Below are 113,098 nucleotides of genomic sequence, written 5' to 3'. Positions count from 1 at the left end.
GCGAAGTATTGGCGATCCAAGGGTATCCGGTGACCGTACCGTCTGGCGCTGTGACATAGACGTGCGTCTGGTTGGAAGAGTCAGTATTGGCAAGGTCGACAGACCATCCCCGGGCGCGGAGGAAGAACTGTGTGCCACTCCCACCGACGGACAGATCATCGAAGCTTCCGGTTGGGTATGCGGCACCGGCAAAACGCTTGAGGGACGTGTAGTCCCCGTTCCAAACATTTGAGTCTCCGGAAAAAGGTCCGGTGCTGCTGTACTGCCAGACGCTGTACGTGCCCCAACTGGCGGTGGGGACGGCTCCAGCATTGTCTGTTGGTGCGCTGGGGTATGCAGCGATCCACAACGGGTAGTCGCCGAATCCTCCAGGATTGCCCAGGCACTGGTTCCACCAACTTGTGTTTGTGTAAATCATCGGCAGCCGGCCGGTCAGCGACCTCATGGTATTGCCAAAGTCCTGGACCCAGGATGCCAGCTGGGCTGGAGACATGTTGTAGCAGGTGTTGCCGAAGTAGAAGCCATTGATTGTCCGGCCCTCATAGGGGTTGAATTCAAAATCCAGAACAGGCGGCATCGTGTAGCCGTCGGCTGACCAGCCGCCTCCATTCTGGACAAAATAGCGTGCCTGGTCGGCGCCGGAGGACCAGTTGGGAATTGCGAAGTGGTAGGCACCCCGGATCATGCCAACGTTTCGTGCGCCCTGGTACTGAGAGCCGAACAGGTCATTGGTGAAGTAGTTTCCCTCCGAAGCCTTTACGTAGGCAAACCTTGCACCCATGTTCCACTGCTGCTGCCAGTCGACGCTGGTCTGGTGTCCGCTGACGTCCAATCCCTGTACACCGAAGGAAGGCATCCATGTGCCCTCTGTTGCAAGGGATTCCGCATTAAGCTTCTGAAGAGTCCCCGAGGGGGACGAAGAGGTCACCCGCTTGGAGCGCTGCCCCATCTCCGCTCCACCGGGGCCGATCGCCTGAGCCATCGATTCCGCAGCTGCAGGTGTCGGCGAAGAGGCTGCAGTTGTCGATGAAGAGGCGACAGGGGAAGGCTGCGGCGAGGATGTGGTTGTTGGTGCCGGCCCGGGAAGCGTAGGCGTGGGGGAGGCCGTTGGTGTCACCGGCGAAGAGGTGGCAGTCTGCGAGGGAGCCGGACTGGGCTCGACGGCGAAAGCGGCTCCGGTTAGGCCAGGGCCAGTCAACAACGAGACGGCCAGCAGGCCAGCCCCGAAGGACGTCATGATCGGGCGACGGGACTGAGACAGGTTCCGTTTCATATGTGCTCCGGAGACAATGCGGCGCTCCCCCAAGCGCCTCTATGGATACTGCTCAGGTGCTTTCCCCCAGGAAGGCACCTGATAGTGCTATTTCGATAAATAACGCGCTCACCATAGCACCAGTGTTACTGGGGTAACTAGTGATTCTCCTGTTACTGATGTGAATCTTGCGCAGGTCCAAGCAAAATCTTGAGGTGCTGACCGGATCCTGCGTGTTCATGTTTATCCACATTGGCGATGGGATGACTTGTTGCGGGGGGCACCTCTATTTAGGCTTGGACCCAGTCGCACTGCCTCCGCCGGGGGCGGCAGTCGTTTGGGGGAACAAATGGACGCGCTGGGAATAGTCGAGGACGAAGTCCGTGAGCTGATCCGCCGCCGCGGACTGGATCCCTTGAGGCAGGCAGGCGAGGTCCGCCGGCTGGTTGAAGCCGCGGTCACGGACTATGACGAGCGCGCATTGCTGGGACCCCTTCCGCCGTTGGGTCCGCTTGATGCAGCCCGTCGCTTCCTCTTCGATGCGGTGGCAGGGTTTGGAGTACTTCAGCCACTCCTGGACGACCCCACGGTGGAGGAAATCTGGCTTAACGCACCCAACGAAATCTATGTGGCGCGCAACGGCGAGTCCGAGCTCACTTCTTTGAGCCTCTCAGAACAGCAAGTGCGGGACCTCGTGGAGCGGATGCTTAAGAGCTCCGGGAGACGACTGGACGTGTCGTCCCCGTTTGTCGACGCCGCATTGCCGGACGGTTCAAGGCTGCATGTTGTGATTCCGGATGTCACCCGCCGTCATTGGGCCATGAACATCCGCAAGTTTGTTGTTAAGGCCAGCCGTCTCGAACATCTTGTTGATTTGGGAACACTGACGCCGCAGTCCGCGCGCTTTCTTGGTGCGGCAGTAGCAAGCGGACTCAACATCCTGGTATCAGGCGCGACCCAGGCAGGCAAAACCACCATGCTGAACTGCCTGGCTGCCAGCATTGGAAGCCGGGAACGCGTCATTACAGTGGAGGAGATCTTTGAACTGCAGTTTCCTCTCAGGGACGTGGTGGGTCTTCAATGCCGCCAAGCCAACCTGGAAGGTGAGGGTGAAATTCCGCTCCGCCGCTTGGTGAAGGAAGCGTTGCGGATGCGTCCGGACCGCCTGGTAGTTGGAGAGGTACGGGAAGCCGAGAGCCTGGATATGCTGATCGCACTTAACAGCGGTCTTCCGGGCATGTGTACCGTCCACGCCAACTCGGCCCATGACGCCGTCACCAAGATCTGCACCCTTCCGTTACTCGCAGGGGACAACATCTCAAGTGCTTTCGTGGTGCCCACGGTGGCCTCTTGTATAGACCTCGTGGTGCACTGCAGCAGACACCCCGATGGAAGGCGGCAGGTCACCCAGATCCTTTCGCTGGGCCGGCGCGTGGAAAATGGCATCATCGAGTCTTCACTGGTCTTCGCCCTGGACAACGGCGTCCTGCAGGCCCGGGCAAACGCCATGCCAGCAGCAGAGAAGTTCTCACGGGCGGGCTATGACGTGGCTGCACTGCTGGATCCGCGATGATGTCCGCACTGATGGGAACCACCGCGGGTATAGGTCTTTTCCTTATTTGGTGGTCCTGCTGGGAAATACCCGGCCGCGGGAACCAGGACCGCAAGCCTGGCCGCCTCTCTGAGCTGCTTGCCGGAGCGGGTGTAGATAAGGTGTCAGTCCGTGGCCTGGTTGGCACCTGCCTGGGGCTCGGGGCCTTCGTTGCGCTGGTGTTCTTCGGGGTTAGCCGCTCGTGGCCCCTTGCCGTCTGTTTCGGGCTTTTCGGTACGTGGTTACCCGTCACTGTCCTCCGATGGCGCGCGAAGAAGAGAAGGGCAATGCTGCGCCAACTCTGGCCCGACGTCGTCGACCACCTCCGATCCGCCATCCGGGCGGGCCTGCCCCTGCCTGAGGCCCTTATTCAGCTTGGAGATAAGGGTCCTGAGGAATTGCGCCCCATCTTTCGTGAGTTCGGTGCCGATTACCGGGCCGGAGGCCAATTTGACGGGTCCCTGAATAGACTTAAACAACGGTTGGCGGACCCCGTGGCTGACCGCATCATCGAAGCGCTAAGGCTGACACGGGAAGTGGGCGGCTCCGACCTCGGGAAGCTCCTGGGAACGCTTGCCGAATTCCTCCGGGAGAATTCCCGAACACGAAGCGAACTTGAGGCGCGGCAGTCCTGGACGATCAATGCGGCCCGACTGGCCGTTGCGGCGCCATGGATCGTGATGATCCTGCTCTCCACCAGGCCCGAAGCCATCAGGGCCTACAACACTCCCATGGGCGCCGGGGTTCTGCTTGGCGGCCTCGTAGTGTCACTTATCTGCTACACCGCAATGCTCAAGATCGGTGCCTTGCCGCAGGATGAAAGAGTGCTCCGATGATAGTGCTGTCCCCTGGCGCAGTGCTCTGCGGAATCGGCCTTGGTCTCGGGTTATGGCTCGTAATCTTCCGCGCGCCTCCGATGCGCGCCACAACGCTCTCTGAGCGCATAGAGCCCCAACTGAAGTCTCACAACCTGGAATCGAGGCTTCTGGCCGCTGGTGAGCAGAATTTGACTCCTTTCGGTCCGCTTGGACGGATTCTTCGTCCTGTCGTGAAGGACTGGCTCTCCTCTTTGGGGAAGCTCAATCCCTCGCCGGGGGCTACCGGGCGGCGACTCACGCAGGCAGGAATCAATAAATCGCCCCTCGATTTCCGGGCAGAGCAATTGTTGTGGGCTGCGGCCGGTTTTGTCGCCGCACTGATCGTCGTCCTTTTGGGAGCAGCAGCAGGCAGGTTCAGCCCTGTCCTTGCGGCTGCGGTAATTATTGGCAGTTCTGCAGGGGGCTTTGCACTTCGGGACTATTGGCTCGGTGTCCAGGTTCGCCGGCGGGAAGGGCGGATGATGGCGGAATTTCCCGGCCTTGCAGAGCTCATGGCGCTCGCCGTGGGTGCGGGGGAGAGCGCAACGGGAGCATTGGACCGCGTTTGTCGGAGCGCCACTGGTGAGCTTTCAAAGGAGTTTTCGAGAATTCTCGCTGAGACAAGGGCGGGGAAGCCTTTGATCCTCGCCCTCCAGGAATTCTCTGCCCGCACCGACCTCGCGCCTCTAGTCAGGTTCGTTGACGGCATCATCGTGGCGGTGGAAAGGGGAACACCCCTTGCGGACGTGCTTCGTGCGCAGGCACAGGACGTACGTGATTCAGCCAAACGGGACCTCATGGAGGCTGCAGGCAAGAAAGAGATCGCCATGATGGTGCCCCTGGTCTTCGGAGTCCTTCCCCTGACCGTCGTATTTGCTGTCTTCCCCGGCATCGCCGCAATCAACCTGGGCTTCTGAACGGCAACGGCGATTGGAAACCGCAGCTTTGACTAACTATCCAAACTCCCATTCAGCAACCAGACAGGACGCAAGATGAATTCCATGGGAACCCTCTGCCTGACGCTGCTGCTTGGCCTCGCGGCCCTAATGCAGCTCAATTGGACCAGCACCGCAAGGTGGCGCCGCCTTCGGCGCGGCCAGTTCGATGTGCCCGTAAGGGGTCGGCTGTCACTAAGCCGCGCCGGTGACAACCCTGAGCGCGGTGACGTCCCGGGTTGGGTGATGATCACCCTGATGTCCGCGGTCCTGGTTGCGGCTCTGCTTGCGCTCGCCGGACCAGCCCTTGAAGCGATGTTCAACCAGGCAATGGACAAGGTGGGGAACTGATCCAGGGGAGGGTCCTCTCCAGGCCCGGGCCGCCGCCGGAGCCGGCCCGGCCCAGCGAGCGGGGTTCAGCGGTAGTGGATTTCGTCCTGGTCGGTGGGCTGCTGACGATGTTTTTTCTCGCGATCATCCAGCTGACGCTGGTGTTGCACGTACGGAACACCCTCATCGATGCTGCTGCGTCGGGTGCCCGGTATGGCACACTCGCTGACCGCAGCGCCTCCGATGCCGAGGAACGGACCCGGAGCCTCATCGGTACGGCGCTGAACCAGAGCTTTGCTGAACAGGTAAGCACCCGGGAAGTAACGGTGCGGGGGATGCGGACGCTTGAGGTCACAGTCAGGTCTCCCATGCCGGTCATCGGGTTGATCGGCCCGAGGGACATGCTGGAGGTGACGGGCCATGCCGCTGTCCAGCCCTGACCCCTGCAGCATGAATCCAACTCCTGCTTCCACCAAACATCGCTCAAAGCTGGCACGGCTTGACGGCCGGGTTGGGCAGGTGATTTGCCGCACGACCGCTGGGGGCTTTGGAAGGAAAGAGCTGTCGCGGTGGCGGGCAAGAGGGGAGGAACCAGGCTCCAGGCAGCCTCCCATGAACGAGCAAGGCAGCGCGGTGGTCGAGTTCGTATTCCTTGCTCTCCTGCTGATGGTCCCATTGGTCTATTTCGTCATCACCGTCGGCCAGATCCAGGGCGGTTCCTTCGCCGTGGTGGGCGCTGCAGACCAAGCCGCCAAAGTGTATGTTGCCCAGCCTGATGCTTCCAGGGCCCAGTCGGCCGCCGAACAGGCCGTGGCCCTGGCGCTTTCCGACTTCGGCCTTGAGGCAGAACGGGCCAGCCTGGTCACCACCTGCAATCCCTCCGACTGCCAGGCTGCCGGGACGACCGTGACGGTCACCGTCAGTCTCACCATCCCCCTGCCGTTCGTACCCTTCGCTGACGGGCTGACAGCCACCCAGGTGGAGGCCTCCTCCACCCAGATCGTGGGCAGGTACAGGTGAGGCGCAGGGAACCGGATGAAGACGGCCAGGTTCTGGTGATGATTCTTGGCTACGTCGTCCTTGCACTCTTGGTCGCGACAGTGGTCATCGGCATCAGCGCCGTCTACCTGGAGCACAAACGACTGCTCTCACTTGCGGATGGGGCCTCGCTTGCCGCTGCTGACAGCTACACACTGGGCGAAGTCGCCACCCAAGGTGGAAGTCCGTCGGCTGTGCTCAATCCTGCCCGGGTCCGTAACGTCGCTGCCGACTTCGTGGCCAGAAGTCCCGCGGCCCAGCGCTTTTCCGAACTTGCCGTGACAGGGGAAACGGGAACACCGGACGGTTCCACCGCCGTAGTGGTCCTGTCCGCCGCCGTGCACCCGCCCGTGGTTAATTTCCTTATTCCCGACGGCATCCGCATTGAAGCAACATCGACGGCACGCTCGCGGTTGACCCGGTGAATCGGTGACCTGCTGGATGGATCAGCCTTCAGGAAGGGCTGACCCTGGTATCAGACGGCCCGGCGGAACCGTGCGTTATGGGGCCACCGCCCGTGTACCTGCGCGCCGGGCGGCATCCATCGATAGCGTAGGCTTAAACCACCATGGCCAATATTGATTTTTCCGCTGAAATCCGCGCGCTCCGCGCCACCTACGAGTCCATCGAACGCGTCAGCGACGTTGAGACACTCAAGGAAGACATCGCCGAACTCAGCGAGCGGGCAGGGGAACCGGACCTGTGGGATGATCCAGCGGCCGCGCAAAAGATCACGTCAAGGCTTTCCCACCGCCAGTCGGAACTGGAGCGGCTCACCAACCTTGCCGCCCGAATTGATGACCTCGAAGTCCTGGTGGAGTTGGGACAGGACGAGGACGATGCCGACTCGATGGGGGAGGCCGCCACTGAACTCGAGTCCATCAAGAAGGCACTCAAGGAGCTGGAAGTCGTTACACTGCTCTCCGGCGAGTACGACGAGCGCGAAGCCGTGGTGTCGATTCGCGCGGGCGCAGGCGGCGTGGACGCGGCGGACTTTGCAGAGATGCTGCTCCGCATGTACCTTCGCTGGGCTGAACGGCATGGCTACCCCACGACCGTCATGGATACCTCGTACGCGGAGGAGGCCGGCCTGAAATCCGCCACGTTCGAGGTCAAGGCGCCATACGCCTACGGCACCTTGAGCGTGGAAGCGGGCACCCACCGCCTCGTCAGGATCAGCCCGTTCGACAACCAGGGCCGCCGCCAGACGTCGTTCGCCGCAGTGGAAGTCATCCCGCTGATCGAACAGACGGATTCCATCGAGATCCCGGACAACGAGATCCGGGTGGACGTGTTCCGTTCGTCCGGCCCGGGAGGACAGTCGGTCAACACCACCGACTCCGCAGTCCGGCTGACCCACATCCCTACCGGCACCGTCGTCTCCATGCAGAACGAAAAGTCCCAGCTGCAAAACCGTGCCGCTGCCATGCGCGTGCTGCAGTCGCGGCTCCTGCTGCTGAAGAAGGAGCAGGAGGACGCAGAGAAGAAGGCCCTGGCAGGCGACGTCAAGGCGTCCTGGGGCGACCAGATGCGCTCCTATGTCCTGAACCCCTACCAGATGGTCAAGGATCTGCGCACCGAACACGAAGTGGGCAACACGTCAGCAGTGTTCGACGGCGAGATTGACGATTTTATCGACGCCGGCATCCGCTGGCGCACTGACAACCGCAACGCCGGCAACAACTGATAGCGGCCGCGCTCGCAACAAAAGGAACTGCCCCGGCAATTGGATGCCGGGGCAGTTCTTTTTCGAACGCGTGAGGAAGGCGGACTTCAGGCCCTACTTCCTCCCAGCGGATCCGCGGTGCCGAAGCGTGTTCCAGCGGGCGGTGAGTCCCCATTTGGTGACGTTGACCATGGCTTCGATGACGATGTTGCCGCTCATTTTCGAGGCGCCGAGTTCGCGTTCGACGAAGGTGATGGGGCGTTCTTCGATGCGCAGGCCCAGTTTGGCCACGCGCCAGGCCAGGTCCACCTGGAAGCCGTAGCCGACGGAGTCGACCTGGTCCAGGTTGAGTTTTTCGAGCGTGGTCCTGCGGAACGCGCGGTAGCCGCCGGTGACGTCCTTGATGGGCAGGCCGAGCATCAGCCGGGCGTAGGTGCTGCCGACGCGTGAGATGGCCTGGCGGTAGAGGGGCCAGTTGACCACGCTGCCGCCGGGGACCCAGCGCGAGCCCATGGCCAGGTCGGCACCCTGCTCGACGGCCTCGAGCAGTTGAGGCAGCTGTTCGGGCTGGTGTGAACCGTCGGCGTCCATTTCCACCAGGACGTCGTAGCCGGCGTCCAGGCCCCACGTGAACCCGGCGATGTAGGCGGCGCCCAGGCCTTCCTTGCCCTTGCGGTGCAGGACGTGGACCTGGGAGTCCTCGGCGGCGAAGCCGTCGGCGAGCTGCCCGGTGCCGTCGGGGCTGTTGTCATCGACCACCAGCACGTCCGACGCCGGAACGGCCTTGCGAAGGCGCTGGAGCGTCTTGGGCAGCGATTCCAGTTCGTTGTAGGTGGGAATGATCGTAAGGACGCGCACAAAGGGCCTTCCTGGAGGAAATGGTGGATGCACCCCGCCGCAGCGTGGCTGCTCCAGGGCACAGCCACCCATTATAGGGAAACAGGGGATGCCGGTCTGGCAGACGACAGCCTGATCCGGCGACACGCCCCCGAAAGCCTGCCCAAGCGCCGCGCATCCTGCGTATAGTCGAGGGGCCGGGGCCCTACCTTCCCCAAACGAAAACCCGTGCACCGGCTGCAGAACTGGGCTGCATCTGAAGGATCAGCCGTGCCTGCAGGGTACTTAGGGCCATGATCCGATTCGAAAATGTCACCAAGGTATACGACCAGAAAGCCCGTCCGGCACTGGACTCGGTCAACCTTGAGATTGACCGCGGCGAATTCGCCTTCCTTGTCGGCGCGTCAGGTTCCGGGAAGTCTACCTTCCTCCGGCTGGTACTGAAGGAGGACCGTGCCACGTCCGGCGCGGTCTATGTCGCCGGCCAGAACGTTGCCAAGATTTCCAGCTGGCGGGTCCCGCGCCTTCGCCGGGGCATCGGCGTCGTCTTCCAGGACTTCCGGCTCCTGCCCCAAAAGAACGTTTTCGCGAACGTCGCATTTGCCATGCAGGTGATCGGCAAGAGCCGCAGCGTCATCCGCGACACCGTCCCCGAGGTCCTCAAGACGGTAGGCCTTGAAGGCAAGGAACACCGCATGCCGCACGAGCTTTCCGGCGGCGAGCAGCAGCGCGTTGCCATCGCACGCGCCGTGGTCAACCGACCCGGAATCCTCCTCGCAGACGAACCCACCGGAAACCTTGACCCCACCACCTCCATGGGCATCATGGGCGTGCTGGACAAGATCAACCAGAACGGCACCACCGTGGTCATGGCCACGCACGATGACGACATCGTCAACGAGATGCGCAAGCGGGTGGTGGAGCTGAAGAACGGCGTGGTGATCCGCGACGAAGCGAGGGCACTGTACACCTCGATGATTCCCGTCGTCGGACAGTCCAGGCGCCTTAAGGACGCCAGCGGCAGGGAAACGCCCGACGACGGCGTGCCCGGCAACGGTGCCGAAGGCGAGGCCCAGCGGTGAGGCTCGCATTCATTCTTTCCGAGATCGGCAGCGGCCTGCGCCGCAACCTTTCCATGGTGGTGTCGGTCATCCTGGTGACCTTCGTGTCCCTGACGTTCGTGGGCGCGGCCGGCATGCTGCAGATGCAGATCAACCAGATGAAGGGCTACTGGTACGACAAGGTCCAGGTGGCCATCTTCCTCTGCAGTGAAGGTTCGACGGCGCCGGGGTGCGCGTCGGGGCCCGTCACCCCGGAGCAGCAGCAGGGCCTGAACGCCCTGCTTGAATCCCCGGCGGTGGCGCAATACATCAACGACTTCCAGTTCGAGTCAAAGGACGAGGCCTACAAGCACTTCAAGGACCAGTTCTCCAACTCTCCGATTGTCGATTCGGTGACTCCGGACCAGCTGCCGGCGTCCTTCCGGATCAACATGAAGGACCCTGAAAAGTACCAGATCATTAGCGAGACGTTCTCCTCCCAGCCGGGAGTGGAAACGGTCATCGACCAGCGCCAGCTGCTCGAACGCCTCTTCTCGGTGATGAACGGGGCCTCCCTGGTGGCCGTAGGCATCGCAGGCGTGATGATCGTCTGCGCCATCCTGCTGATCGCCACCACCATCCGGCTCTCGGCCTTCAGCAGGCGCAGGGAAACGGGCATCATGCGGCTCGTTGGAGCGTCCAAAACGGTGATCCAGCTGCCGTTCATTCTGGAAGGCGTCATCGCTGCAGTTATCGGGGCCGCCCTGGCTTCGGGCACGCTCTGGGCAGTGGCGCAGTTCTTCCTGGGCGACTACATGTCCCGGCAGTACCCGGATACTGCCTTCATCTCCTCCGGCCAGACCCTGATCCTGGCCCCGGCGCTGCTGATCCTCGGCGGATCCTTGGCAGGAATTTCGTCTCTCTTGACCTTACGTAGATATTTGCGCGTTTAGGCTGTGCACACCGACCAAGGAATGCCCATGAACCTAACTGATCAAGCCTTGTCCCGCCCCCGGCACCGCCGCGGGCGGACCGCTGCACGCCGTTTGGGGATCGTCAGCGGTGTGCTCACCGTCATCCTTTCCGCCGGCCTGTCCTTCGCCACACCCGTCGCCTTCGCGGACGACCTCGAAGACCGCAAAGCAGCGCTCGAGGCCGAAGCAGCCCGCGTCCAGGCGTCCCTGGAGTTTGTCGATTCCCGGATCGCAAAGGCCGCGAGCGACCTGGTAATTTACCAGGGCCAGCTGCCGGGTGCCCAGCAGGCACTGCTCGAGGCGCAGGGACGGGTGGCCGGTGCCGTCAAGGAAGTCGAAGCACTGTCCGCACGCGTGGACATGGCCCAGCAGAACAAGGCCAAAATCACCCAGCAACTGGAAACCGACAAGCAGAAGATTGCCGACACCAAGAAACTGATCGGGCAGATCGCCACCCAGGCCTACAAGTCCGGCGGCGTCCCCTCCAACCTGTCGCTCTTTTTTGGTTCCAACAGCGGCAGCAGCCTGACCGAAACCATGGACCTGGCCGACCAGGCGATGCGCAGCCAGAACGCGGCCATGGACAAGCTGAGCCAGCAGAACGCCACGAACGTCAACTCCGAAGCCCGCCTCCAGGCTGTGGAAGCAGAGATCAAGGATCTCAAAGCCAAAGCGGACGCGGCCCTGGAACGGGAAAAGGCTGCCCGTGATGAAGCCGCAGCCAAGAAGGCCCAGGTGGACCAGCTGATCGCGGACACCACCCGGCTCGATGCCGAACTCCAGGCGGCCAAACCAGGGATCCAGGCCCAGCTCGCCGGAGTCCAGGCCAACCAGAACCAGGTGGCGAACGAGATCGCCGAACGTGACCGCAGGGCCCGCGAGGCCTGGGAAGCGGAACAGCGCCGGAAGGCCGAAGCGGCCGCCGCTGCTGCCGCCGCCGCTGCCGCGGCAGCGAACCGCCCCGCCCCTCCGGTCCAGCCGTACGTGCCGCCCGCCGCAGGGTCGCCGTCGGCCTTTGGCCTCCGCCACCCCTTCGACGGCAGCATCCCCATCACCTCCGGCTTCGGCTACCGCACCACCCCGCCGGGTACCATCGACTTCTACGGCACGGGCGGCTACATGCACACCGGCATCGACTTCGGCGCCGCCTGCGGCACCCCCGTCTATGCGGCGGCAGCCGGCGAGGTCTTCAGTTCCGGCTGGAATTCCGCCGACGGCGGCGGCTGGCGCGTCAAGATTGATCACGGCGTGGTGCAGGGCAATACGCTGACCACCATCTACTACCACAACTCCAGCATCGTGGTCTCGAACGGCCAACATGTCTCGCAGGGACAGCTGATCGCCTACTCGGGCAGCACCGGCAACTCCACCGGCTGCCATGCCCACTTCGAAACCTGGCTCAACGGTGCCGCCGTCGATCCCATGGGGCTGCTGTAGGGGACAACCGCTGCTGCCGTAGACTGGTATAGCTCCGCGGCGCCGGCCCGGCAGCATCCGACCTGAACCTGAGGAGTTTTCCCGTGCCTAAAGAAAGTGGCCGTAAGGTGGTGGCCACCAACCGCAAGGCCCGGCACGACTATCACGTGCTGGACACTTACGAGGCCGGCATCGCGCTGATGGGAACCGAAGTGAAATCCCTGCGCGAGGGGCACGCCTCCATGGTGGACGGATTCTGCACGTTCTATAACGACGAGCTGTGGATGGAAGCCATCCACATCCCGGAGTACAACCAGGGCAGCTGGACCAACCACGCTGCACGCCGCCGGCGCAAGCTGCTGCTGCACCGCGAGGAGCTCATCAAGATCTCCCGCAAGGTACAGGAAGCCGGCTACACCATCGTGCCGCTCCAGCTGTACTTCGTGGACGGCCGTGCCAAGGTGGAAATCGCGGTTGCCCGCGGTAAGCGCGAGTACGACAAGCGCCAGACGCTTCGGGAGCAGCAGGACAACCGCGAAGCCCAGCGCGAGATGCGCGAACGCAACAGGCGCCGGTAGGAATTATTAAGCCGGGGCATGCGTTACTATGGATAGTCCGGCGGGCTTGCCAGCCGGTTTGGTAACAAAATACGGGGATGATCGGTTTCGACGGTGTTAGTCGCGACAGGTGAAGCGGGCCGAGGATGCAGAATTATCTCGTAAACGCTTTCTGCAAACCAATAAGTGCCGAATCTAAGCGCACTGACTTCGCTCTTGCTGCCTAAGCAGTAAGACAGTCCGTCAGCCCGGGGTTGCTATCGCCCCGGATCCTGGCGTCATTTAGATAGCCACTGCTGTTTGCTCCCGTCACCGGAGTAAACGGGACTTTTAGGTGACTGGGCCCGGATCAGCCAGCTGTTTGCAGCATGGCTGGGGCCGAGAAAATCCGACGCAAACTGCGCCCGGAGAAGCCCTGACAACACGACATCGGACGGGGGTTCAATTCCCCCCATCTCCACAGTGAGCACCCCGGTCATCGGACCGGGGTGCTTTTGTTTGCCCGGAAGCCCGGGCTGCGTGAATGCCGGGACCACCGGCGGTGAGTCGAAAGGCCACCGGATCATCATCGCAAGGACACCCAGAATCAACCTTGGACCACCATGCTTGGTGCTGGGGGAGCTGTCCGAACCGAAAAGGAACACGATGACCACCAAACACCACCCCGCACTGGACCCCCTTCAGCCCCTTGCCCCCGGAGACGCCATCGAGGTCTTCTACCGGAGCCGCCTGGTGCACCGCGGACCCGTCACGGAAACAGCCCCGGAGCGTGGACTTGTCTGGATCCTGGACACCCTGAGCGGCTGCCGATGCCGTGTCGATACCGCTGAAGCCGACATCGTCAGGCTGCCGGTCCGCTACCGCGACGTCCGCACCCCGGACTCCTGGCGCCGGCGGACCAGGCCCGAGCAACCCCCGTTCTAGAGTGCCGCCGGGCCTAAATGCTCTAGTGGCCCCCACGGCAAACCACTACTTTCATCGATATGCACAACGATCCGCCGCAAACGCCTACCGAAGTCCTGGATGCCGCAGCATGCTGGGACCTCCTGCGGGGGGTTTCCGTGGGGCACCTGGCGGTGCTCGTCGACGGGTACCCCGAGGTCTTCCCGGTGAACTACAAGGTGGACCACGAATCGGTCATCTTCCGGACCGGGGAAGGGACCAAGCTGCGGGCCGCCGGGGGACCACTCGCCGTCGCGCTTGAAGCCGACGGCCATGACGACGCCAAAGCGTGGAGTGTCCTGGTCAAAGGCAAGGCCGTGGTCCTGGAGCCATCGGAGGAACTCCTGCGCGGTGCAGGGCTTACCCTTTTCCCCTGGCAGGCCGGCGAAAAGGACCACTTTGTCCGCATCGTCCCGACCTCCGTGTCCGGGAGGCGCTTCACCATCACCTCCCCGCTGACCTGGTGGAGCCATGTGGCCCGCACGGCCCCTGCGGACACCGGGCAGTAGGCCGGCAGGCCCAACGGCCCTGTGCGGAACGGGCCGGGACTGGTAGCACTGACCTATGACCGGGTCGCCGACAGCCGCCGCAGCAAAGCCACCGTTCGACGCCGTGATTTTCGACCTGGACGGCGTGGTCACCAATACCGCCATGGTCCACCAGGCCGCGTGGAAAGACGCGTTCGACCGGATCCTGCACGACCCAAGAATTCCCGGCGGTACCAACCAGGAACCCTTGTCCAGGTCCGACTACCTCACCTACATCGACGGGCGGCCGCGGGAGGAAGGCGTCGTGCGGTTCCTTGCCTCGCGCGGAGTCCACGTGGACAAGGGAAAAGAGGCCGACGAGGCCGGCGCCTGGACGGGATTCGGCCTCGGGGCATGGAAGAACGAACTCTTCCTGCAGCGCCTGCGCGAAGACGGCGTCCAAAGCTATCCGGGCACCCTGGAGCTGCTGCAGAGGCTTGCTGACGCCGGAGTCCCCACCGCCGTCGTTACCTCAAGCCGGAACGCGCCGGCCGTCCTGGACGCCGCGGGCATCCACGGACTGTTCCAAGTTGTGATGGACGGAACGACGGCGGCCGGGCTTGGCCTGCGGGGAAAGCCGGCGCCGGACGTGTTCCTCGCGGCGGCATCCAAGCTAGGAGTGCCGCCCTCACACGCCGTGGTGATAGAGGATTCCGCGGCGGGTGTCGAGGCCGGGAACCGTGGAGGCTTCGGCCTCGTCGTCGGAATTGCCCGGACGGGCAACCGCCGCCAGTTGGAAGCCGCCGGCGCCGGCACCGTGCTCAATGACGTGGGCGAACTGGATTTGGGGCTGATCATCGGCAATGCCTGGCACCTGGCGTACGAGGGTTTCGACGCCGGACACGAGGGCCACCGGGAGGCCCTCACCACCCTGGGCAACGGCTACATGGGCGTCAGGGGAGCGGCGCCCGAAGGCGGCCCCTTCAGCTATGCGGGCATGTATCTTGCCGGCATCTACAACCGCGTCCACGCCGAGTCAGCCGGAGAGATGCTGCTGGAAGAACACATGGTCAATGCCCCGGACTGCCTTCCACTCGATATCCGTCTGGCTGGCCGGACTTGGTGGTCGGACGGGGGAATGACCGTCATCCGCGAGCGCCGGGTGCTGGACCTCCGCCGGGCGGTACTGGAGCGCCGGCTGCTGCTGGAAGGCGCGGGCCGGCGGCGCCTTGAAGTGGTGCAGACACGCTTCGCATCCATGGCGGAACCCCACCTGCTGGTCCTCGAAACGGTCATCACGGCCTTGGGCTGGAACGGGCAGGTTGAGGTCCGGAGCGGGATCAATGCCGGCGTCCGCAACGCGAACCTCCCTGAACGCGCCCAGGGAGCCGATATCCACCTGGTCGACCGGACCGCCCCTCACCGCGCCGGACCGGAGGCCCCCACCGACCCGACATCCGTCGTCGAGGTGGAAACCAGCCAAAGCCTCATCCGCATCGCCGCGGCGCACCGGACCTACGTGTGCGGAGAGCCAGCAGGAGGTGAGCCGGGCAGGAAAGGCTCCTTCCACTTCCATGACCTCCTGCTATCCCTGGATGCGGGAACCCCGGTGCGGATCACCAAGACCGTGGCTGTGGTGACATCCAGGGACCGTGCCATCTCCTCGCCCGAAACGGGAGCCCGTGCGGTGCTGGAGCGTACCGGCGGGGACTTCGACTCGGTGCTGGCTGCCCACGAGGAGGCCTGGCGGCGTGAGCTCCGCCCCTTCATGGTGGAGATCGAGGCGCCCGTGCAGGTGCGCCTGGTCCTCAACCTGCACATCTTCCACTTGCTGCAGACGCTGACGCACCACACAGCCGAGCTGGATGCCGGCGTCACTGCGCGCGGCCTGCACGGCGAAGGCTACCGCGGCCACGTCTTCTGGGATGAGCTGTTCGTCCTGCCGGTCCTGACCTCACGGACCCCCGACGTTGCCCGGTCCCTGATTGACTACAGGTGGCGGCGGCTTCCTGCGGCCCGGCACGCCGCAGCCGTGGAGGGCCTGGCCGGCGCCAAGTTCCCGTGGCAAAGCGGCAGCGACGGGACCGAGGAAACGCCCAAATGGCTGTACAACGAACGGTCCGGCCGTTGGGTCAAAGACTTCTCGCACCTGCAGGTCCACTCCGGCCTTGCCGTCGCCTTCAACGCCTGGCAGTACTTCCAGGCCACCGGAAACAAGATCTGGCTGCTTCAACGCGGAGCCGAACTGGTCATCGAAGTTGCCCGGTTCTTCCGTTCCCTCGCCGACTATGACCAGCGGGGCGGCCGGTACCACCTGCGCGGCGTGGTGGGCCCGGATGAGTACCATACGGGCTACCCCGGCCGGGACACCCCCGGGCTCGACGATAACGCCTACACCAATGTCATGGCGGCCTGGGTTTGCTCGCAGGCCGCGGGCATCATGTCCTTCCTGCACGGAAGCGAACGTGCCGGCCTCATGGAACGCCTCGGGATCACCGACGAGGAAACCACCGGGTGGGCGCATATGGGGACGGCGATGTACGTCCCCTTCCACAGCGACGGCGTCATCAGCCAGTTTGAGGGCTACGGGGATCTGAAGGAGCTGGACTGGGAACATTACCGCGACAGGTACGGCGACATTGAACGGCTGGACCTCATCCTCGAAGCAGAAGGCGACGCCACCAACTGCTACAGGCTGGCAAAGCAGGCCGACGTCCTGATGCTCCCGTACCTGCTGGGGCATCAGGGCCTGGTCACCATCCTTCAACGGCTCCACTACGGTTTCACCCAGAAGCACCTCAACCGGACCATCGAGTACTACCTGGCCCGGACAGCCCACGGGTCAACCCTGAGCCGGGTGGCGCACGCATCCGTCCTCGCCGGACTGGACGCGGACCGGGCATGGGACAGTTTCCGGGAAGCGCTCGACGCCGATCTGGACGATACGCAGCATGGCACCACGCGTGCGGGGATACACTTGGGCGCCATGGGAGGAACCATCGACGTGGTGCAACGCAGCTTCGCCGGCCTGCGGTTCAGTGGCGACACCATTCTGTTCGCGCCGAACCTGCCAACGGGGCTCAGCGCCGTGGCCTTCGAGGTCCTGTACCGCGGACACCGCCTGCGGGTCCATCTCAAGGACGGCCACATGAGCATCGCATCCGCCCCGGGTGACGCCGGGCCCATCAAGGTGCACGTCAGCGGCAGCGACGTACTCCTTCCCCCCGGCCGGACCAGGACATTTCCCCTGCCTGTGCGGGCTCCCGGGACGGTGGCGTCGTGAAACGCCTGGGGATCCTGACCAGCGGCGGTGACTGCCCCGGGGTCAACGCGGTCATCCGTGGAGCTGTGCTGGGCGGCGACGTTGCACACGGCTACGAATTTTTGGGTTTCCGGGACGGATGGCGGGGCGTCCTGGAACAGGACATGGTTCCCCTTCCCCGGACGGGTGTCCGGGGAATCTCACGCCTGGGCGGCACCATCCTGGGCACCTCCAGGACCAACCCGCTGACAGGGAAGGGAATAGAGGGGGTCCGTGCCTGCTTCGAGCGCAACGGACTGGACGGCCTTATCGCCATCGGGGGAGAAGGGACACTGGCGGCCGCGCGGGAACTGGGCGGACAGGGCCTGAACGTGGTCGGAGTGCCCAAGACGATTGACAACGACCTCGGGGCCACTGATTACACGTTCGGCTTTGACTCAGCCGTACAGACCGCCACTGAAGCCATCGACCGACTGCGCACGACGGGTGAATCGCACCACCGGTGCATGATTGCTGAGGTCATGGGCCGCAATGCCGGCTGGATCGCGCTGCATTCGGGAATGGCCGCCGGTGCGCATGCCATCCTGATCCCCGAGCATCCCGTGTCGATTGACCACATTTGCTCCTGGGTGCTGTCAGCGCGGGACCGCGGCAGGGCGCCCCTTGTCGTGGTGGCCGAGGCCTTCGCGCCGGAGGGTCAGGCCACACCCTACGCCCCCCGTGGCTTGGACACGTTCGGGCGCCCGCGCCTGGGTGGCATCGGCCTGCTGCTCGAAGGTGAGCTGCAGCTCCGGACCGGCATCGAAACCCGGGCCACCGTCCTGGGCCACATCCAGCGCGGGGGTGAGCCGACGGCGTTCGACCGCGTCCTGGCGACCAGGCTTGGCATGGCAGCTGTCCAGTCGGCGGCAACCGGCAAGTGGGGCACCATGGTGGCGCTGCGCGGCACGGATATCGTAAACGTCAGGCTTGAGGAAGCGCTGGGGGAGCTGAAGGTAGTACCGGAGGCACGGTACCAGGAGGCAGCGGTCCTGTTCGGGTGAAGCAGGGCAACCACGCCGGATACCGGCGATCACTGGCCGGGGCGGACCCAAAGGACTGCCGACCCTGTGATCCTGTCGGCCGCCAGGTCCTCCAGGGCCCTGTCCGCAGATTCGAAGGGATAGGCCGTTGTGGTGAGTGCCAGGGACAGCCGTGCCGCGAGCGCAAGGAACTCGTTTCCGTCAACCCGCGTGTTGGCGGTGACGCTCCGTACCTGGCGTTCGAAAAAGAGCTCCCTTCCGTAGTCCAGGGCCGGGATGCGGCTGAGGTGGATTCCGGCGATGGCCAGGGTTCCGCCGCGGTCAAGGGCCCGCAGCGCCACCGGGACCAGATCACCCGCTGGTGCAAAAAGGATGGCGGAATCGAGCGGCACCGGCGGGTGGTCGTCAGCGTCCCCCGAGTACACCGCCCCAAGCTCCAGCGCGAGCTTCCGAGCCTCCGCTGAACGGGTCATGACGAACACGGAAGCACCCTGCTTGATCGCCAGCTGGGCGGTGATGTGGGCGGAACTGCCAAAGCCGTAGATTCCAAGCCGCCCACCCGCCGGCAGCTCCGCGCGCTTCAGCGCCCGGTACCCGATGATTCCAGAACACAGGAGCGGCGCAGCCTGTTCGTCAGAGAAAGCATCAGGCAACGGGTAGGCGAAGTCCTCCGCCACCGTCAGCTGTTCGGCGTAGCCGCCATCCCTGTCCCAGCCGGTAAAGACCGGTGACACGCACAGGTTCTCGTCACCGCGGCGGCAGTACCGGCAGGTGCCGCAGACGCCGCCCAGCCAGGCCACGCCAACCCGGTCGCCGATCCTGAACCTGGAGCAACGGGCACCTGTTGCAACCACCAGGCCCACCGCTTCGTGCCCGGGAACGGCTTGCGGACGGTGCGGTGCCAGGTCTCCTTCGGCCAGGTGCAGGTCGGTGCGGCAGATGCCGCAGACCGTGACATCCACCAGGAGTTCGTTGGCTGCGGGCACGGGTGTGGCACGGACGCCCTGAACCAGCGGATGCCTGGAGACCGGCCCCGGATCGTTCACCCACCAAGCGCGCACGGTGCGTCAGCGGCGCTGTTGGGTTATTCGAATCCGGCCCGGGTTGCGTCGTCCAGCGGCGTCTGCCACAGCATCGGCGCGCCCATGGTGAAGCGCCTGCCCGTAACCGACTCGGGCGTTATGCGGATGAAGTGTTCCTGGGACACCCCCTGCCAGGGAAACAGCGCCCGCCGGATGTCATCCAGGGCCGGGCCGGTGGGGACGGTCTCGGCGGCCTTGCCCTTTACCACCACACTCCACGCAAGGCCGAACTGCTGGCTGACCGCGTCGGCTTCCAGGGCCACGGTGGCGTCGGCCTGGATGGCCTGCTGCTTGGTGCCCCCGCCGGTGCGGAAAACCAGGGTCTGCCCGTCCACCTTGTAGTTAACGGGAAAGACATCGGGATGGCCATCGGCGATGACGGCCAGCCGGCCCACTCCGGTCTGGGAGAGCAGCGCCCAGCATTCTTCTTCGTCGAGGATCTCCGGCACGGGGATGTTCGTGTTCTCAGTCATACGGCACAGCGTAGGCAACTCTTCACTTCCCGGAAAGGGCATAAAGGCCCGGCCTGAAAGGGAGGACCTATGGCCCTTGGGGCCTGCCAAACCCCGATGGGACGCTGTGGGAGACGCCCGGGAACCCAGACCATCCCGCGAAAGGCAGCCATGCTGACGCATCTGTTCCTCCACCGCCTGTTGTGGGCCACAGCCGGGCTGCTGGCAGTTGCCGCGGCAGGGACCAGCCTGTGGCGGCCAGCCATCTACAACGGCGTTGTTGCCGCTGACCTCATCCCCGGCGCCTACTCACAGGATCTTCTCTCAGCAGCAGCCGGTCTCGGCCTGCTGTACCTGTCCCTCGCTGCAGGCCGGAAGGGGACAAAGCACCAGATTGTGGCCCTGGGTCTGCTGGGCTACCTGTTCTACGGCTACGGAATCTATGTGATCGAGCGGACCTACAACGGCCTGTACCTGCTCTACATGGCCATCTTTGCCGTTTCCTTCTGGGCCATGGCCGTGGCCGGAGCAACCATGGACCGTGCCACCCCGACGGCAGCCCTGCCACGGGCCCTGAGAATCACGTCGGCCTCCGGCGCACTCCTCCAGCCTCTGATCTTCTACCCCCTCTGGATCGGCATGCTCCTGCCCCTGATGCAAACCGGTCAGCGCATCGATTCGCTCTACTCGATCTTCATCCTGGACCTTTGCTTCATCATGCCCGCGTTCCTGATCCTGTCCGTCCTGACCTACCGGAACCGCCGCACCGGGCTGCTGCTCCTGCCCGCACTGTATGTCCTTGGCTTCACGCTCATCTTCTCGCTGGCCGTGGGGGAGCTGGTCAAGCCGCTGTTCGGCTCAGCGCCCGGCCTGCCGGCGCTCCTGCCGGCCCTTGCGCTCTCGGGCCTGTTCCTTGTCCTCGCACTCCTGCACCTGGCCAAACTCCGGATCCCCGCAGCGGTGCCGTCCATTCCTCCCGGTCCACCCGTCCCGCAACCAGGCCGCCAGACCACACCCGGCCTGTCCTCACAGTAAGGAATACCAATGAAAGCCCTCGTCTACGGCGGGCCCGGAAACAAGTCGTGGACCGATGTTCCCGACCCCCGGATCCAGCAGCCCGGCGATGCCATCGTCAAAGTCGACACCACCACGATCTGCGGTACCGATCTGCATATCCTCAAAGGCGACGTGCCCGCCGTCGCAAAGGGCCGGATCCTGGGCCACGAAGGGGTGGGCACCATCGTGGAGACCGGCCCGTCGGTCACCGGCCTGAAAGTGAACGACCGCGTCATCATCTCCTGCATCAAATCCTGCGGCCACTGTGCCAACTGCAGGACGGGCCTTTACTCGCATTGCCTGGGGGACGAGGGCCAGGAGGGCACCGGCTGGATCTTCGGGCACCTGATCGACGGTACCCAGGCTGAGTATGTCCGGGTGCCCTACGCAGACAACTCGCTGCACCTGTTGCCGTCCGGGGTCAGCGATGAACAGGCCGTCATGCTCTCCGACATTCTTCCCACCGGGTTTGAGATCGGGGTGCAGTACGGACGGGTGAAGCCGGGCGACAGTGTGGCGGTGGTGGGGGCCGGGCCGGTGGGCCTTGCGGCGATCACCACCGCAGGCCTGTACGGTGCGGCCACTGTGGTGGCGATTGACCTGGACGCCAACCGCCTGCAGAAAGCCCGGGAGTTCGGGGCCACGGACATGGTGCTGTCCGGGAGCAGTGACTGGAAGGACCAGGTAATGGCGCTGACCGGCGGTCAGGGCGTCGACGTTGCCATCGAGGCCGTGGGCGTCCCTGAGACCTTCGCGATGTGCACCGGGATCGTGCGGCCGGGCGGGTCGGTGGCGAATGTTGGCGTCCACGGAAAACCCGTGGAACTCCACCTCGAAAACCTCTGGATCCAGAACATCAACATCAGCATGGGGCTGGTGAACACCAACACCACGCCCATGCTGCTCAGGCTTGTGGCCCAGGGAAAGATCAGGGCGGAAAAATTCGCCACCCACCATTTTGGCTTCGACCAGTTCCTCGAGGCCTACGACACCTTTTCCCGCGCTGCCGAGACCAAAGCGTTGAAGGTGATCATCACGTCCTGACGCCAACCGGCCGGGAACGCTGGAAGGCGGCTACAGCCAGTCCGCGGAGAAATCCACCGGCGGCCACCACCGGTGGCGGGGGCTCACCGCGAAGCGCCGGCCCGAAAGGTCGGTGGGAGTGATGGCTACCAGATGGTCCTTGAGCCCCGGCTCCCAGGGTTCTCTGTCCGCGTCGGCTTCCGGAAGGGTCATGCTGCCTTCATCGAAAGGACCAGGCCTTCCCTTGGCCACTACGCTCCATACCTGGGTGGCGTAGGGGTTGAGGCCGTCCACCTCGAGCGCCGCCACGGCGCCGGTGAGCAGGGCGCGGAGCTTGGTGCCCGGCGCCGTCCTGAACAGCAGGGTTTCCCCGGCGACCGAGAAATTGACGGGGAAGATCTCCGGGACGCCATCATTGATGACGGCCAGCCGCCCGATGTAGGACGACCGGAGATACTGCCAGCATTCATCAGGACGCAGGATCTCGGTGTGGGACCCCTCGGGTGAACCAGTCATGGTACCGATCCTAGGTCCTGGACAGCGGCCGCGCACCGCACCCCTGCGTTCACCCATGGCGTAGCTGCGCCGGGACTGGATGGGCCGCCGCCGGCGTTGATTCCCGTAAAGCCCCTGAAAGAGGGGACACAGCCGCACGCGGCACCGCATTGGAGGTGCGCCATGGACCAGGCGCGGGAACCCATACCGGACCGGGACGAGGACCTGCTGGACTCGTACTCGCAGACAGTGATGAGGGTGGCAGCAGCAGTCACCCCGCACGTGGCAGCCATCGAAATGACGGCCCCGCGCCGCAACGGCCGGGTCAGGGTGGGGGCAGGCTCGGCTGTCCTCTTCACGGAGGACGGCTACCTGTTGACCAACTCCCACGTGGTGGCAGGCACCCAACAGGGCTTTGCCGTCTTTGCCGACGGCAGCAGGATGGAGCTGGAACTGGTGGGCGCCGATCCGTTGTCCGACCTGGCAGTGGTGCACGGTTCCCGTCCCAAGGTCAGGCCGGCCGAATTTGGCGACGCCGAGTCCCTTCGCGTGGGCCAGCTGGTGGTCGCGGTGGGGAATCCGCTGGGGCTGGCAGGTTCGGTCACGGCAGGCGTGGTCAGCGGCCTGGGCCGGGCGATTCCCGTCTGGTCGGGCGGCAACAGGCGGGTCATCGAGGATGTCATCCAGACCGATGCCGCGCTCAACCCCGGAAACTCCGGCGGAGCGCTGGCAGACACCCATTCAAGGATTGTGGGCATCAACACGGCGGTGGCGGGCGCCGGCCTGGGCCTGGCCATCCCGATCAATGCCACCACCCGCAGGATCATCTCGGCCCTGCTGACGGACGGCAGGGTGCGGCGGGCCTATCTGGGCCTGGTGAGCACTCCCATCCAGCTTGGGCCCAGCGCGGTGATCCGCACGGGCCAAAAGCAAGGGCTGCGGGTCGTGGAGGTGCTGCCGGGATCACCTGCCGGCAAGGCGGGGCTGTCCGCGGGGGACATCATCGTCACTGCCGGCGGCCGCCCCGTCAGCAACGCCGAAAGCCTGCAGCGGCTCCTCTTCGCCGACGCCATCGGCCGGCCCCTCGATGTGGCCGTGCTGCGCGACGGCGCGGAACTGCACCTGGCCGCCGTTCCGGAGGAAATGACGCCCACCGGTCCGGCTTAACGCGCGACGACGGCCGCAAGGCCGGGCGGTCACGCCCGGCGTGCAGGGCCTGGCGTGCCATCACCCGGGTACGCGCCTAGCGGGGCGCTTCCACGTCCGCGATGCCTGTGAAACGCGTCCCCACGCCGTCGTACTCGCTCCGGACCCAACCGGGACGGACGGCGGGAACCTCGGACGGTGCGTGATGGTCACAGACCACATAGGTGAAGTCCGGCCACCACTTCTTGGGACGTGCCGCCTCCTCATAGCCGCAGACGGCGCACTCCAGGTGCACCCAGACCGGGCGTTTGCCCGTGCGGTTGGCGCGTGACTGCACCAGCCAGGGCGGGGGATTGTCCAGGATGGCGCGCAGGTCCTCCTCCGCCATCCATTTGGGCAGGCCGTGGCGCTGTGCCATCTCAAGCGGAACATCAAGGGCTATTGCTGCGTCACGTCGGCTGATCATCACAGTCCACCATACGGGAGTGGACAGCTTCTGCCGCCGCAGCCGGCGGGGACCAATCAGCTGGAGAGTCAGCCAACCAGGGCGATGCCGGCTGCGGCGGCGGCAAAACCGAGGGCGAGGTTGGCCCCCACGTTCAACGCCGCGGAACCGAAGCGCGCCTCGCTGAGCAGCCGGACCGTGGCAGTAGTCCAGGAGCTGAACGTGGTGAGTCCGCCTGCCAGGCCACTGGCCAGTCCCAGCTGCCACTCAGTTCCCAGCCCCAGCCGGCCGGTCACCCCATGGGCCAGGCCGATGATGAAGCAGCCCACGACATTGACCACCAGGGTGGCCCAGGGCCAGTGCAGGCGCCCGTGGCTGCCGGTGCGGACGCTGCGGATGCTGCTGTGATGGGCGAACCAGCTGTCGATCCCAAACCGCAGGAGCGCACCCGCCACGCCAAAGACTCCTACCAGGGCAGCAGCGGTCATGGCTGGCCGTCCCGGTTCCGGGAGATGAGCCTGCCGAGCCGCCACCCCGCGCCGGCGGCGGCAAGACCCAGGACGAGGGACAGACCGAGGTAGGCCGTCCACACCGGGTGGGCGCCGGCGCGCACCAGCTGGTCGGAGGCGAGGATGACGGCGGAAAAGGTGGTGAACGAGCCCAGCAGGCCCGGACCGATCCCGGCGCGCAGCCAGAATGCGGTGTGCGGGCGGGCCATCCACATGGTGGTCAACGCGGCCAGGGCAAAGCTGCCGCTGACGTTGATGCCGAGCGTTGCCCAGGGAACCGACCCGGGCAGGTCCGGAAAGGCCAGGCCCAGCCCGTACCTCAGTTCGGTGCCAATCAGCCCGCCGGCAGCCACAGCGAGCCAGGCGCGGCCTTCGGGCATCGCCACGTCAGCTGCCGTCCAGGAGGCAGCCGGGATGGGGGGTATCGGTGGAGACCCACAGCGCGGCGGCTATCTCATCCGCCAGGTCGTACTCCCGCGGGCCGTCCGGACCGCTGATCCGCACCACCAGCGCGCCGCCGAACGGCTTCCTGCCCAGCACCTCTACCTCGGCATCCAGGTCGATTTCCTGGGCGGCGAGGTACCGCAGGAGTTCGGGGTTGTCGTCGCTGATCCGGGTGATCCTGCCCGTGTGCCCCTGGTCCAGCCCGGCGAGGAGGTGCGCGTCGGGCATCAGCACTTGGCCGTCTGCTGTGGGAATGGGGTCGCCGTGCGGGTCCCGGCGGGGGTTCCCGAGTTTGGCCGCGACGCGTTCGATGAACGTGTCCGACACGGCGTGCTCCAGCTGTTCGGCTTCATCGTGGACTTCATCCCAGCTGTAACCGAGACGCTGGACCAGGTAGGTCTCGATCAGCCGGTGGCGCCGGACCATGGCCAGGGCCAGCCGCAGGCCGGCCTCGGTCAGGGTGACGGCGCTGTAGGGCTTGTGGTCCACCAGGCCCTGGTCCTTGAGCTTGCGGACCATCTCGGACACCGAGGAATTGGCCACCCCCAGCCGCTGTGCAAGCTGGGAGGAAGTGATGGGCTTGTCCTGCCATTCCGTGAAGGAATAGATGACCTTGACGTAGTCCTCGATCGAGGAGGAGGGCGCGCTGGTCTTCACGCGTTCAAGCCTACCGGCTCGACGCACCGGGCATGGGAGGCCGCCGTCATGCCTTGACAGCCCGCCAGGCGAGGGTGAGGTACGGAAGATCGAGTTGCTGGCCGTCGCGGTAGGCGAGGTGGTCATGCAGATACCAATCGAGGTTGGCCAGGACCTTGGCACGCGTCGCCTCACCGGTCCGCAGGTAGTAGCTGCGCGATTTGGTGAGCTCCATCAGGTCGGCGGTGGTCACCCTGTCCTGCCAGTGGGTGACATGCCCCTCGAGCCCGCGGAATTCCGGGCCCACCACGGGCTTGTGGCCTGGCCGGTACACATCACCGGCATGCATGATCCGGGAGAGCCGGTGCACCCAGGGGACGGAGGTGTCCAGCTGGTTCCAGACCAGGCCCAGGGTCCCGTGCGGCCGAAGCACGCGGGCCAGTTCCGTGCTTGCTGCCAGGGGGTCGCACCAGTGCCACGCCTGGGCAACGGTGACGACGTCGAAGGAGGCGTCCGGCAGGCCGGTCGCCTCGGCAGTCCCCGGCGCGGCGGTGGCGGCCGGATAGTGTTCCTCGAGTTGGGCAAGCATGTCCGCCGAGGGGTCGACGGCGGCGACGTCCAGTCCCATGTCCAGCAGCAGGGCAGTGAACTTTCCGGTTCCGGCGCCGACGTCCAGGGCATCATGCGCCCCGGCGGGTACCAGCCACCGGGCTGACTCCTGCGGATAGCCGGGCCGGACGCGCTGGTAGTGCCTGCCGCCGTCCTGGAAACTTTGTCCAAGCTCCCGGCGCCGCCCGTGATCAAGCCTGGGGCCACCCCGAACCACGTGCGGCCTCCTTCAGTCAACGCCCTGCGGTACCTTAAGAATTTACCGTATCTGCAGTGCCGGAAGGGTTGGTGGCAGCGGCCGGCGGCGGTTCGGGGCCGCCGCCGGCTTAGTCGTCGATGCAGGGCGCCGCGCCTGCGGTGCCGGGGGTGTTGGGTGCCCAGTGGGGGTAGGTGCGGGTGTCGTTGGCGGGTACCCACCGGCCAGCGTCCACAACGTAGTCCCATCCCAGGCCGTTGGTCCGCAGTGCCTGGATGCCTGCGAGGAGGCGCGCGGCGTCCTCCAGCCGGGAACCGACACCAAAGCTTGCCCGCAGGGAACCGGACGGCAGCCCCAGGCGCTTGAGCAGGGGGTGGGCGCAGAAACGTCCGTCGCGCAGGCCCACGCCGTGCTCCGCGGAGAGGTAGGCGGCCACCAGTCCCGCGTCGTAGCCCTCGACGGAGAAGTTGACCACGCCGATAGTGTCCGTTTCCGGGTTGGTGTCCTTGAAGATCTGGTGGACGGTCACGCCGTCGATGCGCTGCAGGCCCTCAACAAGGAATGAGCGGATGGCGGATTCGTGGGCGTGCCAGCGGTCCTGGTCCAGACCCGCGATCACCTGCGTGGCGCGGGCCAGGGTGGCGGCACCGAGGACGTTCGGCGAGCCCCCCTCATGGCGGGCCGGCCCGGTGGCCCAGCTGACGCCGTCGAGCCGTGCTTCCTTGACGGCACCGCCACCGGCAAGGTGCGGGACGCCGGCGTCCAGCCAGTCGGGCCGTCCCACCAGGACGCCTGCACCGAAGGGCGCGTACAGCTTGTGCCCGGAAAACGCGAGGTAGTCGACGTCGTCGGCAGTGATGTCCACCCGGCGGTGCGGTGCGAGCTGTGCCGCGTCCACCACGATCCGGGCGCCATGCTGGTGGGCCAGTGCGGCCAGGGCCCGGATGGGCAGGATCTCGCCCGTGACGTTGGATGCGCCCGTGACGGCCAGCAGGCTCACCCCCCCCTGCTCCAGTTCGGCGCGCACGGCGTCCAGGGTGCCGGCGATGGTGTCCGCGGCCACGATGCTGCGGTGCGGGACGCCCTGCCATGGCAGGAGATTGGCATGGTGCTCGATGTCCAGGTAGAGGACATCGCCGGCCGGGCGGCCATCGTGCAGGGGCAGGCAACCGGCCAGCAGGTTCAGCGAGTCGGTGGTGTTGCGGGTGAAGATGACCGAGTCATCCGGCCGGCCGCCCACAAAGTCGCGGACGATGCTGCGGGCGTTCTCGTACACCGAGGTGCTGATTTGGGAGGCGTACCCGGCCCCGCGGTGGACGCTCGCGTAGTAGGGCAGGATTTCGTTCAGGTAGGCCGACACCACCGACAGGGCCGGTGCTGACGCGCCGTAGTCGAGGTTCGCGTAGCGGACGTGGCCGCCGGCAATCAGGGGCGCCTGGATCTCGGCGCCGGTAACGGCAGCGAGGGGCCTGCCGGCGGCGGCGTGGCGTGCATCGGGGACGGCAGCGTCGGCAATGGCGTGCTGGGGGGAGACGGTGGCAGTTGTCACAGAGACCTCACTTGACTACAGGACTCCGGCGTTAGGAATCCGCGCTTGCCGTATCCGCTCCGGACCGGCCTGGTCGTCACCCGGGGCACCCCACCGCGAATGGAGGGTTGCCGGCCAGCAAACCGGGGTTTTGCGCTGGCACTCGTGACCTGCATAAAAGCGTAGGACATCGGGCGGCCAGGACTGAAGCCGCGGCAATTGTTAAGGGTTTTGTTACGCGCCATCGAATAAACGACGCCGGACGCCCCTTTGGGGAGGCGCCCGGCGTCGTAAAATTCGCGGAAGAAGGGGATCGGCGGCCGTTACAGCAGGTCGTCGAGGTACGGATTGAGCCGGTGCAGCACCTCTGAGTGCAGGATCGAGTTGGTGGCCAGCGCGTTCCCGCCAAACGGCCCGTCCTCGCCTTCCAGGGAGGTGAAGCGGCCGCCGGCCTCCACCACAATGGGCACCAGGGCCGCCATGTCGTAGAGGTTCAGCTCCGGTTCGCAGGCGATGTCCACCGAGCCCTCGGCCACCATGCAGTAGGACCAGAAGTCACCGTAGGCCCTGGTCCGCCAGACGTCCTCGGTGAGGCCGAGGAATTCATCCAGGTTTCCGCGTTCCTTCCATCCCGTGAGGCTGGAGTAGGAGAGGGACGCGTCTGAGAGGCTGGACACGTTGGAGACCCGAAGCCTGGTCGCGGCAGCCAGCGACCGGCCCATGTAGGCGCCCATGCCCTTCGCGGCCCACCAGCGCTTGCCCAGGGCAGGGGCGCTGACCACGCCCACCACGGGCTCGCCCTCGTCCACCAGGGCGATCAGCGTGGCCCACACCGGAACGCCGCGGACAAAGTTTTTGGTCCCGTCAATGGGATCGATGATCCAGCGCCGCGAGCCGTGGCCGGTGCTGCCGAATTCCTCACCCAGGACGGCATCGCGGGGCCGGGAGCGGGAGAGCTGGCCGCGGATGGCTTCCTCGGCGGCCTTGTCGGCGTCGGTGACCGGCGTCAGGTCCGGCTTGGTCTCAACGTGGAGGTCCAGGGCCTTGAAGCGGCTCATGGTCTGGTCGTCCACGGAGTCGGCCAGGACATGGGCCAGGCGCAGGTCATCGTTGTAGCTCGAAGCGGGTTGGATCATGGTTCCAAACTACCGTCTGCGGGCGCTTCCGCCGGGAGAACGCGTCAGTTGACGCTGCCAAGCTCCTTGGTTTCCTGCGCTTCCATCCGCGGGTCGGTACCGAGCAGCCGCCGCAGGGACGCCAGCCTGGCCGGTCCCGTGGGGCCGGCGTGTCCGCCGCCCACCCAGTCATCGAGGCCGCAGTTCACGGCGGTCGCCGTGTGCTTGCAGCCGCGCTCGCAGTTGTCGATGCCGGGGGAGAGGTCCGGGAAGGACCGCAGGATCCGGTCAGGGTCCACGTGGGCCAGGCCGAAGGAGCGGATGCCGGGGGTGTCGATGATCCAGCTGCCGGGCGGTGCGTCTGCCAGGCGCAGGGCCAGGGCGGACGACGACGTGTGCCGGCCCCGCCCGGTCACGGCGTTGACTCCGCCGGTGGCCCGCTCGGCGCCGGTCAGGGCGTTGACCATGGTGGACTTGCCCACGCCCGAGTGTCCGAGCATCACGGTGACCTTGCCGTCCAGGTGGGCCCGGAGGGCAGCCACCGCCGCGCTGTCCAGCCGGGCCGAAAGGCCGTCGTCGGAGCGGGCATCGATTCCCGAGGCCCGGGCGTCCGCCGTCCGGCTGATGATCACCGGGAAGTCCAGGTGGGTGTAGTTGGACAGCAGGTCCGCGGGGTCCTTGACGTCGGCCTTGGTGACCAGCAGGATCGGCTCGATCCCGGCGTCGTAGGCGGCCACCAGGGCACGGTCGATGAAGCCAGTGCGGGGTTCCGGATTGGCGGCTGCCACAACAATCACCAGTTGGTCGGCGTTGGCCACGACCGCGCGCTCGACGGGGTCGGTATCATCCGCGCTGCGGCGCAGGAGCGTGTGCCGGTCCTGGATCTTCACCAGGCGGGCCAGCGTATCCGGGGCACCGGACACGTCACCCACCAGGGAAACAAAATCACCGGCAACCACCGGTGAGCGGCGAAGCTCGCGGGCGCGGGCCGCGACAACGACCCGCTCGTTCTCCGAGTCCTCGTCCACCACCGCCGTGTAGCGGCCGCGGTCCACCGTGATGATCCGTCCGGTGACGGCGTCGTCATGGCTGGGCCGGTCCTTGGTGCGGGGCCGGGAGCCTTTCTTGTTCGGGCGGATCCGAACGTCTGATTCGTCCCAGGAATCAGTTCTCCGCGCCACTGCCGCGCCCTTCCGGTCCGGCTTCGGACGCCTGCTGCGCCAGCATGCCTGCCCACAGTTCCGGGAAATCGGGCATGGTCTTGGCGGTGGTGGCGATGTCCTCCACCTGGACGCCTTCCACGGCCAGTCCCAGGATTGCCCCCGCGGTGGCCATGCGGTGGTCGGCATAGCTGTGGACGACGCCGGCGTGCAGCCGTGCGGGGCGGATCACCAGTCCGTCGTCGGTCTCCTCGGCGTCACCGCCGAGCCGGTTGATTTCCGCCACGAGAGCGGCAAGCCGGTCCGTTTCGTGGCCGCGGAGGTGTGCGATCCCGGTAAGCCGGGATGGGCCGGTGGCCAGGGCACAGAGCGCCGCCACCGTGGGGGCCAGTTCGCTGGTGTCCGCGAAGTCGCCCCCCTTGACCTGCGGGCCGCCGGTGACGGTGAGGAGGCCGTCTTCCAGGGTGACCGTGGCACCCATGCTTGCCAGGATATTGCGCCACAGGTCGCCCACCTGCTGGGTTTCCGTGGGCCAGTTCGGGATCCGGACCGTGCCCCGCGTGGCCAAGGCCGCTGCCAGGAACGGCCCGGCATTGGAGAGGTCCTGTTCGATCCGCTGGTCGAAGGCCCGGATCGGGCCCGGCGCCACCACCCAGTGGTTGGGGACGGAGTCGTCCACGGACACGCCTGCGCCCCGCAGTACGGCCACGGTCATGTTGATGTGGTCAAGGCTGGGCACGGGCTTCCCCACGTGTTCCAGGTGCAGGCCTTCGTCGAACCTGGCGCCCACCAGCAGGAGGGCGGAAACGAACTGGGAGGAGGCGCTGGCATCGATCACCAGGTGGCCGCCGCGGACGGCGCCGGTGCCCTGCACCACGAACGGGAGCGACGACGGCGCGCTGCCGTCCTCCGCGGAAACGTCCACACCCAGCGCCTTCAGGGCCTCGATGATGGTGCCCATGGGCCGCTTCCGTGCGTGCGGGTCGCCGTCGAACACGCTGGTTCCGCTGCGCAGCGCAGCCAGCGGCGGGACAAACCGCATGACGGTGCCCGCGAGCCCGCAGTCAATCCTGGTGGCCGATGGTGCCGCCGCCGCGGGCAGCGGCACCACTTCCAGGTCCGGGCCGAAGGCGCCGTCCCCGGGCACCTCCGTGATGGTGGCACCCAGCTGCCGGAGTGCATCGACCATCAGTGCCGAGTCCCTCGAATGCAGGGGCGCGCGCAGGCGTGACGGGCCGTCCGCAAGGGCTGCCAGGACCAGGTACCTGTTGGTCAGGGACTTCGATCCGGGCACCGTGACGGTGGCATCGACGGGCCGGGAGGCAAAAGGTGCGGCCCAGTGCTGGACAGGGGCCCCGTCACGGGTGGCGGCTGGTGCGGTCATTCGTGCTTATGCTCCCGTGGCGTGCTTGGCGGCGCGGCGCACGGCCTTGTCCGCCTTGTTCAGCTTCTTGGTGGTGGTCCTGCGGGCGTCGGCAGCCAGGTGCGAGGCGTTGCGGCGCGCATCCGCGGCCAGGTGTTCCGCACGCCAGGCGAGGCCGGGCTTGCCGGCGGTGTCCACGGATGCGAGCAGGGCGCCGCCGCTCAGCGAGAGGTTCTTGAGCAGCTGGTTCCGCCGGTTGTCCCGGCCTTCCTTGCTGCTGATGTCCGCGCTGCGCCACTCCACAAAGGTGTTCAGGAAGGAGATCACCGTGAGCAGCCCTGCGGAGAGCCGGGAAAACTTGCCAAGGCCGAACAGGACGCCGGCACCCACCTGCGTTCCACCGATCACCCGGGCAAGCGTCTTTTCGTTCGCCTGGAAGGGCAGCGAGGCCGCGGCCTTGCGCAGCAGCGGGGAAAGCTGCTGGGCGGTGTCATCGGAGTTCTTGAGCTTGTCCAGTCCGGCAAGGACGAAACTGGAGGCAAGCATGGGCCGGGCGAGCGTGCGGACAAAGGACATGGATTTCCTCCTGGATGGACGAACCGCGGCAAGCGGCGGAGTCGGTCCTAGTCTTGCACTTTTGGGGAATATTTGCCCGTGGGAGGCGGTTATGCTCCCTGGGTCCACGTCAAGGGCCCGGACAATCATTCACCTGAAACAGAGCGGAGTTGGCCCTTGGGGAAGGTGTTGGACGGAACCAGGCAGGCGGGGCCGGTGGCAGTGGACAAGCTGGCCGCCGAACCGCCGGAATACGGCATGCCCCGGCGCGGAAGCCTGACAGTAGACTTGAAGGCAATGAGCACCCTGGATCCGGCCGTTGCGGCCATGTATGAGGCTTCCCCCGGCGAATTGAACGGCGGTACGGGTACCGCGCCGCTGCCGGCCGGACAGGCAAGCCCTGATTCGCCGGCCGCTGAAGCGGAGACCGACGACGGTACTGTCGACATTTCCACCGAAACCGTTGAGCAGCGCCGGCTGCGTTTTGAGCGGGACGCCATGCAGTACGTGGACCAGCTGTATTCAGCTGCCATGCGCATGGCCCGGAACCCCTCGGACGCGGAGGACCTGGTGCAGGAGGCCTACACCAAGGCTTTTTCGGCCTTCCACCAGTACAAGCCGGGGACGAACCTCAAAGCCTGGCTGTACCGGATCCTGACCAACACCTACATCAACCTCTACCGCAAGAGGCAGCGCGAACCGCTGCAGTCCAACTCGGACAGCATTGAGGACTGGCAGCTGGCCCGGGCGGAGTCGCACACGTCAAGCGGGCTGCGTTCGGCAGAGGCCGAGGCGCTCGACCATCTTCCGGATTCGGACGTTAAGCGTGCCCTGCAGGACATTCCGGAGGAGTTCCGCCTGGCGGTCTACTTCGCCGACGTGGAGGGGTTCGCCTACAAGGAAATCTCAGACATCATGAACACGCCGATCGGCACCGTGATGTCCCGGCTCCACCGCGGCCGGCGAATGTTGCGGGACATGCTCGCGGAGTACGCCGCGGAGCGGGGATTCAAAACGGCCGCGGATGCGTCGGATGCGGCAGGAAGCAAAGCACAGGAGAACAGGAAATGAGCGACTGCCAGGGATTGGGCGACTGCGATGACACCCGGATGCAACGCATCTACGAGTACCTTGACGGGGCACTGACCCGTGAGGACATCACCGAAATCAAGAACCACCTTGATCAGTGCCCGGAGTGCACGGAGCAGTACGACCTCGAGTGCGTGATCCGCAACATGGTCAAGCGGTCCTGCAAGGAATCTGCCCCGGACAATTTGAAGAACGCCATCCTGGACCGGATCCACGGCATCCGTCCCGTGGAGGCGTAGGGCCAGGCCCTGTCCAGGCCAGGACTGCAGACAGCAAAGGACCCCGGAAGCCGGTTGGCTTGCGGGGTCCTTTCCTTGAACCGCAGTTCCTGGCATGTGCCTAGGTGTTGGGGCGCTTCCCGTGGTTCGCGCCGCCACGCTTACGGTCACGACGCTTGCGTGCACGCTTGCTCATAGCTGGCCTCCTTACTGTTGGTACTCAAAAGAGCTGCCCTCAAGTCTCCCACATGATGTCGCGGCCCGCGAACCGGGAACAGGTGGATGACCTGCGGCAGGATTGCCGGGCGGGCAGGTCAGGGCGCCAGCGCACGGTCGATGGCCGTCCTGGCCTGGTCCAGGACGGTCCTGACGGTTTCCAGCGATACCGCGTTGAGCGGTCCCTGCTGTGCATGGCGCCGCAGGTCCGCGCGCAGCCGGTCGTGGAACTGCTGGAGCAGCAGCTCGGCGTCCAGTTGGTGCACGGAGGCGGCGATGCCGTCTTCCACTGCTGCCAGGTCCTTCCGGTGCCTCTTCAGTTCGGCAAGCCCAGCGGAGGTGAGGCGGTAGGTGATGCGGCGCCCGGCGGATTCGATGGCCACCAAGCCTTCGCCCTCAAGCTTTCCCAGCCGTGGGTAGACCGTTCCGGCGCTGGGCGAATAGGCGCCGTGGAATCTGTCCCTGAGCTCCTTGATGAGCTCGTAACCGTGTTTGGGGCCGCCTTCCAGCAGGGCAAGGAGGTAGAGGCGCAACGCGCCGTGGGCAAAGACCGCAGGCATCAGCCCGCCGTGTCTCCGGCGGTGCCGGCAGGGGCTTGCACAATGGACGTCCTGCCGGACACGGAGTTTGTCCTGACCAGCATGAGCTGCGTGTCAGGGCCGGAAATGGTTTCCACCTTGCCGTTGGCCAGGAGGAACTGTTGGCCGTCCAGGATCACAGCGCCGCCGGCGGACTTCGCGACGATGTCGGCTCCGACGTCGTGGGGCATCGTGACCGTGACGTCGCCCGAGACGGAGTTGGAGCCGAAGTCGTTGGTAAAACCGAGCAGCTCGAAGCTGAGGTGGCCGCTGACGGTGTTGGCGCGGACATTGGTGAAGTGGCCGGAGGCGGTCACCTCACCGGACACCGTCTTTGCCGTCAGGACGCCACGGTGGCCGCGTACCGATACCCTGCCGCTGACGGTGTTGACCTGCAGTTCCCCGGACGTGCCGGCCGCCTCGATCGACCCTGACACCGTATTAAGCCGGATGTGCGCGGCCAGGCCGGACACCAGGCCCTCGCCGCTCACCGTGCCCGCTTCGACCTCCACGCCGGCCGGGACGGAGATCCTGATGACCGCCGTATTGTCGCTGGTGTGGTTGACCGTTTCCATCAGGTTTTTGAACCAGCCCTGGGGTCCGTGCAGCTGGTGCCTGATCTCCAGCCTGCCCCCGGTGAGGGAAACGGCCACGGGGTCGCCCTTGACCTCGGAAACCTCAAGCTGCACCGAGGGCCCACCGTGCGGCACAATTTCGAATCTTCCCCGGACGGCGCCCAGCTTGACGGACGTGACGCCGTCGACCTCGATGGTTTGCGGGTCCGTAACAGTCCACTGTCCGGCGGGCATCGTTTCCTCCAAACCGATATATCGCGCTCCGGACCAACGTAATGCCGCCCGGCGGAGGGGTCAAGATATATCGCGACCGTTATTGTGGCGCTTCCAGCCCCAGCCACTGGAACCAGCCGCGGTGCAGGACCAGCCATGCCATGAGCCCGTATCCCGCCTGGCCAGGAGTGCCGCCATTGGCCGCGAGGTCCTGGCGCCACTGTTCGTGGTTCAACAGCGGCGAGAACGTGTCCACGTAGAGGTGCTTGCGGCGTGTCGTCACATCAGCGAAAGCGGTATTCAGTTGGTCCAGCCGCCGGTTTTGGGCCGGGTCCAGGGTGGGCGGCGGTCCCACGACGAAGACCTCGATCCGGTTCTGGGACGCCGAATCCAGGATGTTGGCCAGGTTGAGCCGGCTCCGGGCGGTGGAAAGGCCGAACTCAATGTCCCGGCCCGACAAGCCAATGACCAGCCGGTTCTCGGCCTGGCCGCTGAAACGCCGGCCGGCCTCGTCCAGCCAGCGTGCGGCGAGCCCCTCGGTGCCTTCCTGCGGGCAGGGGAGGGAGTAGCTTTCCAGCAGCATGCCGTCCTGGGGAGTGCGGGCAAGGACGCGGCCCAGCCAGCCAAGTGCCCGGGGATCGCCCAGTCCGGCCAGCAGTTCGTCTCCTACAGCTGCTATCCGCAGCTTCCTGTCTTCCACGCGTTCCTCTTTACTCCGCTAGGGGTTTACTTCTGCCGCTGCCCGTTGCCGCCGCAGCTGCGGAGGTTCGGGACGGCGCTGTCCATCCATTAAACAGAACTGCCCGGCCGGAGTCTGGGATTTCGACGTCCGGCCGGGCAGCCTTACTGGTTACTTGCGCGCAAATGCCTGCTTCAGCAGGACATCCTGTTCCGCTGCGTGCCGCTTCATGGAACCGGCGGCAGTGGAGGCGGAGGCCGGCCGCGATACCAGGCGGACGCGGCGGTCAAGGACCTCCGGCAGATGCAGGCCGATGAACGGCCACGGGCCCTGGTTGGCGGGCTCGTCCTGGGCCCAGACCACTTCGGCGTTCGGGTACTTGGCAAGCTCCGCCGCGATCTCCGCGTGCGGCAGCGGGTAAAGCTGCTCCACGCGGATGATGGCGGTGGTCTTGTCACCGGTCTTCTGCCGGGTGGACAGGAGATCGTAGTACAGGCGGCCGGAGACCAGGAGAACGCGCTCGACGGCGGTGGCCGGGAGCTGCTCATGCTCACCAATGACAGGGCGGAAGGTGCCGTTGGTGAAGTCTTCGACGGATGACGCGGCAGCCTTCAGGCGCAGCAGCTGCTTGGGCGTGAAGATGATCAGCGGCTTGCGCGGACGGTTGTACGCCTGGCGGCGCAGCAGGTGGAAGTGCGAGGCGGCCGTGGTCGGGTTGGCCACGATCATGTTGTCTTCCGCGCACAGCTGCAGGAAGCGCTCGATCCGGGCGGACGAGTGGTCCGGTCCCTGGCCTTCGTAGCCGTGCGGGAGCATCAGCACCAGCGAGGAGCGCTGGCCCCACTTCTGCTCGGCGGAGGAGATGAATTCGTCGATGATGGTCTGGGCACCGTTGACGAAGTCTCCGAACTGGGCCTCCCACAGAACCAGCGCGTCCGGGCGCTCGACCGAGTAGCCGTATTCGAAGCCCATGGCGGCGTACTCGGACAGCAGGGAGTCGTAGATCCACAGCTTGGCCTGGTCATCGGAAAGGTTGCCCAGCGGCAGCCATTCCTTGCCGTTGGCACGGTCGTGGAACACCGCGTGGCGCTGCACAAAGGTGCCGCGGCGCGAGTCCTGGCCGGCAAGGCGTACCGGCACGCCTTCCATGATCAGGGAGCCGAAGGCTGCGATCTCGCCGAAGCCCCAGTCGATGCCGCCCTCGCGTGACATCTGCTCGCGCTTCTCGAGCAGCTGCTTCAGCTTGGGGTGGACCGTGAAGCCCTCGGGTACCTCGACGTGCGCCTTGCCAATGCGGGCCAGGGTTTCGGCGCTGATGGCGGTGGAGACCGGTGCACTGGCGTTGGAGTCGGACTGCTGGGCCATGGGCCGCTCGATGTCGGACACGGCAGCGGAATCGGCGGTCACGATCGGGATGGGGGAGGTCTGGGCGGCGTGGGTCTCGGCGAAGACCCGCTCCAGCCGTTCCTGGTAGTCGCGGAGCAGCTGCTCGGCTTCTTCCTCGGTGATGTCCCCGCGGCCGATGAGCGACTCGGTGTACAGCTTGCGGACGGAGCGCTTGGCTTCGATCAGGTTGTACATCAGCGGCTGGGTCATTGAGGGGTCGTCGCCCTCGTTGTGGCCCCGGCGGCGGTAGCACACCATATCGATGACAACGTCCTTGTGGAAGCGCTGGCGGAACTCGTAGGCAAGCTGGCCGATGCGCACAACCGCCTCGGGGTCGTCGCCGTTCACGTGGAACACCGGTGCCTGGATCATCTTGGCGACGTCCGTGGAGTAGGTGGACGAGCGCGACGATGAGGGGGCCGTGGTGAAGCCCACCTGGTTGTTGACCACGATGTGGATGGTTCCACCGGTCCGGTAGCCGCGGAGCTGGGACAGGTTGAGGGTTTCCGCAACCACGCCCTGGCCGGCGAAGGCGGCGTCGCCGTGCACCATGATGGGCAGGACGGGGAACGTTTCGCCCTGGTCCAGGCGGTCCTGCTTGGCGCGGACGATGCCCTCGAGGACGGAGTCCACGGCTTCCAGGTGCGACGGGTTGGCCGCGAGGTAGACCTTGGTTTCCTTGCCGTTGTCGGAAGTGAAGGTGCCCTCGGTTCCGAGGTGGTACTTGACGTCGCCGGAACCCTGGACGGAGCGGGGATCCTGGGTGCCCTCAAATTCGCGGAACACCTGGGCGTAGGTCTTGCCGGCGATGTTGGTGAGCACGTTGAGCCGGCCGCGGTGGGCCATGCCGATGGCAACTTCGTCGAGGCCGTCGTCGGCGGCGTCGGACATGATGGCGTCCAGCAGCGGGATCAGCGACTCGCCGCCTTCCAGGGAGAAACGCTTCTGGCCCACGAACTTGGTCTGCAGGAACGTCTCGAAGGCCTCGGCGGCGTTCAGCTTGGAGACGATCCGCAGCTGCTCTTCGCGGCTGGGCTTGGAGTACGGGTGCTCCAGCTGGTCCTGGAACCACTTGCGCTCGGCGGGCTCCTGGATGTGCATGTACTCGATGCCGGTGGTGCGGCAGTAGGCATCGCGCAGGACGCCGAGGATGTCGCGGAACTTCAACATCGGCTTGCCGCCGAACCCGCCGGTGGGCCATTCGCGGTCCAGGTCCCACAGGGTCAGGCCGTAGGTGAGGACATCGAGGTCAGGGTGCTTGCGCTGGACGTACTCCAGCGGATCGGTGTCCGCCATCAGGTGCCCGCGCACGCGGAAGGAGTGGATCAGCTGCTGGATCCGTGCCACCTTGTTGATCTCGTCGGCCGGGTCAACCTGCAGGTCGGGGCTCCAGCGGACGGGCTCGTAGGGGATGCGGAGCGCTTCGAAGATCTCGTCGTAGAAGTTCTGTGCACCGAGCAGGAGCTGGTGGACGAGCTTGAGGAACTCGCCGCTGCCGGCACCCTGGATGACGCGGTGGTCGTACGTCGAGGTCAGGGTGAGGACCTTGCTGATGGCGTTCTGGGCGATGATCTTCTCGCTCGCGCCCTGGAACTCCGCCGGGTAGTCGAGGGCGCCGACGCCGATGATGGCCGCCTGGCCCTTGGACAGGCGCGGAACCGAGTGCACGGTGCCGATGCCGCCGGGGTTGGTCAGGGACACGGTGGTGCCCTGGTGGTCCTCGGCCGTCAGCTTGCCGTTGCGGGCGCGCTTGATGAGGTCCTCGTACGTGTGCCAGAACTCGGCGAAGTTGAGGGTTTCGGCCTTCTTGATGTTCGGAACCATCAGCAGGCGGGTGCCGTCGGGCTTGGGCATGTCGATGGCGATGCCGAAGTTGACGTGCGCCGGCTGGACCGCGACCGGCTTGCCGTCCACTTCGTCGTAGTACACGTTCATGGACGGGAACTGGGAGAGCGCGCGGATGACCGCGTAGCCGATGAGGTGGGTGAAGGAGACCTTGCCGCCGCGTGCGCGGGCCAGGTTGGAGTTGATCACCACGCGGTTGTCGATGAGCAGCTTGGCCGGAATGGCGCGGACGCTGGTGGCGGTGGGCACCTCGAGGCTGGTGACCATGTTGGTGGCGATGGCCTTGGCCGGGCCGCGGAGGACGGAGACAACGTCTTCTTCCGGCGCCGTGGGAGCCTTGACGTTCTTGGGCAGCTGGGCAGGGATGGGCTGCGAGCCGGTGCCGGCTTCGGTCTTCTTGCCGCCGTCGCGCGCCTCCGTGGCGGGGGCCTTCTTGACGGGTGCGGGTGCCGCGGCGGGGGCGGCAGGGGCAGCGGCGGCGGGCGCGGCAGGGGGAGTGGCAGGCGCAGCTGCCGGCGACGGTGCCGGAGCGGCCGGAGCCGTTTTCACAACAGGCAGTTCCCGGGTGGGAGGGTTGGGAGCGTGGGCGGAATTTCCGTTGGAAGAAGAACCGTTGCCTGAGTCGAAGGATTCGAACAGGGGCCACCACTTGGCGTCCACAGCGTTCCTGTCCTGCTGGTACTGCTCGTACAGTTCGTCAACGAGCCACTCGTTTCCGCCAAATTCCTCGGGTAGACGGTGGCTTGGCTGCTCTGGCACTTGAAATACGCCTCTTCCATGAGTTTGATTTCTCTTTGGCCCCCCGGTGCTTCAGCACTACGTTCGAACCACTCTCCGCGTCCTCTGAACCCGGACCTTTGCAAGTCTAGTGAGCATCTCCTGTTAACTGCCAATAAGGGTGACCCAAATCATGAAGTGACGAACACGGGCCCAAAAATGGCATCCTTCCGCGGTCCGAAAGGGTCCGGCGGGGCGGACCCTCCGGGCGCTCCGGCCTGCGGCAATGCGGCGTGCGGGACCGGCTGCCCCGCGGCCGGTCAGGGGCCGCTCCTGTAGACTGAAATTCTTATGGACAGTAAATCTAGGTGCCGGCCTGGGCGCTGTCAGCGGAACTCCAAGCGAAGTACCGCGCAGTCCGCCCCCAGAGCCGGCAAACCCCGACAACGCGCCCATCACCAGCCAACGGCGGAGCACGCCGCGCACCGCACGGAACGGTCAGCGGTTTCAGCCGACCATCCTCCGCCGGGACGAAACAGCTGTTCGACTTCCCGGGGCACCGCTCCCCGCTCATATGCAGTACCCCGGGCGGGATGCTGAATGGAGTGGCTCCTCCTCGCAGCAGGCCTGCTGCTGATCGCCGGCACCGGATTTTTTGTTGCCGTCGAGTTCTCCCTGATCGCGCTGGACCAGCCCACGGTCCAGCGGGCAATTGACGACGGCGACACCGGCGCCGTTGCGCTGCTCACCTGCCTCAAATCTCTGTCAACCCAACTGTCCAGCTGCCAGCTGGGAATTACCCTGACCACCCTGCTCACCGGCTACGTCATGGAACCCTCGGTGGGCCGCCTGCTCGAAGGCCCCCTGACCGCCGTCGGACTTCCGGGCGTGGCGGTGCAGTCTGTGGCGCTCGTCCTGGCGATGGTGCTGGCAACCCTGCTTTCGATGCTCCTCGGTGAGCTGGTCCCCAAGAACATGGCGATCGCGCTGGCGTTCCCGGTTGGCCGTGCCCTGGCGAGGCCGCAGCTGGTCTTCACTGCTGTTTTCAGGCCGGCCATCCTGGTCCTCAACGGATTCTCCAACAAGGTCCTGCACGTCTTCGGCCTCGAAGCCAAGGAAGAGATCTCCGGGGCGCGTACGCCTGCCGAACTCGCCTCCCTGGTCCGCAGGTCCGCAGCGATGGGAACCCTCGACGCCGGCACAGCCAACTTCATCGCCCGCACGTTGAACTTCTCCACCCGGACCGCGGCCGACGTCATGACCCCGCGGATCCGGCTCGAAACGATCGACGCCGACCAGCCGGTCTCGGACGTCGTGGACGCCGCCCGCCGCACCGGTTACTCGCGGTTCCCGGTGATCGGCGACTCGGCAGATGACATCCGCGGCCTGGTGCACGTCAAGAAGGCCGTCGCGGTTCCATGGGAGCGACGGCAGAACCTCGAAGCAGGCGCGATCATGACCGAAGTCCTGCGCGTGCCCGAGACCATCCATCTCGATGCCCTGCTCGCCGAACTCCGGGAGGGAAACCTCCAGCTGGCAGTAGTGCTGGATGAATACGGCGGAACAGCCGGCATCGCCACCCTCGAGGACCTCGTGGAGGAAATCGTGGGCGAAGTGGCTGACGAACACGACAAGGTCCGCCCCGGCCTGCTGCAAAGCGCCTCCGGCGACTGGTACTTCCCGGGCCTCCTCCGGCCCGACGAGCTCTCCGAACAAATCCCGGGCCTCAGCGTTCCCGACGAAGCTGCCTACGAAACTGTGGGCGGTTACGTCATGAGCCAGCTCGGCAGGATCGCGGCCGTCGGCGACACCGTCCCCGTGAACGGCGGAACGCTGAGCGTGACCAGGATGGACGGACGCAGGATCGACCGCATCTGCTTCCGGCCGGCAAAGGAAACGCCGACGCAGGACGTCCCTGACAGGAGGACGCCATGAGCGACTGGGCCGGAATACTGTGGCTCGGCGTCCTCCTGCTGGGCAACGCCTTCTTCGTGGCCGCCGAGTTCGCCATCATGTCAGCGCGCCGGAGCCAGATCGAACCGCTCGCCGACTCCGGGTCGAAACGCGCGCAGACCACCCTGCGCGCCATGGAAAACGTCTCGTTGATGCTCGCCTGTGCGCAGCTGGGGATCACCGTCTGTTCCCTGCTGATCCTGCTGGTGGCCGAACCTGCGATCCACCATCTGCTCGCGGTCCCGATCGAGACGGTCGGCCTGCCTGCGGAGGTGGCTGACGTCGCCGCGTTCGCGGTGGCGCTGATGCTCGTGACCTTCCTGCATGTCACCTTCGGCGAAATGGTGCCCAAGAACATCTCGGTGTCCGTCGCGGACAAGGCCGCGCTGTTTCTGGCCCCGCCCCTGCTGTTCGTTTCGCGGCTGGTCCACCCCGTGATCTCCGTCCTGAACTGGTCGGCGAATCACATCCTCAAAGCGATGCGGATCGAGCCCAAGGACGAGGTGACATCCTCCTTCACCCTGGAGGAAGTGCAGTCAATCGTGCAGGAGTCCACCCGGCACGGCCTGGTGGACGACGACGCCGGGCTGATCACCGGTGCCCTGGAATTCTCGGAGCATACGGCGGAGGACATCATGGTGCCGCTGGACAAGCTCGTCATGCTGCCGGCGTCCACCACGCCGGTGGAGTTTGAAAAAGCCGTCAGCCGGACCGGGTTCTCCCGGTTCCCCATGCTTGATGACGATGACTTGCTCTACGGCTACCTGCATGTCAAGGACGTGCTCTCCATTCCGGAGTCCGCCTACGGGCTGCCGATTGCCGAGAGCCGCATCCGCTCCCTCGCCAACCTGGCCCTGGGGGACGAGATCGAAAAGGCGATGTCCGTCATGCAGCGCACGGGATCCCACTTGGCGCGCGTGATCGGCCCGGACGGGAATACCCGCGGCGTCCTCTTCCTTGAAGACGTTATTGAACAGCTGGTCGGTGAAATCCGCGACGCCACCCAGGCAACCGGAATCCGCCGCCTGGGGCAGCCGAACGGCAGCTGACTCCGGCAGGCACCCGTTCCGCGGGAACGGGTGCCCGCTCAAGCAGCCTCCGGGCGCGCAGAAGCACCTAAATAGGAATCATTCGCATTTAGGTATAGGCTTGCCATGTTGTCCTCCCCATCTGCGTGAACCGAGGTTATTCGTGCGCCGAACCGCTGCCCGCCCCTTCCTTGCCGCCCTTGCCGGCCTTGGCCTGCTGCTCACCGGGTGCAGCCCCCAGCAGTCGCAGGCCCCTGCGCAGGGGCAGGGCATCAACGTCGTGGCGTCGACGAACGTCTACGGTGACATTGCCCGGACCATCGGCGGGGACAAGGTCAACGTCACCTCCATCATCAACAACGCCGGCCAGGACCCGCACTCCTATGAGGCGACGGCCCAGGACAGGCTGGCCGTTTCCAAGGCGCGGCTGGTGATTGACAACGGCGGCGGCTACGACGACTTCATCCACACGCTCGTGGAGGGCAGCAAGCCCGACGGCGCCTCGGTGCTGACCGCCGTCGAAATCTCCGGCCTTGCCCACCCGGAGGAAACACACGCCGCCGGCGAACCCACGGAGCAGGCTTCGGCGGACGCAGACACCCACGACCACGGCGCGCTCAACGAGCACGTCTGGTACAGCCTGCCTGCCATGGAGCGCGTAGCGGACGGCATTGCTGACAAGCTTGCCGCCCTGGACCCCGCCTCGGCCTCCACCTTCACCGCCAACGCCGCTGCCTTCAAGTCCTCCCTCTCGGATCTCCACGCCCGGCTGGATGCCTTGAAAGGCCCGGCGGCCGGCGGCAAGGTTGCGGTGACGGAGCCGGTTCCGCTGTACCTGCTTGAGGATGCCGGCCTGGTCAACGCCACCCCCCGGGAATACACCGCAGCCATCGAAGAAGGCAGCGACGTACCGCCCGCCGCACTGAAGGAAGCCACGGACCTGTCCGGTTCCCGGGCCGTCCGCCTGCTGGCGTACAACGAGCAGACGGAAGGTCCGCAGACGGAAGCCCTGAAGAAGGCAGCGCAAACCGCCGGGGTCCCCGTGCTCGACTTCACCGAAACCCTGCCCGAAGGCAAGACCTACCTGCAGTGGATGACGGACAATGTGAACAACATCGGCAAGGTTCTGGAGACAAACAGGTGAAATCCGTCGTCAGCCTCAGAGGGGCCCGCCTTAAGTTCGGCCAGCGCACGCTGTGGGAGGACCTGGACCTGGACATCAAGCCCGGCGAGTTCTTCGCCGTGCTGGGTCCCAACGGCAGCGGCAAGACCAGCTTCCTGAAAGTCCTGCTCGGCCTGCAAAAGCTGCAGGCCGGCGAGGCAATGCTGGGGGACCGCCCCGTGGAACGCGGCAGCAGCCTGATTGGCTACATCCCGCAACAAAAGTCCTTTCCGCCGGACACGCCTATGCGGGCGCGCGACCTGGTGGCCCTGGGCGTGGACGGCCACCGCTGGGGCGTCCGGCTGTCCACGGGCAAGACCAACAGGCGCGTGGACCAGCTGCTGGAGCTGGTAGGAGCCTCCGACTACGCCAAGGTGCCGGTGGGCCAGCTCTCCGGCGGGGAACAGCAACGGCTTCGCGTGGCGCAGGCCCTGGCAACAGACCCCCAGGTACTGCTTTGCGATGAACCGCTGCTGTCACTCGACCTGCACCACCAGCAGGCGGTCAGCGCCCTGATCGACAAGCAGCGCCGCGAACACGACACCGCCGTCGTCTTCGTCACGCACGAAATCAACCCGGTCATCGACTACGTGGACCGGGTCCTGTACCTGGCCGGCGGCCGCTTCCGGGTGGGGACGCCGGAGGAGGTCATGACCACGGAAGTGCTCTCGGACCTCTACGGCAGCAACGTCGAGGTGATCCACGCCAACGGCAGGATCGTCGTCGTCGGCCTGCCCGACGCCACCACGCACCACCACTCCCACGCCGAGGCGCTGGCAGGGGAGGCCGCGTAGTGGACGCAGACAGCATCCTGGGTGCCATCTTCAACTTCGACAACTACGGCGAGCTGCTGGTCCTGGTCCAGAACTCCATTTGGGCCGGCGCCATCCTGGGGCTCCTCGGGGGACTGGTTGGCACCTTTGTCATGAAGCGCGACCTGGCCTTCGCCGTCCACGGCATTTCGGAGCTCTCCTTCGCGGGTGCCGCCTTTGCCCTGCTGGTCGGCGCGGATGTGGTGTTCGGCTCGCTCATCGGCTCCGTGGCGGCGGCCCTGCTGCTCGGCCTGATGGGCGTCCGCGCAAGGGACAAGAACTCCATCATTGGGGTGATCATGCCGTTCGGCCTGGGGCTCGGCATCCTGTTCCTGTCGCTGTACCAGGGCCGGGCGGCCAACAAGTTCGGATTACTGACCGGTCAAATCGTCTCCGTGGACACCGTCCAGCTGCAGGCGCTGGCCGGGACCGCCGTCGTGGTGGTGCTGGTCCTGCTGGCCATCTGGCGGCCGCTCAACTTCGCCAGCGTTGACCCTGAGCTTGCCGAGGCACGCGGCGTTCCCGTCCGCACCCTCGCGGTGGTCTTCATGATTGTCCTGGGCGTCAGCGTGGCGCTGTCCATCCAGGTGGTCGGCGCCCTGCTGGTGCTGGCACTGCTGATCACCCCCGCGGCGGCGGCGCTGCGGGTCACGTCCTCGCCGGTGGCGGCAGTGGTGTTGAGCATCGTCTTCGCGGTCGCTGCGACCGTGGGTGGAATCCTCCTGGCCCTGGGCGGACGGATCCCGATCAGCCCCTACGTCACCACGTTGTCGTTCCTGATCTACGTGGTGTGCCGCATCATCGGATCCGTGCGGGCCTCGCGGGGAATCAATGGCCGCGTGCTTACAGCTTCCCGGCAGCCTTAAGGGCAGTGCAGTCCGGGCACAGGCCAAAAATTTCCACCGTGTGGTCCACCTCGGTGAACCCGTGCTCCGCGGCCGTGCGCACGGCCCACGTTTCGACGGCGGGGGCCTCCACCTCCACCGCTTTCCCGCAGTTCCTGCACAGCAGGTGATGGTGGTGCGCCGTTACGGCGCAGCGGCGGTACACCGCCTCGCCGTCGCCGTTGCGCAGCACGTCCACCAGGCCTTCATCGGCGAGTGACTGCAGGATCCGGTACGCCGTAGCCAGCGAAACGGAGACACCTTGGTTCTGCAGGATCCGGTACAGCTCCTGCGTGCTGACAAAGTCGTCAAGATCGTCCAGGGCCGCACTGACGGCCTTGCGCTGCTTGGTAACGCGCTGTTCCTTGCCGCCACCTGCCGGGGACGGGACGGCGGAATCAGCCTTGACGCCGATCGGCATGGACGAACTCGCTTCCGTGGGGGGCAAACATCAAGATTACCAGCCGGAGCGTCGTGGACAGCGTTCCCGGGCGGACCCTAGGCTGGCGCTATGAAGCTGACCAAATACACCCATGCCTGTGTCCGGCTCGAGAAGGAAGGCGGGGTCCTGGTCCTTGATCCCGGCACGTTCTCCGAATCAGCAGAGGCACTGGCCGGGGCGCAGGCTGTCCTGGTGACCCACGAACACCCCGACCACCTCGATACCACGGCCGTGGTGGACGCCCTCGACAACAACCACGACCTGGAACTCCATGCTCCGGCGGGCGTGGCCGCCCAGTTGCGGGCGGAAGCTCCGGATGCTGCCGGCCGGATCCACACCGTGGAACCCGGCCAGGCCTTCCAGGCCGCGGGCTTCGACATCCGCAGCTTCGGCGGGCAGCACGCGCTGATCCATCCCCAGATCCCGGTGGTGGCCAACATCGGATTCCTGGTGGACGGGAACGTGTACCACCCCGGGGATTCGTTCATCATTCCTGATGGCATCGAGGTCCAGACGCTCCTGGTGCCGCTGCACGCGCCGTGGAGCAAGTCCGCCGAGGTGGTCGACTTCGTGATCGGCGTCCGGGCGCCCCGCGCTTTCCAGATCCACGACGGCCTGCTCAATGACAACGGCCTGGGCATCGTGGAAGGGCACGTCAAACGGATCGGTGCCACCTACGGCACCGAGTACCGGCACCTGGCTCCCCGGGAATCGGTGGAGGTCTAGGCCGGACCTCCGGGCCTAGCCTGCCGCCCCGGTCCATTCGCCGGTGTCCAGGAAGCGGGAGATCACTGCCTGGTATGGCGCCGGATCCAGCCCCTGGGAAGCCAGCCACTCCTGGTTCCAGTAGTTCCCCGCGTACCGTTCGCCGCCGTCGCACATCAGCGAAACGACGCTGCCCCGGCTGCCGTCCGACACCATCGCGGCAATCGTCTGCCAGACACCCCAGAGGTTGGTGCCGGTGGAAGGGCCGGCATGCAGACCCGCGAAAGCGTCCAGATGCCGCATGGCAGCTACGGACGCCGCATCCGGCACCTGGACCATCCGGTCGATCACCGTGGGAATGAAGCTCGGCTCCATCCGTGCCCGCCCAATGCCCTCGATCCGGGACGGGCGGCCCGTGGGCCGGCCCCCGGATTCGCCCAGCCAGCCCGGGTAGAACGCTGAATTCTCCGGGTCCACCACCAGCAACCTGGTGGGATGGCTGTGGTAGCGCAGGTAGCGGCCGATGGTGGCGCTGGTCCCGCCGGTGCCGGCGCCCACCACGATCCAGTCCGGCACGGGGTGCTGTTCCAGGCTGAGCTGGCCGAAGATGGATTCGGCGATGTTGTTGTTGCCGCGCCAGTCGGTGGCCCGTTCGGCGTAGGTGAACTGGTCCATATAGTGCCCGTTGCACGTGGCAGCGACGTCTTCGGCCACGGCGTAGACGTCCGAGGCGTTTTCCACCAGCAGGCAGGAGCCGCCGAACTTCTCGATCAAGGCGATCTTCTCCGGACTGGTGGTGCGTGCCATCACGGCGACAAAGGGCAGCCCCAGCAGTTGGGCGAAGTACGCCTCCGACACGGCCGTGCTGCCGCTGGAGGCTTCGACGATGGTGGTGTCCCGGCCGATCCACCCGTTAACCAGTCCGAACAGGAACAGGGACCTGGCCAGCCGGTGCTTCAGGCTGCCGGAGCGGTGCGTCGACTCGTCTTTCAGGTACAGCCGGATGCCCCAGTGCTCCGGCAGGGGCACCGAGTAGAGGTGGGTGTCAGCAGAACGGTTGTTTTCCGCCTTGATGGTGCGGATGGCTTGGTCGGCCCACCCGCGGTCCGCCCTGTTGTTCCCGGCGCTGCCCTTGATCGTCACCAATCCAGCCTACCCGCGGCCCGGGCCCGTCTAGAGTAGGAGCCGTTGGCTGAAGGACCTGGAAGGGGAGCGATGAAGCCGCTGATGGACGTTACTGACCTGGAGGCCAGGCTCGCGGCCGGGCACCGGACCGTGCTGCTGGATGTGCGCTGGGTGCTGGGGGACCCGCACGGCCACGAACACTACCTTGCGGGGCACCTGCCCGGCGCGGTGTTCGTGGACCTGGCCACGGAGCTCTCGGATCCAACGGTCCCGGACCGGGGCCGCCACCCGCTGCCGCCCGCGGCACAGTTCCAGGAATCGGCCCGCCGGTGGGGCATCAGGAACGGCGACGTCGTGGTGGCCTACGATGACAACGCCAACATGGCGGCGGCGAGGCTGTGGTGGATGCTGCGCGACGCCGGCCTCAGCGGGGCATGCCTGCTCGACGGCGGCCTGGCCGCCTGGCGTGCCGCCGGCCTGCCGCTGGAACGGGGTGGCGTCAACCCAGCCCCCGGTGACGTGGAACTGGGCAGTGGGCGGTTGGCCGTGGTCGACGCCGCTGCCGCTGCAGAGTGGCCGCATGCCGGCCTCCTGCTCGACGCGAGGGCGGGGGAGAGGTACCGCGGCGACGTCGAGCCGGTGGACCCCCGCGCCGGCCACATCCCCGGGGCCGTCAGCGCCCCCACCACCGGAAACGTGGACAGCGGCGGACGCTTCCTGCCGCCCGCGGAGCTGCGCCGGAAGTTCGAATCCCTGGGTGCACGACCCGGGCAGCCCGTTGCCGTGTACTGCGGGTCGGGTGTCACCGCGGCTCACGAGGTGGCGGCACTGGAACTCGCCGGCTTCCAGGCCGCGCTCTATCCCGGTTCCTTCTCGGAATGGTCCAACCGTCCCGGCCTTCCAGTGGCTACAGGTCCGGAACCGGGGGAGGCCGCAGCGCCGGCTGGAAACTCCGCGGGACGCGGGGGTAGCGTCGCACTATGACACCAGGACGCCCCGTACCGCCGCCGCTTGCCAAACCCATTGCTCCTGCCGCTGATCCCACACCCGCCCGGCCCGCGCCGGACGAAGGCGTGCTTGCCGCCGCCTGGGGTGCTGCGTCCGGCGACAGCGGGCTGGTACCGCTCACCCTGGCCCGCCGCGCCCCCAAACCCGACGATGTTGAAATCGCCATCGACTTCTGCGGGCTCTGCCACTCCGACGTCCACGCCACCCGCGGTGAGTGGGGCGGCCAGGCCTACCCGCTGGTTCCCGGCCACGAAATCGTGGGAACCGTCAGCAGGACAGGAGCCAACGTCACCGAGTTCGCGGTGGGCGACCGCGTGGGCGTCGGCTGCATGGTGGACTCCTGCCGCGAGTGTGAAAGCTGCCTGGACGGCCTTGAGCAGTACTGCGAGCAAGGCATGACCGGCACCTACGGCGCGAGGGACCGGCGGAACGGGGACACCATTACCCAGGGCGGTTATTCGTCGTCCATCGTGGTGGACCGCCGCTATGTCCTCCGGGTCCCGGAGTCGCTGGATCCGGCCGCCGCTGCGCCCCTGCTGTGTGCCGGCGTCACCACCTATTCGCCGCTTCGGCACTTCGACGCCGGGGAGGGCGATGTGGTGGGCGTGGTGGGCCTGGGCGGGCTGGGCCACATGGCCGTCAAGCTGGCCAAGGCCATGGGCGCGAAGGTGGTGGTGTTCACCACGTCCGAATCCAAGGTTGCGGCGGCCCTGGACCTGGGGGCCGACGAGGTGGTCCTGTCCCGCGATGAGGCGGCCATGGCTGCCGCGAACCGCACCATCGACCTCATCATCGACACCGTGGCGGCCCCGCACGACCTGAACCCCTTCTTCCGCACCCTGCGCGTGGACGGCGCACTGTTCCAGCTGGGGCTGCCGTCAGAAGCCATGCCGCCGGTCAACCCGGGTGCCCTCATCCGCCGCAGGATCGCCTATGCCGGATCGCTGATCGGCGGCATCGCCGAAACACAGGAGATGCTGGATTTCTGCGCCGAGCACGGCGTGGCGGCTGATATCGAGATCGTGGCCGCAGGGTCACTGAATGAGGCCTACGACCGGATGGTCGCTGGAGACGTAAAGTACCGGTTCGTGCTGGACGCCAGCACGCTGCAGGCAGCAGCCGAGGAGGCAGACGCATGAGCACCCTGTTCACGAAAATCCTGAAGGGCGAGATTCCCGGCCGCTTCGTGTGGCGCGAGGACGACGTTTCGGCGTTCCTGACCACCGGGCCCCTGGCCGACGGGCACACCCTCGTTGTTCCCACCGAGGAAGTGGACCGCTGGACGGATGCCCGGCCGGAGACCCTCGCCAAGGTCATGGAAGTGGCGCGCCGCATCGGCGCCGTCCAGGTGGACATCTTCGGTGCCCGGCGGGCCGGCCTGATCGTGGCGGGCTACGAAGTCAACCACCTGCACGTCCACGTGTGGCCGTCCCGCAGCATGGCCGACTTCGACTTTGGCTCTGCCGACCAGAACCCGGACCCGGCCGTCCTGGACGGCAACGCGGAAAAACTGCGCGAGGGCCTGCGCGCTGCCGGGTACGCGGAGTTCGTTCCCGCGTCCTAGCCGACGCAGACGCCCGCCGCAGCAGCGGCGGGCGTTGACGCGTCAGTCCCGGCGGGGCGTCATCGCCACCATGCCGGCGTAGGTGAAACCGCCGCCGAAACCGAACAGCAGGGCGGGAACGTCGGACGGGATGGTGCCGGCATGCCACCACTTGCTCAGGCCGAGCGGAACGCTCGCGGCGGACGTGTTCCCCGATTCGGTGACATCGGTGATGACGATCCTGTCCGTCATGCCCAAGGCATCGGCGAGTGGCTCAATGATGCGGAGGTTGGCCTGGTGCGCGGCCAGGACCTGGATGTCGTCCAGCGTCAGGCCGGCGCGGGCCACCACCTCGCGGGCACGTTCAGGAGCCTTGGTCAGGGCCCACCGCAGGACTTCGCGCCCGTTTTGGGAGAACCTGCCCGAGGGCGGGGAAATTTTGACGGCGTCGGCCATGCCTGCCTCCGAGCCCCAGACCACCGGGCCAATGCGGGGTGTGGCGGAGGGGCGGACGACGGCGGCGCCGGCACCGTCGGCGGTCAGGACTGCAGTGGCGCGGTCCGTCCAGTCCGTCACTGCGGAAAGGGTTTCAGCCCCCACGACGATCGCGTGGGTGGCGCTTCCGCTGCGGATCGCCTGGTCCGCCACGCCCAGTGCGTACTCGAAGCCGGAGCAGGCGGTGTTGACGTCCATGATTGCCGGACCGCGGCTGTCGCGGCCCAGGCCAAGTGCCTCCGCGACGCGGCCGGCGGTGTTGGGGGAGCGCTCTGCTGCCGTGGTGGTGGCCACCACTACGAGGTCGATGTCGGCAGCGGCAACCCCGGCATCGGCCAATGCCATGCGCGCGGCCGGGACGGCAAGGTCCACCACCGTCCCGCCGTCGGCAATGATGCGCCGCGTGACGATGCCCGTGCGTTGGCGGATCCACTCGTCGCTGGTGTCCATCATCCCTTCGAGTTCGTGGTTGTCCATCACGCGCTCGGGCTGGGCATGGCCCAGGCCCGCAATCTCTGTCCCTGCCGGGCCGTGGGCAAGCGTGAGCTTCATTCGATTCCTCTCGTTGGGGACCGCTGCTAGGCGGGGGCGAGTGCCTTGTTGAGTACGGTGCGGATGCGTTTCTCAGACACGGAGTAGGCGGTTCCCAGTTCGACGGCGAACAGGCTGACCCGGAGTTCCTCGATCATCCAGCGCACCTGGGTTAACTCCCGGCCGGCACGTCGCCCCGGCTGCAACGCCGAGACGGCATCGTCGTAGTCGTCCTCAAGCCGCTGGACCATGGCCATGTTCAGGGCATCCCGCTGGACGTTCCCGGGCAGGCGTTCAAGCCGTTTCTCGATGGCCGCCAGATACCTGGGCAGCTGGCTGAGCTGGGCGTAGCCCGTGCGTGCCACAAACCCCGGATACACCAGTTGTCCGAGCTGGCTCTTGATGTCGTTCAGGGCACTGATCAGGGCCAGGCTGGTGGTCCCCTTGAGCTGCTTCTCGATCCGCCGGGTACTGGCGAGGATGCGCTCAACGGTGGCCGTGACGGAGAAGACGGTATCGATCAGCTCAGCACGGACCACCTCATAAAGGGCATCGAAGGCCTGGCGGTCCCACGGAAGGTCCGCGGGCGTGAGCTTGTCGATGGCGGCCAGGGCACAGTCGGCAATGAGTGCGGACACCGACCCGTGGGGGTTTTGGCTGAAGGTGAGTTTCTCCGTGTTGCTCAGGTGCTCCAGGACGTAGCGGTCCGGTGCCGGCACGCGCAGGGCCAGCAGCCGGATAACCCCGCCGCGCATGGCGTCCTGTTGCTCCTCCGGGCTTTGGAATACGCGCAGGGCCACGGAGGTGCCCTGGTCCACCAGCGCGGGATAGCCGGTGACCGTGTGGCCTTTGACCATGCTGCTGACCTGGCGCTCGATGGTGCCGAAGCTCCATTCCGTCAGGCCCTCCTGCTCCACGAACCCGGCCGCCGCCCGGCTGCCCGGGACCGTGGCGGCCTGTTGCCCCTGCTGCCGCCCGCCGTCGGGCGCTTTGCCGTTCCCGCCCGGCGCCCTGCCGGCCTTGCCCGGCGCGGCCGTGGCGGGGGTGGCGCCGAGGGATTCGGCGATGGCACGCCGGGTGGCAGGGGCAAGACGCTCCTGGAGCTCTGCAAGGTCCTTGCCTTCGCCCAGCACCTTGCCCTTGCTGTCCACTACCTTGAAGCTCATGCGCAGGTGCGGGGGGACAGCGTCCCAGTTCCAGGACCCGGGCGGGATGACCGCGCCCCGGATCCGCCGCAGCGCCAGTTCCAGCGACGGCTCCAGCTCATCCTTTTCCGGGTCGAAGTCCGCCTCGAGGACGGCTACCGCCTGGCGGGCAACATCGGGCGCCGGGACGAAATTCTTCCGGATCTGCTTGGGCAGCGACTTGATCAGGGCGGTCACCAGCTCAGCGCGCTGCCCCGGAATCAACCAGCGGAACGGGGCGTCGTCGAGCTGGTTGAGGAACAGCACCGGCACCTCGGCCGTGACGCCGTCGGAGGGGTCCGGCGTGGATCCGGGCGCCACCGGATGGAATTCATACGCCAGCGGTAGTTCAAAACCCTTGTGCAGCCACGTCTTCGGGTACGCGGAGTCGTCCAGTTCGTCGGCGTCGTCACTGAGGAGCAGCGATTTGTCGTAGTCCAGCAGGTCCGGGTTCTCCCGGCGCGCTTCCTTCCACCATTTGTCGAAGTGCCGCTCGGACACCACCTCGGGGCCGATCCTGGCGTCATAGAACTCGAACAGCGTCTCGTCGTCCACCAGCAGGTCGCGGCGGCGCATCCGGGCCTCGAGTTCCTCCACCTCATGCAGGAGGGCGCGGTTGCGGTGGAAGAACTTGTGGTGGGTGCGCCAGTCGCCTTCCACCAGGGCATGCCGGATGAACAGTTCCCGGGCAACCACGGGATCCACCCGGCCGTAATTGATCCGCCGCTGGGCGATGATCGGAACACCGTAGAGAGTGACCTTTTCATAGGCCATGACGGCGCCCTGCTTGGTGGACCAGTGGGGTTCGCTGTAGCTGCGCTTCACCAGGTCCGGGGCCACCTGTTCAGCCCATACCGGATCGAATTTGGCGGCCACCCGTGCCCACAGCCGGCTGGTCTCCACCAGCTCGGCTGCCATGACAAACGTGGGGGACTTCTTGAACAGTGCCGATCCGGGGAAGATCGCGAAGCGGCTGCCCCGGGCGCCGGCGTATTCGCGCTTGCGCTCGTCCAGGATGCCGATGTGGCTCAGCAGCCCGGCGAGGAGGCTGATGTGGATCCCGTCGTGGTTGCCCACGGGGTCCGCCAGGCGCTTGTTGTCCAGGGTGATGCCCAGCGGCCGGGCGAGCTGGCGCAGCTGGGTGAAGAGGTCCTGCCATTCCCGGACACGCAGGTAGTTGATGAATTCGGCGCGGCACAGCCGGCGGAAGGCCGACGACGACAGCTCCTGCTGCTTCTCCTGCAGGTAGTTCCAAAGGTTCAGGAAGCCGGTGAAGTCCGAGTTCTCGTCCCGGAAGCGGTTGTGCTTTTCCGCGGCCAGCTGCTGCTTGTCGGTGGGCCTTTCCCGCGGGTCCTGGATGGTGAGCGCGGCGGCAAGGATCATGACCTCCCGGACACAGCCGCGTTTTCCGGCCTCCACGATCATCCGGCCCAGGCGCGGATCAACAGGCAGCTGTGCGAGTTTTTGTCCGACGGCGGTGAGGCCGCCGCCCTGGGACTGGCCCCGGCCGTTGCCGGCGGCGGCGCCGGCCTTGCCCTGCTGGGGGCGTGCGGGAGCCAGGGCGCCGAGCTCGCGGAGGAGGGTGACGCCGTCGTTGATGGCCCGTGTTTCCGGGGGCTCCACGAAGGGGAACTCCTCGACATCCTTCGGACCCCTTGCCACGCCCATGGCCGTCATCTGCAGGATGACGGCCGCGAGGTTGGTGCGGAGGATTTCGGGATCGGTGAACCGGGGCCGGGACTCGAAGTCCTCTTCCGAGTACAGGCGGATCGCGATGCCGTCGGACACCCGGCCGCAGCGGCCGGAGCGCTGGTTGGCCGAAGCCTGCGAGACCCGCTCGATGGGCAGGCGCTGGACCTTGGTGCGGTGCGAGTAGCGGGAAATGCGCGCCGTTCCGGTATCGATCACATACTTGATGCCCGGCACGGTCAGCGATGTTTCCGCCACGTTGGTGGCCAGCACGATGCGGCGTTTGCTGCCCGGATGGAACACCTTGTGCTGCTCCTGCAGGCTCAGCCGGGCAAACAGGGGGAGGATCTCTGTGTTGGCCAGCCTGCGGTTGGACTGGACACGGGCCTGCAGTGCCTCCGCGGCATCGCGGATTTCGCGTTCGCCGGAGAAGAAGACCAGGATGTCGCCGGGAGCCTCCGCGGCGAGTTCGTCCACGGCATCGCAGACCGCGTCGAGCGGATCCCGGTCCTCCTCGAGTTCATCGTCCGAGGCGTCGTCATCGTCGGCCTTCGGCTGCGACAGCGGGCGGTAGCGGATTTCCACGGGGTAGGTCCGGCCCGACACCTCGATAATGGGCGCCGGGTTGTCCGGGGTGCCGAAGTGGTTGGCGAACCGCTCGGGATCGATGGTGGCCGAGGTGATGATGACTTTCAGGTCCGGCCGCTGCGGCAGGACCCGTTTCAGGTAGCCCAGGATGAAGTCGATGTTGAGGCTGCGTTCGTGGGCCTCGTCAATGATGATGGTGCTGTATTTGCGCAGCAGCTTGTCCCGCTGGATCTCGGCGAGCAGGATCCCGTCCGTCATCAGCTTGACCTTGGTTGCCTTGCTGACCTCGCCCGTGAAGCGGACCTGGAAGCCAACCTCCTGGCCGATCTCCACGCCGAGTTCTTCCGCGATGCGCTCGGCCACGGTGCGGGCCGCAAGCCGCCGGGGCTGGGTGTGGCCAATCAGGCCTTTGTCGCCGAGGCCCAGCTCCAGGCACATCTTGGGGATCTGGGTGGTCTTCCCGGAGCCGGTTTCCCCGGCGATGATGGTCACCTGGTTGGCGGCGATCGCGGCCATCAGGTCCTCGCGGCGCTCGGAAACAGGCAGCTCGGCGGGATAGGAAATATGAAAAGTCATGGCTGCAGACAGTCTACTGCCGCCGGGAACGGCCACAGGGCTCAGGCGGAACCTGGGCCGGACTCCTCAGCGGCAGCGCGGGCAGTATCCACCAGGATCCGCCACGGCCCCGTGAGGGCGTGCTCGGGCAGTGCGGCCCGGCGCTGCCCGGCAGTGATCGAGTACATGAACCTGTCCGGCTGCGGCGCCTCGAAGGCGGCGGCTGCTGCCCGCGGGGTGCTGGGAACCGCATCCCACGGGCAGGCCTCGACGATGGGCTGCCACTGGTTGAGGTCACTGTCCGACCGGGCGTCCACCGTCCATACCCGGGTGACTGCCGCCATACCGCCGGTGCGCTCCACCTTGATTTTCATGGCTCTTACTCCGGGCTTCCTTTGGCCCGGGCGGCCGGTATTCAGGCGGCCGGGGCAGCGGTTAAACCTTGACCTTCACAGTTTCCCACGCACGGACCACGGCGTCATGCTCCGTGGAGCCTGCGCCGAAAAGGTCCGTGGCAGCCCGCGCAGTGGCCCGGGCGAAGACGGCGAACGTTGCAGCGGGCGGCAGTGAGCCGTTGGTGAGCGTTTCGTACCAGATGCGGCCGGGCGTGTCCCAGGCATATCCGCCCACAGCCTCCGCGACAAGGTAGAAGGCACGGTTGGGGATGCCGGAGTTGATGTGGACCCCGCCGTTGTCCGCGCTGGTCCGGACGTACGTGTCCATGGAGTCCGGCTGCGGGTCCTTGCCCAGCACGTCGTCGTCGTATGCCGTTCCCGGTTCCTTCATGGACCGAAGGGCCACGCCCTGGACAGTGGGCGTGAAGAGTCCCTCGCCGATCAGCCAGGTTGCCTCCGCCGAGGTTTGGTTCTTCACGTACTGCTCAACCAGCGCGCCGAAGACGTCGGACATCGATTCGTTCAGGGCACCTGCCTGGTTCCGGTAGGCAAGCCCCGCCGAGTACTGGGTCACGCCGTGCGCCAGTTCGTGGCCGATGACGCTGACGCTCCTGGTGAACCGTTCGAAGACTTCACCGTCGCCGTCACCGAACACCATCTGGCTTCCATTCCAGAAGGCGTTGTCGTAGAGCTTCCCAAAGTGCACGGTGGCGTCCAGCCTCAACCCGCTGCCGTCAACGGAGTCGCGGCCGAAGGCGTCGGCGTAAAGACGGTGCGTGTGCCCCAGTGCGTCGTAGGCTTCGTCGGCAGCTGCGTCCCCGGTGGCGGGTCCGCCTTCGCCGCGGACCTGCCGGCCCGGAAGCGACTCCCCGCCGGCAGCATCGTAGATGGTCCGGTTGGCCGGGCCCGGCTTGACTGGCCGTACGCCGGGCGTGAGCGCCGGTGTTGCCTGTGCCCGTGCAGACTGGAATGACTCCACGTGGCCCAGCGCTTTCCTGGCGGCGCTGGCCGCGGACGAGTATCCGGGCGCATCCTGCTGCGCGAGCCGCCGCAGCAGGTAGGGCGGAACGATCGAACAGAACTGACTGTGCATGGTGTACTCCCTCAGCTAGGTGTTTTCAGGCTACGAGGAGCCACCGACAATCGGCGGGACGCCGACACCCGGATTTTGCCGCCACCGGCGCCTCTGCAGCGGGTTGACGTGGGTACGGTAGGCGCATGCCGGAAACCGAAAAACGCACCAAGCCCAGCTCCACCCTGCTGACGGTCATCGTTGCCTTCGCGGCCAACACCCTCGTGGCGGCGGCCAAAACGGTGGCCGCCGTCCTGTCGGGCTCGGCTTCCATGGCCGCCGAAGCCGCGCATTCGTGGGCCGACACCGGAAACCAGGTGTTCCTGTTCTTCGCCGAACGCCGGTCTGCCCGCCCGCGCGACAAGAGCCACCCGATGGGCTACGGCCGGGAAGCCTACGTATGGTCCATGTTCGCCGCGTTCGGACTCTTCACCGCCGGTGCCGTGGTGTCGATCATGCACGGCGTCCAGCAGATTATTGAACCGGAGCCCGCGGCCGACTTCGCGATTGCCTACATCGTCCTGGCCGTGGCGTTCGTCTTCGAGGGGATCTCCTTCGTCCAGGCATTCCGGCAGACCCGCAAGGCCGCCCATGAACTGGACCGGCACACCCTTGAGCAGGTCCTCATCAGCTCCGATCCCACCCTTCGCGCTGTCTTCGCCGAGGACGCCGCCGCCTTGATTGGGCTGGTCGTGGCCTTCCTGGGCGTGTTCCTGCACCAGGTCACCGGATCGCCGCTGCCCGACGCCATCGGATCCATCGCGGTGGGCGTGCTGCTGGCCGTCGTCGCCGTCGTCCTGATTGACCGCAACCGGCGCTTCCTGGTGGGCCAGGGCGTCACGCCGGACATCGAACGGTCCATGGCCCGGCGCGTGCTGGAGCACCCGGAGATCGCCCGGCTGACGTACCTGCACCTGGAATTTGTTGGGCCGCGGAAACTGTACCTCGTTGCCGCAGTGGACCTGCAGGGGGACCACCCGGAGCACGAAGTGGCGGTGGTCCTGCGCCGGATCGAGCGGGAACTGGAGGACCACGAAACCGTGGAGGAAGCAGTGCTGACGCTCGCCACCCTGGACGAGGCGGCGTTACGCTTCCAGGACTGACCGGCGGAAACGAAAAACCCCGCCGCTTCACTGAAGCGGCGGGGTTTTCTCTGTGCCCTCGGTAGGATTCGAACCTACGGCCTTCTGCTCCGGAGGCAGACGCTCTATCCCCTGAGCTACGAGGGCAATCCGGATATCCTGCCGTTCCCGGCGGGACGTCCTAGAGCTTAGCAGGAAGGTGGCCCGCAAGGGAAAACCGGCGCCACGGCCCTGCCGCGGAGCCCAGCCAGGCAGCTTCAGCAGCCCCGGAAGGAGCCCGCCCCGTCCCGGGCCCGTTCCACCGGGGCGGCGGGGACGACGCTTCGAATTCTTTGCTGTCACCGGCCCCCGGTAGGCTAGAGGGGTGACTCCCGAAGAACTTTCCCTCGCCATATCCGCCTGCCTCAAAGACGCCGTCGCTGCCGGCGATATTGCCCTTGCGGAATCAGCCATTCCGGCTGACGTGCGCGTGGAGAGGCCCAAGAACCGGGACCACGGCGACTGGGCCACGAACATCGCCCTGCAGCTGGCCAAGCAGGCCGGCACCAATCCGCGCGAATTTGCCGGCATCCTCAGCACCCGGCTGAAGTCCATCAACGGGGTGTCCGCCGTTGATATAGCGGGCCCGGGCTTCCTGAACATTACGGTGGACGCCGCAGCCGCCGGCGCCCTGGCCAAGGCCATTGTCGAGGCCGGCAGGGACTACGGCACCAACACGGCGCTCGCGGGCCACACCGTGAACATGGAATTCGTGTCCGCGAACCCCACCGGGCCGCTCCACATCGGACACACGCGCTGGGCCGCGCTGGGGGATTCGATCGCCCGCGTGCTGCGCGCCTCCGGGGCGGACGTCACGGCCGAGTACTACATCAACGACGCCGGCTCGCAGATGAACACCTTCGCCACCTCCGTCTACAACCGGCTCCACGGCCTTCCCGTGCCGGACGGCGGCTACCCGGGGCAGTACATCGCCGACCTTGGCCATGAGGTACTTACCGCGCACCCGGACATCCGCGAACTCACGGAGGTGGCGGCCCTGCCCGTCATCCGTGCCGCCGCCTACGAAGCGCAGATGAAGGACATCAAAGCCACCCTGGCGGACTTCGGCGTTGAGTTCGACGTCTTCTTCTCCGAGCAGGAACTGCACGACGCCGGGGCCATCGAAAGTGCCGTGGCGCGCCTCCGCGAGCAGGGACACGTGTTCGACGACGGCGGTGCGGTCTGGCTGCGGACTACGGACTTTGGCGATGACAAGGACCGGGTGATGATCCGCGCCAACGGCGAGCCCACCTACTTCGCCGCGGACGCTGCCTACTACCTTTCCAAGAAGGACCGCGGCTTCACGGAGAAGATCTACCTCCTGGGCGCCGACCACCACGGCTACATCAACCGGCTCAAGGCCATCGCTGCCGCCGCCGGCGACGATCCCGAGGTGAACATCGAGGTCCTGATTGGCCAGCTGGTGTCCGTCAACGGAGCCAAGCTGTCCAAGCGTGCAGGCAACATCATCGAGCTCAAGGACCTGATCGACTGGCTGGGCAAGGACGCCGTCCGTTACTCCCTGGCCCGGTTCCCCGCCGATTCGCCGCTGACCCTGGACCCGGAGCTGTTGAAGAAGAACAGCAACGAGAACCCGGTGTTCTACGTGCAGTACGCCCATGCACGCTCCCGCGGCGCCGCCCGGAATGCTGTGGCAGCCGGCGTGGAACGCACCGTGGACGGCGCGGACAGCTTTGATGCTTCCCTGCTGGACCACGCCACGGAGAACGAATTGCTGTCCTACCTGGGCAGCTACCCGTCCATCGTGGCCAAGGCCGCCGAACTGCGCGAACCGCACCGCGTGGCACGCCACCTGGAGGCAATCGCCGGGGCCTACCACCGCTGGTACGACGCCTGCCGCATCGCCCCGATGGGTGACGAGGCCGTGACCGACCTCAACCGCACCCGGCTGTGGCTCAACGACGCCACCAGCCAGGTGCTGGCCAACGGGCTGGACCTGCTGGGCGTTTCGGCGCCGGAACGGATGTAGGACCGATGACGAACACAGCAGCACAGGGTTCCCCGCTGGCCCCGGGGTGGCTCGCCGTCCCGGATGACCTGAACAAACTCCACGAACCGATGTGGGCCAAGGACGTCGCCCGCAACGCGGAGGGCGAACTCAGCATCGACGGCATCCCCGTCAGCGAGTTGCAGCGGCAGTACGGCACTCCGCTTTTCGTCATGAGCGAGAACGACTTCCGCGCCCGCGCCAGGGCCTTCAGCGACGCATTCAACGACGCCTTCGCCGATGTCTGCGGGGGAGTGGATGTCTACTACGCCGGCAAGTCGTTCCTGTGCACCTCCGTGGTCCGCTGGGTGGAGGAAGAGGGACTGCGCCTGGACACGGCCTCCGGCGGCGAACTCGCCGTTGCCTACCGGGCCGGCATTCCCGGCGCGGATGTCGCGCTGCACGGCAACAACAAGTCCGACGGCGAGATCCACCGGGCGCTGGACATGGGCCTGGGGCGGATCGTGGTGGACAGCCTGGCCGAACTCCAGCGCGTTGGCAGCATTGCCGGGGCCCGCGGCGAACAGGCGAAGGTCATGCTGCGGCTCACCCCCGGCGTCCATGCCCACACGCACGAGTTCATCGCCACCGCCCACGAGGACCAGAAGTTCGGCCTCTCCATGGCGGCAGACACCACCGATGAGGCAGGCATCTCCGCCGCCGAGGAAGCGGTGGCAGCAGCGTCCGCCCATCCCGGCATCGAACTGCTGGGCCTGCACTGCCACATCGGCTCCCAAATCTTCGAGCCGGACGGCTTCGCGCTCGCCGCGGAGAAGCTGCTGCGCTTCCTGGCCGCCATGCAGGAAAAGTACTCCATCACCTTGCCGGAACTGGACCTCGGCGGCGGCTACGGCATTGCCTACACCCCCGTGGACACCCCGCGCCCCGCAGCGGAAATCGCGACGGCGATGGCCGCCGTCGTACGTTCCACCTGCGCCGAACTGGGCATCGACGCGCCGCGCATCTCCATCGAGCCCGGCCGCGCCATCGTGGGCAGCACCACCTTCACCCTCTATGAGGTGGGCACGCTGAAGACCGTCCGCGTGGACGCGCCGGCCGCTTCCGGCGACGGTGACGCGGACAACAACGTTACGTATCCGCGCCGGTATGTTTCAGTCGACGGCGGCATGAGCGACAACGCCCGTCCGGTGCTGTACGACGCGGATTATTCGGCCGTGCTCGCGTCCCGGGCTTCCAATGCCGCCCCGCAGCTGTCCCGCGTAGTGGGCAAACATTGCGAGAGCGGCGACATAGTTGTTAGAGATGTATATCTGCCCGAGGACGTGGCAGCCGGTGATCTGCTTGCTGTACCGGGAACCGGCGCCTACTGCTGGGCCCTCTCGAGCAACTACAACTATCTGGCCCGGCCGGGCGTTGTCGCGGTGCGCGACGGATCTGCCCGGCTGATTGTCCGCGGGGAAACCGAAGAAGACCTGCTGAACCGCGACATGGGAGCCTGAATGACGGAAATGCGAACGCTGAAAGTGGCCCTGCTGGGCTGTGGCAACGTCGGAGCCCAGGTTGCGCGGATCCTCATTGAGGACGCCGATGCCCTTGCCGCCCGCACCGGCGCCCGGCTGCAGCTCAGCGGCATTGCCGTGCGCAACGTCAACGCCCCCCGCGACGTCGACCTGCCCCAGGAGCTCTTCACCACCGACGCCGATACGCTGGTCAAGGACGCCGACCTGGTCATCGAGCTCATGGGCGGCATCGAACCGGCCCGCACGCTGATCCTCGCCGCGCTCCGCAATGGAGCCTGCGTGGTCACCGGCAACAAGGCGCTTTTGGCGCAGGACGGACCCACCCTCTACGAAGAGGCGGACAAAGCCGGCGTGCAGCTCTCCTATGAGGCCGCCGTCGCGGGAGCCATCCCCATCCTGCGCCCCATCCGGGACAGCCTCTCCGGCGACCGCATCACACGGGTGCTGGGCATCGTCAACGGCACCACCAACTTCATCCTGGACCAGATGGACACCACCGGTGCCCAGTTCCGCGACGCCCTCGCCGAAGCCCAGCGCCTTGGCTACGCCGAAGCGGACCCCACCGCCGACGTCGAAGGCCACGACGCCGCCGCCAAGGCGGCCATCCTTGCCTCGCTGTCCTTCCACACGCGCTTTTCCATGGACGACGTCCATTGCGAGGGCATCACGTCCGTCAGCGCCTCGGACATCGCCGCCGCCAAGGACGCAGGCTTCGTGATCAAACTGCTGGCCATCGCCGAGAAACTCACCGATGCCGACGGCACTGAAGGCGTCTCCGTCCGCGTCCACCCCACGCTCCTGCCGCGCGAACATCCGCTGGCCGCCGTCCGCGGGGCGTTCAATGCCGTGTTCATCGAGGCCGAAAACGCCGGCGAGCTGATGTTCTACGGCCAGGGCGCCGGCGGTACCCCCACCGCCTCCGCGGTCCTGGGCGACCTCGTCTCGGCCGCCCGCCGGCTGGTCCTGGGCGGCCCCGGACGCACCGAAACCACCACCGGCCACGTTCCCGCGCTGCCCATCGACGCCGCCACCACCAGCTACTACATCGGCCTGGACGTCGCCGACCAGCCCGGCGTCCTGGCACGGATTGCCCAGCTCTTCGCCGAGCATGGCGTGTCCATCGAAATCATGCGGCAGACCATCCACCGGGATGCGGAATCCACCGTGGAATCCGCCGAACTGCGGATCGTCACCCACCGCGCGTCAGAGGCTGCCCTCGCAGCCACCGTCGAGGCCGTGAAAGGCCTTGACGTCATCAACTCAGTTACATCCGTTTTGCGGGTAGAAGGAGTCTAAGTGGCTCACCAATGGCGCGGTGTCATCCGCGAATACGCTGACCGTCTGCCCGTGACGGAGTCCACCAGGGTCATCACCCTGGGCGAGGGCGGCACCCCGCTGGTGCACGCGCAGAAACTCTCCGAACTCACCGGCTCCGAGGTCTACCTCAAGGTCGAGGGCATGAACCCCACCGGATCCTTCAAGGACCGCGGGATGACCATGGCCATGACCGCAGCCGTCGCCTCGGGGGCCAAGGCCGTGGTGTGCGCCTCCACCGGCAACACCTCCGCGTCGGCCGCCGCCTACGCCACCGCCGCCGGCCTGAAGTGCGCCGTCCTGGTCCCCGAAGGCAAGATCTCCATGGGCAAGCTCAGCCAGGCCATCGCCCACGGGGCCACGCTGCTGCAGGTGGACGGCAACTTCGACAACTGCCTGGACATCGCCCGCAAGCTGGGGGAGTCCTACCCGGTGTTCCTGGTGAACTCCGTCAACCCGGCGCGCATCCAGGGCCAGAAGACCGGCGCGTTCGAGGTGGTCGATGCCCTGGGCGACGCCCCGGACATCCACGTCCTGCCGGTTGGCAACGCCGGCAACATCACCGCCTACTGGAAGGGCTACAAGGAGTACTCCGCTCCTTTTGAGTCCGACACCGCAGGAACGCTGCCCGCCGTGTCCACCAAAACACCCGCCATGTGGGGCTTCCAGGCCGCCGGTGCCGCACCGTTCGTCGCCGGCCACCCGATCACCGAGCCCGACACCATTGCCACGGCGATCCGGATCGGCAACCCTGCCTCCTGGGACGGTGCCGTTGGCGCGCGTGACGAGTCCGGCGGCCTCATCGATGCCGTCACCGACGAGGAAATCCTGAACGCCCACCGTTGGCTGTCGTCCAAGGAAGGCGTCTTCGTCGAGCCCGGTTCCGCCGCCGGCGTGGCGGGCCTGCTCAAGAAGCACGCCGCGGGCGAGGTGCCCGCCGGAAAGACCATCGTCATCACCGTCACCGGGCATGGACTCAAGGACCCCCAGTGGGCGCTGCGCACCGAGGACGGCAGCGACGTCCAGCCGGTCAAGGTCCCCAACGATGTGGTCACCGTCGCCGCTGAACTGGGACTGGAAGAAAAATAGCCTTGGACACCACCTCGCAGGCCGCCGTCGGACTGCACCTGATTGAGCCGGGGCAGCGGGTCACCGTCCGCGTCCCCGCCACCAGCGCCAACCTGGGCCCGGGCTACGACAGCCTGGGCCTGGCGCTGGCGCTGCATGACACGCTGACCGTGGAAAGCCTGGACACCGATGAACTCGTGTTCGAGCTCAGCGGTGAAGGGGCAGACTCGCTTCCCCGGGATGCAAGCCACCTGGTGGTTCGCGCCATGGACGCCGCCTTCGAGCGGCTCGGCTTCCGCCACGGCGGCCTGAAGGTCACCGCCCGGAACGTGAATCCCCATGGCCGCGGGCTGGGCTCCTCAGCGTCGGCGGTGGTGGCCGCGGTATCGGCCGCCAACGCCATGGTCCCCGCGGAGGACCAGCGCGGCAAGGACTGGATCCTCCAGCTCACCAGCGAACTGGAAGGCCATCCCGACAACGTGGCACCGGCGATTTTCGGCGGACTGGCGCTGTCATGGCAGGACAGTGAGCAGTACAGCAGCACCAGGGCCGACGTGGCCGGCTCCGTCATCCCCATCGTGGCGGTACCCGACTTCGAACTCGCTACCGAAGCCGCACGCGCCCTGCTCCCCGCCTCGGTGGGGCACCACGCAGCGGCGATGAATTCAGGCCGTGCCGCCCTGCTGATCCACGCATTGACGCAAAAACCGGAGTTCCTGCTGCCCGGCACCGAGGACTACCTGCACCAGAGCTACCGTGCGGAGGCCATGCGGCCCAGTGCAGCGCTGATCGGCGCGCTGCGCAAGGCTGGCTACCCGGCTGTCGTTTCCGGCGCCGGGCCCACCGTCCTGGTGCTGGCGGACGGGGAGGCGCAGGCCGCGGATGCCGTGGCCTTCATCGAGGCCTTCACCGCGGAGAACACGCCGGACATCGGTTGGCGCGTACTGAAGCTCGCAGTGGACGTTGAAGGTGCTAAGGTGGACTTGCACCGGCGGTAATTCCGCCTATCTGATCTGCTCCTGCATTCAGTTGCTATTTGATCTACGACTGTGAATGTATTCCGGTGCCGCCTGCTTGGTCTGTCGCAGGAATCTGCAGCATCCAACTGCCCCTGAACCGTCAGTCCGGCGTTGCGCCACGGGCGCAGCGCAAGGTGAATCAGTATCCGGCCCTGCTGGCCGAAATCCAACCGGCAAGGCCGAAATCCCGGCTGCAGATCTGAACTGCAGCCCAGATCAAATCATCGCGTCCAGCTCCCAGTCTGGACGCCGTCGAGGGGGAAGGATCCTTCGTGACCGAAACCACTGAGCTGTCGCCAGCTGTGGAACACACAACTTCTGCTGCCGAATCAACGGCCGCACCCGCCAAGAGCAGCGGCCTCGCCGGCCTGAAGCTCGCCCAGCTGCAGGCCCTCGCCAGCCAGCTCGGTATTTCGGGCGGATCCCGCATGCGCAAGGGGGACCTGGTCTCGGCCATCTCCGCCCACCGTGCGGGCACCCTGACTGCCAAGGCTCCCGCGAAGTCCGCGGAAAAGACGCCGGAAAGCGCCCCGGCCGCAGCCGCACCCGCTGCTGCTCCCGAGGCTCCTGCCGCCGAAGCTCCCGCCGCCGAGGGCACCCGTGCCCGCGGCCGTGGCCGCAGCCGCCGCGCCGTCAGTGATGGTGTGGTTGCTCCCGCAGCCGAAGCTCCCGCAGCAGAAACCGCCGGCGCGCCCGGCGCCGCAGCCGTCGAGGCGACGTCGGCCGCCCCTGCGGAAACCACCGAGGCAACGGAAGGCGCCCCCGAGCGCCGCCAGCCCCGCACCCGCAACCGCCGCCGCAGCGAAGCCGCTGCCGCTTCCATCCAGGAAGCCCCGGTGGAAACCCCGGCAGAGCAGCCGGCCGCGGACCAGCGTGGCGGCGACCAGCGCGGCGGCGACCAGCGCGCCGAGGCGCCCGCCGCGGAAGCGTCCGACGCCGGCCAGCGCACCGAACGCCGTGAAGGCGGGCGCACCCGGGGCCGCGACGGCGGCTCCCGCGACTCCGACGGTGGCCGCGACAACGCCGGCAGCCGCGAGGCGGGCCAGCGTGAAGCCAACCGCGACAACCGCGACAACGACGATACCGACGGCGGAAGCCGCCGGAACCGCCGCAACCGGCGCGACCGCAACGACCGTTCCGGCGGCCAGGACCGGGACAACTCCCGCAACGACCGCTTCCGGGACCGCAACGACCGCCGCCGCGGCCGCAACCAGGGCCCGGACGTGGACGACGTCGAAATCACCGAGGATGACGTCCTGCTGCCGGTCGCCGGCATCCTGGACGTCCTGGAGAACTACGCGTTCATCCGCACCTCCGGCTACCTGCCCGGCCCCAACGACGTCTACGTTTCGCTCGCACAGGTCAAGAAGTACAACCTGCGCAAGGGTGACGCCGTCGTCGGTGCGATCCGTGCACCCCGCGAGGGCGAGGACCGCAACCAGCAGTCCAACCGCCAGAAGTTCAACGCCCTGGTCCGCGTGACCTCGGTCAACGGCAAGACCCCTGAAGAGCTCAAGGACCGGGTCGAGTTCGCCAAGCTGGTTCCGCTCTACCCGTCCGAGCGCCTGCGCCTGGAGACCGACCCCAAGAAGATCGGTCCCCGCGTCATCGACCTCGTGGCCCCGATCGGCAAGGGCCAGCGCGGCCTGATCGTCTCCCCGCCCAAGGCAGGCAAGACGCTCATCCTGCAGTCCATCGCCAACGCGATCACCACCAACAACCCTGAGGTCCACCTCATGATGGTGCTGGTTGACGAACGGCCCGAAGAAGTCACGGACATGCAGCGCACCGTCAAGGGTGAGGTCATTGCCTCCACCTTCGACCGGCCCGCCGACGACCACACCACGGTGGCCGAACTCTCCATCGAGCGCGCCAAGCGCCTGGTGGAAATGGGCATGGACGTGGTGGTCCTGCTGGACTCCATGACCCGCCTGGGCCGTGCCTACAACCTGGCAGCACCGGCCTCCGGCCGCATCCTGTCCGGTGGCGTCGACTCCGCAGCCCTCTACCCGCCCAAGCGCTTCTTCGGTGCCGCCCGCAACATCGAAAACGGCGGCTCCCTCACCATCCTGGCCACCGCGCTCGTCGAGACCGGCTCCAAGATGGACGAGGTCATCTTCGAAGAGTTCAAGGGCACCGGCAACATGGAACTGCGCCTGTCCCGCCAGCTGGCCGACAAGCGCATCTTCCCCGCCGTGGACGTCAATGCGTCCGGCACCCGCCGCGAGGAGAACCTGCTCTCGCCCGAGGAAGTCAAGATCATGTGGAAGCTGCGCCGCGTCCTCTCCGGACTCGAGACCCAGCAGAGCCTTGAACTGCTCACCAACAAGATCCGGGAAACCCAGAGCAACGTCGAGTTCCTCATGCAGGTCCAGAAGACGACGCTTGGTGCGAAGTCGGATAACGACAAGTAGCTGAGTTCGGGGCGGGGTGCGGGTGCCTTGCGTGGTTCGCCGCGCGGGTTTTCCGCCCCCGCCTTCGTCGTTCGGTTTTGCCGCCCCCGCCCCTTCGCTGGGCGGCTTCACGATCTTCGATCGTTCGCCGCCCAGCTCCGGCAGGCCCGATGCCACTCCCGGGGCGGCAAAACCGAACGCCTCCTCAGCAGGGTCACCGGCCGGGCGGCTTCGTCGTTAAGTCACCAGCCGCTGTCCCGTTTTCGTTTGTCACTAGACTTGTACAAGTCGAAAGAGGTTTATAGATGTTTGAGTCCGTACAGGGCCTGCTTGATGAGCATGATGCCATCCAGGCGCAGCTGGGGGATCCTGCTGTTTATGCTGACCAGCGGCTTGCCCGGAAGCTGGGGCGGCGGTCGGCTCAGCTTAATGGGATTGTTGAGGCCTACCACAAGTGGGAAGGCCTCCGGGATGACCTTGCTGCTGCCAAGGAAATGGCTGCCGAGGATCCCGAGTTCGCTGCCGAGGTGCCGGAACTGGAAGCTTCGCTGGAGGCTGCTGCCGCCAAGCTGCGGCGCCTGTTGATTCCCCGCGATCCCGACGACGCCCGCAACGTGATCCTCGAGGTCAAGGGCGGTGAAGGCGGCGACGAAGCCGCCCTGTTCGCCGGCGACCTGCTGCGCATGTACACCCGGTACGCGGAGTCCCGCGGCTGGAAGACCGAAATCATTTCCGCCACCGAATCCGACCTCGGCGGTTACAAGGACGTCCAGGTCGCCGTCAAGGGCAACTCCAACGACCCCGCCGAGGGCGTTTACGCGCGGCTCAAGTTCGAAGGCGGCGTGCACCGCGTGCAGCGGGTTCCCGTCACCGAATCCCAGGGCCGCATCCACACCTCTGCCGCCGGAGTGCTGGTCCTGCCCGAGGTTGATGAGCCCGAAGAACTCGAAATCAGCCCCAACGACCTCAAGATCGACGTGTACCGGTCCTCGGGGCCCGGCGGCCAGTCCGTGAACACCACCGACTCCGCCGTGCGCATCACGCACCTTCCCACCGGCATAGTGGTGGCCATGCAGAACGAAAAGTCGCAGCTGCAGAACCGCGAGGCCGGTATGCGCGTCCTGCGGGCCCGTATCCTGGCGCACCAGCAGGAGCAGATCGACGCCGAGAACTCGGCCCAGCGCAAGTCCCAGATCCGCACCATGGACCGCTCGGAGCGCATCCGCACCTACAACTACCCGGAAAACCGCATCGCCGACCACCGCACCGGCTACAAGGCCTACAACCTTGACCAGGTCATGAACGGCGACCTGGAACCGGTAATCCAGTCCGCCATCGAAATGGACGAGCAGGCGCGGCTGGACGCCATCGGCGACTGACCGGACGCATCCGATGACCGAGCCCACCCCTGAGGCGCCTGCCCAGTCCCTGGCCGCAGCGGTCCGGGAGGCCGCGGCGCTCCTGGCCGAGGCGGGCGTCCCCAGCCCCCGGGCCGATGCCGAGCTCCTCGCTGACCATCTCCTGAACGTCGGCCTGGGGCGGCTCCGCTCGCTGATGCTGGGCGACACTCCGGCGCCTGAGGGTTACGCCGGGCTTGTCGCCGAGCGTGTGCGCCGCATACCGCTGCAGCACATTACCGGGGTTGCCCATTTCCGGTACCTCGAACTGGCCGTGGGACCCGGGGTGTTCATCCCGCGTCCGGAGACCGAATCCGTGGCCCAGCTCGCCATCGACCACGTCCGGGGCATGTCCGCCCCGCGGATGGTGGACCTGGGCACAGGATCCGGGGCCATCGCCGGGTCCCTTGCCTCCGAAGTTCCCGGCGCCGAGGTCCACGCCGTCGAATTCAGCCCGTTCGCGCACGCCTGGGCGGCGAAGAACCTCGCCCCCCTCGGCGTCGACCTTGTCCTGGGGGACCTGCGCCACGCCTTCCCGGAACTCAACGGGACAGTCGACGTCGTGGTGTCCAACCCGCCGTACATCCCGTCCGAGGCCATCCCCAATGAACCCGAAGTGGCGCTGCACGACCCGCCGGAGGCTTTGTACGGCGGGGGAGCGGACGGCATGGAACTTCCGACGGCGGCAGCGGCCACGGCCGCCCGGCTGCTGCGGCCCGGGGGCTACTTCGTCATGGAACACGCGGAAGTCCAGTCCGGCTGGATCGCGGCCATGCTGGCCAGGACGGGCCGCTGGACAGCCATCACAACGCACCTGGACCTCAACGGCAAAGAGCGCGCCACCAGCGCCGTACTCGCTGACCAGGCCTCGAGGAATGAAAGAATGAGCCAGTGACCACAACTTATGACTGCACTATTGACGACGAACGGGCGCGGGGCCTGGAGCACGCGCAGCGCGCCATCAGCGAAAAGAAGTGCGTGGTGCTCCCCACGGATACGGTGTACGGCATCGGTGCGGACGCGTTTTCGCCCCAGGCCGTGACCATGCTCCTGGTATCGAAGGGGCGCAGCCGGACCATGCCCCCGCCGGTCCTGATTCCCCGGATCAACGCCCTGGACGGCCTTGCCACCGAGGTCTCGGCCGATGCCCGGAAACTGGCGGAGGCCTTCTGGCCCGGCGGCCTTACCCTGATCCTGCACGCCCAGCCGTCACTGGATTGGGACCTGGGCGAAACCAAGGGCACCGTGGCGCTGCGGATGCCCGCCGACGACGTCGCCCTGGAACTGCTGACCCTTACGGGCCCGCTGGCTGTTTCCTCCGCCAACCGCACCGGCCAGGCTCCCGCGCAGACCGCCGCCGCCGCACGGGACCAGCTGGCGGACTCCGTGGATGTTTACCTGGAAGGCGGTCCGCGCCCCCTGGAAGGTGAAGCCGGGGTTCCCTCAACCATCGTGGACGCCACGGGCCCCCGGCTCCGCGTCGTGCGCAACGGTGCCGTGAGCCTGGACGAGTTGCGCGCACATGTTCCGGACGTCCTGGGCCTGGGCGAAATCCCGGTGGCCGACGAGGAACCGGGCACCGCGCCGGCCGCTGCCGGCGATGGTGGCGCGCAGGATTCAACGGACGACGCCGGACGGCCGGCTTCGTCAGGCTCCTCCGCCGTGGCGGGTATCGAGGCAGAACCGGCCGGGCCTGCCGGAAACCAGCAGCCTTGATGGCGCTGGAGCGCCAGCAGATTCCCGTCCTGGACGTCCATGCCACTCCGCTGCGGGTTTCCGAGCTGGTTGCCGAGCTGAGCAGCTTCGTGGCCGAGGGGTCCACCCGGACCGTCCTGGGCCACAACCTGCACAGCGTCACGCTGGCCTTGTCCGACGACGCCTTCCGCCGCCTGTACGAGGAAAGCGATGTGGTGCTCCTGGATGGGGCCCCGGTGCTGTGGCTGTGGGGGAGGACCGGCAACGCCGACGGTCCCGTCATGGACTACCGGTTGGGCTCCACCGACTGGCTGCCGGCACTGGACCAGGTGCAAGGCCTTGAGCGGATTGCAGTGATCGGAGCCGGCGCGGAAGCAAACGCCGGGGCCGTCCGCAGGCTGAAGGAGATTGTTCCGGGCACCCGGGTATCCGGCTTTCCGGGGGAGGGCTGGGGGTCCGCCCTGGAGGACGCCGCTGTCGCCTGGCTGCACCGCGAACAACCGCAACTGGTCCTGATTGGCTTGGGCATGCCGCTGCAGGAGCAAGTGCTGCAGCGCAGGCTCAATGACATGCCGCCGGCCGTCTACTGTGCCGTGGGCGGTGCCATTGAGCAGTTGGCGGGGGTCCAGAAGCTTGCACCCCGCTGGCTGGGCAGGATGGGACTGGAGTGGGCGTGGCGCCTGCTCCTGCATCCCCGCCGCGTCGCATACCGCGTCCTTGGCGAGCCCTGGGTCCTGCTGTGGCTCCTGGCCGCGCGGCGGCTAAAAACAAAACCCTGAAAGGCGGCGGCCGGGCAGTGCAGGAGCCCCGCCCGGCTGCTGCCAGGGAACCCGCCTAGAACTTCTGGTCCTCCAGTGGCCCGAAGCCCCTGCCCCGCAGTCCGGCACCAAAGGAACGGGCCCAGGCCAGGAAGCCAGGGAGGTCGCGCCGCTGCGCGAAGTAGCCCAGGTAGCCGCCGACGTCGGCCACAAACGACCGCACCCGGAAGTACCGGCGGATCAGGTAGCCGCGGTTCCGGTAATAGTAGTGGCGCTTGAAGGCCGAATCCGGAACGATGACGTGCCAGCGCGCGCCATAGACGTGCTGGGTTTCAGAGAAGGCGTGCGGATGCGTGATGGCCGTCGTGGTCACCGTCCCAAACCGGATCCCGGCCTTCCGGAGCCTGATGGTGAAGTCAACCTCATCGCCCCGGATAAACAGGCGCATGTCCGGCAGGCCCACCTTGAAGAACACGTCCGAACGGATCAGCGCGCCGTTGAAGAAATGGCCGTCGCCGGGGAGGAAGCCCCGCTTCTCCAGTTCCGCCCGGTCATGGGTGACTTTGCCGTCAAGGCGGAAGAAGAAGGACAGCCTGTCCGGAGCGCCGGGCGCGGTCACCAGCGGAACAACGGCTTCCAGGTCGCGTGCCTCGGCCTCGCGCAGCAGCGTGGCGAGGCATTCGGGATCCACCGGCTCGGCGTCGTCGTCCATCATCCAGATCCACTCCGCGCCGCTGGCCACCGCTTTCAGGGCCGCCAGGGCGAATCCGCCGGCGCCGCCGAGGTTTGCCTCCGAACGGACGTAGTCGACGTTCGGATGCTTTTCGGCCACGGCCCGGGCCGGCGTCGTGCCGCTGTCAACGAGGCAAACAGTGTCAACCTGCCGGGTTTGGGCGTTGATCGCATTGAGCAGGACGGAGAGTTCCTTGGGCCGGTCGAAGGTCACCGCGGCAACCGCAATGCGGGGGGTCATGGGGGTCCTTTCAGCATGGCCGCCAGGGGGTCCCCCGCGTGGAGTGCGCCCGTGTGGCGCGGAGCCATGGTGCCCGTGGCACTAGTATCTTTGACTAGAGTCCACTGTAATACAGCCCTGTAAGGCACCGAACACTGCCTGCTGCGCGCTCGGCGACGGAGAAGTTTCATTTATCGACGAACAGATTCCCGGCCAATGAGCCCACCGACCAAGGACCGGCTGCCGACGCAGCTGAACCGCTTCCACCCCACCACTCCTGAAATGGCCCCCGCCCCATGATCATGTACCTGCTCATGGGGCTGACGGCTGCCATCGTGTCGTACGCCGCCACATGGGGCGCCCGCGTGGTTGGCACCCGGCTGGAGCTACACCTGCCCATCCGCAGCCGGGACATGCATTCCACCCCGGTTTCAAGGCTCGGCGGCGTGGCCATCTTCCTCGGTGTCCTGGTGGCCCTGGTCGTTGCCAGCCAGTCGTTCTTCGTCGAGGACATCTACCGCAACAACTTCTCGCCCTGGGGCGTCCTCGCCGGCGCCGCCGTCATCGTCCTGGTGGGCGTGGCAGACGACCTCCTGGACATCCGCTGGTGGGTCAAGCTGATCGGACAAAGCGCCGCCGGGCTGACCGTGGCCCTGTGGGGGGTCCAGATGACCATCGTCCCCTGGGTACCGGAACCCATTTATCTCCAGGACGGAATGCTCCGGGTCGTGCTGACGGCAGGGCTGATCGTCACCACCATGAACGCCTTCAATTTCATCGACGGTCTGGACGGGCTCGCTGCAGGGGTGGCCATCATCGGCGGAACGGCCTTCTTCTTCACGGCCTACTGGGTGCACCGGAACGCCGTCCTGCTCGACTATTCCGACCTCGCAACCCTCATCACGGCCGTTCTGGTGGGCGGCTGCCTTGGCTTCCTGCCGCACAACTTCTTCCCGTCAAAAATCTTCATGGGGGATTCCGGCGCCATGCTCATCGGGCTCCTCATGGCGTCGGCCGGCGTGGTGTCCACAGGACAGATCAGCTCGGGCCTCTACGACCGCGTCAACGGCATCTCCACCGTGATCCCCATCCTGCTTCCGTTTGCGGTGCTCTTCCTTCCGCTGCTGGATTTGGGACTTGCGGTGGTCCGCAGGACTGCCCGCGGACGTTCGCCCTGGTCAGCGGACAGGGGGCACCTGCACCACAAACTCCTGGACATCGGCTACTCCCACCGCACTGCCGTGATCCTGATGTACCTCTGGACCGCGGTGCTCTCCTTCGGCGGGCTGGCGTTCGCCATCTTCCCGTGGCAGATCGTCCTCGCCGTCGACCTCTTCGCCACTTTGGTCATGGGCCTGGTGACCGCATGGCCGTACCTGTCCCGCAACGGCGCCGAAAGCCGGGTGTAGGGGCATGTTCTGAATTATTTCTATCTCGTGTAGAATTTAGGGGCAGCCCAAGCTGCCACTCCACCCACTGCCTCCTGGCGATCCGCCATGCGGTGCCGACGATTGGGATCGAATGACCTCCAACGCCGAGTCCGGACCTGCCTCCGGCAACCGACCCGTTGGCACGTCCGGTCCCACTCCGTCACTCTGGCTCCACCTGCTCAAGCGCAGCAGTATCGCCGCTGCCGCAGGTCTCCTGCTCTGCGCAATTCCCGCGGCGCTCCTCAACGGGGCAAGCGGGGCGGTGTCTGCCGTGCTTGGCGGATTCCTGGTCATGCTGTTCTTCGGAATCAGCCTCCTCGTGGGGCACTTCGTGGGGCGCCGCAATCCTTCCGGGGCCATTGGGGCATTCGTCGCCACCTACTTCGTCAAAGTCGTCGGCTTCGCCGTGATCCTGTTCGCCATTGGCGCCCCGGAGTGGCTTCACGGCAGATGGTTCCTCATCGGCGCCGTTGTTGCCGTGGTCCTGTGGCAGGCAGCGGAGATCCACGGATTCAGCAAAGCCCGCCTCCAGATCTACAACGATCCAGAAGAGAAGGGGGCATCCGATGCGTGACCCGAAGAAGACCAAGGGAACCGCATCCGGCGCACCGGGATCCAAGGGCTCCGCTTCCGCTGATTCCGCCGCATCAACCGATGGCGGCTACAACGCTGGAATGGCTGTATTCAGCTACATCATTGGCGGAATCATCGTCTGGAGTTTGATAGGGTGGGGACTGGATTATCTGTGGGGAACGCGCTGGATTGTGCTCGCAGGCGCTCTGCTTGGAGCCGTCGGAGGTTTCTACCTTTCCCACATGCACGGCCTCACCAGTTCCCGCAAACATGCTGATGAGCGCCATGCTCCCAGCGCACCGTCGACTGACGGAGAAGATAATGCCAAATAATTTCACAGGGGGAACAGCAGGCTGTCAGGCTGCCGGACCCCGCCCAACGCCCAATGATGGACACTGCAGAGAGGAAACGCGTTGATCGCGCTTGCGCTCCCGGCCCAAGATTCAGGAGAGTTCACTCCTCCTGGTATTAACGAAATGCATTTGCCGGCAATCCTGCCGTGGGGTGCCGCAGAAGGATTCTCCAAGCAGATGCTGCTGGTCCTCCTCTCTGTCGTCTTTATCGCCGTCTTCTTCGTGCTCGCCGCACGCAAGCAGCAGCTGGTACCCGGCAAGCTCCAGTTCGCCGGCGAAGCCGCCTACGGCTTCGTCCGGAATGGAATTGCCAAGGACATCATCGGCGGCAGGGACTTCATCAAGTACGTCCCCCTGCTCTTCAGCCTGTTCTTCTTCATCCTGGTCAACAACATCTACGGCGCCATCCCGGTGTTCCAGCTCCCCACGTTCTCGCACGTGGGTGGAGCGTACGTGCTCGCCGGCCTCGTGTACATCACCTGGATTGCCATCGGCATCAAGAAGAACGGCCTGCGCTACTTCAAGCTGGCCACCGTCCCGTCTGGCGTCCCGTGGTACATCCTGCCGATCGTTATCCCCATCGAGATCATCTCCAACTTCGTGGTCCGGCCCGTGACGCACAGCCTCCGTCTGTTCGCCACCATGCTCGCCGGCCACCTGATCGTGATGATCGCCGGTTCCGGCATCGAGTACCTGATCATGCAGGAGAACTTCCTGCTCAAGGGAACCTCGGTCCTGGTCCTTGCCGGTGCCATCGCCATGTACATGCTTGAAGCCCTGATCATGGTCCTGCAGGCCTACGTCTTCACGCTGCTGACCGCGATCTACATCGAAGGCGCCCTGCACGCCGACAGCCACTAGGCACGCTGCCGGCAGCGCAATGCTCCGGCCGCCCACCACAGACTTCCCCTCACGGGGATGAAGCAACCCAAACAACCTGCCACATAAGTGGCATCTTGAAAGGAAAAAAAATGGAAGGCTCCATCAACGGCTCCCTCAACCTCATCGGCTATGGCCTCTCGGCTATCGGCGGTGGTATCGGTGTGGGTCTCGTGTTCGCTGCCTACATCAACGGCGTTGCACGCCAGCCGGAAGCCCAGCGCGTGCTGCAGCCGATCGCATTCCTTGGCCTGGCGCTGACCGAAGCACTCGCCATCCTGGGCCTGGTCTTCGCTTTCGTTCTCAAGTAAATCTTCAGAACTTCAGCGAACATTCAGAACCGAGTAGATAAGGACGGGTGAAATATGCATCAGCTGATCATCTCAGCCGCCGCTGAAGGCGACGTCAACCCCCTTGTTCCCAATGGCTGGGAAATGCTGGTTGTCTTCGTTGGCTTTGCCATCCTCTTCTTCATCGTGGTCAAGTACGTTGTCCCGATGTTCGAGAAGACCTTTGCCGAGCGTGCCGAGGCCATTGAAGGCGGCATCGCCAAGGCTGAAAAGGCCCAGGCTGAGGCGTCTGCTGCACTCGAAGAGTACAAGCAGCAGCTGACCGACGCCCGCACCGAAGCCAACCGCATCCGTGAGGAAGCCCGCGCCGAAGGTGCCCAGATCCTCGCGGATCTCAAGGAGAAGGCGGCAGCAGAGTCTGCCCGCATCACCGCACAGGCACACGCGCAGATCGAATCCGAACGCCAGGCGGCCGTCGTGTCGCTGCGTTCCGAGGTAGGCACCCTGGCCACCACCCTTGCCGGCCGCATCGTGGGCGAAGCCCTCGACGACGACGCACGCGCAGCACGGGTTGTGGACCGCTTCCTGGCAGATCTGGAGTCCCAGAACGCAGGTGCAGCTAAGTAATGGCAGGCGTATCGAGCGAATCGCTGGCAACAGCCCTGGCCGCGCTGGAAGCGAAACTTCCCACGGCGTCGCTGCAGCTGGCAAAGGAACTCTTCGGAATTCTGGGAATGGTGGACAGCTCGGCTGGCTTGCGCCGTGCCCTGACTGACCCCTCCCGCAGCGGCGACGAAAAGTCGGCGCTGGTCAGGCAGCTGGTTGGCGGAAAAGTCTCCGCTGATGCTGCTGAGATCGCGGGCGGACTGGCCAGCTCACGCTGGGCATCGGCGCGTGACATCGGCGATGCACTCGAGACTCTTGCCGCAACGGTGGTCATTTCCGTTGCTGAAAACAAGTCGGCCGTTTCTGCCTCCGGAATCACTGGCCTGGAAGAGCTGGAGAACGACCTGTTCTCCTTCAACCAGGCCGTTGCCTCCAGCCACGAGGTACAACGTGCTCTGTCCGAACCGCAGGCAAGCGGCGCAGCCAAGGCTGTCCTTGCCGCAAAGCTGGTTCCGGGCGCCAGTGAGGAAGCCAAAGTCCTCATCACGCAGGCCGTCACCCAGCCCCGCGGGATCAAGCCCACGCGGCTTGTGGAACGGTTCGCCGAGTTGGCGGCCAAGCGGCAGCAGCGCTGGATTGCAACGGTCAGTGTGACCCGCCCCTTGTCGCAGACGCAGCTGGCACGCCTCCAGGCGGGCCTGAATGCCCTGTACGGACGGGAACTGAAGGTCAACGTCAACGTTGACCCGTCGCTCATTGGCGGAATCCGCGTCCAGGTGGGTGACGAGGTGCTGGACGCCTCGGTCATCACCCGGCTGGGCGAGCTGCAACGCCAGCTGGCCGGCTAGCCGGACAAGCACAACCAAACTGATAGAAACCCCGGTCACCGTTTGCGGTGATCACAAACAGGAGAGCAGGGACTGCAGATGGCCGAATTGACCATCAACGCCGACGACGTCCGTAATGCGCTGAACGAGTTCGCGGCGTCCTACGAACCCGGGAACGCAGAGCGCGTAGAGGTCGGCCGCGTAACCACCGCTAGTGACGGCATCGCCCGTGTTGAGGGCCTCCCCTCGGTCATGGCGAACGAGCTGCTGCGCTTCGAGGACGGCACCCTGGGCCTGGCCCAGAACCTGGACGTCCGCGAAATCGGCGTCATCGTCCTCGGCGACTTCACCGGCATCGAAGAAGGCCAGGAAGTCCACCGGACCGGACAGGTTCTGTCCGTTCCCGTTGGCGACGCCTTCCTTGGCCGCGTTGTCGACCCGCTGGGCGTGCCCATCGACGACCTCGGCGAGATCAAGGCCGAGACCACCCGCGCACTGGAGCTCCAGGCTCCCGGCGTGACCCAGCGCAAGTCGGTCCACGAGCCGATGCAGACCGGCCTGAAGGCCATCGACGCGATGATCCCGATCGGCCGCGGCCAGCGTCAGCTGATCATTGGCGACCGCCAGACCGGCAAGTCCGCCATCGCCATCGACACCATCATCAACCAGAAGGCCAACTGGGCTTCGGGCGATGTGACCAAGCAGGTGCGCTGCATCTACGTGGCCATCGGCCAGAAGGCGTCCACCATCGCCGCCATCCGCCAGACCCTCGAGGACAACGGCGCGCTGGAGTACACCACCATCGTGGCATCTCCGGCCTCCGACCCCGCAGGCTTCAAGTACCTGGCACCGTACGCCGGTTCGGCCATCGGCCAGCACTGGATGTACGGCGGCAAGCACGTCCTGATCGTGTTCGATGACCTGTCCAAGCAGGCCGAAGCCTACCGCGCCGTGTCGCTGCTGCTGCGCCGCCCGCCGGGACGCGAAGCCTACCCGGGCGACGTCTTCTACCTGCACTCCCGGCTCCTGGAGCGTTGTGCCAAGCTCTCCGACGAGCTCGGCGCCGGCTCCATGACGGGCCTGCCGCTGATCGAGACCAAGGCGAACGACGTGTCCGCCTACATCCCGACCAACGTCATCTCCATCACCGACGGCCAGATCTTCCTGCAGTCGGACCTCTTCAACGCCAACCAGCGTCCCGCTGTTGACGTGGGTGTGTCCGTGTCCCGCGTTGGCGGTGCCGCCCAGGTGAAGTCCATGAAGAAGGTCTCCGGCACGTTGAAGCTGGACCTTGCCCAGTACCGCGACATGCAGGCATTCGCCATGTTCGCATCCGACCTGGATGCGGCATCCCGCCAGCAGCTGACCCGCGGCGCCCGCCTGATGGAACTGCTGAAGCAGGGCCAGTACTCGCCGTTCCCGGTCGAGGACCAGGTCGTCTCCATCTGGGCCGGCACCAACGGCTACCTGGACGACGTTCCGGTGGAGGACATCAGCCGCTTCGAGTCCGAGTTCCTGGAGCACCTGCGCCACAAGTCCTCGATCCTGACCACGCTGGCGCAGACCAACGTGCTGGACGATGACACCGTTGCAGCCCTGAAGTCTTCGATCGTCGACTTCAAAAAGGGTTTCTTCGGCGAGGGTGACAACCACCTGGTAGGCGCCGGCCACGAGGAGCATGACGCTATCTCCGAGGGCGAAGTCGACCAGGAAAAGATCGTCAAGCAGAAGCGCTAGTTCCGCCCTGCCGGGTGTGCCGGACCGGATGGTCCGGCACACCCGGCGACGGAATGTTAGGAAAGGATAAGTATGGGAGCCCAGATCCGGGTCTACCGCCAGAAGATCAGCTCGACCACGTCGATGCGCAAGATCTTCAAGGCGATGGAACTGATCGCTACCTCGCGTATCGGGAAGGCCCGTGCGCGCGTAGCAGCTTCACTGCCTTACGCGAACGCGATCACGCGCGCCGTTTCTGCTGTCGCCAGCCAGAGCGAAATCGACCACCCGCTGACCACTGAGCCGGAGCAGATCCGCCGTGCCGCCGTCCTGGTAATCACCTCGGACCGCGGCCTGGCAGGTTCCTACTCGGCCAGCGTCCTCAAGCAGGCGGAAGGTCTCAACGAGCTGCTCCACGCCGAAGGCAAGGAAGTCAAGACCTACCTCGTCGGCCGCAAGGCCCAGGCCTACTTCGACTTCCGGAACCGGCAGTACGCGCGGGTCTGGACCGGAGGAACCGACGCACCAGAGTTCGCAACCGCCCGGGAAATCGGCGAAGCGCTCCTGGCAGAATTTGCGACCGACTTCGAAGAGGGCGGCGTGGACGAAATCCACGTTGTCTACACCCGCTTCAAGTCCATGGTCACGCAGGAGCCGACGGTCATCCGCCTGCTCCCGCTCGAAGTAGTGGAAGAGCAGGCCGCCTCCGAGTCGGATCTCCTGCCGCTGTACGAATTCGAACCGGAAACGGAGCGTGTCCTTGACGCGCTGCTGCCGCGCTACATCGAATCGCGTATCTTCGCAGCCATGCTGCAGGCGGCAGCCTCCGAGCTCGCCGCCCGCCAGCGGGCGATGAAGTCCGCAGGCGACAACGCGACAGACCTGATCAAGAAGTACACGCGACTGCGCAACACGGCCCGCCAGGCCGAGATCACGCAGGAACTTTCCGAGATTGTGGCCGGCGCCGACGCGCTTGCGTCCTAGCCTCCACAGCCCGGTTCCGCGTAACGAGCATCACCAAAGCTAAACTTAACCCCACGCCATCTACTGAATGAAGTGAGAGAGATGACTGCCACTGCTACCGAACACGTAGCCGCAACGTCCGGTGCAACCGGCCGTATTGCGCGCGTAATCGGCCCGGTTGTCGATGTCGAATTCCCGGCTGACGCAATCCCGTCGATCTACAACGCCCTCACCACCGAGATCACACTCAACGGTGAGACCAAGACCATTACGTTCGAGACCTCCCAGCACCTGGGCGACAACCTCGTGCGCGCCATCTCCCTGCAGGCAACCGACGGCCTTGTCCGCGGCACCTCTGTGGTGGACTCCGGCGCCCCGATCTCCGTTCCCGTTGGTGACGGCGTCAAGGGCCACATCTTCAACGTGCTGGGCCAGCCCCTGGACGTTGCCGAGTCGGAGCTGGACATCAGCGAACGCTGGCCGATCCACCGCAAGGCACCGAGCTTCGCTTCGCTCGAAGGCTCCACCGAGATGCTCGAAACCGGCATCAAGGTCATCGACCTCCTCACCCCCTACATCAAGGGTGGAAAGATCGGCCTCTTCGGCGGCGCCGGCGTGGGCAAGACCGTTCTGATCCAGGAAATGATCACCCGTGTTGCCCGCAACTTCGGTGGTACCTCCGTCTTCGCCGGTGTGGGCGAGCGTACCCGTGAAGGCAACGACCTCTGGGTTGAAATGGAAGAGGCAGGCGTCCTCAAGGACACCGCCCTTGTGTTCGGCCAGATGGACGAGCCGCCGGGAACGCGTCTTCGCGTGGCCCTGTCCGCACTGACCATGGCGGAGTACTTCCGCGATGTGCAGAACCAGGACGTGCTGCTCTTCATCGACAACATCTTCCGCTTCACGCAGGCCGGTTCCGAGGTTTCCACGCTGCTGGGCCGCATGCCGTCCGCAGTGGGCTACCAGCCGAACCTGGCGGATGAGATGGGCCTCCTGCAGGAGCGCATCACCTCCACCAAGGGCCACTCCATCACCTCGATGCAGGCCATCTACGTTCCCGCGGATGACTACACCGACCCGGCTCCGGCCACGACCTTCGCACACCTCGACGCGACCACGGAACTTTCCCGTGAAATCGCCTCCCGTGGTCTGTACCCGGCCGTTGACCCGCTGACGTCCACCTCCCGCATCCTGGACCCCCAGTACATCGGTAAGGACCACTACAACACGGCAGTGCGCGTCAAGCAGATCCTGCAGAAGAACAAGGAACTCCAGGACATCATCGCCATCCTCGGTGTCGATGAACTCTCCGAAGAGGACAAGATCGTCGTGTCGCGTGCACGCCGCATCCAGCAGTTCCTCTCGCAGAACACCTACACCGCAAAGCAGTTCACCGGCGTCGAGGGCTCCACGGTTTCCATCAAGGACACCGTTGAAGGCTTCGCAGCCATCTGCGACGGAGAGCTCGACCACATCGCGGAGCAGGCGTTCTTCAACGTCGGTGGCCTTGATGACGTTGAGCGCCAGTGGGCCAAGATCCAGGAACAGACCAAGTAGTATGGCTGAGCTTGAGGTTGAGATTGTCGCAGCGGACCACTTCGTGTGGTCCGGAGCGGCCAAGATGGTCAAGGCCCGCACCAGCGATGGTGAAATCGGAATCCTGCCCGGCCACTCGCCCCTGCTGGCGATCCTGGCCGAGGGTGAGCTGGCCATCCAGCCGGTGTCCGGTGACCGTATTGCGGTGGATGTCGACGGCGGGTTCTTCTCCGTCGACAACAACCGCGTGGTGATCGTTGCTGACAACGCCCAGCTGGGCGGCTCGGCTACCGCTGGGATCCGCTAGCACGACCTTGATGGACGCACCGGGTATTCCGTTCATCGCACTGGCAATCGCCTTCGGATTGCTGATTTTTGCACTGTGCCTTTCGGGGGTGCGCCGCTTCAACCTGCGGCGTGCCCTCGGCACGGTGGACGCCTCCATTTGCGTTGCTGGAAACAGCTGGCAGATGGGGGTTTGTCGTTATCAGGACAACGACCTTGAATGGTTCCGGCTGATCTCGCTCAGTGTCCGGCCCAAGTACACGTTCAAGCGCAGCTCGCTTGAGCTTCTGGGACGCCGGAAACCCACCGAGGCGGAGGCAGTGAAGGTCCAGCCCGACGTCGTCATCGTCGAACTCCGGTACGAAGGACAGGATCTGCGTCTCGCCATGAAATTCGACGCCTACACGGGTCTTTCGTCCTGGCTCGAGGCAGGTCCTGTCATCGGCGTAGGGACCTGGCGCTAGCCAGCGTGGACTGGATTGCAGATATCCGGCTGACGGACGGGCCCCTGTACGGAACCGTCCTGGTATTGGGAGTGGCCGGTGCAGCGTACCTCCTGGTGCCGCCCTGGCGTGGCTCGCCGGTCCCGCCCTACCGGCTCCGCGCCTGGTCCGTCCGCATCCTGATCGCCGCTGCGGCAGCGTGTGCGCTGGTGGGAACCATCCACTGGCTGCTCATCAACGTCTTCACCGTGTTCCCCGAGGACCTGCCAAATCCCGTGCTGCTGTGGCTGCTGCCGGGTGTCACCGCCGTCCTCCTTGCCATTTTCCGGCTTCCCGCCGCCAGGTGGGGCGGACGCGGAAGCGGCATCCTGGCAGCTTTGTTGGTGGTGCTGGTTTCGGCACTCCAGATCAACGCGTACTTCGGCCTCAACCGATCCATCAGCGATCTGATGGGCACTGCCCTGGCCCGGATCCCGGTGCTCGAGCAGGAGCTGATGCGGCATCCCGGCGAGGGCGACGGCCTGGCACTCCAGGGCTGGAAGCCTGCGGGCGAACTGCCGGCCGGCGGCGCCCTGCGCAAGGCAGCCATTCCCGGGACAAAGTCCGGGATGAACGTCCGGGACGCCTACATCTACCTGCCGCCGGCCTACTTTGCGGCCAACCGGCCGGCGCTTCCGGTCCTGGTCCTGGTGGCCGGCCAGCCGGGTGGACCTGCAGACTGGCTCACCGGCGGCGCGATCCGCGGCCACATGGATTCCTTTGCGGCTGCGCACGGGGGAGTTTCCCCCGTGGTGGTCATCCCGGATCCGAACGGTTCCCAGTCGGCCAACACCATGTGCATGGACAGCAGGATCGCCAATGCGGACACCTACCTTTCCCAGGACGTTCCGCAATGGATCGGCTCCGCACTGGCCGTGGACACCAATCACAGCCACTGGGCGGTGGGCGGCTTCTCCTTCGGTGGAACCTGCGCCGTGCAGATGGGAACCCGGCACCCGGAGGTCTACGCTGATGTTCTGGCGTTCTCCAGCGAAGCCGAACCGGCCATTGCGAAGGAACGGCAGAAGACCATTGACGCAGCTTTTCCCGGGCACCCCGAAGAGTTCACCCAGCAGACTCCACTGGAGATCATGAAACACCAACGGTTCGAGTCCAGCGGCATGTACCTGACTGCCGGCCAAAGCGATCCGGAGTTCGTAGCCAACCTCCACACCCTGGCGGCTGCGGCGCAGAAGGCAGGTTTCACGGTGCAGGCGCATGAGGTGGAGCACACGGGGCACTCGTGGGATACCTCCTCCAAGCGTTTCGCGGATGCCCTGCAGTTCCTTGGTTCGCAATGGGGCCTCCAATGGTGAGCACCAGGAACCCCGAGCGCACCGGGGCCATGATGTGGGCCGCCGTCGGACGTCCGGCGGTGCAGCAGGCACTGCAGACCCTCAAAGCCATGCCCTTTACCCTCAGTGTCCTCGCCGTCTTCCTCGTGGCCGCGGCCCTGACCGGGAGCTTCCTTGACGGTCCACCGGAGCAGCTCCTGGACACCGCCTCGGTCAGCGGTCCCGGCCTGCGCGGCGGCCGGTGGTGGTCACTTTTCACCAGCCTCTTCTTCGCCACCAACCCGCTCGCGTACCTCGCCGCGTCGCTGATGATCGTCCTGCTGCTCGGTCTGGCGGAGCGCAGGCTGGGACGCCGCGCCGCCGTCGGGCTTTTCTTTGGCGGCCAGTTCGCCGCCGTTACCGTGTTCCTGCTCGTAACCCAGTTGGCCGGCTACGTTGGCGATGGCTGGCTGGACACCATGGCCGACGACAGCCTCATTGGCCCCTATGCCCCGGTGCTGACCGCAGGCCTTGCCGCCAGCGCCCGCATTCCACTACTGTGGCAGCGGCGGCTCCGTACCACAGTGCTGTCAGTCTCGATCCTCCTGGTGCTGTACGTCGGCCACGCGGAAACGGTCATTGGCCTCATCGGGGCGCTGCTTGGCCTCCTGGCAGGGTGGTGGATCCAGGGAGACCAGGGACGCCTCCACCGGCACAGGTCCACGGGCCGCGAGACCAGGAACCTGCTGGCGCTCACCGTCGCGGTCTTTGCGGTAGGACCCATCCTGACCGGGATCACCCGGGCACCGACCGGCCCGCTGGCACTGCTGCGCGACGTGGTGCTCAGTCCCATGCCCACCCTGAACCAGCTGGTGTTCAACTGCGGAGCCACCGTGGATGCCTCCTGCCTGGAAACGGGACGGGCCGGCTTCGCCGGACCCTTTGGCCTGGCCCTGGCAGTGGTCCCTGTCATCCTGCTGCTGATCTGTGCGGACGGCATGCGCCGCGGCCGCCGTCTGGCCCTGAACATCGCCCTCGCCATCCAGCTTGCCGTGACGGCCCTTGCGGCGGTCTACCTGACCCTGTTCGCTCTGGTTCCTTCACGGCTGCAGGGCACCCACGCCTCACCCATGTCGTCCGCCTTCGCGCACGTGCTGCCGCTGGTGATCGTTCCCCTGCTGCTGGCGGTGGTCCTCTGGCTGAACCGCCGCCAGTTCCGCGTGCAGACCCGCCCCGGCGCCCGCCGGACGCTCGGCACCGTGGTATGCGGCACGTGGCTTGTCCTGGCCAGTTCCTACACCGTGGCCTGGTTCTGGTCCGGCGGATTGTCCCGCGACGGCGGCCTGCTGGGCCTGTTCGCCGAGCTTGCCCGGCAGTACGTTCCAGTTCCCATTCCGCAGCATCTCCGCCGGGTCTTCCCGGAGTCCGACAGTGCCGAGGCACTGCTCTTTGCCTATTCGGGCCCGGTGTTCTGGCTTGTCGCCCTCGGCGCGGTCCTCTGGGTACTGTTGGGCCGCCGCCACGGACTCCACTTCGGCAGGCAGGACCGGGACCGCGCCCGGGAGCTGCTGCACCAGGGCGGCGGCCCGCTGTCCTGGATGGCGTTGTGGGAGCCCAACTCGTACTGGTTCAGCCCGGACGGGGCAGGGGGCATGGCCTTCCAGCAGCACGGGACGGTGGCGCTGACCCTTGGCGGCGCTTTCGGTGACCGCGGGGCAGAGCAGCGGGTTACCGAGGGGTTCCTCGATTACTGCCGCAGCCAGGCCTTGATCCCCGCGCTGTATTCCTGTGACGACGCCATCTGGCCCATGCTGAAGGACCGGGGCTTTTCCCGGGTCGCCGTTGCCCAGGAGACGCGGCTGGCCCTGAACGAACTTGAGTTCAAGGGCAAGGAGTGGCAGAACGTCAGGACCGCCCTGAACCGGGCGGCCAAACTGGGGGTGCACGCCGTCTGGGGCTCCTACCACTCTCTGCCGGCGGCCCTGCGGTCACGGCTGAACGAGGTGTCTGAGGAGTGGGCGGCCGGCAAGTCCGTTCCGGAAATGGGTTTCACGCTTGGGGGAGTGGACGAGCTCGACGACGAGGAAGTCCTGTGCTGCCTTGCCGTGGACGGCCACGGCACCGTGCACGGCGTGACCAGCTGGCTTCCGGTGTACGACGGCGGGCGGCTGGTCAGCCGGACGCTGGACGTCATGCGCCGGGGCAGTGAGGGGTTCCCGGGGGTCATGGAGTTCCTGATTGCGTCAGCTGTCCTGGAGTTGCGTGGCTCCGTCGACGTGATCTCCCTTTCCGGTTCGCCGCTGGCCACCCGCCCGGAGCAGGCCGCCGGCGACGGCACCGAACGCGAAGGCGGGGACAACGCGGAGGCCGCTGACGATGGTGCGCAGAACCTCGTGCGGATCCTTGACCTGGTGGGCCATGCGCTGGAGCCCGTCTACGGCTTCCGCTCCCTGGCAGCCTTCAAGTCCCGGTTCAAGCCCGAATACCGTGCGCTGTACCTGTACTACCAGGACCCCCTGCACCTCCCGGCCATCGGCAGGGCCCTGACCCGGGCGTACCTCCCCGGCCTCTCGCTGGCACAGGGCGCCCGGCTGGTCCGCAAGCTGGTCAGCTGAATAAACACCGGAAAATGCCATGCGTTGAAACTGGTATTTCGGCCGCAATAATTAGGGCAAAACAATGGCCCCCGGCAATTGCCGGGGGCCATTGTTTTGCCTGCAGCCGCATTCAGCGGCCGGGCCGGAAACTAGACGACGGTTACGCCGGTGGCCTGGGGGCCCTTGGCACCCTGGCCGATTTCGAACTGAACGCGCTGGTTCTCGTCGAGGGTCTTGAAGCCGCCGGTCTGGATCTCGGAGTAGTGAACGAAGACATCGCCATCGGAGTCGTCCGGGGTGATGAAGCCGAAGCCCTTTTCAGCGTTGAACCACTTGACGGTTCCCTGTGCCATTTATTTCTCCTCATTATGGAACTTTTTAAGACCGGCACACCTCGTGCCGACCTTGGTCACTCCGCGAGAAGAATCCTGGATTGCCGTGCCCCGTGAGGGTCCGGCGCTGCAGGAGCTTCGCGCTCGCAACATGTCTTGCGAGCATGAAAAACACCTACACAAAGACTGAGATAAGAATTTCATGCCCGTTCCCGCAGGTCAACGGCTTGCGCTGGAAAAAGGATAAAAATTGGGTTAAAACCGCGTGACGGATAACCCTTCGCGGCCGGGCATCAATTAGGTGCCTTAAGCAACGGCAGTGAAATTAGAAGAGCCTGGATTCGCTGTCGTCGACTCCGCGCATGGCGTCGTAGTCCAGGGTCACGCAGTCAATGCCCCGGTCGTTGGCCAGCACCTTTGCCTGCGGCTTGATCTGCTGTGCCGCGAAGATTCCCCGGACCGGGGCCAGCAGGGGGTCGCGGTTAAGAAGTTCCAGGTAGCGGGTCAGCTGTTCCACGCCGTCGATGTCTCCGCGGCGCTTGAGTTCGATGGCCACCGTGGCGCCGTCCGCGTCCCGGGCCAGGATGTCCACAGGCCCGATCGCGGTGAAGTATTCGCGCCGGATCAGGGAGTACCCCTGGCCCAGCGTTTCGATCTGTTCGGCCAGCAGCCGCTGCAGGTCCGCTTCCACGCCGTCCTTGATCAGTCCCGGATCCACGCCAAGCTCGTGGGAGGAATCACTGATTTTTTCGTGGATGTTGATGATGAGCCGGTCGTCGGTCTTGGCTGACTGCACGGTCCACTGCTCCACGACACCAAGTTCGAGGTCCACGTCGTCGGGGGACGAGACCCGGAGTGTGGCCGGCGGGCTCATCCAGTTCAGCGGCTTGTAAGAACCGCCGTCGGAATGCACCAGCACGGAGCCGTCCGCCTTGACCAGCAGGAGCCGCTTGGCGAGGGGCAGATGGGCTTTGAGCCGGCCAACGTAATCAACGGAGCAATGGGCTATGACAAGTCGCACGCCGTACAGACTACCGCGTGGGCCCGCGCCGGCCGTCCCCGGTGCCGGGACGCAGGGCCGGGACCCAGGGCCGGGCGGGGTGCCCGTCGCCGCTGGGGCAGAATGGATACATGCCGCGTTCCAACCTTCCCCGCCGTCCCGTGTCAGGCAAGGGTCCTGTCTCCGGCAAGGGTGCGGGGCGGAAGCGGAACGGCGATGTTCCGGAGCTGGACCTGGAGCGCGCACGGGCAGGTATTGCCCGGCGGGAAAGCGCTCCCGACGGCGAATGGATGGTCCGCACCATGACGGCCAGGAACGCGGAGAAGACGTACATCTGCCCGGAGTGCTCCACGGCCGTGCTCCCCGGGGTTGCCCACCTGGTGGTCTGGAAGGACGACCACCTCTTTGGCGCAGCGGCAGGCCTTGCCGAACGCCGCCACTGGCACACCAACTGCTGGCTGACGCGCAGCTACCGGTACCGCTGACTCCCCGCTTCGCCGGACGGAGCCGCAAACCCTCGCCGGCGGAAGAAACCTCCTGCTGTCGCTAAGCTGGCAGGCATGACTTTTGATCCGGCGTCGTACGATTTCAGCCAAACCCGGGGCCCCGCTCCCATCCGCGCTTCCACGGTGCTGCCTGCCCGGCGCGAGAACATCGAGCTGCAAACCGAGGACGGCCACACGCTGGTGGGGGAGTTGGCGCTGCCTGAGTCTGGTCCGGTCAGGGCCACCCTGATCACGCTCCACCCGCTGCCCACGCACGGCGGTTTCATGGACTCGCATGTCTACCGCAAGGCCTCCTACCGCCTGCCGGCGCTGGCGGGCGTTGCGGTGCTGCGCTTCAACACCCGCGGCACGGCGTCCCCGCGGGGCACCAGCAGCGGAACCTTCGAGGAAGGGGTCGGCGAACGGTATGACGTGGAGGCGGCGGTCCGCTTCGCCGTCGACCGCGGCCTTCCCAACCGCTGGCTGGTCGGCTGGTCCTTTGGAACCGAGCTGGCGCTGATGTACGGCGCCGTTGAACCGGTGGCCTCGCAGATCGAGGGAGCGGTTCTGCTCTCGCCCCCGCTGCACCGCGCCACGGACAAGCACCTGCAGCTCTGGGCGGAATCGGGCAAGCCCCTCACCGTCCTGGTTCCCGAGCACGATGACTTCCTTCAGCCGGCCGAAGCAGCCGAACGCTTCAGCCTGGTCCCGCAGGCCCGCGTGGTGGGCGTTGCCGGCGCGAAACACCTGTGGGTGGGGGAGAAGTACGCGGCGCGGGTGCTCAACGACATCGTGGCGCAGGTCAGCCCCGGCCAGCCGGAGCTGCCGCAGGAATGGGACGGACCGGCAGCAACGGCGGGCGCGTAGGGCCGGCTGCCCAACGGGACCGGCCGCCGGACGGGCGGCCGGAGGTGCTTAGTGCTGGTCCTGGCGGACGATGTAGATTTCGCGGACGAGCAGCAGGACGGCCGCCGCGGTGGGGATGGCGATCAGGGCACCGAGCACGCCCAGCAGGCTGCCGCCGGCAATAACCGAGATCACTGCTACCGCGCCGGGCACGGCAACCGCCTTCTGCATGATGCGGGGCGAGATGAAGTACGCCTCGAACTGCAGGTACGCGAAGTAGCAGACAGCGTAGACGGCGGCTGACTGCCAGCCCTGGGTGAGGGACACCAGGATGACAACGATGCCGGCGATCATGCCGCCCACCAGCGGGATGAACGCCAGCAGGACCACCACGAACGCCAGGAGCAGGGCGAACGGGATGCCAACGATGGACATCACGACGAACGCGAAGGTGGCATTGAGCAGCGCCACGCAGGCCTGGCCGATCACGTAGTTGCCCACGGATCGGGTAATTTCCTCCGAAAGGGCGGCCACCCGCTTTCGCCGGGAGCGCGGAGCAAGCCGGTAGCCCCACTTCTTCATGGCTGGCAGCGCGGCGAGGAAGTACAGGCTCAGCACCAGCACGATCAGTGTGCCGAAGAGTCCGTTCGCCACTGTGGATCCGAAGCCCACCACGCCGCCGAAAATGCCGCCCATGGCCGCAGGGTCATTGACGAACTTGTCGAGTTCCTCGGTGATGCGGTCGCGGATGCCGAACTGGTCATCAAGGCTGCGGAAGAAGTCCGAGGCCATGAAGTTGCGCACCCAGTCCGGGGCCTGCCGCACGATCTCCGAGACCTGTTCGACGATCGTGGGGATGAGGGTGGCAAAGAAGCCGACGACGGCGCCCATCAGGACAGCCACCGACACAAGGATGCCGGCGGGCCGGGGAATCTTCCGGTTCTCCAGCCAGCCCACCACCGGCTCGAGGCCCAGGGCGATGAACAGCGCGGCAACGATCCACAACAGCAGCTGCGTGGTGTGCGAGCCGATCCAGTAGACCAGCAGGGCCAGCCCGACACCCACGGTCCCCATGAACCCCATGTAGAGCGGATGCTGCGGGGACATGCGCGGCCCTGGGTGGCCGAACTGCGGCTCCTCGTCGCCGGCGAGGTCGGAACCGGAGGCCTGTCCGGTGTACTCCGGAGGCATTTCGAACCGCAGCCTGGGCTGCGCACCGGGCAGGGGCTGGCGCAGCCGGCGGACCACCTCGGCGAGGGCCGCAGCGGCTGTGCCCCTGCGCCGGGCCGCCATTCCCAGCGGCGGCGCGGGAGCGGGAACAGGGCCCTTGGGATCCCGGGAATTTCCGGCGTGGGCCGAGGACGGGTCCGTCTTGTCTGTCACGTGTTTTTGCGGCCTGTTCCGTGCGTGGCGCCGCTTGCGCGGGCCGGTGTGATGATCATCGCAAACACTATCAGCAGGCTTGTCAGCAGACGCCGAAGGCGCCCGTCAGGGCTGCGCGCACCCGGGTCGGCGGCAGCCCCAAAGGGCCCTGTGGTAACAAAAAGGTTACTATTGGAGGCAAACCCCCGCTGATGATAGGTGTTTCCCTTGCGTTTAAAGACTGCAGCCGCACTTGTGCTGCTCGGCCTCCTGACACTTTTGGCCGGTATCGGCCAGAGAACCATCTGGGCTCCCTCCGAGACGTTCACCGCGTCCGTGCCGGCCGATGCCGCCGCCGCCCCGTTGACCGTCATTGACCAGAAGCTGCGCACCCTGCACGGCGGCACGGTCAAGATCGACATCCAGGGTGACGGAAACTTCATGCTGGCGACCGGCCGTCCGGACGATGTCAGCGCATGGGTGGGCCAGACAGCCCACAACACCATCACCGGCGTCTCCGCGGACGAAAAGTCCCTTACCGTTGAGCACACCGACGGTGAGGGCACCGCGCCCAACCCGGCCGGGTCCGATCTTTGGGTGTCCAACGAGAATGCCAGCGGCGAACTGGAATACACCTGGACCCCGCCTGCCGACGGCGACTGGAGCCTCCTGCTCGCCTCCGACGGCACCAAGCCGGCGCCTGCCTCGGTGTCCATGACGTTCCCTAATGACACCTCCACACCGTGGGCCGTACCGCTGATGGTCCTCGGCGGCCTGCTGATCGTCGGCGGCATTGTCCTGGCACTGCTCTCAGCCCGCAGGAAAGACGGCGAGGGCGATGGCGGCAGCAGCTACGCCCGCCGCGCCCGGGCCCGGAACGCGGGCGTCCAAAGCCAGGCGCCGTCGTCGTCCTCGTCCAAGGCCACCATGGTCGCCGCGGGTGTTGCTGCTGTTGTCCTGGCCGGTACCGGTACCGCGGCCCAGGCGGCCACCCCCAGCCCGTCTCCCTCCGGCACCGCCTCCTCCCAGCCGGCCAGGGACTCAGCGGCCGCACCCGTCCTGCTCGACGCCCAGTTCCGCCGCATCCTGGAGCAGGTCTCCAGCGCCACCGACGCTGCGGATGCCGCCAAGGACGCCGCAAAGCTGTCCGACCGCGTGGCGGGACCCGAACTGGAAATCCGCACCCAGAACTACAAGATCCGTTCCCAGGTGGGCTCCTACGAGCCGCGCATGCCGGTCCGTTCCACCAAGCTGCTGACCACCGTGGTGACCAGCGGCCGGGACTGGCCCCGCTCGGTGCTGGCAGTCACCCAGGGTGAGGGCAATGTGGTTCCGCAGATCCTGACGCTTGTCCAGCAGTCTCCGCGCGAGAACTACAAGCTGATGGAGACCACGCCCCTCCAGCCCGGCACCACGTTCCCGAACATCAGCCGGGGCGGCACCGAAACCCTCGCTCCCGCGGACAAGACCGGGCTCCTGTACAGCGGTGAAGAGGCTATGTCCGGACTGGCCGACAGGCTCACGTCCGCGGATTCGCCTTTCAAGGACAAGCTCGTCGAGGGCGAGTCCTCCCCCTACATTGCCGACACCCTCTCCTACCAGGCCGAGGTGGTCAAGGCCGGCGAGAACGGCAACTTCTCCTTCACCCACAAGGTGGTTCCCGAAAGCACCGTAGTCTTCCGGACTTCGGACGGCGGCGCCCTGGTCCTGGGCCGGATCAACTTCGGCTTCGAGGGCACGCCCAAGGCCGCCGGTGACAAGCTCAGCATTGGCGACGATGCCGCGGCCCTGGCCGGCGGCAAGGAAACCACCACGGGAATGGTGCTGAGCTTCGCCGAATCCATGGCGGTGTACGTCCCCCCGGCAGGATCCACGGACCCCATGAAGCTGGTCGCCGCCACCCGCGGGCTGGTCGGCGCAAGCTTCAAGTAGGGCCTGACGGCATTACCCCCGGCAGCGGCCGGAGTGGCTAGAGTGGGAAACATGAGTTCGCCAGCTTCCCGCCCAGTCCCTCCTGCCGCTGCCAGCCTGCTTAACCTGCGCGGCGCCGTCGACCTTTCCTCGCTGAAGCGCCCCGCCACGCCGTCCGGGCCGGCTGCCACCGGTCCAGCCGCCCCCGCCGCGGCCTCCCAGGGGCAGCAGCCGGACACGCCTTCCGGCACGCCCGAGCTCAAGGTCAACGTCACCGAGGCCAACTTCCAGCAGTTGGTGGAACTCTCCGTGCAGGTGCCGGTGGTGTTTGCTCTCTGGGCCCCCTATTCACCGGAGTCCACGAAAATGGTGGAGACCCTGGACCGCGTGGTGGCAAGCTACGGCGGCCGGCTGGTCCTCGGCGCAGTCGATATCGACGCCTTTCCGCAGCTTGCCCAGGCCTTCCAGGTGCAGGCGGTGCCCACCGCCGTCGCCGTCCTCAAAGGCCAGCCCGTCCCGCTCTTCCAGGGCGCGGCGGACGAACAGCAGGTGCGCAGCCTCTTCGATGAACTCCTGAAGGTGGCCGCAGCCAATGGCGTGACCGGCAGCCTGGACGCCGGTGCGGACGGCGAACCGGAGCCCGCACCGCTGCCGCCGCTGCACCAGGCCGCATTCGAGGCCATCGAGGCCGGCGACTATGCCGCCGCCGCCGACGCCTACCGCCAGGCCCTGAAGGAAATGCCCTCTGACCACGAGGCGAAGGCCGGGCTGGCGCAGGTGGAGCTGATGGGCCGGCTGCAGGCGGTCTCCGCCCAGGACAGCGAAGCGCTGCGGGCGCAGGCAGCCAACGAGCCGGACAACCTGGACGCGCAGCTCGGGGTTGCCGACCTGGACGTAGCCGGCGGCCACGTGGAGGACGCGCTGAACCGGCTGGTCGCCTTCATTGGCAGGAATTTCGGTCCGGACCGTGAGACCGCACGGGTCCGGCTGCTGGAGCTGTTCGATGTTGTGGGTACCGGCGACGAGCGCGTGGCCAAGGCACGCCAGGCCCTCGCGCGGGTGCTCTTCTAGTGCCGGCCCTGTTCCAGCCCCTGACGCTGCGGTCCATGGAACTGCAGCACCGTGGCTGGGTCTCACCCATGTGCCAGTACAGCTGCGATCCTGACGAAGCCCCCGGAGTCCCCAACGACTGGCACCTGGTGCATCTGGGCGGTTTTGCCGTCGGCGGTGCCGCGATGATCCTCACGGAGGCTGCGGCAGTGAATGCCCAGGGCCGGATCAGTCCCCGCGACGCGGGACTGTACAACGACGAGCAGGCGGCGGCCTGGCAGCGGATCATCTCCTTTGTGCACCGGAATGCGGCCGCGGGCGCTAAGATCGGCGTGCAGCTGGCCCATGCTGGCCGGAAGGCCTCCACTTACTGGCCGTTTTCCGGCCAGCACGGCAGCGTTCCCGCGTCCGACGGCGGCTGGGACACCGTGGGCCCGTCCACCACGGCCTTCGAAGGATATGCGGCACCGGCAGCGATGACGGCCGGGCAGATCGAAGGTGTCATTTCCGATTTCGCCGCTGCCGCCGGGCGTGCCGTGGAGGCCGGCTTTGACACCGTGGAGATCCACGGGGCGCACGGCTACCTCCTGCACCAGTTCCAAAGTCCGCTGATCAACCAGCGCGACGACGAGTGGGGCGGGGACGAATCCGGCCGGAACCGGCTGATGCTGGCCGTGGTGGACGCGGTCCGGGCCGCAATTCCGGATTCCATGCCACTGCTTCTGCGGATCTCGGCCACCGACTGGGCACCGGGCGGCGTGGACCAGGCAGCCTCGGTGCGCCTGGCCCGCGAGGCCGCTGCCCGCGGTGTGGACCTGGTGGATGTTTCCAGCGGCGGGGCGGTGGCCCACCAGCAGATCAAGCCGGGCCTGGGCTACCAGACCGGCTTTTCGGCCGCCATCCGCGAGGAGGCGGGAGTAGCGACCGGGACGGTGGGCCTGGTGACCACGCCCGGGCAGGCGGAGCATGCGGTTGCCACCGGCCAGGCCGACGGTGTCTTCATTGCCCGGGCTGCCCTGCGGGATCCGCACTGGTGGCTGCGCGCCGCGTTCGAACTGGGCTATGACCTGCCCTGGCCGCCCCAGTACGAGCGGGCCATCCCGCGCCGGACCTTCTGACCGGGGACCGCGGCATGGCACCCCCATCCGGCAGCGGGCAGCAGGGCGGGCTTGGCCGGCAGCTGGAAGCGAAGATCCTGGAGCTCCTGGCCTCGCGGGCACCGACGTCCACCATCTGCCCCTCGGATGCCGCCAGGGCTGTGGGCGGAGACACCTGGCGCGACCTCATGGAGCCGGCGCGCGAAGCCGCCCGGCGGCTGGTCGCCGAGGGCCAGGTCCAGATTACCCAGGGCGGCTCCGTGGTGGACCCCGCCACCGCAAAGGGCCCGATCCGGATCCGCAGGGCCCGCTAGCACCGGAGCGGGCGCCGGGGGTTCGGGCCTTGTTCAGCCCAGCAGGTCGTCCACGTAGCACCAGCGCCATTCCTCGCCCGGTTCGATGCTCCGCATCACCGGGTGGCCCGTCTCCTTGAAGTGCCGGCTGGCGTGCCTCCCGGCCGAGGAATCGCAGCAGCCAACGTTTCCGCACGCGAGGCACATGCGCAGGTGCACGGGGGTTGTTCCCTCGCGCTCGCAGCCGTCGCAGGACGGACCATCCGGGACGGGCGACGGCATGGCGGCCGTCAGGTGGTCACAGACGCCGCCCGGCTGGGACAACCCCTCACCCCCGCCGCCCTCCTCCGCAGACTCGAGTTCGTGGAGCGATGCATCGAGCATGGACTCCTCGACATCCAGCCGCTCCAGGACCTCGCTGAGCACTTCATGGGCGAAGTCCCCGCCGCGCCTGAGCTCCAGGACCTTGTCCCGTTCAGCCTCCAGCATCGCCATCCGCAGCTGCGCGTAGCGCTGGCTGGGGGTTGCCGCTTCGGCGGAGGACCTGCCCAGGCGTTCCCATGCCGCCAGCCCCCGCTCCTGGGTCCGCCGCCGGAGCATGTCCATGACCTCGGGCGGGTCGCTTTCGCGCCTCAACTGCTCCAGCCGCTCCATCCCGGCTGCGGTGGCCAGCTGCATCAGCGAGGCCTGGTTCAGGGCATCCTCCCGCCTGTCCGGTCCGGGGAGACCCAGCGCCCGGACCAGCGCGGGCAGCGTGAAGCCCTGCAGCACCAGTGTTCCGGCCACCACCACCATGGCGGCCAGGACCAGCACGTCACGGTGCTCCAGGTCGCCGGGCAAGGTCAGGACCGCGGCCAGGGTGACCACCCCGCGCATGCCGGCCCAGGACACGATGGCGGGGAACTGCCAGGGCGGTGCCGGGTCCGCCCGCTGAACGGAAGGAATCAGGCGGGGCAGGTACGTCGCCGGAAAGACCCACACGGGGCGCAGCAGCAGCACCGCCAGCAGGATAACGGCGCAGCCGAGCCATACCCGGCCCGCACCCAGCGAATCGTCCTGGACGCTGTCGATGATGGTCCGAACCTGCAGGCCAATGAGGAGGAACACCGCGTTCTCCAGCAGGAACTGCACGGTGTCCCAGTTGCTCCGGGCGCTTTGCCGGGCGGCGCCGTTGGGCATCGACGGCGCCTTGGTGCCCATCACCAGGCCGGTCACGACGACGGCGAGCACACCGGACGCGTGGATGGCCTCGGCGGGGAGGAACGCGACGAAAGGCGCCATCAGCGACGTTGAGGTGTTGATGGCGACGTTGCTGATCCGTTTCCTGATTTCGGTCAGGACGTACGCCACGGCGAGGCCCACCGCCAGGCCGCCGCCCGCTGCCACGACGAAGCCGCCCGCCACATCCAGCGCTGACACCGAACCGGCGATGGCCGCCACGGCGGCCCGGAGGCACACCAGCGCGGTGGCGTCATTGACCAGCGACTCGCCTTCCAGGATGTTCACGATCCGCCGCGGCATGCCCACCTTCCGTGCGATGGCCGTGGCCGCCACCGCATCCGGGGGGGCCACCACCGCGCCCAGGGCGAAGGCGGCGGCCAGCGGGATTTCCGGGAACAGCCACCACACCACCAGCCCCACTGCCAGCGTGCCGAAAATGACGTAGCCCACGGACAGCAACGCTATGGAGCGGCGGTTGGTCTTGAAGTCGAACAGCGAAGTGCGGAAAGCCGCCGCGTACAGCAGCGGCGGCAGCAGGCCCACGAGCACCAGTTCCGGGTTCAGCTCCACCTGCGGAATAAACGGCAGGAAGGAACCGGCCACCCCGGCCAGGACCAGGAGCAGTGGGACCGGGATATTCAGTTTGCGCCCCGCGGCGCTGCCGGCGCACACCACAGCAACGATCACCAGCAGGCCCAACGCGATGTCCATGAGGTTAGTCTCGCACTCCGCAGCGGATGCTCTGCGGACTAGGCTGGCATCATGACTGCTCCGCTTCCTGACCAGGCACCGAATCCCGCGCCTGTACCCGCACTTTCCATGCGTGGCCTGGCGAAACGGTTCGGGGGAAAAATCGCGGTGGACGGCCTCAGCCTGGAGGTGCCGGCGGGTTCGTTCTTCGGAATCGTGGGACCCAACGGCGCGGGCAAGACCACCACGCTGTCCATGGCCACGGGCCTCCTGCGGCCGGACTTCGGCACGGCAGTGGTGCATGGCGTGGATGTCTGGCAGCACCCGTTGGAAGCCAAGCGGCTCATGGGGATCCTGCCGGACGGCGTCCGCCTCTTTGACCGGTTGACCGGGGAGCAGCTGATCACCTATGCCGGGCTGCTGCGCGGCATGGACAAGGCAGTGGTGGCCGCGCGGGTGGGCGAGCTGCTGGCCGCCATGGACCTCACGCAGGACGCGGGGACGCTGGTGGTGGACTACTCCGCCGGCATGACCAAGAAGATCGCCCTGGCGTCCGCCCTGATCCACGCCCCACGGCTGCTGGTCCTGGACGAGCCGTTCGAAGCCGTGGACCCGGTATCGGCCGCGAACATCCGCTCCATCCTGGACCGTTACGTGGATTCGGGCGGAACCGTCATCGTGTCCAGCCACGTGATGGACCTGGTGCAGCGGATGTGCGACCACGTTGCCGTGGTGGCACGCGGCCGGCTGCTGGCGGCCGGCACAGTGGACGAGGTGCGCGCCGGGGCCTCCCTGGAGGACCGGTTCGTGCAGCTGGTCGGAGGCCACAGCCATACGGAAGGGCTGGAATGGTTGCGCACCTTCTAAGGCTGAAGCTCACGCTGCTGCGCAACGGCCTGCGGCGCAGCCCCTGGCAGCTGGTGGGCATGGCCATCGCCGGGCTGTATGCCCTGGGGGTGGTGGCGACCTTGGTCCTTGCCCTTGTCCTGCTGCGCAGCGCGGGCAGTGAGGCCGCGCACACGGCAATTGTCCTGGGTGGTTCCGCCGCCCTGCTGGGCTGGGGCGTGGTGCCGGTGGTGGCGTCGGCCACGGACATGACCCTCGATCCCGCACGCTTCACGACCTTCGCGATCCCTATGAAGCAAATGCTCACCGGTCTTGCCCTGGCCGGGCTGATCGGCATCCCCGGCCTGGCCACCGTCCTGGTGGGCCTGTCAACGGTGGTGACCTGGTCCCGCGGTCTGCTCCCCGCGCTCGCCGCCCTGCTGGGTGCCTGCCTGGGCATCATGACCTGCGTCGTCCTGGCCAAGGTGGTCACCACGGCGACGGCGAGCCTGGCCGCATCCCGGCGCTTCAAGGACGTCAGCGGCATCGCCTTAATGGTGCCCCTGGTCCTGCTGGGCCCCATCGTGGCATCGGTTGGCCGCGGCATCACGGCCTCGGCCGGGTTCCTGCCCGGGTTCGCCGGGACACTGTCCTGGACTCCGCTCGGCGCGCCCTGGGCACTCGGCGGCGACGTCGCCTCGGGCCGGCCCCTGCAGGCCGCGGCGAAGCTGCTGCTCTCCCTGGCGGTCCTCGCCGTCCTGGCCTGGTGCTGGAAGCTGCTGCTCGAGCGGGCGCTGGTCACGCCGCCCTACGCCGGCGCCGGGAAGCGCCGCGGCGGCAGGCTTGGCTTGTTCGGCGTCCTGCCGGCCAGCCCCACAGGTGCAGTGATGGCAAGGTCCCTGACGTACTGGGTGCGTGACCCGCGGTACTCGGGTTCGCTGGTGGTGATCCCGCTGCTGCCGGTGGTGCTGGCGTTCCAGGGAACGCAGACCGGCAGCTACGGCAGCCTGGCCTTCCTCGCCCCGATTGCGGCCTTCATCCTGGCCTGGTCCATCTCGGCCGACGTCTCCTATGACAACACCGCGTTTGCGCTGCACCTGGCCACCGGGGTCCGCGGAGCGGCGGACCGGCTGGGACGGGCCCTGGCGTGCATGACCTTCGCCCTTCCCGTGGTCCTGGTGTTCTCCGTCGGGTATGCCGCGTTCACCCGTGACTGGGCTGCGCTGCCGGGCCACCTGGGGTTCAGCCTGGGGATCCTCTTCAGCGGGCTGGGCCTGTCCTCGGTGGTGTCGGCCCGGTACACGGTCACGGTGCCGCTGCCGGGCGACAGCCCGTTCAAGAAACCGCCGGGCAACGTGGGGCAGACCCTGGCCGTGCAGTTCGTGGGAATGCTGGTCCTGCTGGTCCTGGTGCTGCCCGAGGCAGCGCTGCTGGTGGCACAGGCCGTCACGGGCAGTGCCCTCTTCGGCTGGCTCAACCTCGCCGTGGGAACGGTCCTTGGCCTGGGCCTGTTTCTCGCAGGGGTGAGGCTGGGCGGCAAGTGGCTCGATGCGCGGGGCCCCGAACTCCTGGCGCAGGTAACCGTCAACCGCTGACCGCTCCAGGGAAGGGACAATATGGAAATCGTGATCCTCGGCGGCAACCGGCAGATCGGGCGGCTGGCTGCCGACGCCATCGAGCAGCTGGTCCGGCGCAAGCCCGGCGCCGTCCTGGGCCTTGCCACCGGGTCTTCTCCGCTGCCCGTCTACGACGAGCTGGCGGCCCGCCATGAACAGGGCCTGGACTTCAGCCGGGCCTCCGCGTTCGCGCTGGACGAGTACGTTGGCCTGCCGGCCGGCCATCCGCAGTCCTACCGCGAGGTGGTGCGCCGGGAGTTCACCGACCGGCTGAACATCCCGCCGGAAAACGTGCATGGCCCCGACGGCGCCGCCGCGGACATCCCCGCGGCCTGTGAAGCCTACGAGCAGGCCATCGCCGCGGCAGGCGGGGTGGACCTGCAGCTGCTCGGCGTCGGAACCGACGGGCATATCGGGTTCAATGAACCGGGCTCGTCCTTCGCGTCCCGGACCAGGATCAAGAGCCTGGTCGAACAGACACGCCGGGACAACGCGAGGTTCTTCACCCGCCTCGCGGAGGTGCCGCACCACGTCATCACCCAGGGCCTGGGCACCATCATGGCGGCGCGGCATGTCATCCTGCTGGCCACCGGGGCGCAAAAGGCGCAGGCGGTCCGCGACTTCGTGGAAGGGCCCGTGGCGGCCATCTGTCCCGCTTCCGTGCTGCAGTTCCATCCGCACGCCACGGTCCTGCTGGACGAAGCCGCGGCGTCGGCCCTCAAACTGGCGGACTTCTACCGCCACACCTATGAGAACAAGCCCGCCTGGCAGGGCCTGTAACACCGTTCCGCAGGTGCCGGCAGGGTGCCCGGAAAAGTACGACGGCGGCCGGTGCCGGACCCCGGCACGGGCGTGCCGCCGTCGAACGCGCCGCCGGTGGAAAGGCTAAGATGGATGCCATGACTAGCATGACGGACCCTCTCGAGAACGACCCGATGCGCGAGCTTTCCGGGGCTGGAACGTCCACGGCCACCATTGAGCGCGAGGAACTGCGCCAGGAAGTGGAACCCGGGGACCGGGAGCGCTTCTCGCACTATGTGCGGAAGGAAAAGATCATGGAGTCCGCACTGACCGGGGAACCGGTCATTGCGCTGTGCGGCAAAGTCTGGACCCCGGGGCGGGACCCGCAGAAGTTCCCGGTCTGCCCCACCTGCAAAGAGGTCTACGAGGGCCTCCGGCCGGGCAATGACGGCGGCAATGGTCCCGGAGGGGACTCGGGCAGCAACAAGTAGTGACGGAGACGCTCTTTGGCGGCCCCACCCTGCCTCCGGCCTACCCGGAACGCGCAGCCTGGGGAACCGCCCCGAAACTCCGTGCCTGGCAGCAGGAAGCCCTTGACCTCTACCTGCAGAACAGCCCCCGCGACTTCCTCGCGGTGGCAACCCCGGGTGCAGGCAAGACCACCTTTGCCCTCCGGATCGCCTCCACGCTGATCGATTCGGGTGCCGTGAACCGCGTGACCATCGTCGCGCCGACGGACCACCTGAAACGCCAGTGGGCTGACGCCGCCGCCAGGGTTGGCATTGCCATCGATCCCAATTTCAAGAACTCCGACGGCCAGCACGGCCGGGGGTTCATCGGCGTCGCCGTGACGTACGCTCAGGTGGCCAGCAAGCCCCTGCTCCACCGCGCCAAGACCGAGGCCGCGCGCACCCTGGTGATCCTCGATGAGATCCACCACGGCGGCGAAGCCCTGTCCTGGGGTGACGGACTGCGCGAGGCGTTCGATCCGGCTGTACGGCGGCTCTCCCTCACCGGAACGCCGTTCCGTTCCGACACCTCGCCTATCCCGTTCGTGGAATACGCGGAGGACCGGGACGGCATCCGGCGGTCCAAGGCCGACTACACCTACGGCTACGGCAACGCCCTGCGGGACCACGTGGTCCGTCCCGTGATGTTCATGGCGTACTCCGGCCAGATGCGCTGGCGCACCAGCGCGGGCGAGGAGATGGCGGCGTCCCTGGGCGAGGCCGCGGTCACCAAGGACATCACCAGCCATGCCTGGCGCACCGCCTTGAATCCGGCGGGGGAGTGGATCCCCGCGGTCCTGGCGGGCGCGGACAAGCGGCTCAGCGAGGTCCGCCGCACCGTCCCCGACGCCGGCGGCCTGGTCATCGCCACCGACCATGAGGACGCCCGCGCCTACGCCGGCCAGCTCAAACGGATCACCGGCGAGTCGCCCACCGTCATCCTGTCCGATGACGCCAAGGCGTCGAGCAAGATCGAGGAATTCTCGGCCGGCGACAAGCGCTGGATGGTGGCCGTCCGGATGGTGTCCGAAGGCGTGGACGTCCCCCGCCTGTCCGTCGGCGTCTATGCCACCTCAACCTCCACGCCGCTCTTCTTCGCCCAGGCCGTGGGACGCTTCGTGCGTGCCCGCAAGCGGGGCGAGACCGCGTCCGTCTTCCTGCCCTCCGTGCCGCAGCTGATGGCCTTGGCCAACTCCATGGAAATGGAGCGGGACCATGCCCTGGACCGGCCGGAGAAGGAAGACGGCGACGGCCTGTTCAACCCGGAAGACTCGCTGATGGAGGAGGCCAACCGCGAGGAGAAGGCCTCCGACACCCTGACCAAGGGCAAATTCGAGGCACTGGATTCGCAGGCTTCCTTCGACCGGGTCCTGTTTGACGGCGGCGAGTTCGGCACCGGCGGCGAAGTGGGGTCCGACGACGAAATGGACTTCCTGGGCATCCCCGGCCTGCTGGACGCGGAACAGGTGGGAACGCTGCTGCGCCAGCGCCAGCACGAGCAGCTGAACCGGAAGAACCGGAAGAAGCCCGCGGCGGAAAGCCAGGTCCCGGCTGTGCCCGATCACCGGATGCTGATGGACCTCCGCAACGAACTGGCCAAGAACGTCGCGGCGTGGGCTGCGCGGACTGGTACGCCCCACGGCGTGGTCCATACCAAACTGCGCACCGTCTGCGGCGGGCCGCCCGTGGCACAGGCCAACGAGGAGCAGCTGCAGGCACGGCTGCGCAAGCTCCAGGACTGGTTCATCGGCCGCAAATAGCGGTCAGGCGATGTCAGCTCCGCCAAGCTCCATCTCGGCTACGGCGTCTTCGAGGTCCTCCGCAATGCCTGCGGTCAGCGACCGCACCACGGTGACGCCGTAGCCGGCCTGGACGGCGTCGAGCGCGGTGGCCTTCACGCAGTAGTCCGTGGCAAGCCCCACCACCACCACGTCCTCCACGTCGTGGCTCTGCAGCCAGTCGTCGAGGCCGATGGCGTCCCCGTCAGGGTCCGTGATGTCCAGGCTGCCCGGCATCCCGCCGGCCTGGCGTTCCCCGGTGGGGACGGCGTCTTCCGGGGCCAGCAGGCCTTCGAACCCCGAGTAGGCGGCGGCGTACTGGCCCTTCCGGAAATAGGCGTCGATGTACTCGGTGTCCAGGTCCGGGTGGAGTTCGGCCCCGCGCGTGCCCGCGACGCAGTGCGGCGGCCAGCTGTCCTTGTAATCGGGGGAGTCGGAGAAGTGGCTGCCGGGCTCGATGTGCCAGTCCTGGGTGGCCACCACGTAGTCGAATTCGCTGTTGTGAGCGTCCAGGTATTCGCTGATGGCACCGGCCACCGCCGCGCCGCCGGTGACGGCGAGCGAGCCGCCTTCACAGAAGTCGTTCTGGACGTCCACAATGATCAAGGCGCGGGACATCAGTTCTCCTCGTAGATGGTGGGGATCGCGGCCTCACCGCGCTGCAGGCGGTTCACCACCGGGGGCAGTTCCCGCATGGAGTCCGCGTGGCGCTGCCGTGCACGGAGCACGCCCTCATGCCCGGTCCAGCCCGGCAGCAGTTCGCCGTTCTTCATGAACTGCTGCAGCAGCGGCCGGTCGTTGCCGTCGTCCTCCGGCCGGTGCCCCACGCCCACCACCTCTGCGGTGGCGGTGCCCCGTTCGTCCAGTTTCCGCAGTGCGTATTTCCGGCCGCCCACGCTGGCCTTGTTCTTGGCGGCCTTGGCGACGGACACGAAATTCCCGTTGTCGCCGGTCCGGCTGACCAGCTTGTACACCATGCTGGCGGTGGGGGCGCCGGAACCGGTCACCAGGGAAGTCCCCACGCCGTAGGAGTCAACAGGGGCTGACTGGAGTGCCGCGATGGCGTATTCGTCCAGGTCGGAGGTGACCACGATCTTGGTGTGTTCGTTGCCCAGGTCGTCCAGCAGCCGGCGCACCCACTGTGCCTGGGCCACCAGGTCGCCCGAGTCCAGCCGGACGGCGCCAAGCCGCGGCCCTGCCAGGTCCACGGCCGTGCGGACGGCCTTTTCGACGTCGTACGTGTCCACCAGCAGGGACGTGCCGTCGCCGAGCGAGGCAATCTGTGCCTCGAAGGCCTCACGCTCGGAGTCGTGCAGCAGCGTGAACGAGTGGGCGGCAGTGCCCACGGTCTTCACGCCGTAGCGGATGCCCGCTTCAAGGTTGGAGGTGCTGTCGAAACCGGCGATGATGGCCGCCCGCGCGGAGGCGGTCGCGGCCTCCTCGTGCGTGCGGCGCGAGCCCATTTCGATGCAGGGCCGGCCGCCCGCTGCGCTGACCATGCGGGAGGCTGCGGAGGCGATGGCGGTGTCGTGGTTGAGCACGGACAGCAGGTAGGTTTCCAGCATGCAGGCCTCGGCAAACGAGGCCTCCACGATCAGGATGGGGGAGTTGGGGAAGTACGCTTCGCCCTCGGCGTAGCCCCAGATGTCGCCGGTGAACCTGTAGGTGGCCAGGTAGTCGAGGGTCTCCTGGTTGACCACCCGGGTGCGCTCCAGGAACGCCAGTTCCGCCTCGCCGAAACGGAAATTCGCGATGCCTTCCAGGAGACGTCCCGTGCCGGCCACGATGCCGTAGCGCCGGCCGTCGGGCAGCCGCCGCGCAAACGCCTCGAACACCGACCTGCGGTGCGCCGCCCCGGAATGGAGGGACGCCTGCAGCATGGTCAGCTCGTAGTGGTCGGTGTAAAAGGACGTGCGGGGATGGTCCCAGCCGGCTGAGGTGCTCACGAAAGTCACTCTAATCCCCACCGGCTCCCAAGTCTCGCTCCGCTTCGCCGTGGGGCCCTCGCCGGTGTGGGCCCAACCCCCACATAGAATGGACAGATGACCATAAGCGTTGCGCCCGGCCCTGCTACGCAGGAGGGCACCCGGACCGGCACAGCAGAGTCCACCGACTCGCTGACCGCGCCGGACATCCCCTGGAACCTGGTGATCTGGAATGATCCCGTCAATCTCATGAGCTACGTCAGCTATGTCTTCCAGAGCTACTTCGGCTATTCGGAGAGCAAGGCGAACAAGCTGATGATGGAGGTCCACAGGAAGGGCCGGTCCATCGTGGCCTCGGGGAGCAAGGAACAGGTGGAACGCCACGCCGTTGCCATGCACGGATTCGGCCTCTGGGCCACCGTGGAGAAGGCCAGCGGCGGTTCCGGCGGCAAGGCAGGCAAGTCCGGTGGCCCGGGCCAGGGTAAGGGGAAGCGTGGCTAAGGCATTCAAATACGGACTCAAGGGCATTACCGGCTACCTTGAACCCACCGAACGGGACCTGCTGCGCAGCCTGATCGACGACGTCATCTCCATGCTGCAACCCGAGGACCGCACCGGGCAGGACCCGCTGGCGGCGCTGATCGGCCTCGACATGGATGTGGCGGAACCGACGGACCGTGCCGTTAAGCGGCTGCTCCCCAACGTGGTGAAGGACGACGGCGCCGCGTCCCTTGAGTTCCGCCAGCTCACCGAGCGGTCGCTGCGGGAAACGAAGATCGGCGCACTGCGGGCAGCTGCGCTGGACTTGGACAAGGACGAGATCGTGCTGACGCCCGAAGGGGCCAAGCACTGGTCCATGGCGTTGAACGATGTGCGCCTGGTCCTGGCCGAGCGGCTGGACATCCGGGACGAGGCCGACGCCGAGCATGTCCACCGCATGCAGGACTGGTCCCAGGCCGAGGACGTGGAAAGCTACCTCGCCCTGGTCTACAACTTCACCACCTGGCTGCAGGAGTCCCTGGTGCAGGCCATGCTGCAGTCGATGGAATCCCGCCGGTGAGGCCCGGCGGCCAGGGGGAGGCCGTCCAGTGTGACGCAGCAGACACGAGTTGCTGGACACAAGATCATGGCTGACGCTTCCGGGAACACCTATCCTCGAATAATCATGACTACAGTCCCGAGCACGGAACCACCGGCAGAAACACAGCCCGCGCCCGACGGCAGCGGACTTCCGGCCGCGGCTCCGGAAAACCGTCCCATCGGCGTCTTCGACTCCGGTGTCGGCGGGCTTACCGTGGCCCGCTCCATCATCGACCAGCTTCCCAACGAGTCCATCCTCTACGTCGGGGACACCGCCCACGGCCCCTACGGGCCCCTCCCCATCGCCGAGGTGCGCGCCAACGCCCTTGGCGTCATGGACGAACTTGTGGACTCCGGCGTCAAGCTGCTCACCATCGCCTGCAACTCGGCGTCGGCCGCTGTTTTGCGGGACGCCCGGGAGCGGTACACCGCCAAGTACGGCATCCCGGTCATCGAGGTCATCCAGCCCGCGGTGCGGCGCGCCGTCGCCGCCACCCGGTCGGGAAAAGTGGGCGTCATCGGCACGTCCGCCACCGTAGGGTCGCGTGCCTATGAGGACACGTTCGCCGCGGCTCCGGACCTGGACATCACCTCGGTGGCGTGTCCGGAGTTCGTCAGCTACGTGGAGGCAGGGGTCACCACGGGCCCGGCCCTGCTGGCGGTCGCGGAGGAATACCTGGCGCCGCTGAAGTCCGCCGGGGTGGACACCGTGGTCCTGGGCTGCACCCACTATCCGCTGCTGACGGGCGTCATCTCCTATGTCATGGGCGCCGACGTCACGCTGGTGTCCAGCGCCGAGGAGACGGCCAAGGACGTCTACCGCGCCCTGGCCACCCACAACCTGCAGCGCACCTCGACGCTCCCGCCCGAGCACCATTTCGTGGCCACCGGCGACGCCCGGCAGTTCGAGGTGCTGGCCCGGCGGTTCCTGGGCCCCGAGGTGCTCTCCGTCCGCCACGTGGACCACGTCGCCGCCCAGTACCCCACGGGCAGCCTGGCCCGCATCACCCCTGAAATGATCGCTGCCGCGCAAAGCGCGCAGGACCGGCCGCGGATTTCCAACTTCGTGGGCGGCGGGCTCGCCGGCGCCCGTCCCGCGGGACCGGCCCTGTGAAGCTGACCATCGTCGGATGCACGGGCTCCTTCCCGGGGCCCGGTTCCCCGGCGTCCTGCTACCTCCTGACCGCCACCGACGGTGACAGGACCTGGAAGGTGGTGATGGACCTCGGCAGCGGGGCCCTGGGGGCCATCCAGCGCTACACGGACCTGGAGGACATCGACGCGATCTTCCTCACGCACCTGCATCCCGACCACTGCATGGACCTGTGCGGGCTGCACGTCGCCATCCGCTGGAAGCCCGGCGGTTGGGGCCGTGGGCGGATTCCGGTGTGGGGGCCGGCCGCCACCGCCGACCGAATGGCCACCGCCTACGGGCTGCCCCTGGACCCGGGCATGCACGAAGAATTCGACTTCACCAACTGGACCGAGCGTGAATCCGTAACAGTGGGCCCGTTCACGGTCACCCCGTTCGCCGTCAACCACCCCATCGAGGAGGCTTACGCCCTCCGGGTCGAGGTGGTCGAGCCCGGCAAGGACGGCACCCCGGTGTCCCGGGTCCTGACCTACTCCGGCGATACCGATTCCTGTGCCGGCCTGGAGGAAGCGGCCAAGGACGCCGACCTGTTCCTGTGCGAGGCTGCCTTCGAGGAAGGCAGGGACGATGGCATCAACGACGTCCACCTGACGGGCAAGAGGGCCGGGGAGGCTGCCGCCGCGGCCGGGGCCCGCCGGCTCCTGCTGACCCATATCCCCGTGTGGACCTCCCAGACCACGGTCATGGCAGAAGCGCGGCCCGTGTTCCCGGGCGACGTCGCGGTTGCCGTGGCCGGGGTGCACTACACCATCTAGGCGGACCGCGCCCGGCGTCGGCCGCACCGGCACTCGATAAGCTAAAGGCATGACATCTGAAGCAACTGCAGTGCCCATCGTGCGTGCCGACGGCCGCGCCCCCGACCAGCTCCGGCCCATCAGCATCACCCGCGGATGGTCCAACCAGGCTGAAGGCTCGGCGCTGATCGAGTTCGGCAACACCAGGGTGCTGTGCACGGCCTCCCTGACCGCCGGCGTCCCACGCTGGCTCAAGGGCGAAGGCCGCGGCTGGGTGACCGCCGAATATGCCATGCTGCCGAGGGCCACGAACACCCGGTCCGACCGCGAGTCCGTGAAGGGCAAGATCGGCGGCCGCACGCATGAAATTTCCAGGCTGATCGGGCGCTCGCTGCGATCCATCATCGACACCAAGGCCCTCGGCGAAAACACCATCGTGCTGGACTGCGACGTGCTCCAGGCGGACGGCGGCACCCGCACGGCGGCCATCACCGGCGCCTACGTGGCGCTGGCGGACTCCATCCGGTTTGCCCGCGACAACAAGCTCATTGCCAGGAACGCCCAGCCCCTCCTGGACACCATCGCGGCCGTGTCCGTGGGCATCATCGATGGCGTCCCCATGCTGGACCTGCCGTACGTGGAGGACGTCCGGGCGGAAACGGACATGAATGTGGTGGTCACCGGTTCCGGCAAGTTCGTCGAGGTCCAGGGCACGGCGGAGGGCGCCCCGTTCGACCGGGACGAGCTGAACCAGCTCCTGGACCTGGCCCTCCTGGGCACCTCGGAGCTGGCCGCCATCCAGCGCGAAACCCTGGCGGACACCCTGTGAGCAGCCCCGCTCCGCGGCTGGTGCTGGCCACCCACAACAAGGGCAAACTCCGCGAGCTGCGCGAACTGCTGCGCGGGCAGGTGCCGGGGCTCGACGTCGATACGCAGGTGGTGGACGCGGCGGCGGCGGGTGCGCCGGACGTCGTCGAAACAGGCGTGACCTTCGCGGAGAATTCGCTGCTGAAGGCACGCGCGGTTGCCGCTGCCACCGGCCTGGTGGCCATCGCCGACGACTCGGGACTCGCCGTGGACGTCATGGGCGGAGCACCCGGGATCTTCTCTGCCCGCTGGTCCGGACGGCACGGGGACGATGCCGCCAACCTTGAACTGCTGCTGAACCAGCTGTCCGACGTTCCGGACGAACACCGCGGTGCCGCGTTCGTGTGCGCCGCCGCCCTGGCCATGCCGGACGGTGCGGACGGCCCGGGCCGCGAAGTGGTGGAGTACGGCCAGCTGGAGGGAATCCTGCTGCGCGAGCCGCGCGGCGCCGGAGGGTTTGGCTACGACCCGGTCCTGCAGCCCGCCGGCGAGGACCGCAGCTGCGCCGAGCTCTCGGCTGAAGAAAAGAACGCCATCAGCCACCGCGGCAAGGCCTTCCGGGCACTCCTGCCCTCGATTGTGGCGGCGCTGGAGGCAGCCAGCTAGGAGGACCAGCGAAAAAGGTGCGCACCCTGCGGGTGCGCACCTTTTTTGGTGGATCCAGGGACAGCCGCAGCTATTCGGGCCGGCTGCCCGGGATCTTGCGGTGGGTCTTGCGTTCCGCTTGCGGCTCGTGCTCCTCGATGTACTCATCGACGGCGTCCGTGCCGTAGGCCTGCGCCTGGCGCTTGGCGGCCAGGCCGCGCAGGATCTCGATACCGATGGGGATCACCGAGACCAGCACGATGGCGATGAAGATAATGTCCAGGTTGTCGCGGACCCACGGAACCTTGTCGCCCAGCAGGTAGCCGAGCAGGGTCACGCCGCCGCCCCACAGCAGGGCGCCGATGACGTTGTAAAGGAAGAACTTCCTCCTGCTCATCTGCGCCACGCCGACGATCACCGGGACGAACGTGCGGATGATGGGCACGAAGCGGGCCAGGATCAGGGCCTTGCCGCCGTGCTTCTCAAAGAAGGCATGCGCATTCTCCACGTTTTCCCGCTTGAAAAGCCGGGAATTGGGCTTGTTGAAGATGGCAGGGCCGGCCTTGGAGCCGATGAGGTAGCCGGTCTGGTTGCCGATGATGGCCGAGACCGCGACCAGCAGGGCCAGGAGCCAGATATTGAACTTGATGGTGTCCGTGGCCACCAGCAGGCCCGCTGTGAACAGCATGGAGTCGCCGGGAAGGAAGAAACCCACCAGCAGGCCCGTTTCGGCGAAGACGATCCCGCACACCAGCAGGACCACCCAGGGGGCGAGGGCGGGGTCGGCCAGGAAGACCTGGGGGTTCAGCCAGTCAGGCAGGAACGAAGCCATTTTCGGCTGCACCGGTCCCGCACCGCCCAGCATGGACACAGCGAGGTCACTCATCACAGGAAAGTTCACTCCTCAAGGGTACTTGACGGGCCTGCGGGACCTCCGGCGGTAAGGTAGGGGCCGTGGGTTTGGACTTTACGGCGATCGACTTCGAAACGGCCAACGGCTTCCGCGGCTCTCCGTGCTCGGTGGGGCTGACGAAGGTGAGGGGCGGGAAAGTGGTCGGGGAGGCCTCCTGGCTGATGCGCCCGCCAGCAGGCTACGACCATTTTGACTACCACAACGTCCGCATCCACGGCATCACTGCAGCCGATGTTGCCAACGCCCCCCGCTTCGGCGAGCTGTTCCCGGAAATCGGAGCCTTCATCGGTGACGACGTGCTGGCGGCCCACAATGCGGCGTTCGACCTGGGCGTGATCCGCTCGGCGCTTGAGGTGTCGGGCCTGCCCGGTCCGGCCTATGACTACGTCTGCACCGTGATGCTGTCACGCCGCTGCTACTCGCTGGTCTCCAATTCGCTGCCGTTCGCCGCCGAGGAAGCCGGCGTACCGTTGGTCAACCACCACGACGCCGCCGAGGACGCCCGTGCCTGCGCCGGGATCCTGGTCGACATCGCCGGGCGAAACGGCGCCAACAGCCTCGCCGAACTCTACCTGTCGCTCGGCCTGGCCATGCCGCGCCAGCAGGCGTTCGATCCCGCCACCGGCGACCTTTCAAAGCCCAGCCTGGCGGCCCTCGCCGGGGCATCCGGCAACGGCGCCGCCCTGGTCCAACGGTTCCAGTCCGGCTGGCCGGAGGAAGGGGCGAACCCGGAGCCCAACCTGGATGCCGAGCCGGGCCACCCGCTCTACGCGCAGACGGTGGTGTTCACGGGACAGCTCTCCATCGACCGTCCGGAAGCGAAGCGGCGCTCGGCCCGCTGCGGGGCACGGACGGAAAGCCGCGTCACCGGCCGCACCACCGTGCTGGTGGTGGGGGACGGGTTCGTCGCCTCCGACCTCCGGTCCGGACGGCTCACCGGCAAGGCCCGGCGTGTGCTGGAACTGCATGAGCGGGGACAGGCCATCGAAGTGCTCTCCGAGGGTGAGTTCCTGCAGATGGTGGGCGGCAGGGACATGCCGCACGGGCCGCAGGCCGCCGCAACGGAGACGCGGGACGGCGCCTGCACGGCTGCCGTCAGTGCCTGACCGTCAGTGCCTTACTGACGTGCAGGGCCGTTCGGATATGACCGCGCGGGGGGACGTTGCCGCAGGCTGCAGCACCATCAGCCTTCCCCGGTAGTGACCTTCACCAACTGATCCGCCATGCCCCGGACCACCTCCGGCCCCTCCAGGGCCGCAAGCCACTCCGCCGGCAGTCCGGCCTCCCCGTACAGGGCTCCCAGGATGTTTCCGGCCAGCGAACCGGTGGTGCCGCTGGCGGCGCCGAGGTTCACGGCCAACGCCACGGCGTCCCGGAAGTGCCGGTCCGGCTCCGTTTCTCCACCGGCAGCCGGTGCCGTGGACAGGACGGCGTAAAGCGCGACGGCGAGTGCTTCCTCAGCCAGCCTTCCCTCACCCAGGGCCTGGACGGGTTCTTCGGGGCCTGCCTCCTGCTTGCCTGGGTCCCGCTTGTCAGCGAGCCGCAGAGCCGCTTTAAGCCTCTGGGGGAGTTCGGGGGCCACATCCGGAAGTTCGGCTGCATGGGCGGTGACAGCGGCAGCCGCGTCCGCCAGGGCCGCGCCGGACACCAGGCGGTGGATTAGGAGGCTGAAGATCCCGGCACTCTGCCTGGCGGACGGATGGCCGTGGGTCAGGGAGGCGGCATCGGAACTCAACTTGTAGACGGCGTCGGACGCAATATGCGGAACGAGTCCGAACGGCGCGGAGCGCATCACCGTGCCAACGCCTTTCGCGCCCGGGTTCACCGGGCGGACGGACGTGCCCATTTCGCCGCCGGCGAGGCCGGAAATGCACTCCTGCTCCGGATGCCGCCGCTGCCGGAGCACTTCCTGGCCGTCGATCCAGCGGGGCTGGGGCATGGGCGCGGACGGCCCGGCGTCTTCGCCCTGGGAAGCCAGCCACCGAAGGTAGGCGAGCCAGAGGCAGGCGTTCACATCGGCGCCCACACCGGAGTTTGCCCATTCCAGGGCCTCCACCAGGCCGTCCACGGTGTAGAGGGTCAGCTGGGTGTCGTCGGAGAAGCGGGCCGGCCCGGATGGGTCGTCGAATACACCCAGGCCTCCCGGCTCTCCCGGGCCGGAGCGTCCGCGGGCGCCGGGGGCCGCGCCGGCTTCCACGGAATAGCCCAGCGCATCCCCCAGGGCGCCACCCAGGAGGCAGCCGTGGATACGGGACGCGAGGGTGGGTGCGGGAATGCCGTGCTCGGAGCTCATGGAGTAAATTTACCGTCCGCCGCAGCCCGCTCCGGACTCAACGCCAAAGCCGACGCCGAACCCAGGGCCGCGACCAACCCTGTGCCCTGTTCCCGGCCATGCCGGCGCCGGAAGCCACGCCCGCGGCCTGGCCTGCCGTCCAGCAAACGTACAGCCTCCGCTGGCATACTGCTCGGGTTGCCCGGTGCCGGTACCACTGGCCGGCGGCAGTCCCGCAAGCACCAGATTCCCAGACGCAAAGGTCCCATTATGAGCACCCCTGTCTCCGCCCGCGACGCACTGGAGCCCGGCACCACGGCCGCCGGGCACGGCGCTCTGCTGCCCCGCCTGGTGGCCGAGGCCTTTGGCAGCCTCTTCCTGGCGGTGGCCGGACTCGGCGTGCCGCTCTTCAGCATTCCGCAATCCAGCCCCGTGCCGGCGGCGCTGGCTGCCGGACTTGCCATTACCGCCGCGATGCTCGCCTTTGGGCACGTCTCCGGCGGACACTTCAACCCGGCCATAACCCTGGGGCACCTGCTGGCCGGCAGGATCCGGGCCGGCGCGGCGGCAGCGTACACGGCGGCCCAGGTGGTGGGGGCCCTGGTGGGCGCGCTTGCCCTGTTTGGAGTCCTCCGCACGCTGCCCGGTATTGCGGACAGCCGCACGGCTTTCGACACGGTGGCCGCCGGCTTCGGCGAGCACTCCATCATCCAGGCGCCGCTGGCCGCGGTCGTGCTGCTGGAACTGTTGGGGGCTGCGATCATCGTGGCGGTCTTCCTTGGCGCTGCGGGCCGTGGCGACGGCAACCGGACCGTGCCGGCCATCGCCGTCGGCCTGTCCTTCGCGGCGCTCCTGCAGCTGGGCCAGTCAGTGGGAAACCTGCCCTTCAACCCCGCACGTGCGGTTGCTTCCGCCGTGTTCAGCTCCGGCTGGGCAGTGGAGCAACTATGGGTCTTCCTGGTGGCGCCGCTGGCCGGTGGCGCCATTGCTGGTCTCGCGTTCCGGATCACCGCGGGCGCGGGGTCGGCAGCCACTGCCGGTGACGGTTTCGACGCCGGCAGTGCGGAACCGGGAGCGGCAGACGGTGACGTTGTGGACCGCGAAGAAGAGGACAGCGAAGGGGCAGAGGCATCTTCCGCCGGCAGCAGCCGCCCGGACATTGCCATGCCCGCGGCGTCCACCTCCGGCACGCCGGCCCGCGGGGACGGAAGCCGCAGCGTCAGCGAGGCCCAGGAATTCTTCGACGGCAAACGGTCCTGACCGCTGCGCCACGCGGCGCTTTCCGGGACTGTCAGTGGTTGCCGATAGCTTAGGGATATGCGGTTACTTCACACTTCCGACTGGCACCTTGGCCGTTCCTTCCACGGGGTAGGCATGCTGGATGCCCAGCGGGCCTTCATCGACCAGTTGGTGGCGGCCGTCGAGCGGGACAATGTTGACGTCGTCCTGATCGCCGGTGACGTCTACGACCGGGCGCTGCCTGGCGTGGATGTGGTGCACCTGCTCGATGACGCCCTCGTCAGGCTGACCGGCACGGGTGCCCAAGTGGTGCTGACCAGTGGAAACCATGACTCCGCCATCCGGCTGGGTTTCGCGGCGCGGCTGCTGGAGCGGGGCGGCGTGCACCTCCGCACCAAGGTGGAGGAGCTGCACCACCCGCTGCTTCTGCCGCTGGGACCGGATCAGGGCGGGAAGGAAGCAGTCCTGGCGGTCTACGGCATCCCGTGGCTTGAACCGCGGCTTGTCGCAGACCAGCTGGGCACGGACACGGCAAGCCACTTCGAGGTGACCCGCGCCGCTGCCGCCCGAATCAGGGCGGACATCGCGCAGCGCGCGGAATCCGCCACGGTACAGTCCGTGGTCCTCGCCCACACTTTCGCCAGCGGAGGCATCAGTTCGGACAGCGAGCGGGACCTCAGCATCGGCGGCGTCGGCGCGGTTCCGCTGGATCTGTTCGACGGCTTCAGCTACACGGCGCTGGGCCATCTGCACGGCCGCCAGACACTCTCCCCTTCAGTCAGGTATTCGGGATCGCCCGTGGCTTACTCCTTCTCGGAAGCGACCCACCAGAAGGGTGGCTGGCTGGTGGACATTGGAGCGGACGGCGTC

Annotated in this window: 110 protein-coding genes, 1 tRNA gene, 1 other RNA gene and 1 riboswitch (2 of these 113 only partly in view); of the genes, 76 read left to right on the top strand and 36 right to left on the bottom strand. The window is 66.7% G+C overall.

Going from position 1 to position 113,098, the window contains the following annotated elements:
• Positions 1 to 856, bottom strand: the start of a protein-coding gene (locus tag PUN71_RS03895; RefSeq protein ID WP_277797521.1) for a lysozyme. The gene continues 1,205 nt to the left of window position 1, outside the view; 856 of the gene's 2,061 nt are visible here — the first part of the coding sequence; it begins with the start codon at positions 854 to 856; its stop codon lies off the left edge, out of view.
• A 745-nt stretch (positions 857 to 1,601) separates the two neighbouring features.
• On the opposite strand from PUN71_RS03895, the gene PUN71_RS03890 reads away from it, so the two are divergent.
• The 8 genes from PUN71_RS03890 to prfB all read left to right on the top strand — a co-directional run bounded on the left by PUN71_RS03890 (position 1,602) and on the right by prfB (position 7,690).
• Entirely contained in the window at positions 1,602 to 2,825 is a 1,224-nt protein-coding gene (locus PUN71_RS03890; RefSeq protein WP_277797414.1) for a TadA family conjugal transfer-associated ATPase, read from the top strand.
• On the top strand, positions 2,822 to 3,679 hold the full coding sequence (locus tag PUN71_RS03885) for a type II secretion system F family protein (protein ID WP_277797413.1): 858 nt from the start codon (positions 2,822 to 2,824) through the stop codon (positions 3,677 to 3,679). The genes PUN71_RS03890 and PUN71_RS03885 overlap by 4 nt, the downstream gene beginning before the upstream one ends.
• Positions 3,676 to 4,617, top strand: coding sequence for a type II secretion system F family protein (locus PUN71_RS03880; RefSeq protein ID WP_277797412.1), 942 nt, complete (start codon positions 3,676 to 3,678; stop codon positions 4,615 to 4,617). Before PUN71_RS03885 ends, PUN71_RS03880 begins: the two co-directional genes overlap by 4 nt.
• A gap of 75 nt (positions 4,618 to 4,692) precedes the next feature.
• Entirely contained in the window at positions 4,693 to 4,986 is a 294-nt protein-coding gene (locus PUN71_RS03875) for a hypothetical protein (RefSeq protein ID WP_277797411.1), read from the top strand.
• Between the two features lie 74 nt (positions 4,987 to 5,060).
• Complete coding sequence (locus PUN71_RS03870; protein ID WP_277797410.1) at positions 5,061 to 5,405, top strand: TadE family protein; 345 nt, start codon at positions 5,061 to 5,063, stop codon at positions 5,403 to 5,405.
• Between the two features lie 172 nt (positions 5,406 to 5,577).
• Complete coding sequence (locus PUN71_RS03865) at positions 5,578 to 5,985, top strand: hypothetical protein (protein WP_349361799.1); 408 nt, start codon at positions 5,578 to 5,580, stop codon at positions 5,983 to 5,985.
• On the top strand, positions 5,982 to 6,428 hold the full coding sequence (locus PUN71_RS03860) for a pilus assembly protein TadG-related protein (RefSeq protein WP_277797408.1): 447 nt from the start codon (positions 5,982 to 5,984) through the stop codon (positions 6,426 to 6,428). Before PUN71_RS03865 ends, PUN71_RS03860 begins: the two co-directional genes overlap by 4 nt.
• A 143-nt stretch (positions 6,429 to 6,571) precedes the next feature.
• Positions 6,572 to 7,690 (top strand): peptide chain release factor 2, encoded by a 1,119-nt coding sequence (gene prfB / locus PUN71_RS03855; RefSeq protein WP_043450732.1) that lies wholly within the window; start codon positions 6,572 to 6,574, stop codon positions 7,688 to 7,690.
• A 93-nt stretch (positions 7,691 to 7,783) separates the two neighbouring features.
• Here prfB and PUN71_RS03850 read toward each other — a convergent pair whose 3' ends face one another.
• Positions 7,784 to 8,527, bottom strand: coding sequence for a polyprenol monophosphomannose synthase (locus PUN71_RS03850; RefSeq protein ID WP_277797407.1), 744 nt, complete (start codon positions 8,525 to 8,527; stop codon positions 7,784 to 7,786).
• Between the two features lie 272 nt (positions 8,528 to 8,799).
• Between PUN71_RS03850 and ftsE the strand changes: the two genes are divergently transcribed.
• From ftsE to PUN71_RS03805, 9 genes are all read left to right on the top strand, one after another.
• Entirely contained in the window at positions 8,800 to 9,588 is a 789-nt protein-coding gene (ftsE, locus tag PUN71_RS03845; RefSeq protein WP_043453537.1) for a cell division ATP-binding protein FtsE, read from the top strand.
• Positions 9,585 to 10,499 carry a permease-like cell division protein FtsX gene (gene ftsX, locus PUN71_RS03840; protein WP_043453535.1) on the top strand — a complete coding sequence of 305 codons (915 nt, stop codon included), beginning with the start codon at positions 9,585 to 9,587 and terminating at the stop codon, positions 10,497 to 10,499. Before ftsE ends, ftsX begins: the two co-directional genes overlap by 4 nt.
• Positions 10,500 to 10,526: 27 nt before the next feature.
• Positions 10,527 to 11,957: a M23 family metallopeptidase gene (locus PUN71_RS03835; RefSeq protein ID WP_043453533.1), complete on the top strand. Its 1,431-nt coding sequence runs from the start codon at positions 10,527 to 10,529 to the stop codon at positions 11,955 to 11,957.
• An 83-nt stretch (positions 11,958 to 12,040) separates the two neighbouring features.
• Entirely contained in the window at positions 12,041 to 12,514 is a 474-nt protein-coding gene (smpB, locus tag PUN71_RS03830) for an SsrA-binding protein SmpB (RefSeq protein ID WP_043453530.1), read from the top strand.
• 73 nt (positions 12,515 to 12,587) lie between these two features.
• Positions 12,588 to 12,956, top strand: a transfer-messenger RNA (tmRNA) gene (gene ssrA, locus PUN71_RS03825).
• A 182-nt stretch (positions 12,957 to 13,138) separates the two neighbouring features.
• Positions 13,139 to 13,417 (top strand): hypothetical protein, encoded by a 279-nt coding sequence (locus PUN71_RS03820; protein WP_277797406.1) that lies wholly within the window; start codon positions 13,139 to 13,141, stop codon positions 13,415 to 13,417.
• A 59-nt stretch (positions 13,418 to 13,476) separates the two neighbouring features.
• Positions 13,477 to 13,944, top strand: coding sequence for a pyridoxamine 5'-phosphate oxidase family protein (locus PUN71_RS03815; RefSeq protein WP_277797405.1), 468 nt, complete (start codon positions 13,477 to 13,479; stop codon positions 13,942 to 13,944).
• Positions 13,945 to 13,999: 55 nt separating this feature from the next.
• The gene (locus PUN71_RS03810; RefSeq protein ID WP_277797404.1) at positions 14,000 to 17,185 is read left to right on the top strand and encodes an HAD-IA family hydrolase; all 3,186 of its coding nucleotides are present in this window, start codon (positions 14,000 to 14,002) and stop codon (positions 17,183 to 17,185) included.
• On the top strand, positions 17,182 to 18,207 hold the full coding sequence (locus PUN71_RS03805) for an ATP-dependent 6-phosphofructokinase (protein ID WP_277797403.1): 1,026 nt from the start codon (positions 17,182 to 17,184) through the stop codon (positions 18,205 to 18,207). Before PUN71_RS03810 ends, PUN71_RS03805 begins: the two co-directional genes overlap by 4 nt.
• Before the next feature lie 29 nt (positions 18,208 to 18,236).
• Here the strand turns inward: PUN71_RS03805 and PUN71_RS03800 are convergent, their stop codons facing one another.
• Positions 18,237 to 19,232, bottom strand: a complete 996-nt coding sequence (locus tag PUN71_RS03800) for a zinc-dependent alcohol dehydrogenase family protein (RefSeq protein ID WP_349361798.1) — start codon at positions 19,230 to 19,232, stop codon at positions 18,237 to 18,239.
• 38 nt (positions 19,233 to 19,270) lie between these two features.
• Positions 19,271 to 19,741 (bottom strand): pyridoxamine 5'-phosphate oxidase family protein, encoded by a 471-nt coding sequence (locus PUN71_RS03795; RefSeq protein ID WP_043453517.1) that lies wholly within the window; start codon positions 19,739 to 19,741, stop codon positions 19,271 to 19,273.
• A gap of 150 nt (positions 19,742 to 19,891) precedes the next feature.
• Between PUN71_RS03795 and PUN71_RS03790 the strand changes: the two genes are divergently transcribed.
• Positions 19,892 to 20,755 (top strand): hypothetical protein, encoded by an 864-nt coding sequence (locus PUN71_RS03790; RefSeq protein WP_277797401.1) that lies wholly within the window; start codon positions 19,892 to 19,894, stop codon positions 20,753 to 20,755.
• A gap of 9 nt (positions 20,756 to 20,764) precedes the next feature.
• A complete protein-coding gene (locus PUN71_RS03785) occupies positions 20,765 to 21,820 on the top strand; it encodes a zinc-dependent alcohol dehydrogenase family protein (protein ID WP_277797400.1) in 1,056 nt (351 codons plus the stop codon).
• Between the two features lie 30 nt (positions 21,821 to 21,850).
• Here the strand turns inward: PUN71_RS03785 and PUN71_RS03780 are convergent, their stop codons facing one another.
• The gene (locus tag PUN71_RS03780) at positions 21,851 to 22,315 is read right to left on the bottom strand and encodes a pyridoxamine 5'-phosphate oxidase family protein (protein WP_043453511.1); all 465 of its coding nucleotides are present in this window, start codon (positions 22,313 to 22,315) and stop codon (positions 21,851 to 21,853) included.
• A 162-nt stretch (positions 22,316 to 22,477) separates the two neighbouring features.
• On the opposite strand from PUN71_RS03780, the gene PUN71_RS03775 reads away from it, so the two are divergent.
• The gene (locus PUN71_RS03775; RefSeq protein WP_043453508.1) at positions 22,478 to 23,461 is read left to right on the top strand and encodes a S1C family serine protease; all 984 of its coding nucleotides are present in this window, start codon (positions 22,478 to 22,480) and stop codon (positions 23,459 to 23,461) included.
• A 76-nt stretch (positions 23,462 to 23,537) separates the two neighbouring features.
• Here PUN71_RS03775 and PUN71_RS03770 read toward each other — a convergent pair whose 3' ends face one another.
• The 10 genes from PUN71_RS03770 to PUN71_RS03725 form a co-directional block, all read right to left on the bottom strand.
• A complete protein-coding gene (locus tag PUN71_RS03770) occupies positions 23,538 to 23,906 on the bottom strand; it encodes a hypothetical protein (RefSeq protein ID WP_277797399.1) in 369 nt (122 codons plus the stop codon).
• A gap of 68 nt (positions 23,907 to 23,974) precedes the next feature.
• The gene (locus PUN71_RS03765; protein WP_277797398.1) at positions 23,975 to 24,373 is read right to left on the bottom strand and encodes a fluoride efflux transporter FluC; all 399 of its coding nucleotides are present in this window, start codon (positions 24,371 to 24,373) and stop codon (positions 23,975 to 23,977) included.
• Positions 24,370 to 24,774, bottom strand: a complete 405-nt coding sequence (locus PUN71_RS03760; protein ID WP_043453584.1) for a fluoride efflux transporter FluC — start codon at positions 24,772 to 24,774, stop codon at positions 24,370 to 24,372. The genes PUN71_RS03765 and PUN71_RS03760 overlap by 4 nt, the downstream gene beginning before the upstream one ends.
• Positions 24,775 to 24,781: 7 nt before the next feature.
• Positions 24,782 to 25,495, bottom strand: coding sequence for a metal-dependent transcriptional regulator (locus PUN71_RS03755; protein ID WP_277797397.1), 714 nt, complete (start codon positions 25,493 to 25,495; stop codon positions 24,782 to 24,784).
• A gap of 46 nt (positions 25,496 to 25,541) precedes the next feature.
• The gene (locus PUN71_RS03750) at positions 25,542 to 26,300 is read right to left on the bottom strand and encodes a class I SAM-dependent methyltransferase (RefSeq protein WP_277797396.1); all 759 of its coding nucleotides are present in this window, start codon (positions 26,298 to 26,300) and stop codon (positions 25,542 to 25,544) included.
• Between the two features lie 109 nt (positions 26,301 to 26,409).
• Positions 26,410 to 27,828, bottom strand: coding sequence for an aminotransferase class V-fold PLP-dependent enzyme (locus tag PUN71_RS03745; protein WP_277797395.1), 1,419 nt, complete (start codon positions 27,826 to 27,828; stop codon positions 26,410 to 26,412).
• Between the two features lie 36 nt (positions 27,829 to 27,864).
• A riboswitch (SAM riboswitch) is annotated at positions 27,865 to 27,978 on the bottom strand.
• Between the two features lie 152 nt (positions 27,979 to 28,130).
• Positions 28,131 to 28,943 carry a histidinol-phosphatase gene (gene hisN, locus PUN71_RS03740; protein ID WP_043453490.1) on the bottom strand — a complete coding sequence of 271 codons (813 nt, stop codon included), beginning with the start codon at positions 28,941 to 28,943 and terminating at the stop codon, positions 28,131 to 28,133.
• Positions 28,944 to 28,987: 44 nt separating this feature from the next.
• Positions 28,988 to 30,103: a ribosome small subunit-dependent GTPase A gene (rsgA, locus tag PUN71_RS03735; protein ID WP_277797394.1), complete on the bottom strand. Its 1,116-nt coding sequence runs from the start codon at positions 30,101 to 30,103 to the stop codon at positions 28,988 to 28,990.
• Complete coding sequence (gene aroA / locus PUN71_RS03730; protein ID WP_277797393.1) at positions 30,087 to 31,466, bottom strand: 3-phosphoshikimate 1-carboxyvinyltransferase; 1,380 nt, start codon at positions 31,464 to 31,466, stop codon at positions 30,087 to 30,089. The genes rsgA and aroA overlap by 17 nt, the downstream gene beginning before the upstream one ends.
• Positions 31,467 to 31,472: 6 nt before the next feature.
• Positions 31,473 to 32,021 carry a DoxX family protein gene (locus PUN71_RS03725; protein ID WP_043453483.1) on the bottom strand — a complete coding sequence of 183 codons (549 nt, stop codon included), beginning with the start codon at positions 32,019 to 32,021 and terminating at the stop codon, positions 31,473 to 31,475.
• Between the two features lie 237 nt (positions 32,022 to 32,258).
• Between PUN71_RS03725 and PUN71_RS03720 the strand changes: the two genes are divergently transcribed.
• Complete coding sequence (locus PUN71_RS03720) at positions 32,259 to 33,071, top strand: sigma-70 family RNA polymerase sigma factor (RefSeq protein ID WP_502860021.1); 813 nt, start codon at positions 32,259 to 32,261, stop codon at positions 33,069 to 33,071.
• Positions 33,068 to 33,328, top strand: coding sequence for a mycothiol system anti-sigma-R factor (gene rsrA, locus PUN71_RS03715; RefSeq protein WP_043453481.1), 261 nt, complete (start codon positions 33,068 to 33,070; stop codon positions 33,326 to 33,328). Before PUN71_RS03720 ends, rsrA begins: the two co-directional genes overlap by 4 nt.
• 100 nt (positions 33,329 to 33,428) lie before the next feature.
• Here the strand turns inward: rsrA and PUN71_RS23145 are convergent, their stop codons facing one another.
• The 5 genes from PUN71_RS23145 to PUN71_RS03695 all read right to left on the bottom strand — a co-directional run bounded on the left by PUN71_RS23145 (position 33,429) and on the right by PUN71_RS03695 (position 39,558).
• On the bottom strand, positions 33,429 to 33,503 hold the full coding sequence (locus PUN71_RS23145) for a 50S ribosomal protein bL37 (RefSeq protein ID WP_369299106.1): 75 nt from the start codon (positions 33,501 to 33,503) through the stop codon (positions 33,429 to 33,431).
• Positions 33,504 to 33,621: 118 nt separating this feature from the next.
• Positions 33,622 to 34,083 (bottom strand): PadR family transcriptional regulator, encoded by a 462-nt coding sequence (locus PUN71_RS03710; RefSeq protein WP_043453479.1) that lies wholly within the window; start codon positions 34,081 to 34,083, stop codon positions 33,622 to 33,624.
• Positions 34,083 to 34,910: a DUF4097 family beta strand repeat-containing protein gene (locus PUN71_RS03705; RefSeq protein ID WP_277797391.1), complete on the bottom strand. Its 828-nt coding sequence runs from the start codon at positions 34,908 to 34,910 to the stop codon at positions 34,083 to 34,085. Before PUN71_RS03705 ends, PUN71_RS03710 begins: the two co-directional genes overlap by 1 nt.
• A gap of 79 nt (positions 34,911 to 34,989) precedes the next feature.
• Entirely contained in the window at positions 34,990 to 35,589 is a 600-nt protein-coding gene (locus tag PUN71_RS03700) for a GDSL-type esterase/lipase family protein (RefSeq protein ID WP_277797390.1), read from the bottom strand.
• A 150-nt stretch (positions 35,590 to 35,739) separates the two neighbouring features.
• Entirely contained in the window at positions 35,740 to 39,558 is a 3,819-nt protein-coding gene (locus PUN71_RS03695; protein ID WP_277797389.1) for a multifunctional oxoglutarate decarboxylase/oxoglutarate dehydrogenase thiamine pyrophosphate-binding subunit/dihydrolipoyllysine-residue succinyltransferase subunit, read from the bottom strand.
• A 558-nt stretch (positions 39,559 to 40,116) separates the two neighbouring features.
• Between PUN71_RS03695 and PUN71_RS03690 the strand changes: the two genes are divergently transcribed.
• The 5 genes from PUN71_RS03690 to PUN71_RS03670 all read left to right on the top strand — a co-directional run bounded on the left by PUN71_RS03690 (position 40,117) and on the right by PUN71_RS03670 (position 45,337).
• A complete protein-coding gene (locus PUN71_RS03690) occupies positions 40,117 to 41,451 on the top strand; it encodes a hemolysin family protein (protein WP_043453470.1) in 1,335 nt (444 codons plus the stop codon).
• A complete protein-coding gene (locus PUN71_RS03685) occupies positions 41,448 to 42,518 on the top strand; it encodes a hemolysin family protein (protein WP_277797388.1) in 1,071 nt (356 codons plus the stop codon). Before PUN71_RS03690 ends, PUN71_RS03685 begins: the two co-directional genes overlap by 4 nt.
• A gap of 142 nt (positions 42,519 to 42,660) precedes the next feature.
• Positions 42,661 to 43,641, top strand: coding sequence for a metal ABC transporter solute-binding protein, Zn/Mn family (locus tag PUN71_RS03680; protein ID WP_277797387.1), 981 nt, complete (start codon positions 42,661 to 42,663; stop codon positions 43,639 to 43,641).
• Positions 43,638 to 44,453: a metal ABC transporter ATP-binding protein gene (locus PUN71_RS03675; RefSeq protein WP_277797386.1), complete on the top strand. Its 816-nt coding sequence runs from the start codon at positions 43,638 to 43,640 to the stop codon at positions 44,451 to 44,453. The genes PUN71_RS03680 and PUN71_RS03675 overlap by 4 nt, the downstream gene beginning before the upstream one ends.
• Positions 44,453 to 45,337, top strand: coding sequence for a metal ABC transporter permease (locus PUN71_RS03670; RefSeq protein ID WP_043453460.1), 885 nt, complete (start codon positions 44,453 to 44,455; stop codon positions 45,335 to 45,337). Before PUN71_RS03675 ends, PUN71_RS03670 begins: the two co-directional genes overlap by 1 nt.
• Here PUN71_RS03670 and PUN71_RS03665 read toward each other — a convergent pair.
• Complete coding sequence (locus PUN71_RS03665; RefSeq protein ID WP_043453458.1) at positions 45,315 to 45,776, bottom strand: Fur family transcriptional regulator; 462 nt, start codon at positions 45,774 to 45,776, stop codon at positions 45,315 to 45,317. The genes PUN71_RS03670 and PUN71_RS03665 overlap by 23 nt on opposite strands.
• A 90-nt stretch (positions 45,777 to 45,866) precedes the next feature.
• Here PUN71_RS03665 and PUN71_RS03660 point away from each other — a divergent pair, with 90 nt between their 5' ends.
• Entirely contained in the window at positions 45,867 to 46,523 is a 657-nt protein-coding gene (locus PUN71_RS03660) for an MBL fold metallo-hydrolase (protein ID WP_277797385.1), read from the top strand.
• Positions 46,524 to 46,538: 15 nt separating this feature from the next.
• On the opposite strand, the gene PUN71_RS03655 is transcribed toward PUN71_RS03660, so the two are convergent.
• A complete protein-coding gene (locus PUN71_RS03655) occupies positions 46,539 to 47,645 on the bottom strand; it encodes a PLP-dependent cysteine synthase family protein (RefSeq protein ID WP_277797384.1) in 1,107 nt (368 codons plus the stop codon).
• A gap of 72 nt (positions 47,646 to 47,717) precedes the next feature.
• On the opposite strand from PUN71_RS03655, the gene PUN71_RS03650 reads away from it, so the two are divergent.
• The 3 genes from PUN71_RS03650 to PUN71_RS03640 are packed head-to-tail and all read left to right on the top strand — an operon-like array spanning position 47,718 to position 50,199.
• Positions 47,718 to 48,611 carry a sulfurtransferase gene (locus PUN71_RS03650; RefSeq protein ID WP_277797383.1) on the top strand — a complete coding sequence of 298 codons (894 nt, stop codon included), beginning with the start codon at positions 47,718 to 47,720 and terminating at the stop codon, positions 48,609 to 48,611.
• Positions 48,608 to 49,774: an NAD(P)-dependent alcohol dehydrogenase gene (locus PUN71_RS03645; protein WP_277797382.1), complete on the top strand. Its 1,167-nt coding sequence runs from the start codon at positions 48,608 to 48,610 to the stop codon at positions 49,772 to 49,774. Before PUN71_RS03650 ends, PUN71_RS03645 begins: the two co-directional genes overlap by 4 nt.
• A complete protein-coding gene (locus PUN71_RS03640) occupies positions 49,771 to 50,199 on the top strand; it encodes an HIT family protein (RefSeq protein WP_043453448.1) in 429 nt (142 codons plus the stop codon). The genes PUN71_RS03645 and PUN71_RS03640 overlap by 4 nt, the downstream gene beginning before the upstream one ends.
• 42 nt (positions 50,200 to 50,241) lie before the next feature.
• Here PUN71_RS03640 and PUN71_RS03635 read toward each other — a convergent pair whose 3' ends face one another.
• The 4 genes from PUN71_RS03635 to PUN71_RS03620 form a co-directional block, all read right to left on the bottom strand.
• On the bottom strand, positions 50,242 to 51,225 hold the full coding sequence (locus PUN71_RS03635) for a beta-ketoacyl-ACP synthase 3 (protein WP_277797381.1): 984 nt from the start codon (positions 51,223 to 51,225) through the stop codon (positions 50,242 to 50,244).
• A gap of 26 nt (positions 51,226 to 51,251) precedes the next feature.
• Positions 51,252 to 55,241, bottom strand: coding sequence for an ATP-dependent RNA helicase HrpA (gene hrpA, locus PUN71_RS03630; protein ID WP_277797380.1), 3,990 nt, complete (start codon positions 55,239 to 55,241; stop codon positions 51,252 to 51,254).
• Between the two features lie 41 nt (positions 55,242 to 55,282).
• On the bottom strand, positions 55,283 to 55,594 hold the full coding sequence (locus PUN71_RS03625) for a protealysin inhibitor emfourin (RefSeq protein WP_043453441.1): 312 nt from the start codon (positions 55,592 to 55,594) through the stop codon (positions 55,283 to 55,285).
• A gap of 61 nt (positions 55,595 to 55,655) precedes the next feature.
• Positions 55,656 to 56,708, bottom strand: coding sequence for a M4 family metallopeptidase (locus PUN71_RS03620; RefSeq protein ID WP_277797379.1), 1,053 nt, complete (start codon positions 56,706 to 56,708; stop codon positions 55,656 to 55,658).
• A gap of 125 nt (positions 56,709 to 56,833) precedes the next feature.
• On the opposite strand from PUN71_RS03620, the gene PUN71_RS03615 reads away from it, so the two are divergent.
• Positions 56,834 to 57,790 carry a cation diffusion facilitator family transporter gene (locus tag PUN71_RS03615; RefSeq protein WP_043453436.1) on the top strand — a complete coding sequence of 319 codons (957 nt, stop codon included), beginning with the start codon at positions 56,834 to 56,836 and terminating at the stop codon, positions 57,788 to 57,790.
• Between the two features lie 53 nt (positions 57,791 to 57,843).
• Here PUN71_RS03615 and PUN71_RS03610 read toward each other — a convergent pair.
• Positions 57,844 to 57,916: transfer RNA gene (locus PUN71_RS03610), tRNA-Arg, on the bottom strand.
• A 217-nt stretch (positions 57,917 to 58,133) separates the two neighbouring features.
• On the opposite strand from PUN71_RS03610, the gene argS reads away from it, so the two are divergent.
• The 10 genes from argS to PUN71_RS03560 all read left to right on the top strand — a co-directional run bounded on the left by argS (position 58,134) and on the right by PUN71_RS03560 (position 70,962).
• A complete protein-coding gene (gene argS, locus PUN71_RS03605; RefSeq protein ID WP_277797378.1) occupies positions 58,134 to 59,798 on the top strand; it encodes an arginine--tRNA ligase in 1,665 nt (554 codons plus the stop codon).
• Between the two features lie 5 nt (positions 59,799 to 59,803).
• Complete coding sequence (gene lysA, locus PUN71_RS03600) at positions 59,804 to 61,276, top strand: diaminopimelate decarboxylase (protein ID WP_277797377.1); 1,473 nt, start codon at positions 59,804 to 59,806, stop codon at positions 61,274 to 61,276.
• A complete protein-coding gene (locus PUN71_RS03595; protein ID WP_277797376.1) occupies positions 61,277 to 62,593 on the top strand; it encodes a homoserine dehydrogenase in 1,317 nt (438 codons plus the stop codon).
• Positions 62,594 to 63,700 (top strand): threonine synthase, encoded by a 1,107-nt coding sequence (thrC, locus tag PUN71_RS03590; RefSeq protein ID WP_277797375.1) that lies wholly within the window; start codon positions 62,594 to 62,596, stop codon positions 63,698 to 63,700.
• A 2-nt stretch (positions 63,701 to 63,702) separates the two neighbouring features.
• On the top strand, positions 63,703 to 64,677 hold the full coding sequence (gene thrB / locus PUN71_RS03585; protein WP_043453426.1) for a homoserine kinase: 975 nt from the start codon (positions 63,703 to 63,705) through the stop codon (positions 64,675 to 64,677).
• Between the two features lie 293 nt (positions 64,678 to 64,970).
• Complete coding sequence (rho, locus tag PUN71_RS03580) at positions 64,971 to 67,112, top strand: transcription termination factor Rho (protein ID WP_277797374.1); 2,142 nt, start codon at positions 64,971 to 64,973, stop codon at positions 67,110 to 67,112.
• 284 nt (positions 67,113 to 67,396) lie between these two features.
• Positions 67,397 to 68,470: a peptide chain release factor 1 gene (gene prfA, locus PUN71_RS03575; RefSeq protein WP_277797373.1), complete on the top strand. Its 1,074-nt coding sequence runs from the start codon at positions 67,397 to 67,399 to the stop codon at positions 68,468 to 68,470.
• Between the two features lie 13 nt (positions 68,471 to 68,483).
• A complete protein-coding gene (gene prmC, locus PUN71_RS03570; RefSeq protein ID WP_277797372.1) occupies positions 68,484 to 69,383 on the top strand; it encodes a peptide chain release factor N(5)-glutamine methyltransferase in 900 nt (299 codons plus the stop codon).
• Complete coding sequence (locus tag PUN71_RS03565; protein ID WP_277797371.1) at positions 69,380 to 70,204, top strand: L-threonylcarbamoyladenylate synthase; 825 nt, start codon at positions 69,380 to 69,382, stop codon at positions 70,202 to 70,204. The genes prmC and PUN71_RS03565 overlap by 4 nt, the downstream gene beginning before the upstream one ends.
• Complete coding sequence (locus tag PUN71_RS03560; RefSeq protein ID WP_277797370.1) at positions 70,204 to 70,962, top strand: WecB/TagA/CpsF family glycosyltransferase; 759 nt, start codon at positions 70,204 to 70,206, stop codon at positions 70,960 to 70,962. Before PUN71_RS03565 ends, PUN71_RS03560 begins: the two co-directional genes overlap by 1 nt.
• Before the next feature lie 55 nt (positions 70,963 to 71,017).
• On the opposite strand, the gene PUN71_RS03555 is transcribed toward PUN71_RS03560, so the two are convergent.
• Entirely contained in the window at positions 71,018 to 71,914 is an 897-nt protein-coding gene (locus tag PUN71_RS03555) for a glycosyltransferase (protein WP_277797369.1), read from the bottom strand.
• A gap of 275 nt (positions 71,915 to 72,189) precedes the next feature.
• Here PUN71_RS03555 and PUN71_RS03550 point away from each other — a divergent pair, with 275 nt between their 5' ends.
• The 14 genes from PUN71_RS03550 (at position 72,190) to PUN71_RS03485 (ending at position 85,722) form a co-directional block, all read left to right on the top strand.
• The gene (locus tag PUN71_RS03550) at positions 72,190 to 73,302 is read left to right on the top strand and encodes an MraY family glycosyltransferase (protein WP_277797368.1); all 1,113 of its coding nucleotides are present in this window, start codon (positions 72,190 to 72,192) and stop codon (positions 73,300 to 73,302) included.
• Between the two features lie 112 nt (positions 73,303 to 73,414).
• Positions 73,415 to 73,897 carry a Cg1360 family ATP-synthase-associated protein gene (locus tag PUN71_RS03545; protein ID WP_043453407.1) on the top strand — a complete coding sequence of 161 codons (483 nt, stop codon included), beginning with the start codon at positions 73,415 to 73,417 and terminating at the stop codon, positions 73,895 to 73,897.
• Positions 73,890 to 74,228, top strand: a complete 339-nt coding sequence (locus tag PUN71_RS03540; RefSeq protein WP_277797367.1) for an AtpZ/AtpI family protein — start codon at positions 73,890 to 73,892, stop codon at positions 74,226 to 74,228. Before PUN71_RS03545 ends, PUN71_RS03540 begins: the two co-directional genes overlap by 8 nt.
• Before the next feature lie 81 nt (positions 74,229 to 74,309).
• Positions 74,310 to 75,110: a F0F1 ATP synthase subunit A gene (gene atpB / locus PUN71_RS03535; protein WP_043453403.1), complete on the top strand. Its 801-nt coding sequence runs from the start codon at positions 74,310 to 74,312 to the stop codon at positions 75,108 to 75,110.
• 110 nt (positions 75,111 to 75,220) lie between these two features.
• On the top strand, positions 75,221 to 75,439 hold the full coding sequence (gene atpE, locus PUN71_RS03530; protein ID WP_003804776.1) for an ATP synthase F0 subunit C: 219 nt from the start codon (positions 75,221 to 75,223) through the stop codon (positions 75,437 to 75,439).
• A gap of 54 nt (positions 75,440 to 75,493) precedes the next feature.
• The gene (locus PUN71_RS03525) at positions 75,494 to 76,045 is read left to right on the top strand and encodes a F0F1 ATP synthase subunit B (RefSeq protein WP_043453401.1); all 552 of its coding nucleotides are present in this window, start codon (positions 75,494 to 75,496) and stop codon (positions 76,043 to 76,045) included.
• The gene (locus PUN71_RS03520; RefSeq protein ID WP_043453399.1) at positions 76,045 to 76,872 is read left to right on the top strand and encodes a F0F1 ATP synthase subunit delta; all 828 of its coding nucleotides are present in this window, start codon (positions 76,045 to 76,047) and stop codon (positions 76,870 to 76,872) included. The genes PUN71_RS03525 and PUN71_RS03520 overlap by 1 nt, the downstream gene beginning before the upstream one ends.
• A 78-nt stretch (positions 76,873 to 76,950) precedes the next feature.
• Positions 76,951 to 78,588, top strand: a complete 1,638-nt coding sequence (atpA, locus tag PUN71_RS03515; RefSeq protein WP_043453397.1) for a F0F1 ATP synthase subunit alpha — start codon at positions 76,951 to 76,953, stop codon at positions 78,586 to 78,588.
• Positions 78,589 to 78,660: 72 nt separating this feature from the next.
• Complete coding sequence (locus tag PUN71_RS03510) at positions 78,661 to 79,551, top strand: F0F1 ATP synthase subunit gamma (protein WP_043453396.1); 891 nt, start codon at positions 78,661 to 78,663, stop codon at positions 79,549 to 79,551.
• An 81-nt stretch (positions 79,552 to 79,632) separates the two neighbouring features.
• Positions 79,633 to 81,087, top strand: coding sequence for a F0F1 ATP synthase subunit beta (atpD, locus tag PUN71_RS03505; protein ID WP_043453394.1), 1,455 nt, complete (start codon positions 79,633 to 79,635; stop codon positions 81,085 to 81,087).
• 1 nt (position 81,088) lies between these two features.
• Positions 81,089 to 81,373 carry a F0F1 ATP synthase subunit epsilon gene (locus PUN71_RS03500; protein WP_018760117.1) on the top strand — a complete coding sequence of 95 codons (285 nt, stop codon included), beginning with the start codon at positions 81,089 to 81,091 and terminating at the stop codon, positions 81,371 to 81,373.
• 10 nt (positions 81,374 to 81,383) lie between these two features.
• Positions 81,384 to 81,815 carry a DUF2550 domain-containing protein gene (locus tag PUN71_RS03495; protein WP_043453392.1) on the top strand — a complete coding sequence of 144 codons (432 nt, stop codon included), beginning with the start codon at positions 81,384 to 81,386 and terminating at the stop codon, positions 81,813 to 81,815.
• Positions 81,816 to 81,820: 5 nt separating this feature from the next.
• Positions 81,821 to 83,149, top strand: coding sequence for an alpha/beta hydrolase (locus PUN71_RS03490; protein ID WP_043453390.1), 1,329 nt, complete (start codon positions 81,821 to 81,823; stop codon positions 83,147 to 83,149).
• A complete protein-coding gene (locus PUN71_RS03485) occupies positions 83,143 to 85,722 on the top strand; it encodes a phosphatidylglycerol lysyltransferase domain-containing protein (protein WP_277797366.1) in 2,580 nt (859 codons plus the stop codon). The genes PUN71_RS03490 and PUN71_RS03485 overlap by 7 nt, the downstream gene beginning before the upstream one ends.
• Before the next feature lie 131 nt (positions 85,723 to 85,853).
• On the opposite strand, the gene PUN71_RS03480 is transcribed toward PUN71_RS03485, so the two are convergent.
• A complete protein-coding gene (locus PUN71_RS03480; RefSeq protein ID WP_003804766.1) occupies positions 85,854 to 86,057 on the bottom strand; it encodes a cold-shock protein in 204 nt (67 codons plus the stop codon).
• Between the two features lie 304 nt (positions 86,058 to 86,361).
• Positions 86,362 to 87,057 carry an endonuclease NucS gene (nucS, locus tag PUN71_RS03475; protein ID WP_043453389.1) on the bottom strand — a complete coding sequence of 232 codons (696 nt, stop codon included), beginning with the start codon at positions 87,055 to 87,057 and terminating at the stop codon, positions 86,362 to 86,364.
• A gap of 110 nt (positions 87,058 to 87,167) precedes the next feature.
• On the opposite strand from nucS, the gene PUN71_RS03470 reads away from it, so the two are divergent.
• On the top strand, positions 87,168 to 87,521 hold the full coding sequence (locus PUN71_RS03470; protein ID WP_277797365.1) for an Rv1322 family protein: 354 nt from the start codon (positions 87,168 to 87,170) through the stop codon (positions 87,519 to 87,521).
• Positions 87,522 to 87,596: 75 nt separating this feature from the next.
• Positions 87,597 to 88,388 carry an alpha/beta hydrolase gene (locus PUN71_RS03465; RefSeq protein WP_043453385.1) on the top strand — a complete coding sequence of 264 codons (792 nt, stop codon included), beginning with the start codon at positions 87,597 to 87,599 and terminating at the stop codon, positions 88,386 to 88,388.
• A gap of 48 nt (positions 88,389 to 88,436) precedes the next feature.
• On the opposite strand, the gene PUN71_RS03460 is transcribed toward PUN71_RS03465, so the two are convergent.
• Positions 88,437 to 89,750 carry an AI-2E family transporter gene (locus PUN71_RS03460; RefSeq protein WP_043453383.1) on the bottom strand — a complete coding sequence of 438 codons (1,314 nt, stop codon included), beginning with the start codon at positions 89,748 to 89,750 and terminating at the stop codon, positions 88,437 to 88,439.
• 234 nt (positions 89,751 to 89,984) lie between these two features.
• Between PUN71_RS03460 and PUN71_RS03455 the strand changes: the two genes are divergently transcribed.
• Genes PUN71_RS03455 through PUN71_RS03440 form a run of 4 tightly spaced genes read left to right on the top strand, consistent with a single transcriptional unit; the run spans position 89,985 to position 94,101 of the window.
• Positions 89,985 to 91,661, top strand: a complete 1,677-nt coding sequence (locus PUN71_RS03455) for a DUF8094 domain-containing protein (protein ID WP_277797520.1) — start codon at positions 89,985 to 89,987, stop codon at positions 91,659 to 91,661.
• Positions 91,662 to 91,712: 51 nt separating this feature from the next.
• Positions 91,713 to 92,711 carry a tetratricopeptide repeat protein gene (locus PUN71_RS03450; protein WP_277797364.1) on the top strand — a complete coding sequence of 333 codons (999 nt, stop codon included), beginning with the start codon at positions 91,713 to 91,715 and terminating at the stop codon, positions 92,709 to 92,711.
• Entirely contained in the window at positions 92,711 to 93,808 is a 1,098-nt protein-coding gene (locus PUN71_RS03445; protein WP_043453381.1) for an NADH:flavin oxidoreductase/NADH oxidase, read from the top strand. The genes PUN71_RS03450 and PUN71_RS03445 overlap by 1 nt, the downstream gene beginning before the upstream one ends.
• A 14-nt stretch (positions 93,809 to 93,822) precedes the next feature.
• Entirely contained in the window at positions 93,823 to 94,101 is a 279-nt protein-coding gene (locus PUN71_RS03440; protein WP_277797363.1) for a DUF3253 domain-containing protein, read from the top strand.
• Positions 94,102 to 94,134: 33 nt separating this feature from the next.
• On the opposite strand, the gene PUN71_RS03435 is transcribed toward PUN71_RS03440, so the two are convergent.
• A complete protein-coding gene (locus PUN71_RS03435; RefSeq protein WP_043453376.1) occupies positions 94,135 to 96,012 on the bottom strand; it encodes a Na+/H+ antiporter in 1,878 nt (625 codons plus the stop codon).
• A 51-nt stretch (positions 96,013 to 96,063) separates the two neighbouring features.
• Between PUN71_RS03435 and PUN71_RS03430 the strand changes: the two genes are divergently transcribed.
• The 5 genes from PUN71_RS03430 to PUN71_RS03410 all read left to right on the top strand — a co-directional run bounded on the left by PUN71_RS03430 (position 96,064) and on the right by PUN71_RS03410 (position 101,442).
• Entirely contained in the window at positions 96,064 to 96,858 is a 795-nt protein-coding gene (locus PUN71_RS03430) for an ABC transporter ATP-binding protein (protein WP_043453373.1), read from the top strand.
• The gene (locus PUN71_RS03425; RefSeq protein WP_277797362.1) at positions 96,840 to 98,411 is read left to right on the top strand and encodes a transporter; all 1,572 of its coding nucleotides are present in this window, start codon (positions 96,840 to 96,842) and stop codon (positions 98,409 to 98,411) included. The genes PUN71_RS03430 and PUN71_RS03425 overlap by 19 nt, the downstream gene beginning before the upstream one ends.
• A gap of 21 nt (positions 98,412 to 98,432) precedes the next feature.
• On the top strand, positions 98,433 to 99,212 hold the full coding sequence (gene nagB, locus PUN71_RS03420) for a glucosamine-6-phosphate deaminase (protein WP_043453367.1): 780 nt from the start codon (positions 98,433 to 98,435) through the stop codon (positions 99,210 to 99,212).
• A gap of 119 nt (positions 99,213 to 99,331) precedes the next feature.
• Complete coding sequence (locus tag PUN71_RS03415; protein WP_430929410.1) at positions 99,332 to 99,664, top strand: DUF3039 domain-containing protein; 333 nt, start codon at positions 99,332 to 99,334, stop codon at positions 99,662 to 99,664.
• The gene (locus tag PUN71_RS03410; protein ID WP_277797361.1) at positions 99,664 to 101,442 is read left to right on the top strand and encodes a DEAD/DEAH box helicase; all 1,779 of its coding nucleotides are present in this window, start codon (positions 99,664 to 99,666) and stop codon (positions 101,440 to 101,442) included. Before PUN71_RS03415 ends, PUN71_RS03410 begins: the two co-directional genes overlap by 1 nt.
• Positions 101,443 to 101,445: 3 nt before the next feature.
• Here PUN71_RS03410 and PUN71_RS03405 read toward each other — a convergent pair whose 3' ends face one another.
• Both PUN71_RS03405 and PUN71_RS03400 read right to left on the bottom strand, forming a co-directional pair.
• Positions 101,446 to 102,078: an isochorismatase family protein gene (locus tag PUN71_RS03405; RefSeq protein WP_277797360.1), complete on the bottom strand. Its 633-nt coding sequence runs from the start codon at positions 102,076 to 102,078 to the stop codon at positions 101,446 to 101,448.
• Positions 102,078 to 103,406: a nicotinate phosphoribosyltransferase gene (locus PUN71_RS03400; RefSeq protein WP_277797359.1), complete on the bottom strand. Its 1,329-nt coding sequence runs from the start codon at positions 103,404 to 103,406 to the stop codon at positions 102,078 to 102,080. The genes PUN71_RS03405 and PUN71_RS03400 overlap by 1 nt, the downstream gene beginning before the upstream one ends.
• Positions 103,407 to 103,502: 96 nt before the next feature.
• Between PUN71_RS03400 and clpS the strand changes: the two genes are divergently transcribed.
• The 6 genes from clpS (at position 103,503) to rdgB (ending at position 107,825) form a co-directional block, all read left to right on the top strand.
• Positions 103,503 to 103,886, top strand: coding sequence for an ATP-dependent Clp protease adapter ClpS (gene clpS / locus PUN71_RS03395; RefSeq protein ID WP_043453357.1), 384 nt, complete (start codon positions 103,503 to 103,505; stop codon positions 103,884 to 103,886).
• Positions 103,879 to 104,445, top strand: coding sequence for a DUF2017 domain-containing protein (locus PUN71_RS03390; RefSeq protein ID WP_043453355.1), 567 nt, complete (start codon positions 103,879 to 103,881; stop codon positions 104,443 to 104,445). The genes clpS and PUN71_RS03390 overlap by 8 nt, the downstream gene beginning before the upstream one ends.
• 105 nt (positions 104,446 to 104,550) lie before the next feature.
• Entirely contained in the window at positions 104,551 to 105,579 is a 1,029-nt protein-coding gene (murI, locus tag PUN71_RS03385; RefSeq protein ID WP_052260217.1) for a glutamate racemase, read from the top strand.
• A complete protein-coding gene (locus PUN71_RS03380) occupies positions 105,576 to 106,373 on the top strand; it encodes an MBL fold metallo-hydrolase (protein WP_043453349.1) in 798 nt (265 codons plus the stop codon). Before murI ends, PUN71_RS03380 begins: the two co-directional genes overlap by 4 nt.
• A 49-nt stretch (positions 106,374 to 106,422) precedes the next feature.
• Positions 106,423 to 107,181, top strand: a complete 759-nt coding sequence (gene rph, locus PUN71_RS03375; protein WP_043453347.1) for a ribonuclease PH — start codon at positions 106,423 to 106,425, stop codon at positions 107,179 to 107,181.
• Positions 107,178 to 107,825 (top strand): RdgB/HAM1 family non-canonical purine NTP pyrophosphatase, encoded by a 648-nt coding sequence (gene rdgB / locus PUN71_RS03370; RefSeq protein WP_277797358.1) that lies wholly within the window; start codon positions 107,178 to 107,180, stop codon positions 107,823 to 107,825. Before rph ends, rdgB begins: the two co-directional genes overlap by 4 nt.
• A gap of 70 nt (positions 107,826 to 107,895) precedes the next feature.
• Here rdgB and PUN71_RS03365 read toward each other — a convergent pair whose 3' ends face one another.
• Positions 107,896 to 108,690, bottom strand: coding sequence for a DedA family protein (locus PUN71_RS03365; protein WP_277797357.1), 795 nt, complete (start codon positions 108,688 to 108,690; stop codon positions 107,896 to 107,898).
• 68 nt (positions 108,691 to 108,758) lie between these two features.
• On the opposite strand from PUN71_RS03365, the gene PUN71_RS03360 reads away from it, so the two are divergent.
• Positions 108,759 to 109,823, top strand: a complete 1,065-nt coding sequence (locus PUN71_RS03360) for a 3'-5' exonuclease (protein WP_277797356.1) — start codon at positions 108,759 to 108,761, stop codon at positions 109,821 to 109,823.
• Between the two features lie 77 nt (positions 109,824 to 109,900).
• On the opposite strand, the gene PUN71_RS03355 is transcribed toward PUN71_RS03360, so the two are convergent.
• Positions 109,901 to 111,010 (bottom strand): ADP-ribosylglycohydrolase family protein, encoded by a 1,110-nt coding sequence (locus PUN71_RS03355; RefSeq protein WP_277797355.1) that lies wholly within the window; start codon positions 111,008 to 111,010, stop codon positions 109,901 to 109,903.
• A gap of 249 nt (positions 111,011 to 111,259) precedes the next feature.
• Between PUN71_RS03355 and PUN71_RS03350 the strand changes: the two genes are divergently transcribed.
• Both PUN71_RS03350 and PUN71_RS03345 read left to right on the top strand, forming a co-directional pair.
• A complete protein-coding gene (locus PUN71_RS03350; protein ID WP_277797354.1) occupies positions 111,260 to 112,249 on the top strand; it encodes an MIP/aquaporin family protein in 990 nt (329 codons plus the stop codon).
• Positions 112,250 to 112,306: 57 nt separating this feature from the next.
• Positions 112,307 to 113,098 carry the 5' portion of an exonuclease SbcCD subunit D gene (locus PUN71_RS03345; protein ID WP_277797353.1) on the top strand. It continues 387 nt past the right edge of the window, so only the first 792 of its 1,179 coding nucleotides appear in the window; the start codon lies at positions 112,307 to 112,309; the stop codon falls past the right edge of the window.

The sequence above is a fragment of the Arthrobacter sp. NQ7 genome (assembly GCF_029581595.2).
Taxonomy (GTDB): domain Bacteria; phylum Actinomycetota; class Actinomycetes; order Actinomycetales; family Micrococcaceae; genus Arthrobacter; species Arthrobacter phenanthrenivorans_B.
The sequence above is the reverse complement of the archived record's forward strand: the minus strand, read 5'-3'. Positions and strand labels throughout refer to the sequence as shown.

Bases quoted from the DNA above. Each gene is read 5' to 3' on its own strand.
- PUN71_RS03430 (WP_043453373.1), top strand. From the start codon at position 96,064: ATGACTGCTCCGCTTCCTGACCAGGCACCGAATCCCGCGCCTGTACCC.
- prfA (WP_277797373.1), top strand. From the start codon at position 67,397: ATGTTTGAGTCCGTACAGGGCCTGCTTGATGAGCATGATGCCATCCAG.
- hrpA (WP_277797380.1), bottom strand. From the start codon at position 55,241: ATGACTTTTCATATTTCCTATCCCGCCGAGCTGCCTGTTTCCGAGCGC.
- PUN71_RS03355 (WP_277797355.1), bottom strand. From the start codon at position 111,010: ATGAGCTCCGAGCACGGCATTCCCGCACCCACCCTCGCGTCCCGTATC.
- PUN71_RS03770 (WP_277797399.1), bottom strand. From the start codon at position 23,906: ATGATCAGCCGACGTGACGCAGCAATAGCCCTTGATGTTCCGCTTGAG.
- PUN71_RS03810 (WP_277797404.1), top strand. From the start codon at position 14,000: ATGACCGGGTCGCCGACAGCCGCCGCAGCAAAGCCACCGTTCGACGCC.
- PUN71_RS03685 (WP_277797388.1), top strand. From the start codon at position 41,448: ATGAGCGACTGGGCCGGAATACTGTGGCTCGGCGTCCTCCTGCTGGGC.
- PUN71_RS03595 (WP_277797376.1), top strand. From the start codon at position 61,277: ATGACGGAAATGCGAACGCTGAAAGTGGCCCTGCTGGGCTGTGGCAAC.
- PUN71_RS03545 (WP_043453407.1), top strand. From the start codon at position 73,415: ATGACCTCCAACGCCGAGTCCGGACCTGCCTCCGGCAACCGACCCGTT.
- PUN71_RS03865 (WP_349361799.1), top strand. From the start codon at position 5,578: ATGAACGAGCAAGGCAGCGCGGTGGTCGAGTTCGTATTCCTTGCTCTC.
- PUN71_RS03615 (WP_043453436.1), top strand. From the start codon at position 56,834: ATGCCGGAAACCGAAAAACGCACCAAGCCCAGCTCCACCCTGCTGACG.
- PUN71_RS03725 (WP_043453483.1), bottom strand. From the start codon at position 32,021: ATGTCCTTTGTCCGCACGCTCGCCCGGCCCATGCTTGCCTCCAGTTTC.
- PUN71_RS03550 (WP_277797368.1), top strand. From the start codon at position 72,190: ATGATCATGTACCTGCTCATGGGGCTGACGGCTGCCATCGTGTCGTAC.
- PUN71_RS03620 (WP_277797379.1), bottom strand. From the start codon at position 56,708: ATGCACAGTCAGTTCTGTTCGATCGTTCCGCCCTACCTGCTGCGGCGG.
- PUN71_RS03775 (WP_043453508.1), top strand. From the start codon at position 22,478: ATGGACCAGGCGCGGGAACCCATACCGGACCGGGACGAGGACCTGCTG.
- PUN71_RS03790 (WP_277797401.1), top strand. From the start codon at position 19,892: ATGCTGACGCATCTGTTCCTCCACCGCCTGTTGTGGGCCACAGCCGGG.
- PUN71_RS03820 (WP_277797406.1), top strand. From the start codon at position 13,139: ATGACCACCAAACACCACCCCGCACTGGACCCCCTTCAGCCCCTTGCC.
- PUN71_RS03470 (WP_277797365.1), top strand. From the start codon at position 87,168: ATGCCGCGTTCCAACCTTCCCCGCCGTCCCGTGTCAGGCAAGGGTCCT.
- nagB (WP_043453367.1), top strand. From the start codon at position 98,433: ATGGAAATCGTGATCCTCGGCGGCAACCGGCAGATCGGGCGGCTGGCT.
- atpE (WP_003804776.1), top strand. From the start codon at position 75,221: ATGGAAGGCTCCATCAACGGCTCCCTCAACCTCATCGGCTATGGCCTC.
- PUN71_RS03560 (WP_277797370.1), top strand. From the start codon at position 70,204: ATGGCGCTGGAGCGCCAGCAGATTCCCGTCCTGGACGTCCATGCCACT.
- PUN71_RS03760 (WP_043453584.1), bottom strand. From the start codon at position 24,774: ATGCCCGAAGGCCGCGCCTGGCTCGCTGTGGCTGCCGGCGGGCTGATT.
- PUN71_RS03890 (WP_277797414.1), top strand. From the start codon at position 1,602: ATGGACGCGCTGGGAATAGTCGAGGACGAAGTCCGTGAGCTGATCCGC.
- PUN71_RS03625 (WP_043453441.1), bottom strand. From the start codon at position 55,594: ATGAAAATCAAGGTGGAGCGCACCGGCGGTATGGCGGCAGTCACCCGG.
- lysA (WP_277797377.1), top strand. From the start codon at position 59,804: ATGACGAACACAGCAGCACAGGGTTCCCCGCTGGCCCCGGGGTGGCTC.
- PUN71_RS03875 (WP_277797411.1), top strand. From the start codon at position 4,693: ATGAATTCCATGGGAACCCTCTGCCTGACGCTGCTGCTTGGCCTCGCG.
- PUN71_RS03885 (WP_277797413.1), top strand. From the start codon at position 2,822: ATGATGTCCGCACTGATGGGAACCACCGCGGGTATAGGTCTTTTCCTT.
- PUN71_RS03405 (WP_277797360.1), bottom strand. From the start codon at position 102,078: ATGTCCCGCGCCTTGATCATTGTGGACGTCCAGAACGACTTCTGTGAA.
- PUN71_RS03785 (WP_277797400.1), top strand. From the start codon at position 20,765: ATGAAAGCCCTCGTCTACGGCGGGCCCGGAAACAAGTCGTGGACCGAT.
- ftsE (WP_043453537.1), top strand. From the start codon at position 8,800: ATGATCCGATTCGAAAATGTCACCAAGGTATACGACCAGAAAGCCCGT.
- PUN71_RS03635 (WP_277797381.1), bottom strand. From the start codon at position 51,225: ATGAAGCTCACGCTTGCCCACGGCCCGGCAGGGACAGAGATTGCGGGC.
- aroA (WP_277797393.1), bottom strand. From the start codon at position 31,466: ATGACCGCACCAGCCGCCACCCGTGACGGGGCCCCTGTCCAGCACTGG.
- PUN71_RS03510 (WP_043453396.1), top strand. From the start codon at position 78,661: ATGGGAGCCCAGATCCGGGTCTACCGCCAGAAGATCAGCTCGACCACG.
- clpS (WP_043453357.1), top strand. From the start codon at position 103,503: ATGACCATAAGCGTTGCGCCCGGCCCTGCTACGCAGGAGGGCACCCGG.
- PUN71_RS03425 (WP_277797362.1), top strand. From the start codon at position 96,840: ATGGTTGCGCACCTTCTAAGGCTGAAGCTCACGCTGCTGCGCAACGGC.
- PUN71_RS03525 (WP_043453401.1), top strand. From the start codon at position 75,494: ATGCATCAGCTGATCATCTCAGCCGCCGCTGAAGGCGACGTCAACCCC.
- PUN71_RS03495 (WP_043453392.1), top strand. From the start codon at position 81,384: ATGGACGCACCGGGTATTCCGTTCATCGCACTGGCAATCGCCTTCGGA.
- prmC (WP_277797372.1), top strand. From the start codon at position 68,484: ATGACCGAGCCCACCCCTGAGGCGCCTGCCCAGTCCCTGGCCGCAGCG.
- rph (WP_043453347.1), top strand. From the start codon at position 106,423: ATGACATCTGAAGCAACTGCAGTGCCCATCGTGCGTGCCGACGGCCGC.
- PUN71_RS03880 (WP_277797412.1), top strand. From the start codon at position 3,676: ATGATAGTGCTGTCCCCTGGCGCAGTGCTCTGCGGAATCGGCCTTGGT.
- PUN71_RS03705 (WP_277797391.1), bottom strand. From the start codon at position 34,910: ATGCCCGCCGGACAGTGGACTGTTACGGACCCGCAAACCATCGAGGTC.
- PUN71_RS03450 (WP_277797364.1), top strand. From the start codon at position 91,713: ATGAGTTCGCCAGCTTCCCGCCCAGTCCCTCCTGCCGCTGCCAGCCTG.
- PUN71_RS03520 (WP_043453399.1), top strand. From the start codon at position 76,045: ATGGCAGGCGTATCGAGCGAATCGCTGGCAACAGCCCTGGCCGCGCTG.
- PUN71_RS03650 (WP_277797383.1), top strand. From the start codon at position 47,718: ATGAAGCCGCTGATGGACGTTACTGACCTGGAGGCCAGGCTCGCGGCC.
- atpD (WP_043453394.1), top strand. From the start codon at position 79,633: ATGACTGCCACTGCTACCGAACACGTAGCCGCAACGTCCGGTGCAACC.
- PUN71_RS03465 (WP_043453385.1), top strand. From the start codon at position 87,597: ATGACTTTTGATCCGGCGTCGTACGATTTCAGCCAAACCCGGGGCCCC.
- PUN71_RS03720 (WP_502860021.1), top strand. From the start codon at position 32,259: ATGCCCCGGCGCGGAAGCCTGACAGTAGACTTGAAGGCAATGAGCACC.
- PUN71_RS03435 (WP_043453376.1), bottom strand. From the start codon at position 96,012: ATGGACATCGCGTTGGGCCTGCTGGTGATCGTTGCTGTGGTGTGCGCC.
- PUN71_RS03440 (WP_277797363.1), top strand. From the start codon at position 93,823: ATGGCACCCCCATCCGGCAGCGGGCAGCAGGGCGGGCTTGGCCGGCAG.
- hisN (WP_043453490.1), bottom strand. From the start codon at position 28,943: ATGATCCAACCCGCTTCGAGCTACAACGATGACCTGCGCCTGGCCCAT.
- PUN71_RS03835 (WP_043453533.1), top strand. From the start codon at position 10,527: ATGAACCTAACTGATCAAGCCTTGTCCCGCCCCCGGCACCGCCGCGGG.
- prfB (WP_043450732.1), top strand. From the start codon at position 6,572: ATGGCCAATATTGATTTTTCCGCTGAAATCCGCGCGCTCCGCGCCACC.
- murI (WP_052260217.1), top strand. From the start codon at position 104,551: ATGACTACAGTCCCGAGCACGGAACCACCGGCAGAAACACAGCCCGCG.
- PUN71_RS03485 (WP_277797366.1), top strand. From the start codon at position 83,143: ATGGTGAGCACCAGGAACCCCGAGCGCACCGGGGCCATGATGTGGGCC.
- rsrA (WP_043453481.1), top strand. From the start codon at position 33,068: ATGAGCGACTGCCAGGGATTGGGCGACTGCGATGACACCCGGATGCAA.
- PUN71_RS03690 (WP_043453470.1), top strand. From the start codon at position 40,117: ATGGAGTGGCTCCTCCTCGCAGCAGGCCTGCTGCTGATCGCCGGCACC.
- PUN71_RS03765 (WP_277797398.1), bottom strand. From the start codon at position 24,373: ATGACCGCTGCTGCCCTGGTAGGAGTCTTTGGCGTGGCGGGTGCGCTC.
- atpA (WP_043453397.1), top strand. From the start codon at position 76,951: ATGGCCGAATTGACCATCAACGCCGACGACGTCCGTAATGCGCTGAAC.
- PUN71_RS03660 (WP_277797385.1), top strand. From the start codon at position 45,867: ATGAAGCTGACCAAATACACCCATGCCTGTGTCCGGCTCGAGAAGGAA.
- PUN71_RS03365 (WP_277797357.1), bottom strand. From the start codon at position 108,690: ATGAGTGACCTCGCTGTGTCCATGCTGGGCGGTGCGGGACCGGTGCAG.
- PUN71_RS03500 (WP_018760117.1), top strand. From the start codon at position 81,089: ATGGCTGAGCTTGAGGTTGAGATTGTCGCAGCGGACCACTTCGTGTGG.
- PUN71_RS03480 (WP_003804766.1), bottom strand. From the start codon at position 86,057: ATGGCACAGGGAACCGTCAAGTGGTTCAACGCTGAAAAGGGCTTCGGC.
- PUN71_RS03815 (WP_277797405.1), top strand. From the start codon at position 13,477: ATGCACAACGATCCGCCGCAAACGCCTACCGAAGTCCTGGATGCCGCA.
- PUN71_RS03780 (WP_043453511.1), bottom strand. From the start codon at position 22,315: ATGACTGGTTCACCCGAGGGGTCCCACACCGAGATCCTGCGTCCTGAT.
- PUN71_RS03640 (WP_043453448.1), top strand. From the start codon at position 49,771: ATGAGCACCCTGTTCACGAAAATCCTGAAGGGCGAGATTCCCGGCCGC.
- PUN71_RS03665 (WP_043453458.1), bottom strand. From the start codon at position 45,776: ATGCCGATCGGCGTCAAGGCTGATTCCGCCGTCCCGTCCCCGGCAGGT.
- PUN71_RS03350 (WP_277797354.1), top strand. From the start codon at position 111,260: ATGAGCACCCCTGTCTCCGCCCGCGACGCACTGGAGCCCGGCACCACG.
- PUN71_RS03645 (WP_277797382.1), top strand. From the start codon at position 48,608: ATGACACCAGGACGCCCCGTACCGCCGCCGCTTGCCAAACCCATTGCT.
- PUN71_RS03555 (WP_277797369.1), bottom strand. From the start codon at position 71,914: ATGACCCCCCGCATTGCGGTTGCCGCGGTGACCTTCGACCGGCCCAAG.
- PUN71_RS03540 (WP_277797367.1), top strand. From the start codon at position 73,890: ATGCGTGACCCGAAGAAGACCAAGGGAACCGCATCCGGCGCACCGGGA.
- PUN71_RS03795 (WP_043453517.1), bottom strand. From the start codon at position 19,741: ATGACTGAGAACACGAACATCCCCGTGCCGGAGATCCTCGACGAAGAA.
- PUN71_RS03710 (WP_043453479.1), bottom strand. From the start codon at position 34,083: ATGCCTGCGGTCTTTGCCCACGGCGCGTTGCGCCTCTACCTCCTTGCC.
- PUN71_RS03415 (WP_430929410.1), top strand. From the start codon at position 99,332: ATGACTAGCATGACGGACCCTCTCGAGAACGACCCGATGCGCGAGCTT.